We start from the raw sequence: 111,640 nt of genomic DNA, 5'->3' as shown, positions 1-111,640 counted from the left end.
CGGCGTCGAGCGCGTCGAGCACTGCGTCGCCGTTCGTCCTCGCCCACTCGGTCAGCGTGTGGATCGGATCGATCAGCGTCGCTCCGAGCGGGGTGAGCTCGTACTCGACACGGGGCGGCACCTCGGCGTAGGCGTGGCGGCGGATGAGTCCGTGCGCCTCCAGCCGTCGGAGCGTCTGGGTGAGCATCTTGCGGGAGATACCGCCGATCAGCTCGATCAGCTCGCCATGGCGCACCGGGCCCTTGCTGAGGCCGTAGAGCACGACCACCGTCCACTTGTCGGCGATCAGCTCGACCGTCAGACGCGCCGGACAGTCGGCGAGAAAGGGACCACCGGGACCGAAACTGCTCATGGCGCCAAAGGTACCTGGCGGTTCCTATCGGAAAAATAGCCTGGTCTCTCCCCCTCCAAAGCCAGGAGAGCCATGCGAGTCATCACCCAGCAGACGCTCGGCGGTCCCGAGGTGCTCACCATCGTGGACGCGCCCGAGCCCCAGCCCCTCCCGACCGAGGTTCTCGTTCGCGTCAAGGCGATCGGCCTGAACCCGCTGGAGGCGCGCCTGCGCGCCGGCGAGTTCCCGCTGATCGGCAAGCCGCCGTTCATCCTCGGCTGGGACATCAGCGGCGTGGTCGAGGAGGCGCCGCAGACGTGGCGGTTCAGGCCCGGCGACGAGGTGTTCGGGATGCCGCTGTTCCCGCGGGCGGCGAGCGCGTACGCCGAGGTCGTGTCGGCGCCGGCGTTGCACCTGGCACACAAGCCGGCGTCGCTCTCGCACGTCGAGGCGTCGGCACTGCCGGTCGTCGGGCTGACGGCGTGGCAGGGCCTCGTCGACCTCGGCGGCGTGACCGAGGGCGACCGGGTCCTGGTCCACGGCGGCGGTGGCGGGGTCGGTCACGTCGCGATCCAGATCGCGAAAGCGCTCGGCGCGCACGTGATCGCGACCGCCAGCGGGAGCAAGCGGAAGTTCGTCGAGGGGTTCGGCGCCGACGAGGTGATCGACTACACGACGGTCGACTTCACCGAGGCGGTCCGCGACATCGACGTCGTGCTCGACACGATCGGCGGCGACACCGTCGAACGGTCGCTCGAAGTGCTCCGCCCAGGCGGTCACCTGGTGACGGCGGTCGCCGAGGAGGATTTGGAGCTAGCCGCCAGGTACGAGGCGGCCGGCATGCGCTTCAGCGGCATCGCGGTCGCCCCCGATCCAGTCGCCCTGCGAGGTCTCGTCGGGCTCGTCGAACAGGGCAGGCTCCGGGTCCACGTGCAGGAGACGTTCCCGTTCGAGCGCATCGCCGACGCGCACCGGCTGCTCGACGGCGGTCACCTCCAGGGCAAGCTCGTCCTCACCGTCTGATCCCATGAGACTGGGCTCATCACGCCGACACTTCATACTGGTTGGCTGTGACGTTGTCGTGGACGCACGTCGGTCGGATCTGGACCAACGGTGAGCCGTTTCTGGCGATGGACGCGCCGCTGCGCGAGCACTGGCGCGGCGGCACTGACGAAGACGCCTACGCGGCGCTCTGTCACCTCGGGTGGGAAGTAACGAGTGTGCCGGTGGGGCCAGGGCGCGCAGCGCTCATAGGCACAGACGGCGTCGTCGGTGACGAAGGATGGCTTGAGGTCTTCACCGTCGCGCACGATGCGCTGGCCGTCGTCCAGGTTTCCGGTCCGGACTACGACTCGCTTCTGTCGGCCGCGCTCAGTTTTCCCGCCGACGATGACGATGCCGGTGACGTGGTCGAGGTACGCAGCGGCGGTCTCGCGTTGTTCAGTGCCGCCATGGACGGCGTGGGGCCGCACGGTGCCGAACTGGTGCGCACGAACCCGAGGCCGCCTCCCGTCACGAGGCCACCGATGTCACAAGGACTCGACCCTGGCCTCATGCTCGCCATGGTCCGAGGCGAGTACATGCTTCGCATTCGGTGGTACACCGAACTCGGCGATGAGGGGTGTTTCGCGCGCTGGCTTCTTCTGCCCGCGACGGACTGACAGACGTCCGTTGCCCGGGGACGGCCAGATCACCCAGCGGCGATCGCTTCGATTTCGAGGAGCCACTGGCTGTCGTAGATCTCCGCGATGATCACGGTGAGAGCGGGGCGGTGCTCACCGAGGATCTCGCGCCGTACTCGTGAGTTGATGTCCGCATAGCGGCGGTCGGACAAAAAGGTCGTTACTTTCACCAGGTTGGACACATCAAGATTGGCTTCGCGGAGTGCGGCGAGGATGTTGGTCCAGACGAGTCGGCACTGGCCCTCGAATTCCTGCGGGACCTCGCCTTCACGCGTCTCCGGGATCTGGCCGCTGATGAACAACAGACGAGAGCCTGCTTCGACTGACAGCGCCTGTGTGTATCCTCCGGCAGCTTCGGGAGCATCGATCGGATCGACGGCAGTAAGTCGTACCATGTGTGATCTTTTATCAGACTTCCACCGACTGGATCGGCAGCCCTTATCGGGGTCCCAGCCCCGTCTTTCCGTCGAGTAGCTCGCGCGCGATGTCGAGGTGGCCGGCATGGCGCGCGGTCTCCTCGATCATGTGGAGGACGATGCGGCGTAGGTCGGTGATTTCTTTTCCGAGTGGATCGGGGTGACGTCCGCGCGGGGGCGTCGACAGTGGCATCGAGGCGAGGATCGCGTTCGAGCGCTCGCACTGAGTGCGGTAGAACTCGAAGACCACCGATGGTGGCCGTGAGGTGATCAGTGGCGTGTGGTCGTCGGGCCACGGCAGCGGCTCGGCGGAACCGGTGGCGATCTCCTGGAACCAGTGCCGCTCGGCGTGACCAAGGTGCTCCACGAGACCCAGAGGCGTCCACCCCAGAGGCCGTACCGGGATCGGCAACGGCCGTGCCGATCCCCGGCGGGCGGTCAGGCGAGGGTGTTCAGGAAGTCCTTGACGACGGCGGCGAAGCCATCCGGGTCGGTGGTGTGGGCGAAGTGGTCGCCGTCGAGTTCGGCGAGTCGCGTGTTGGCGCGGCGGGTGACGATCTGCCGGCCTTCCTCTGGGGTGATGACCTGGCTGTCGCGGGCCAGCACGAACAGGGCGGGGCACCCGGTGGAGGTCCAGTCGGCCCAGTGGTCGCCGTGTGTTCCCTGCTCTGAGGCGATGGTGTCCTGCGGGTGGAACGGCAGACGCCAGCCGCCGTCGGCGGTGGGGCGCAGTTTGTCGCCGAGCATCGGGGCCAGCGGGCCGATGGCGTCCAGGAGCGCCTGCCGGTCGGGAGCCGTGTACGGCATCGACAGGACGAACGAGAGTGCGCTGGGGCCGTCGTCGAGATCGCGGACCGGGCCCTCGACGTTGACGATGGCCGACACCCGCTCGGGGTGCCGGGCGGCGATCTGGAAGGCGGTGATGCCGCCGCCGGAGTGGCCGAGCGTCACGACCTGCTCGATCCCCAGGTGGTCCAGGAGGGCGATCGCGTCGGCGACGTAGTCCTCGCGGGTGTAGGAGGCGGCCCGGTCGGAGTCGCCGTGCCCGCGCTGGTCGGGTGCGATGACCCGCCACTGCGGCGCCAGTGCCTCGGCCAGCCGCACCCAGGTCCGGCCCTCGTACAGGTGACCGTGCAGGGCCAGCAGCGGCCGGCCCGATCCACCGAAGTCCAGGTAGGACAGTCGGCGACCATCGATGCGGAACTCGCCGCGGATCCCGGTGACGCTCGTGCCGTTCATCTCGAACCTCCGTCAGGTGCGTGTCTCGATGAACAGCACTCTGTCCGCGCCCGCTGACCATCGGCGCACCAGCCGCTGACGGCTTCCGTACGCGCCGGTCAGTTCGGTACGGGGTCGGTCACAGATAAAGGCGGTAGAAATCTCCGCCTGGGAAGATGTTCTGGTCTTTGACGATTCCTCCCCCGGTCTGACCGCAGATGTACTTGATCTCGCCGTCCACATTGGCCGCGTTGTAGAGGTGTCCCTCCACGGTCGCCGAGCGGTTTCCGGAGACGATTCCGTTCATGCCGGGCTGATGCAGCTCCCTCTTGAGGAGCTCGTGGAAGGCGGCCGGGCTCTCGGCGTCGAACTGGGCGCCGGCAAGGTCGATGGGTGAGCGGATCCCCGGTGCGGCGACGGCCGGACGACGGTGCTCCAGGTTCTGACGAACGGCCAAGGCGACCTCCGGGCAGTTCGTTGTCGACGCCGACGGGTTGGTGCGTCTCACGAGCTCCTCGATCTCACGAAGCTTCAGTGGACGACCTTCCGCGGAGGCGAGGATCTGGCTCTGTTCGCCGTATGCCCGCTCCATCGCGGCGGCTTCCGCAGCCGTCGGCGGCTGGGCCCGGCGGGTCGACCCCGATATTCCGTCCGGCCGTAGATGGGCCAGCGGGACCTGGCTTTGCCGCGCCCCTGCCTCCGCGGCGCTGTGGGCCGCCGTCGGGTGCAGGGATCGCCTGAAGAACCCCTCGACCACCTTGAACAGGCTCATCGACCACTCCGGCGCCTCTCGAAAACCGTCGCGGCAGGTCGCGCCGCGCGCTCGTACGACGCGGCCCGAGGATTTTCGCGTTCCGTGGCATGAATCACCTTCGGAAACGGCTTGAAATGAGCCCTGTGATCAAGAGGCGACAGGGATCATTCGCGATTCGCCAAGGAGGCGGGCGAGGAGCGTACGACCTCCGCGCCCGGCACCGAATCGTCGTCCGACGACTCCAGGTTCCAAGCGTGGCGCTCCCCGCCTCAGTGCCGCCGTTCGGCCGCCGCCTGGAGCTCCTCCGTCGCCTCCTCGAAGGCTGTCGCCGCCCTGGTGAAGTAGTCGAACAGCGTGGTCAGCTGCTCGGCGGTGTAGCCGGCGAGGATGTCTCCGACCTTGCGGCGAGCCGGATCGACGGCGGCGTCGACGCCGACGTCGCGGCCGGTCGGTTCCACGTGCAGCCGGCGGCGGTCGGTCGGGTCGGCGACGCGGCGGACGTGACCGTCACGTTCCAGGCGATCGATCAGGCGGGTGGTCGCGCCCGAGGTCAAGCCGGTGCGAGCGGCCAGCTCACCAGGGGTCATGGACCCGGTGGCCGCCAGGACGGACAACGCGTACAGGTCGGTGCCCCCCAGACCGACCGCCGCCCCGCTGGCCTGGCCATGGAGTACGACGGCGGCGAGGTACCGGCGGTAGACCTCATGGGCGTTCTCCGGCATCCGTGGCCTTGACATGAGCCGTCCCGACCCCTTTCATATATCTGCATACACGCAGATACTTCCTTCATGCAGTCAACTGCGGGTTGGTGAACGGGGACCATCATGGACGACCACGGCCGATTCGTCTGGCACGAGCTGCGCGTCACCGACATCGAGCGCGCCGGGCGCTTCTACGGCGACCTGCTCGGCTGGACCTTCACCGCCGGTTCGACCGGCCCGATCATCCACGCCGACGGCACGCCGATCGGCGGGATCAGCCCGACCAAGCCGGGCATCCCACCGCACTGGACGCCGTACATCGCCGTCGCCGACGTGGACGCGGCCGCGTCGGCCGCCCGAGCCCACGGCGGCATCGTGACCAGCGGTGTGCCCGGCGACCTGCCCGGCGTCGGCAGGCTCGCGCCGATCCTGGACGCCGACAAGGCCATCTTCCTGGTCGTACGACCGCTGCCCGGTACGCCGATGAGCGCGCCCCGCTCCCCGGCGCCCGGCACGTTCGTATGGGACCGGCTACGCACCCCGGAGCCGGCGACCGCGGCCGACTTCTACCGAGCGGTGGCCGGCTGGAACACCGCCCTGGCCCCCGACGGCACCGCCGGCGTGCTCACCACCGGGGACGGCGCGCGCGTGGCCGAGATGGTCCAGACGACGCAGGACCGCGGCTGGCTGCCGTTCGTCCTGGTCGACTCCGCATCCGCCGCTCGCGACCACGCCGTGTCCCTCGGCGCGACGGCCGAAGCGGAACTGACCACGACCCCGGACAGCGGCCGGTTCACCGTCATCACCGACCCTGAGGGCGCCACCCTGGCCCTGCACGAGGCACCCTGACAGGCTCCCGGCGCACGGAACCGAATCGTCGTCCGCCAGCTCCAAGACATTCGTAGCCGGCCGAACGCGAGGAAGAACGACCCATGACCCGTGGGCACCCGATCCAACTCTCGAAGACGCTCGTGCGCGACCGGGAGATCGACCTGGACAACACGTTCGAGTGGACGCACCGATCGGTGTGCACGAGGCCGGGAGGGGACCGCTACGTGTTGTCGGACCTCGCGTACAACTACTACCGGTATGACAGCACGGACGAGCGGGACATGGTCGCCGGTCATGTGGTGAGCCGGTACGGCCCGGACGGCGAGCCGATCAACCAGGTCTTCGTACGGTGGGCGAGCAAGAACGTGGGCGCGCTCTACCCGCAGGCCTCGCTGTGCGTTCTCCCGGACGGGAGGGTTCTGTTCTCCACGAAGGGCAACCAGGCGTTCGTCCTCGACGCGGCGCTCGGCTCGGCCGAGGAGGTCACCGCACCGGGAGCGGGCGAGAAGCCGCACTGGGCGTTCCGTACCCGGCTGACGCCGTCCGGGCGAGCACTGTGCCTGATCGGCGAGAACGTCGTGGCCGTCTCGACCGAACCGGTCGGAGCGGTGATGCCCCCGCTGACGGCCGTGACCGCGCTGTTGCGGAAGCCGAACGGAAGCACGCGTTGGCCCTTTTACTGCCCACCGAACGGCGCCTCGGGCGAGGGCGAGGCCCTCACCGAACTGGACGAGCAGATCAGGACTGTGCACCCCGGACCGGGCGGACCGCGTCCCGCGTGGCTGTACGACGCCGTGGCGATCGATGACTCGACCTTCGTCGTACTGACCGTCGGGTGGAAGAAGAAGGCCTACATGCGGGGCCGCGAGTTCATGTTCGTCCTGGTGGACGCCGGCGGGAAGCTCCTGGGCCAGCTGGATCTGCACACCTATCGCGACTCGGCCAGCCGGGGCGTCCGGTACGACGTGGTCGTGGACCAGGCGCGGCGTCGCATCTTCCACCTCAACACGTTCGGCCTGTACGTGTTCGACGACGCTGGTAGGAGGACGGCGCGGCTGTCCACTCGCTTCGCTCTGAGCGCCTCTGGCCGCGCGCTCAACCGTCAGGTGAAATGGGCTGGATATCTCGGCTGAATCGCCGGCCCGGGCGCTCGTTCAGAAGGGGCGATCACGACCGTAGGCTCGGCTGGATGAACGAGGCGATCTTCAACGAAGTCGCGGTGCTGTGGGCCGAACACGTCGGTGCAACGTGGCCTGACGATCTCTACCGGGTGGACGACCGTGACGGGGATGTCGTCGAGATCGACGGTGCGATGGCCGGATGCGTCTCGGTCTATGTGAAAAGCCGCGGCGCGCTGGACGACGACCGGTTCCGCACACTAGAGGTCTGTGCCCGGGATCTCCGAAGGATTCTTCCCCGCCTGCGTGGCGAGTCCGCGGCGTACGTCCGCCGTTTGATCAAGATGGCAGAGTTGATCAACGACGCCAGGCGGACTGTGCCCTAGCCGTACGCGGCTCACGATGTTCCAGAGCCCGCCGGCCTGCGTACCGAGGAGCAAAAGTGGCCCAGCGTGATGAACGCCCGGCGGCCGGCTCGGCTGGCATTTCGGCCGAGGGTGCCGTTGACGTCGAGAACGTGATCGCGCGGGTCACCCGCTGGGCGGCCGCACGTGACGACGTTCTCGGGCTGCTTCTGGCCGGCTCCTACGCCCGGGACGCGGCCGGACCGGACTCCGACCTCGATCTCATCCTGCTCACCAAGGAGATCGACCGCTACGCCGATGGCACCTGGGCCGACGAGCTGGACCTCGGCGAACTGACCAGAGTCCAGACGTGGGGCCCCATCACCGAACGGCGGTTTCTCACCGGCGCCGGACTCGAGGTCGAGCTCAACATCGGTTCTCCCGATTGGGCGCGCATCGACCCCGTCGATCCCGGCACGCGCCGCGTGGTGACCGACGGCGTGCGAATCCTGCACGACCCCGAAGGCGCCCTGACCCGGCTGCGGCGAGCGTGCCAGTCCTGATCACGCGGGACGGCGTCAGCCGAGTGACAGGCCCTGCCGCTGGAGAGCCTCCTGCAGCAGGCGCAACGCCTTCGGACCCACCCCGTGGAGTTTCCGCAACTCTGCGGCGGGTACGTCCGCGAGCTGCCCGAGGTCGAGGTACCCAGCGGCGTGGAGTGCCCGGATCGCGGGCGCGGGGATACCTGCGGGAAAGCCTGTGTCCGGCTCTGTCGCCATGCTCTGCTCCTTAGGTTCAGGGCACAGACTTCGTACGCGCCGGATATTCATCGGTGCCCGGTGATCCGTAGGGGAAGCCATGCCGGCCACCACGGCGGACGGCCGCCCGGGCACAGGGACGGCAGGTAGAAGCCATGCGTCATGCCGTTGTTGAGGGCGTAGTCGCCCCAGAACGCCAGGGCGCAGATGACCAGGGCCAGCGCGCAGGCGACGGTCACCCTGACCACGCGGGTACGCCGGCGGCAGATCCACAGACCGACGATGATCCCCACCGGCGGACACAGCGAATAGCCGATGGCGCGGAGCACCAGCGAGCCGAGCCAGACCTGTCCCGTGTCGGCGATGTCGTTCGCCACCTCGGGCGCCAGCCCCGAGCAGCGGACCCAGGCGTCCTCGATGTTCGCGTTCTGAAGGAGGGCGAGCGCGGCGCCGATCAGCGGGCTGAGGATCAGCAGGGCGCATCCCAAGCCGATTCGAGTCCCGTAATCCGGCACCGGAGGCGAGTCCTGGCTCATGATCTGTAGGACGTCCGCGTCCGCCGAACCGTTGGCGTCGTACTCCGAGCGGGCGGTCAGCGGATGCCCGCGGTCCTGTTTCCGCTGACCGCTCGGATGGGCTCGGCGGGCGGCCGGACGGTGGCGGTGACCTGTCCGACGCGCTGCAACTCCAGAAGTAGCGACCTGGCCTCGCACAGCAGCGCCTGCTGGCGCTCGATGCGGACTATCTGCTCATCGATGCGCTCTTGGGCGCGCGCACAGTAGACGACCTCGGAAGTGTCCGCGCTGGGGAGCATCACGACGATGTCGGTGATGTCGAGGCCGACTCCCAGCAACAGCTTGATCTTCGCGATCTGCGCGACCGCGCTCTCATCGAAGTCGCGGTACCCGCGGCTGTCGCGTCCCGACGACAGCAGCCCCACCGATTCGTAGTGCCTGATCGAACGCGGGCTCGCCCCGGACAGACGCGACAGCTCACCGATCCGCATCACAGACTCCTGTCTCTGGATCCGCACCCTCGGCCGGGCTTGAGGTGACATCGATGTCAATCGTTAGCGTCCACGTTCCGCCGGTCGGGAAGAAGGGAATCGCCCGTGTCCGAAGACGTTCGGCCGAACAGAGCCATATTGCTGGCGTTGACCTGCGTCGGTCAGTTCATGGTGCTGCTCGACAACACCATCGTCGGTGCGGCCCTGCCCGCCGTGCAACTCAAGTTGCGCACCACCCTGACCGGCCTGCAGTGGATCGTGGACGCCTATGTGCTGGTGGTCGCGATGCTGCTGCTGGCCGGTGGTGTGCTCGCCGACCGTCTCGGTCGCAGACGAGTGTTCCTGACCGGTGTGGCGGTGTTCACGCTGGCGTCGCTGTTGTGCAGTGTCGCCCCGACGCTCGGCTGGCTGGTCGCCGCGCGCGTTCTGCAGGGCGTCGGGGCCGCGGCGTTGAGTCCCGCCTCGCTCGCCTTGCTGGCCTCGGCGTACCCGCGACCGCAGGAACGGGTGAAGGCGATCGGGCTGTGGGCGGGCCTGAGCGGCGTCGGAATGGCCGCCGGTCCGGTGGCTGGCGGCATCCTCACCGACGCGTTCGGCTGGCCCAGCATTTTCCTGGTCAATGTGCCGATCGGCCTTATATCGCTGCTGGCCGGAATGCGAGTGCTGGACGAGTCTCGCAACCCGGCGGCGCCCACGCTGGACATCGCCGGCCAGGCACTGTCGATTCTCGGCGTCGGCGCGCTCACCTTCGGCCTCATCGCGGCGGGCGACCACGGGTGGACCTCACCGCTGATCCTCGGCGCTCTCGCCGTGGCCGCCGTCCTGCTGGCGTCGTTCGTCGCCGTCGAGTCGCGTCGCCGCCCGATTCGGCTTTCGGGTCGTGGTCACCGCCGGACTGGCGCTCGCGGCGGTCGGACTCCTGACACTGTCCACGGTCCATCACGCCACCGGCTACGGCACCGTGTGGTGGCGGCTGGCCGTCGTCGGCGTCGGCTTCGGTCTGGCGATGTCGCCGCTGACCGGCGCGGCCGTGTCCTCGGTGAACCCTCAGGACAGTGGCCTGGCCTCCGGCGTCAGCAGCACCGCCCGGCAGATCGGCGCGATTCTGGGAGTCGCGGTGCTCGGCGCCGTCGTCCGTACCCGGCAGAGCCACGGCGCCCCCTTCGGGACCGGACTCGACACCGCGTTCCTCGCCGCAGGCGTCGTCACCGCGGCCGGCGCGATCCTGACCGGCCTGTGGCTCGTCCGGAGCCGCAACGGAAATTCGCTGGCGAACCAGGCACCCGAGGACCACCATGGCCCGGGTGAGCGACCGACCCGAACGCTGGAGCCAGGCGAACGTCTACCCGGACATGTGGGTGGATCCGGATGATGATCCCCGCGACAACGCCGGAGCCAGTCCGGACGGCGAGCCGGCGACGCTGCAGGACTACCTGACGAACTACCGGCACACTCTGCTGATGAAGTGCGAGGGCCTCGACGCCGAACAGCTGGCCCGCCGGTCGGTGCCGCCGTCGACCATGTCGCTGCTCGGCCTGCTGCGGCACCTCGCCGAGGTGGAGCGGGACTGGCGCGGCTGGGTCCTGCCCGGTGACCCGCCGCCGAAGCTCTACGGCGACGGGGACTTCGAGGGAGCGGTCGCCGACCAGGCGGTGGTCGACGCCGCGTACGCCGACCTGGCCCGCGAGCAGGCGGCCACCGACGCCGCACTGGCCGAGCATCCGGATCTGGGCGTACGGCTGGGCAAGGACGCCATCGCGGTCCGGGAACTGCTGGTCCACCGGATCGAGGAGTACGCCCGGCACTGCGGCCACGCGGATCTGCTGCGGGAGTGCATCGACGGTCGCGTGGGCCAGTGAGGCGTTGAACAACCCGTATGCGTAGAAGGGCGGCATGCCTAAGATCGGCGTCATGAGCGTGTCGCTGCCGCTGCGCGACCGGAAGGTCGACATCTTCTTCGCGGTGCTGTTCGCGGCCTTCACGGTGACGTCGCTGATCAGCGACCTGCTGCCGACCGTGGGCGTGAACTTCTCCCGGCCGACCGGCGACTTCTTCGTCGACTCCAACTACTGGTACGCCCATGACGCCGACCCGCTGTTCATGCACCCGCCGGACTGGATGCGGATCGTCACCGGGCTCTCGGCGTTCGTCTACATGCCGTTCTACGTCGTGCTCGTGTTCGCTCTGGTGACCGGGAAGAACTGGATCCAGCTGCCGGCGGTGATCTACGCCACGATGATCGTCACGCTGACCGGCATCGTCGTGTTCGGCGTGGAGTTCTTCGGCGACCCGGCCACGCGCACCGGCAACCCGGCGAAGTTCCTCGCGTTCAACCTGCCGTACGTCCTGGTGCCGCTCCTGCTGCTGATCCGGATGCGCGCGGCGTCCCCGTTCACCCGTCGTTTCTGACCCGGGGGCGTGCCGATCGCCTCCGGTGGTGGCGGTCGCGGGTGCTCAGGATGGCGGCGGCGAGGAGATCCCCGAGGTCGGCGAACGCCTCCTCGGCCGATGCCGATTCGCATAAGTCTGGTTACGGCGCCGAGGACATTTCTACGATCGCCTCATGACTCTGGACTTGTTCGCGGGAATCCCGGTCACCGACTACGCCGCGGCCCTTGAGTGGTACGAGCGGTTGCTGGGTGCGCCGCCGGCGTTCTTCCCGAACGACACGGAGGCCGTGTGGGAGGTCGCCGAGCACCGGTACGTCTACATCGTGCGGCGGCCCGAGCACGCCGGCCACGCCCTGCACACGATCTTCGCGCAGGACCACGACGCGCTCGTCGCGGGGATCACGGAACGGGGGCTGGAGCCGGCGGTGCAGGAGACCTACGCGAACGGCGTGCGCAAGACCACCTACCGCGATCCCGATGGAAACGAGATCGGGTTCGGCGGCGCCCCGGTGTGACCGGGAACCGCGGCCGGCCGAGCTCCCTCTCGGCGCTGGTCCCGGCAGTGTCGGTGCTGTTAGCGGCCGGCGCGTGCCAGGACGGCCACGCCCCGGAGAGAGCTCACTACGTGCTGGCCGTACGGTCGTCCGGCGGCGCCGTCTGCGGTGACGGAGTGGCTCGGCTGCTGACCGCCGCCGGGCGGCAGGTCGCGTTGGTGAGGCGTCCCGCCGGCATCTGCGACTGGAGCACGGTGACGGCCGGCGTATCGCCCGGACGGCCGTCCCGGATCTTCTTTCTCAGGGGGCTGACGACCGATCGGGCCCACATGCGCCTCTACCGGATACGCGTCGACGAGCACGGAAAGATCGTTGAGCTGGCGCCGGTACCCGGCATGACCTCGGCCGACGACGCGGTCGACGCTATCGCCGTCACCCCCGACGGCACCCGGTTCGCCTTCCCCACCAGCCGCCCCGGCAAAGGTGGGATGGCCTATGGGGTGGTGGTGACCGGCGCCACCGGACGGCCGAGGACGACCCTCTGGGCGGACCGCGGCTGGAGTGAAATCGTCGGTCTCTCCTGGGCGGCGAACGGACGCACCCTGCGGCTGGCGCAGCGCGCCGGCCCCGGCATCCGCGTGGTCGACACCGGCACCGCACACGACCTGGCCCGGGACAGCCGCCTGGTGGTGCCCGCGACCGGATGGTACGGCGACGTGGACGCCGAGGCGGGCACGCTGAGCGGCGACGGCACGCAGACGTACTTCATCACCCACGACCACAGCCACCCTCCACGCGCGGTCGATCGGGTGATCGCGGCGCCGGTCTCCGGAGGTGGCGCGGCCCGCGTCCTGTTCGAGCGGCACTACGAGGCGGCGGAGGTGCCCGGCAAGCCACCGACGCCGGCGAACCTCCTGGGCGACGCGATCTGCCGCGAGGGCGACGGCGCGCACCTGCTCGTGGCGGGCGGAGACAGGTCCTTCCGCATCACGATCGCCACCCACGCCGTCGAGACCCTGCCGCTGAGCTTCACCGGCACGCAGGAGGAACTGGCCTGCTGACCTTCCCCGATTCAGCTGAAGAGGTAGCGACCGCAGTTCGGCCACTGGCCCTGCCAGTTGCCGTTCACCCGGTTGTAGAGGAGCTGGGCGCGGTAGGTCTGCTCGGCCGCGGAGGCCTGGCTCGGCAGTCCCGAGCCGCCGACCGTCGCCCACGACTGCCGGTTGAACTGGTACAGCCCGTAGTAACCGGCGGGGTTGACCGCGCGGGGATTTCCGCCCGACTCGCACTTCGCCAGGCCGCTCCAGTTGAGCCGGGCGGCGGAGCCGACGCCCGTCGGCTGCGGCCCGACGGCGATGATCTGCGATACCGGCTTGCGTTTGATCTTCTGGGCGATGATCGCCTTGACCTTCTTGCCCTTCCGCCGGACGTACGCGACCTGCACCTGCTTGAGGCCGGTGCGGCCCTTCCGCAGCACCTTCTGGCTGAAGGCCGGGACCTTGCTGCTCTTCTTCCGCACGATCGGTGCCGGGATCTTGACGACCTTGGTCACCGGGTCGGACAGCAGCCGGAGCACCTTGACGGTCGCGGCCGGTGCGGCGTCGGCGGGCGGGGTCACCAGGTCGTGCGGGCCGAGCTGCACGCCCACCTGGGCGAGCACCGCGCGTACGGTCCCGGCCGTGGTCATGGTCTCGGCCTTCTTCTTGTGGTCGACCACCACGACGACCTTCCGCGGGGTGGGCGTCGGGCTTGGCACCACCGCGGCCTTCGCCTGCTCCGGCTTCGACGATCCGCATCCGGACGCGGTCGCGGCGACCGCGAGCAACGCGAGACCGGTGATGACCACGGAAAGGCGCACGACTCCTCCTGCATATCGGCAGCCCCCCGCGTACCGGGGAGCACCATAGCGGAGCAAATGAAGCCTTTTGCGGTGAACAGGAAACTTGGCGGGGGTTGGCCCCACCTCGATGAGCCCGCTGTCCCGAGTCGTCATACGGGTGATCACCGCAGTGTGCCGCGGAGCGTGGCTGCCTAGTGTCGAGCCGCATGGCGATGAGGACCAGAGAGCGACGGCTCGGCGGGCGGGCGATCGTGGTGCTGGCGGTGGGCGCCGCGGCCGTCGGCGTCGTACCGGCGTCCGCGCGGGCGGACCATCGGGAATGCGGGGGCCACGCCGCCACCCATCGCGTCCTGGAGCGCATGACGCACCGGCATGGGCTGACCGGCGCCGCCGTACGCGTGGACGACCCCGGGTGCGGGGCGTGGACGGACGCGAGTGGGGTGGCCGACCGGCGGACGGGGCGTCCGATGCGGGCGGACCTACGGGGACGGATCGGCAGCATCACCAAGTCGTTCACGGCGGTCACGGTGCTCGCGCTGGCGGCGGAGGGCCGGATCTCGCTCGACGCTCCGGTCGAGCGCTACCTGCCGGGACTGCTGGACCGAGACGGCTACGACGGACGCCGGGTGACCGTACGGAGCCTGCTGCGGCACACCAGCGGGCTGCCCGACCACATGGACACCTTCGACGACACCGAGGAGTTCCGGTTCCGGCATTTCGAGCCGGAGGAACTGGTGGAAAGAGCCCTGAGGCTCCCGCCCCCCGGTGCCAGCTGGCACTACTCCACCACCAACTACGTCGTCGCCGGGCTCATCGTGGAGAAGGCCAGCGGGCACCCGCTGGAGGAGGAGGTGCGGCGACGGATCCTCGAACCGCTGCGGCTCCGTGACACCTACTGGCCAGGCGACGAACTCGGCATCCGGGGTCCGCATCCGCGCGGCTACGTGCGGGAGGAGCGGGGCGGGCAGGCCGAGTGGGCCGACACTACCGCGATGAACACGACCGTGGCCTGGGCCGGCGGCGCCCTGATCTCCAGCCCCCGCGACGTGAGCACGTTCTACGGAGCCCTGCTCGGCGGGCGGCTGCTGCCCGCGGCGATGCTCGCCGAGATGGAACGCACCGTACCCGGCGATCCCGATCGGCTGTGGCCGGGCGCGGAGTACGGCCTGGGCCTGATCCGGACGCCGCTGCGGTGCGGCGGCGTCTGGTGGGGGCACGCGGGCGACATCGACGGGTTCACCGCGATCTCCGGGGTCGCACCGTCCGGACGCCGCGTCGCGATCGCCTTCAACGAGAACCCGTCCACGCAAGAAGCCTTCGACGACGAGCTGAACCTCGTCCAGACCGCCCTGTGCGACTCATGACGAACGGAGCGACGATGAGAAGGATCCGATGGGCCGCCGCGGCCGTCTCCGCGGCGGCGGCGGTCGTGTCGTCCGTGGCCCCGGCCGGAGCCACGGACGGCGGTCTCGGCCGCTTCTACCATCAGCGGCTCGCCTGGAAGGCCTGCACGCTCGGTCCGGGTGACGAGGTCGGCGCTCAGCTCGACGCGGCCGGTGCCCGCTGCGCGGACGTGACCGTCCCGCTCGACTACGCCCACCCGGAGGGACGCACCATGACGGTCGCGATCTCCCGGCTCGCGGCGTCCGACACCGGGCACCGGATCGGGACGATGATCCTCAACGGGGGCGGCCCCGGGCCCTCCATCGACCTGCCGCCGTACATGCGCGAACTCATGGGCGCGGCCGGCCCGCGCTATGACCTGGTGGGCGTGGATCCGCGCTCTCTCGGTCGCAGCGGGGCGGTGGACTGCGGCTGGCCCAGCGCGACGTGGATCAGGGGTGCGGGTGAGACGCGCCGGTCCTTCGAGGGTTCCGTCGGCTTCGCCGAGGACCTGGCGGCACGGTGCGCGCGGACCAACGGCGCCGTCCTGCCGTACATCAGCACGCGGAACATCGCCCGCGACCTGGACGTCGTCCGCGGGGCGCTCGGCGAGCGAAAGGTGTCCTACAACGGCGCGTCGTACGGGACGTACCTCGGCCAGGTCTACGCGGCCATGTTCCCGGGGCGCCTGGACCGCGTCGTCCTCGACAGCTCACAGGACGGGGCCTCCTGGGGACCACGGCTGCTGGCGGGCACCGAACAGGCGAACGAGCGGGCGCTCTCCGACTGGGCGGCGTGGGCGGCCGGGCGCCACGCGACGTACGGGCTCGGCGGCACCCGTGCCGAAGTGCTGGCCACCGTGCACCGGATCCTCGCGGCGTCCGCCCACTCTCCGCTCGTCGTCGGCCGCTACCGCCTCGACGACACGATGCTGCCGGTCGTGCTGGCCGACAACCTCGGCACCGACGAGGAGGAGGCCAGGGCCACTCTCGCCGACTCCGTCCGCGTACTCGCGCAGGCCGCCGCCGGCCGGCCCGTACGGCCCACCCCGGCGCTCGACGATGAGCTCGCCTACGTGCTGACCGGTACGGACTCGCGCGACGGCAGCGGTCAGGCCGCCATCATCTGCGGAGATGTGGCCGCGCCCCGCGACCCCGCCGGCTACTGGCGGGACGTCCGGCGACACCGGCGCGACAGCCCGGTCTTCGCGTCGATGAGCTACGACATCGGCCCCTGCGCGTTCTGGCCGACGCGGCCCGCCGAGCCGCCGACCAGCCTCGGCGGCCCCCTGCCCGCGCTCATGGTGGCCGCGACCGGCGACACCCGCACCCCGTACGAACGCAACCGGACGGTCCACCGGCTGCTGCCGGGCTCCCGGATGATCACCCTGCGGGACGCCGATGTCCACGCGCCCTACCAGCGCGGATACCCCAACCTGTGCGTCCGCGACCGGGTGAACGACTACCTGGCGACGGGACGGTTGCCCGCCCGGGACCTCGTCTGCCCGGCAGAGCACTGAGGGTCAGTCCGCTTCGGCGGCGCGGATGACGCGGTCGGTGGGGTCCGGCGCGGTGGGGACGCGGAGCCGGTCGGTGAGGAGGAAGCCGGGCAGTTCGAACGCCGGGTGCTCCCGTTCGGTCAGGAAGTGCGTGCCGCCGACGACATCGGGGGCCCACCCGTGGGCCAGGGCGTACTCGATCAGGGATCGTACGTCGCCCGGCTCCGGGTAGGCGCCGTCGGTCGCGCAGGCGCCCCAGGGCGATCCCCAGCTCTTCGACAGCAGGTCCGCCTGCAGCGCGCGGCTGTTCTTCCCGGCGCCCCACGCGCGTACGCGGATGCACCGGTGGCAGTCACGCTCGCCGCGGACGCAGCGGATGTCGGCCTTCCACACGAACTCCCGTCCGCCGGTACGCAGCCTCCGCAACCTCGTACGCATGAGCCCTCCTGCCGGTGCGAGCGAAAAAGGAGTGAACGGTCGCCCGCCCCAACCGTACGGTGGCGAGGTGACGAACCATGCGCTCCCGGCGGCGGAGACCGAGGCGCGGTTCGCCGCCGTACGCCGGGACGAGGCTCGCCTGCGGCCGGGCGTCCTCGCACTGTGCCGTCGGCTCGGACACGGCGAGGCGGACGTCACGCGCTTTCCGGGTGGCTCGCTGCCCGTCTACGCCGTCGGGGACCGGCTCGTGCTCAAGCTCTATCCGCCGACCTGCCGGGACAACGGGCAGGTCGAGGACCACGTGCTGCGGGTGATCGACGGCCGGCTGCCGGTGCCGACGCCACGGGTCGAGGCGGCCGGCGAGTGCGAGGGCTGGCGCTACGTGCTCATGACGCGGTTGGGTGGCGAACCGCTGACCGAGGTCTGGTCACGCATGGACGAGCGGGACCGCGACGCGATCGCCGAACAGCTCGGGTGTGCCCTCGCCGCCCTGCACGAGATCACCGTCCCGGCGCTCGGGCCGCCGGACTGGCACCGCTTCGTCGCCGACCAGCGAGCCGGTTGCGTCGAGCGCCAGCGCGCCCGCGGGCTGGCGCCGCGGTGGCTGGCGCAGATCCCCGATTTCCTCGACTCGGTGCCGCTGCCGCCGTCACCTCCGATCCTCCTGCACACCGAGGTCATGCGCGAACATCTCCTCGTCACTCGGGGACCGGCCGGCTGGTCGCTTTCGGGCCTGTACGACTTCGAGCCCGCCATGATGGGCGACCGGAACTATGAGTTCGTCTCGGTCGGCGTCTTCGTCGCCCGAGGCGACGCGCGCTTCCTGCGCCGCCTCCTCACCGCCTACGGCCATCCCGACGACCGGCTCGACACCGCGTTACAGCGGCGGCTTCTCGCCTACACGCTGCTGCACCGCTACAGCGACCTGGCCTGGTACCTGGAGGAGATGCCCGCGCCACCGGAACCCACGCTCGACGCGCTCGCCGCGCGCTGGTGGGCGCTGGACCCGCCCTGACGCGGCGCCGGCGTCACTTGAGCACCGCCACGCCGATGACCGCGGAGGCCGGAACGGGGCCGCGACCCATACGAGAGTCCGCCGAACTGTCGCGATTGTCGCCCATCAGCCACATCTGACCGGGCGGGATCGCCACGGTGCCGAAGGCCGTCTCAGAAGTGTCCGGCGCGAGGTACGGCTCGGCCAGTGGCGTGCCGTTCAGCGTGACCCGGCCACCCGAGCAGCAGCCGATCCGGTCGCCGCGTGCAGCGCCGCGCTCGCCGGCGCGCACCCCGTGACCAGCCATAGGAGGGTCGCCATGGCGATCACTCGGTTTCTCATGAGCACGGAGACTATCCCCACCCCCGTCACGAAATGATCACGTACGAAAGGCCGGGATCCTGGGATACTGCCCGTTCATGGTGCTCGCGCGGCGGTACGTCTTCCTGGATCCGGACGGGACGCAGGGACGCGACTGGTCGTACGTCATCGTCCGGGCCCTCACAGGGATCTGCTACGAGCAGCAGTACGGCGGAACGGCGAATCGGTCGAGCCATGTCGAGGGATACCTGGTCCCGGTGCGGAGCGCCCCGGCGCTGGCCGAGCTGCGCACGTTCTTCGAACGTCACCTTCGCGGCGCGGGCGCGGAGGGGCGGTCCTGGACCGAGGACGAGGTGCGACGGCTGCGCGGCGCGGTGGCGAAGATCGTCTTCTGGAGATCGGCCGCCGGCCCGGATGGCGTGGACGGCGATGGTCCGCAGGCGCTGGAGCTGGACGAGAGCCGGCTCGGCGACCTGGACGAGGCGTGGATCCCGGTGCTCACCGCCGACGGCCCCGGCGTCCTGGTCTGGCAGAACTCCGACTGACGCCCGGTCGCGGTCGCCGGGACGGCGACCGGGCTCTCGCGTCGTTACTCCGTCGCGGCGGGCGCGGGCTCGCCCTTGATGGAGCGGATCAGCAGCTGGGACACGTCGACGACCTCCAGGGAGTCCTTCGCGTCGCCCGCGGACTTCTTCTCGTTGATCGCGTCGCCGAGCATCACCAGGCAGAACGGGCAGGCCGTGGACACGGTGTCCGGGTCGGTCTCCAGGGCCTCGTCGACGCGTTCGGTGTTGATGCGCTTGCCGATGCGTTCTTCCATCCACATGCGGGCGCCGCCGGCGCCGCAGCAGAAGCCGCGCTCCTTGCAGCGGTGCATCTCCTGGGTCTGCACGCCCGGGACCTTGGCCATGATGTCGCGGGGCTGGGAGTAGACCTTGTTGTGCCGGCCCAGGAAGCACGGGTCGTGATAGGTGATCTTCTCCTCGACCGGCGTGACCGGGGTGAGCTTGCCGGTCTCGACCAGGTGGGACAGCAGCTGGGTGTGGTGCACCACCTCGTACGTGCCGCCGAGCTGCGGGTACTCGTTGGACAGCGTGTTGAAGCAGTGCGGACAGGTCGCGACGATCTTCTTGACGCCGGCGTCGTTGAGCGTCTCGATGTTCTGCTGGGCGAGCATCTGGAAGATGAACTCCATGCCCAGCCGCCTGGCCGGGTCGCCGGAGCAGGCCTCCATCGGGCCGAGGACGGCGAACTTCACGCCCGCGATGTGCAGCAGCTCCGCGACCGCCTTGGTGGTCTTCTTCGCGCGGTCCTCCAGCGCGCCCGCGCAGCCGACCCAGAAGAGGTATTCGGTGTCCTCGGGGAGCTTGTCGTCGACCATCGGGACCTCGAAGTCCAGCTCCTCGATCCACTCGGCGCGCTTCATCTCGGACATGCCCCAGGGGTTGCCCTTGTTCTCCAGGTTCTTCAGCATGACGCCGGCCTCCGAAGGGAAGCTCGACTCGATCATGACCTGGTAGCGGCGCATGTCGACGATGTGGTCGATGTGCTCGATGTCCACCGGGCACTGCTCGACGCAGGCGCCGCAGTTGGTGCAGGACCACAGCACGTCGGGGTCGATGACGCCCATGGACTCGGCGTCGCCGACGAGCGGCCGGCCGGCCTCCTTGAGCACGTCTTCGGGCAGGTTGTCGCGCTCGTCCTCGGCGGCGAGGAGGTACGGCGCCTTGGCCAGGGCGTGGTCGCGCAGGTCCATGATGAGCGTCTTGGGCGACAGCGGCTTGCCGGTGTTCCACGCGGGGCACTGCGACTGGCAGCGGCCGCACTCCGTACAGGAGGCGAAGTCGAGGAAGCCCTTCCAGGTGAAGTCCTCGATCTTGCCGCGGCCGAAGGTGTCCTCGTCGGGGTCGGCCTCCTCGAAGTCGATCGGCTTGCCGTCGCTCATCATCGGCGGCACCGGGCCGAGCGCGTCGGGACGACGCTTGAACATGACGTTGAGCGGCGCCAGGAAGATGTGCAGGTGCTTGGAGTTCAGCACGATGATCAGGAAGATCAGCATGACGCCGATGTGCAGCAGCAGGCCGACCGACTCCAGGGCCTCGTTGACGTCGTGTCCGGCCGGCTTGAGCGCGCTGCCCACCAGGTGGGACATGAAGGCGCCGTCGCCGTACGGGAAGTTGCCCGTGGCGACGCCCGCGCCGCGGAACAGGAACATCGTCCACACGACGTTGAAGATCATGAACAGGACGAGCCAGGCACCGCCCAGATGGGAGCCCTTGAACCGGGACTTGCGGTCGAGCCGCTTCGGGGAGTTCTTCAGCCGGATGACGCTGAAGACCACCAGCCCGAGGAAGGCGGCGACGGCGATGAAGTCCTGCAGGAAGCCCAGCGCGTCCCACTTGCCGACCACCGGGATGTGAAAGTCGAGCCCGGTGAGCAGCGCGCCGTACGCCTCGATGTAGACGGTGATGAGGATGATGAACGCCCACATCACGAAGAAGTGGGCGAGGCCGGGCACGGTCCACTTGAGCAGCTTGCGCTGCCCGAGGACCTCCACGACCTGACCCTTGACCTCGTCGCCGACGTTGTCCTTGGCCGAGGCCAACCGGTCGGGAGCGGGCTGGCCGCTCATCGCCACGCGGTAGAGGAACCGGACCCGCCGCCCGGCGAGCGCGAGCGCGACCACGGTGGCCGCGAGCCCGATGATCAACCTGATAACCACGTTTCCGTCCTTCCGGTACGGCCTGGTTGCGGCGCTGTGCAGTCAGCGTATGACCGGCGACTGACAGCCACGGACAACGCTCCGCATACTACCGATCAGTAGCTTACGCGCCAGTCCCCAGAGCCCAAATTCGGACGTACGGTACCGAAAACGGCAGGTCAGGGACGCCGTCCCGGAACGTCCCAAGGGGCCGACACCGGTCGGCGTCGGCCCTTTGAGCGGCGGCTCAGCCGCGGTACGCGGTGTTCGTCCAGCCCATCGTCACGTAGATCTCGCTGTGGGTGATGGCGCCCGGCTTCATGCCCTTCGTCTCCAGACCGCCGCTCTGAATGGGTGGCATGCCCGGCGGAGGCGGGACCCGCTTGCCGCCGTTGCCCTTCACGAGGACGAGCCGGGTTTCGAGCGGCACGTACGTCACCGGGTCGAGCAGCAGCTCGTTGTCGTAGACGTTCTCATTCTGCGTCACCCGTCCGGCCAGGACGATGGCGGGACGCCCCAGTGAGTCCCGCCCCTCGCCGAGACTGCGTACCCCGGGGACGCCCGCGAGCACGCGGAAGACCGCGGACCGCAACTGCGGCGAGGAGGGCTCCATCAAGAAGTGCCCGGCGACGGTCAGGAGGTAGCTCGCCCCACCCTTCCCAGCGGCCGCGAGCAGGAACTTCTTGAGCGCCTGGGGGTCACTGGCCATGGCGTCCCGCTCCTTGCCGGTCGGGGGCATCGGCGGGCACGCCGCCCGCGACCGCTTGGCGCACTGGGCGGCCACACGCTTCTCGGCCTGCTCCTGCTCCCGCTTGGCGGCCGGCGTGTATCGGCTCAGCCGCCACGGCTCGGGCTTGGCGGACTGCCTGATGTGGTCTCCGTTGGAGAGCACCGTCCAGCTCGCCGGTGACCCCGCCCGCTGCCACGCCGCGCGGTCGGCCGGAGTCTGCGGCACGGCCCCGGCGGTCCGCACGCGGAAGACGTCCGATTCCTTGTCACTCCGCGCGGCCCAGCTGTCCATCTCGTTCCGCGCCCCGAAGATCATGTAATCGCCACGGCCGATGTGGTAGCCCTCGCTGGAGATCACATGGACGTGCCAGTACCGGCCGACGGGCGTGGCCGCGGCCTTCTCCGCCGCGGTCAGCAGGATCTGCCGGGCGGTCATGGGCCGGACCGGCGTGTGCCCGCCGGTGGCCGGTGTGCCACCGCCGGTCAGGCCGATCGCCACCGCCACCGCGGTGGCCGCCGCCACCACGGCGAGGCCTCCCCACAGGCGGCGGCGCGTACGGGTCGAGCGCACCGGCGCGCGGTCGGTCAGGCGCCGGCGGCCCTCCGCGACGACCTCTCCCGTCGGCGGGGCCTCCTCGAGGAGGTTCCGGATCATGCGGATCTCATCCATTGCTGTCCTCCTCCAGCGCGGAGCGCACCTTCTTACGGGCCCGGCTGAGGCGCGAACCGACCGTGCCGTACGGGATGCCGAGCGCCTGGGCGATCTCCTCGTGGGACAGCTCGCCGAGCGCGTTGAGCAGCAGGACGTCGCGGTCGCCCGGTGACAGTGCGGCGATGGCCCCGGCCAGCCGCGGCTGGAGGCTCTGAGCCGTGACCCAGTCCACCACCTGACCCTCATGACTCTCGGCGACCTCGTCCCGCCGGAGACGGCCGAGCGCGCGGTAGCGGCGTGTCTCCTTCCGCCGGTGGTCGGCGACGAGGTTCGTGGCGATGCCGAACAGCCACGGCCGTACGCCGCCGCGGGACGCGTCGAAGCTGTCCCGCCTCCTCAGGGCGACGAGAAAGGTGTCGGCGGCGATGTCGTCGGCCACCTCCCGGCCCAGCCGTCCGGCGACGTAGCGGTAGATGTCGTGAAAATGCTCGTCGTACAGGGCGGTGAACGCGGCCTGCGGCAGGCCCGGTTCGGCGGCCGTGGGCGTCGTCCGCGGCCCGGCCCTCACGCGGGGGGCTCCGTCATCGAGGTCACCTTCCGGTGATCGGTATGGCTCACACCGGTACTCCGGCGGAGCATCCCTCAGCTTTCACACGGAACCAGACGGCGACGCCATCGGTCGTATCCTCTGCACACCGCCCCGGCCGGGCCGGTGCGTTCGCCGAGGTCGTGGCCGGCTGACGACCCCGGGGGACATCCAGTAGCCTTTTATCCCGCAAATTCCCCTTAGTTCATCGCCCTAGATCGGAGTCTTCGGTGGCCAAGGTCGGCCGTCTTGCCGAAATGGGAATCTTCCGGGCGACGAAGTCGTTCTTCCGTGATTCCGAGTCCCAGGCCGCCAAGGCGGCCACCGGCTCAGAGCCGAAGGTCATCGCAGGCTCAATTCCCCGGAAATACAGGCGAGAGCTGACGCGATTTGCCGGACCTCAAGGTCGCGCGGCCATGGATACGATCGAGAAATACGACGTCAAGGTCATCTTCAGAGAAGGTGGAGGCAGTCTGCAAGATTTCCGAACGAATACGATCTACATCGACGTAAAGAACGGCTACCCCACGGTCCAGCTGATCCATGAAGCCACGCATTCTCGATGGGCCCACGAGGGCAGGCACGCAGATCCCTCCAAACTCAGCCGAGACGACTTCATCAAGCAAACCCTGGACGAAGAAACCGATGCCTCAGTGAATGACATAAAAGGCACCTTCGAGTTGCGGAAAAATGGCATCAAGGTGCCCGACGCCGCCCTGCAGGGCCATTATGTTAATGGCTACGAGAACTCATATCGATGGAACGAACACCTGGGGAAAGCACAGGGCAAGCCTCTCACTTATGCCGAATTGGAACGACTTGGCGACGCGGGCGGCCGCGGCGCAGTGAACGCCGCCTTCCACAGCGGAGCGATTAAAGCTTCCGTCACAGGCGCCCCCTATCCGCAATATTACGGTGATGCCTGGGACGCCTACCAGGACTGGTATCGTCAATACGGGCAGATGAGCTAGCCGCACCATTAAGAATGGATCCGATGATCACTGGAGACCGGGAAACCCGCGAGCTTATAAGCAATGCACTGGCAGCGGAAGATCGCCCCGACAAGGCATTCTTGGTAACTAACCCGGCTTCGGCGATCATGCGCCCGTCCAGCGTCCTTCCCGGTGGCGCGGAAGTGGTTCGTTTCGATTCCTTCCCGCATCCCGGTGCGAGCTTCTACGTCGGAGTCGTCGGTGGGAAGGTCTTCTACCTCACGGAGTCACCGGATGCGTTCACTGAGATGATGCGTGCCGCCGGACTCCGTGTCGCCTCGCCGACCGATGCGGTCGCGGTCGCGCACTGGTTCGTTGAGACCACTCGCGCGATGAACGTGTTCAGCGGCGTCCTGAGGAGCGTCGACGACATCCAGTGGGCGTCCGGCCCGCTCGCTCCTCCGCCGGAGCAGATCGGTGCGCTGGTCCACCGGTTGCGAGGCGTCATCGCACCGCCCGGCGCCGAGCCCCGGCAAGGCGGCCATCTCGTCACTCTCTATGTCCTGCGCGGCTCGACCTTGCAACGCCGGACGATCACGGTCACCGACGACGGCGGCATCCAGGAGCGCGTCGACGAGGTGGCCAAGGATCTTCCCGTACCGATCAGCATGTGACCCCGCCCGGGGGCCGGCGTCGTCCCCGCACAGAGCGGCCTGCTCCGGTCGCCCCTCCTCATCACGTGCGCGCATCTCGGTGAGGTGCGCTCGCCTCCGATCACCCACGGCGTCGCGCGTGGCACGGGTCGCCCTGCCCCCGAGGGCACCGGCCCGCCTTCTGGCGCGGTCGCTCTGTGGCACGTCGGCCTGAGACCACCTTCATCGCCCCGCGCCGACGGCGCCGTACGGCGACCGGCACTCCAGCCAAGCACCCATCCACGCCCATATGAGTAAATAGAGTTCTACAACGCGTTACATGCGCATATAGCAGCATTCGCTTGGACCGTCTTGCAGGTACCGCCGACACGGCCCCGACCGGGCCACGTGATGTCTGGGGGACGCAAGTGAAGAACGCACCCGGCCTGCGACCGGCGGTGGGTCTCGCCGTCGCCGCCCTGCTGGTGGGGACTTCCGCCCCGCCGGCCCACGCGACCACGGCGACTCCGAGTGCCGTCACATCGGTCACACCGGTCGCCTGGGTATCAAGGGCCACGCCGGCCACGGCGGCTCTCCGGGCGATGCCGCGGGCGTACCGGTTGGCTCTCCACGCGCAGTTCCAGACCACGAACTACTACTGCGTCCCCGCGTCCACGGCGATGAGCCTGTCCACGTTCGGGATCAAGGTCAGCCAGGACACGCTCGCCCGGAAGATGAAGACCACGATCCGCGGCACCGGCGGCGACAACGCCGCCGAGGTCATGGACGGCTACCTGCACCCGCGCCGGTACGACGACCGGATCGTCGCCGACGTCGTCGGCCGTCCCCAGATCCTCATGCAGCGGGTCTCCTACGACGTCGGCACCCTGCGCCGGGCGCCGATCATGCAGGTGTGGATGGAGAAGCTGCCCTGGAACCAGGGCCGGCTCAGAGGCCAGTGGATCGGGCACGCGATCCTCGCGTACGGCTACGACCAGACCGCCGGCACGATCACCGTCTTCGACCCCTGGCGGCCCACCGGCGGCGTCCACACGCTGCCCGCGAGGGTGCTGGCCAAGGCCCTGCAGATCGGCGCCGGCATGCACTACATCTCCCGCCGCTGAGCCCCACAGGAACTTCCGTCCTCACACGGGAACATCGCGGCATGCTCCCTCGTTGAACCAATCAGCAAAGTTGAGCGTGCCAGACTCAAGTCATTTGACAAGCCGGGATGGCTCGGGCAACCTTGCGTCTGCTGAACTCAGCTTCATGGACAAGAGAGCACGGTCGGAGGAACCAACTCATGGCACGAGCGGTCGGTATCGACCTTGGGACGACCAACTCGGTCGTCGCGATCCTGGAGGGTGGCGAGCCCACCGTCATCGCCAACGCGGAGGGGTCGAGGACCACGCCGTCCGTCGTCGCCTTCGCCAAGAACGGTGAGGTTCTCGTCGGCGAGGTCGCCAAGCGCCAGGCGGTGACCAACGTCGACCGCACCATCCGGTCGGTCAAGCGCGAAATGGGCACCGACTGGAAGCAGAAGATCGACGACAAGGACTTCACTCCTCAGCAGATCAGCGCCTTCGTGCTGCAGAAGCTCAAGCGCGACGCTGAGGCCTACCTGGGCGAGAAGATCACCGACGCGGTGATCACCGTCCCGGCGTACTTCTCGGACCACCAGCGGCAGGCCACCAAGGAGGCCGGCCAGATCGCGGGCCTCAACGTCCTGCGCATCATCAACGAGCCGACCGCCGCGGCGCTGGCGTACCACCTGGAGAAGGAGGGCGAGGCCACGATCCTCGTCTTCGACCTCGGTGGTGGCACCTTCGACGTCTCCCTCCTCGAGGTCGGCGACGGCGTCGTCGAGGTGAAGGCGACCAACGGCGACAACCACCTCGGTGGTGACGACTGGGACCAGAAGGTCGTCGACTGGCTGGTCACCAAGTTCAAGAACGCCCACGGCGTCGACCTGTCCAAGGACAAGATGGCGCTGCAGCGGCTCCGTGAGGCCGCGGAGAAGGCCAAGATCGAGCTGTCCAGCTCTTCGGAGACGAGCATCAACCTGCCGTACATCACGGCGTCCTCCGAGGGCCCGCTCCACCTGGACGAGAAGCTCACCCGGGCGGAGTTCCAGAAGATGACCTCCGACCTGCTCGACCGGTGCAAGACGCCGTTCCAGCAGGTGGTCAAGGACGCCGGCATCAACGTCAGCGACATCAACCACGTCGTGCTCGTCGGCGGCTCGACCCGTATGCCCGCCGTCGCCGACCTGGTCAAGGAGCTGACCGGCGGCAAGGAGGCCAACAAGGGCGTCAACCCCGACGAGGTCGTGGCGGTCGGCGCGTCCCTGCAGGCCGGCGTGCTCAAGGGCGAGGTCAAGGACGTCCTGCTGCTCGACGTGACCCCGCTGAGCCTGGGCATCGAGACCAAGGGCGGCATCTTCACCAAGATCATCGAGCGGAACACCACGATCCCGACCAAGCGGTCGGAGGTCTTCACCACCGCCGATGACAACCAGCCGTCCGTGGAGATCCAGGTCTACCAGGGCGAGCGTGAGATCGCGGCGTACAACAAGAAGCTCGGCACCTTCCAGCTGACGGGTCTGCCCCCGGCGCCCCGCGGCGTGCCGCAGATCGAGGTCACCTTCGACATCGACGCCAACGGCATCGTGAACGTCGGCGCGAAGGACCTCGGCACCGGCAAGGAGCAGTCGATGGTCATCACGGGCGGCTCGGCGCTGCCCAAGGACGACATCGACAAGATGATGCGCGAGGCGGAGCAGTACGCCGAGGAGGACCGCAAGCGCCGCGAGGAGACCGAGACCCGCAACAACGCCGACACGCTCGCCTACTCCACCGAGAAGTTCCTCGGGGAGAACGACGAGAAGATCCCGGACGACGTGAAGACCGAGGTCCGTACGGCGCTGGACGAGGTCAAGAAGACCCTCGAGGGCACCGACATCGACGCGATCCGCTCGGCGTCGGAGAAGCTCGCCCAGGTCAGCCAGAAGATGGGCGCCGCGATGTACGCCCAGAACCAGCCCGGTGAGGGTGCGCCCACCGCCGACGCCGGCGCGGGCGCGCAGGGCACCGCCCAGGAGGACGAGGTCGTCGACGCCGAGATCGTCGACGACGACAAGGACAAGCGCGAAGGTGGTGCGGCGTGAGCCGCACCCCCCTTTCCGCCCTGGTCCTTTTCGCGAAGGAGGACTGGTGAGCGGAGCGGACCAAAGAGCACAGCACGGTTCGTCACGCGCTGACGAGCCGCGAGGCGAGGAGGAAGCGTGACGGAGCGTCGTGACGACGCCGAGGAGCGCGAGGGACCGGTGATCCGCGACAAGCGGCGCATCGACCCCAAGACGGGCAAGGTCCGGGAGTCGGCTGAGCCGGCTCCCGGGTCCTCCCCGGGCGCTCCCGAGACCGCGGCCGACGAAGAGACCGCGGACCTCAAGAAGCAGCTGACCGAGCGCACGCTCGACCTGCAGCGGCTTCAGGCGGAGTACTCCAACTACCGCAAACGGGTCGAGCGCGACCGGGTCATGGTGCGCGAGCAGGCCCTGGCGAACGTCCTGACCGAGCTGCTGCCGGTGCTCGACGACATCGGGCGGGCCCGCGAACACGACGAGCTGAACGGCGGGTTCAAGCAGGTCGCCGAGGGGCTCGAGGGCATCGTCGGCAAGCTGGGTCTGCAGTCCTTCGGCGCTCCGGGCGAGCCGTTCGACCCGAACATCCACGAAGCGCTGATGCACTCCTACTCCGCCGACGTCACCGAGCCGACGGCCGTGCAGATCCTGCAGCCGGGCTACGGCATCGGTGAGCGGATCCTCCGGCCGGCCCGCGTCGCCGTGGCCGAGCCGGGCGGTGAGGCGGAGCCCGAGGAGCCGGTCGAGCCGGAGACGGCCGAGGCCGAGGACTCCGAGGCCGAGACGCCGCCCAAGGCCGACACGGCCGACGAGGACTGACGAACGAGCACAACGAAACGAGGTAAGGGGCGCCGGTGAGCACCAAGGACTATTTGGAGAAGGACTACTACAAGGTCCTCGGTGTTACGAAGACCGCCACCCAGGACGAGATCAAGAAGTCCTACCGCAAGCTCGCTCGCCAGTACCACCCGGACGCCAACAAGGGCGACCCGGAGTCCGAGGAGAAGTTCAAGGACATCTCCGAGGCGTACGACGTGCTGTCGGACGAGAAACGGCGCAAGGAGTACGACGAGGCGCGCAGCCTGTTCGGCGGTGCGCGGCCCCGTGGAGGCGCCCAGGGGGGGTTCGGCTTCGATCTCGGCGACCTGTTCGGGAACACGGGCACGGGTCAGACCACGAGCGGGACGGGCGAACGCATCGGCGACCTGTTCGGCGGGTTGTTCGGTCGCCGCCAGGCGGGTCAGCGGCCGCGTCGTGGCTCCGACGTCGAGTCGGAGATCACCATGACGTTCGGCGAGGCGCTCGACGGCCGTACCGTCCCGCTCCGGCTGACGAGCGAGGCGGCCTGCCCGACCTGCCGGGGGACCGGCGCCAAGGCCGGCACGGTCCCCCGGGTGTGCCCCCGCTGCGAGGGCACCGGGCAGGAGAGCCGCAACGCCGGCGGGTTCGCCTTCTCCGAGCCCTGCCGCGAGTGCCACGGCCGTGGCCTGGTCGTCGACGACCCGTGCACCACGTGCTACGGCAGCGGCCGGGCGCAGAGCACCCACACGATCCAGGCGCGCATCCCCGCGGGAGTGAACGACGGGCAGCGCATCCGGATCAAGGGCAAGGGCGCGCCGGGAGAGAACCGGGGACCGAACGGCGACCTGTACGTCGTCGTGCACGTCAAGCCGCACAAGGTCTTCGGCCGCTCGGGCGACAACCTCACGCTGAAGGTGCCGGTCACCTTCCCGGAGGCCGCGCTCGGCGCCGAGATCAAGGTGCCGATCCACCGCGGCCAGCCCAAGACCGTACGGATCCCGCCGGGCACGCCCAACGGGCGGGTGCTGCGGGTCCGCGGCCAGGGCGCCCCACGGCGCGACGGCACCCGGGGCGACCTGCTCGTCACCGTCGACGTTCAGGTGCCCAGCGAGGTCGACGACACCACCCGCGAGGCGCTGGAGAAGATGTCCGGCAGCCTCGGCGGTGACGGTGTGCGGAGCGAGCTGATCCGGATGGCGCGTGAGGAGTGAACATCATGGACCCTTTCGGCGACGACAGCCCGGTCTACGTGATCTCCGTCGCCGCGGAGCTGTCCGGCATGCACCCGCAGACGCTCCGCACGTACGACCGGATGGGCCTGGTCTCGCCGGGCCGTACGTCCGGCCGCGGCCGCCGCTACTCCATGCGCGACATCGTGTTGCTGCGGGAGATCCAGCGGCTGTCCCAGGACGAGGGCATCAACCTGGCCGGCATCAGGCACATCCTCGACCTGCAGCGTGAGTCCGAGGCCCTGCGGGCCGAGGTCGCACGCCTCAGGGGGCTGGTCGAGGAGCTGGGCAACGAGCTGGAGTCCACCCGTGCGGTGGCCGCCCGGCTCGCCCGGCTGAAGAACACCCCCGAGTCGACGGCCGGCGCCGAGCTGGTGCCGATCCGTCAGACGAGTGTGGTCGTGTGGCGCTCACGCGGGGAGGAATAAGTGGACTACAAACGGACCGAGAAGAGTCAGGAGGCGCTCTCCGCCGCCCTGCGCCGGGCTGCGACCGAGGGGCACCCCCAGGTCGAGCCCGCCCATCTGCTCGTCGCGCTGCTGTCGCAGGGCGAGGGCACGGTGAACCGGCTGCTGAAGGAGGTCGGCGCCGATCCGCAGGCGCTGCGCCGCCGGGCCGAGGAGCAGATCGCCGCGCTGCCGAAGGCCGCGGGCAGCACGGTCGGCGCGCCGGAGACCTCGCGGGCGCTGCTGGTGGTGCTGAACACCGCGGCGAACCGCGCCCAGCAGCTCGAGGACGAGTACATCTCGACCGAACACCTGCTCGTGGGCCTGGCGGCCGACGGCGGGCCGGTGGCGAAGCTGCTGCGTGAGGCCGGTGCGACCCCCGACGCCCTGGTGGAGGCGTTCCCCCGGGTCCGCGGAAACGCGCGCGTGACCAGCGAGAACCCCGAAGACACCTATCAGGCGCTGGAGAAGTACGGCGTCGACCTGACCGAGCAGGCCGAGGCGGGCAAACTCGACCCGGTCATCGGCCGCGACAACGAGATCCGCCGCGTCGTGCAGGTACTGTCGCGGCGCACGAAGAACAACCCGGTGCTGATCGGCGAGCCGGGCGTGGGCAAGACCGCGGTGGTCGAGGGCCTCGCCCAACGCATCATCGACGGCGACGTGCCGAAGACGCTGGAGAACAAGCGGCTCGTCGCGCTCGACCTCGGCGCGATGGTCGCCGGCGCGAAGTTCCGCGGCGAGTTCGAGGAGCGCCTCAAGGCGGTCCTGAACGAGATCAAGCAGAGCGACGGCCAGATCATCACCTTCATCGACGAGCTGCACACCGTCGTCGGCGCGGGCGCGGCCGAGGGGTCCATGGACGCCGGCAACATGCTCAAGCCCATGCTGGCCCGCGGCGAGCTCCGCATGATCGGCGCGACCACGCTGGACGAATACCGCGAGCGGATCGAGAAGGACCCGGCGCTGGAGCGCCGCTTCCAGCAGATCTTCGTCGGCGAGCCGACGGTCGCGGACACCGTCGGGATCCTGCGCGGGCTCAAGGGCCGGTACGAGGCGCACCACGAGGTGGTGATCACCGACGCGGCGCTCGTCGCCGCGGCGTCGCTCTCCGACCGGTACATCACCGCCCGGTTCCTGCCGGACAAGGCCATCGACCTGATCGACGAGGCCGCGTCCCGGCTGCGCATGGAGATCAACTCGCGGCCGGTCGAAGTCGACGAGCTGCAACGCGTCGTCGACCGGCTGGAGATGGAGCAGCACCAGCTCAGCAAGGAGTCCGACGAGGCCTCCCAGCAGCGGCTCGAACGGCTCAAGGCCGAGCTCGCCGACCGCAAGGAACAGCTCAACGACCTGAACGCCCGCTGGCACGAGGAGCAGGAGGGCCTCAACAAGGTCGGTGAGCTGAAGAAGCGCATCGACGAGGCCGAGAGCCGGCGCGAGCAGGCCTTCCGCCAGGCTCAGCTCGACGGCGACTGGAAGGCTCCCAGCGACATCGCGGTCGAGATCAAGCGGCTCCAGGAGGAGCTCGAGACCGCGGCGGAGGCCGCCAACAACCCCAACGCCATGGTCAAGCGGGAGGTCACCGCCGACGACGTGGCCGAGGTGGTCGGCGCCTGGACCGGCATCCCGGCCGGGCGTCTGCTGGAGGGCGAGACGGCCAAGCTGCTGCGCATGGAAGAGGAGCTCGGCCGCCGCCTGATCGGTCAGTCGAGCGCCGTCAGAGCCGTCTCCGACGCCGTACGCCGGGCGCGCGCGGGCGTAGCCGACCCCGACCGGCCCACGGGCTCGTTCCTGTTCCTAGGCCCGACCGGTGTCGGCAAGACCGAGCTGGCCAAGGCCCTGGCGGACTTCCTGTTCGACGACGAGCGGGCCATGGTGCGCATCGACATGAGCGAGTACGGCGAGAAGCACTCCGTCGCACGGCTCGTCGGCGCGCCTCCCGGCTACGTCGGGTACGAGGAGGGCGGCCAGCTGACCGAGGCGGTCCGCCGCCGGCCGTACTGCGTCGTGCTGCTGGACGAGGTCGAGAAGGCCCACCCCGAGGTCTTCGACGTGCTGCTCCAGGTGCTGGACGACGGACGGCTGACCGACGGCCAAGGCCGTACGGTCGACTTCCGCAACACGATCCTGATCATGACGTCGAACCTCGGCTCGCAGTTCCTGGTCGACCCGTCCCTCGACGACAAGGCCCGACGCGAGGCCGTGATGAACGCGGTGCGGGCGAACTTCAAGCCGGAGTTCCTCAACCGCCTCGACGATGTGATCGTCTTCGACGCGCTGTCCACCGAGGAGCTCACGAAGATCGTCGATCTCCAGGTGGACCGGCTCGCGGCACGCCTGGCGGACCGCCGCCTGACGCTGACCGTGACCGACGCGGCCCGCGACTGGCTGGCGCTGACCGGCTACGACCCGGCGTACGGCGCGAGGCCGCTCCGCCGGCTCGTGCAGAGCGCCATCGGCGACCAGCTCGCCCGCGAGCTGCTGTCGGGCGAGATCCGCGACGGCGACGAGGTCGTCGTCGACGCCGACCCGACCGCCGACCGCCTGACCGTCAAACCGGCGGTACAGGCCGCCTGACGCGGCTTCGCGACGGTGGGGAGCCACCATCCAGGCTCCCCACCGCGCCGGTCATCGACGGAGTCGTGAGCACCGTGTTGGATTAGTGACGCGCGAACGAGCATGGATGGGAATCGATGGCGGACGAATTTGCGGCCCGGCTCACGGCACTGACGGATCTCGCCCACAGCGTCAAAGAGATCTCCTACCTGTGCGATCACGTGGGTTCCGGCATCTCCGAATACACGAACATTCCGTCCGGTGCCTGGCCGGATGTGGCGCGGAACGCCCAGCACGCCTACGAGTCGGCGCGCACGAGCTTGGCCGAGGCCGTCGGCGGCACGGGCTCCGGCAAGGGAATCGGCGAAGTAGGGCACGACATCGTTGAGCGGCTGGCGGCCGTGCTGGGCAAGTACGGCGATGCCGAACGCGCGGCAGAGATCGCTACGTTCGACGTCGGAAAGGCGCTCCACGATTCAACGGCAGGTCGGGCCGCTCAGACCCTCATCGACGACATTACGCACGCTTCGCAGCCGAGCGGTCACGTGGACCGTGACTACCCCGCATTGGGCGCACCGATCTTGAATGCGGCATTCGGCTTCCGAAGGAACATCGGCCCGCTGAACACGTCCCTGGGACGGCTCAAGCAGGGGGCACCGGTGCTGGAGGCCATCCGTGCCTTGGACGCCCCTGTCGGCATTCGGGACGCCGTGAGGTACTCCCCGCTGGTGGAGGCCCTGCGCTCGTCGCGCGGGTTGCTCCTCCGGACGGCCGCCGGGTTCGGCGCGGATCTGGCGATCGCGACCATCGACGCGAGTCTGGTGATCCCGAACGAGGTCGCCCCGCATCCGTTCGCCGTCGAGCAGGACCGGTGGCGCAAGATCGCGCAGGCCGCTGCGGGCGAGGGCGGCCTGGCCGGTGCGGCTGAGGACGCTCTCCGCCATTACCGTAAGTACTGGATCGGTGACGCCTCCGACGCGTTCGCCCGGTACGTCGACTCGGCGTTCGTCCAGACCGTCAATCGGTTCGGGGATCTGGCGCTGGAGGTGAGCGACCTGTGCGGGCAGATCGCGCGGGCACAGGAGCGGTTCATGGCGGAACAGACCGTCATACACATCACCATGATCGGTGCGCTGGTGTTCGTGCCCGCGTTCTCGCCGATCGGCGCTGCGATCGCCTCGGCGGTGGCCGCGGCGTTCGGCGGCGTCGAGATCAACAAATGGCATGGCATGCATGACGCGATGAACGGCATCGCCGACGCGACCCGGCGGGTGACCGAAGACGCGCAGGCGCTGGCGGCCTCGTGCAGGGCGATGATCGCCGGCGAATCGTCGGCGTTGAGCACGTCGCTGTAGCGGCTCAACCACCTCCAAGTGGACTAACACCCTCGTTATGGCGTAGTCCATACATCCATGACCCAACTCGTCGTCGGCCCCCTGCTCCGCCACGTCGGACCGGACACGGCCGCGATCTGGCTCGAGACCGACCAGCCGTGTGACGTGCGCGTCCTCGACACGACCGCCTCGACGTTCACCGTCCACGGGCACCACTACGCGCTCGTCCAGATCGAGGGGCTGGCCCCCGGCTCGGACACCGAGTACGAGGTCGCGCTCGACGGCGAGACCGTCTGGCCCGAGCCCGGCTCGCCGCCCAGCCGGATCCGGATTCCCGCGCCCGGCGCGACCCAGCGGATCGCCTTCGGCTCGTGCCGGGTCGCTCCCGGCGTGGAGGAGGTCCACGGGCCGGACGTGCTCGGCGCGTTCGCGCGGCGGCTGGCGGACGGGCACGAGTGGCCCGACCTGCTGCTGATGGTCGGCGACCAGGTGTACGCCGACGAGACCGGGCCGGAGATGCGGAAGTTCATCGAGGCCCGCCGTGACACCGGCGAGGCGCCGGGCATAGAGATCGCCGACTACGAGGAGTACACCGAGCTGTACCGGCTCGCCTGGACCGACGACGCGATGGTGCGGTGGCTGCTGTCCACCGTGCCCAGCCTGATGGTCTTCGACGACCACGACATCCGGGACGACTGGAACACCTCCGAGACCTGGTTGCGCGACATCCGCGCCCAGTCCTGGTGGCACGACCGGATCACCGGCGGGCTCGGCGCGTACTGGGTCTACCAGCATCTGGGCAACATGTCGGCGGCCAAGCGGGCCGAGGACCCGGTCTACCGCGAGGTGCTGGCGGCGGACGGCGACGCCGGGCGGATCGTCGACGAGTTCGCCGAACGCGCCGACCGGCAGGCGGACGGCACCCGGTGGAGCTACTCCCACGACTACGGGCGTACGCGGCTCGTCGTGGTGGACAGCCGCTGCGGGCGGGTGCTCCGCGACGGCCGGCGGTCGATGCTCGACGACGAAGAGCTGGAGTGGGTGCAGGAGCAGTGCCGCGGCGACGTCGACCACCTCATCGTCGCCACCTCGCTGCCGTTCCTGCTGCCGGCCACGATCCACCACCTGGAGTCGTTCGACGAGGCGATCGCGGGCGGCGTGTGGGGACGCCGGTTCGCCCGGCTCGGCGAGAAGATCCGGCAGGGCGCCGACCTGGAGCACTGGGCGGCGTTCGAGGCGTCCTTCCACGCGCTCGCCGACACGCTGCTGGAGGTCGCGCGGCGGGAGGACGGGCCGCAGAGCATCACGCTGCTCTCCGGCGACGTCCACTACTCCTACCTCGCGCGAGTCGCCGGCACGACCACGCCGATCTCCCAGGTGGTCTGCTCACCGATGCGTAACCATCTGCCGCTGAAGTACCGGCTGCTCCAGCGCGCGGCGTACGGCCGGCTCACCGACGGGCCCGCCCGCGCCCTCGCCCGGCTCGCCCGCGTGCCCAGGGCGCCGATGACGTGGCGGCTGAGCCATGGCCCGTGGTTCGACAACGCCGTCGCGACGCTCGTCGTGGACGGGTCCACCGCGTCCGTGCGCTGGGAGGCCGCCGGCCCCGGCAGGAAGCTCCGCGAAGTCGACCACGCGTCCCTGTCGAAGCTCGTGGAGCCGCGTGGCACGGCTCAGCGGAACTGACGGCCCGGCGCGTCGTCGGTCTTCTTGAGCAGCTCGTCCAGCAGCGCGTCGTACCGGTCCTCCGGACGGCGCAGGTCGAGCCGGCAGCGGTAGCGGATGCGCAGCAGACCCTCCAGGCTCTCCTGGTCACCCGCCCGTGCCAGGTCGGCGCCCTCCGTGGCCCAGTCGTGCGCGGCGGCCAGCTCGCCCTGTTCGTACAGCAGCTCGGCCACCGCACGATGGACCTCCGGGTCCTGAGGCGAGTCGGCGCGCACCTGGGCGATCAGTCCGCGCGCCTCGTCGAGCTCACCCAGCTCGAACAGGGCGCCGGCGAGATAGATCCGCGGATCGCCGTAGGTGTCGCCGCCGTCGGCGAGCGCGTCGCGATAGTTCTCCGCCGCCTTGCCGTGGTCTCCCGCGTGCTGCCACTGCTCACCCGCACGCAGCAACAGGCTGGCGCGTGACACGCCGCCTGAGACCGTCTCGGCGAGTTCGACGAAACGCTTCGCCGCCGCCGCGTGATCGCCCGTGCGGAGCGTGTCGAACTCCATGTCATCGAGATCGTCTTCGGTCACATGCGTCACCTTCTAGACGCTACCCGGCGGACCTCCTGCGAATCTGGTCATTTCGTATCATCCCTGCGACACGTCACAAGGGTTCGCCGGACGGGACGGCCCCCGCCGCGAGAAGGCTATACGCGGCGTGAGCGTTCGAGCGCATCCCAGAACCCACGGCGAAGGGCGTGTCGCACCTCGTCGTGCAGCAGGAAGTCGATCGGCAGCGAGGACCCCTGAAGCAGCCGGGCCTCAAGGTCTGACGGCATTCGCGGCTTGCGGGCGAGCACGGCCTCGAGCCACAGAGCCGGCGCGTCGCGCGCGACCGACTCGCCGAAGTCTTGACCCTCCTGGTGGGCGGCCTTGACCGCGTCGGAGAGCGTCGGCGTGGACTGCTGCGGTTGCGGCGGCGGGATCTGCTGCGGGCCGGTGTAGGGGCCGACGGGCTGCTGGACGTACTGCGGGCCGCTGTTGTTGCCGTTCGACGACGAGCCTCCCGACGACGGCGTACTCGACGACGGCGGGCTCGTGGGCTTGGGCGGGATGATCGGCGGCGTCGGCGCGGAGTGCGTGGGCGTCGAGCGCAGGGGCGGCATCGGGATCACCGGGCCGGCGGTCGGCGACGAGCCCAGACCCGACGTGGACGACGTGGAGGAGCCGCCGAGCTGCGGCGGGGTGATCGGCGTGCTCGGCGGCGGGCTCGACACCGAGGGCTGCAACGGGGTCAGCGCGCCGCCGGTGGTGCTGGTCCCGTGCCCGTTGGACAGCGGCGGCGAGGAGGTGTTCACACCCGCCAGCAGGTTGACGTACGGCCGCAGGTGGCCGGCGCCGATCTCGATGAGGTCGTCGCACTCGTGGCGGAGCACGCGGGAGATCGTCCAGTTGCCGTCCACCGCGACGTGCAGCACGCTCACGCGGACTCCGTGGTCCTGGGCGTCGGCGATGACCTGGGCGATGTCCTCGTCACCGCTGACGACGACGGCGTCGGCGACCCCGCCGTTGCGGGCGAGGGTCATCAGGTCGCGGTGGATCTCGGTGTCGACGCCCTCGCGGCGGCCGGGGCGGATGCGCGAGAGGCGGAGCTTGATGCCGGGCAGGTCGGCGAGGGCGTCGTGCTCGGGCGACCGGCGGCCCTCGACGGTCGCCTCGTACCAGTAGCAGCGCAGCAGCGGCAGGCCGGTCCGCTCGCGCGCCAGATTGCCGAGCAGCTGGAGAAGGCCGGCGTAGTCCCATGAGACGGACTCGCGACGGCGGGTTCCGTGCACCGCCATCGCGCCGTCCGCCAGGAGATAGCTGGCATCAACGAACAGCGCGCAGCGATCCACGCGACACCGCCCCTTCCTCGGCACGAGACCCTATATCGATGGCTTACGGGTGAACTTTCGAGCCGGCGAGCGACCTTGGGCAACCAAAGCGTAGTGAAGTCCGCGGCCGCCGTATGCCGATCCAGTAATTGGAGTCTCCTGAGGACTATGGGGCGAATGCGGCTTACTTTCATTCAGTTGGCCAGACCACTCCGGCGTGTCACGTTGACTCGGTCGCTCGCCACTGTAGGACGAGTCGCCTGACAACACTGCGTGACTTCCGAAGCTCGACAGTCAGTACGTCCGTTCGGCGACGGTATCACCCGATTCTGAAGCGGTGGGAACATCTCAGAGAGCGGAGATGAGGGCGGTGAGAGCCTCCGCCGTGGCACCGGGATCGATCACCGCCGAGAAGTGCGAAAACAGGCTTTCGCGGACCTCCCAGCCGCGCATCCGCGCCTGCCGTACTTGATCTTGGTAACGGTCCGAGGTGGCCAGGTATCCGCACGGCGCGTCCGGCCAGTCCTGAGCCATCGGCGGCTCCTCGGCGAGGAAGTCGCCACCGCGCTGACGCACCGTCACGCCGACCGGCACCTCTTCCTCCCGGTACGGGCGGCTCGTCCCCGGGCCGGGCAGCCGGGCGTCGAGGAAGACGTAGCCGCCCACGAGCCGGTGCGCCGCCCGCTGCGCCGCCCCGATGGGCGGCAGGAGCGGCCCCGCGTCGCCGTGCGCGACGAGCACCAGCGGCGGCCTGGCGCCGGCAGCGGTGATCTCCAGCGCGGCGCGCGCGACGTAACGGCCGGCGTACGGCGGCCGGTCGTCGTCGGTGACCTCCGGGACCACCACGTCGTACGCGCCGAGCGCCGCGGGCAGTGAGCCCCACGCCGACGCGGTGGTCAACGGACTGTGCAGGAGGACGAGCGTGCCCGGTGTCATGACTAAAGTTTCAGGCATGACGGACCGGGACGATCTCCTCGCGGAGATCAAGAGCAAGGCGGTCGTGCACGGCAGGGTGGTCCTGTCGTCCGGCCGGGAGGCCGATTTCTACGTCGACCTGCGACGGGTGACGCTCGACGGACGGGCCGCGCCGCTCGTCGGCCGGGCCATGCTCGACCTCACCGAGGACCTCGGGTACGACGCGGTCGGCGGGCTGACGCTCGGCGCCGATCCGGTCGCCACCGCGATGCTGCACGCGGCGGCCGCGCGCGGGCGGACGCTGGACGCCTTCGTCGTACGCAAGGAGGGCAAGGCACACGGGCTGCAGCGGCGCGTGGAGGGCCCCGACGTCGCGGGGCGGCGGGTGCTCGCCGTGGAGGACACCTCGACGACCGGCAACTCGGTGCTGACCGCCGTGGAGGCGCTGCGGGAGGCCGGCGCGGAGATCGCCGGCGTCGCCACCATCGTGGAGCGGGGAGCGCGGGAGCGCATCGCCGAGACGGGACTGGAGTACCGGTCGGTGTTCACGCTCGCCGACCTCGGGCTGGACTGAGCGCGCGCGATCGGAACACCGGGCTCACTGCCCGGTGGGCGCCTCGTACGTCTTGGCCTCGCCGTGGCGTCCCTGCGGCTGGACGTGCCCGTTGATCGTCACGGTGACGCCGCCGGCGTCCTGGACCGCGACGGTCAGCCGGGTGTCTTCGAAGATGCGGGTCTCGTTCTGGCGCAGGTTGCCGTTGAACTGGACATCGTTGGCGGGACCCGAGACGAACACCGGGCACTGCGCCGCCAGACAGCGGACGGTGATCCTGTTGCCCACCTGGCCGGAGGACGCGCTCGGCTTGGCCTCCGTGCTGGACGCCGCCGCGCTGCCGGCCTGCGACGGCGCGGCGTTCGACTTCTTCTCGTCCTTGCCGGTGAGCGCTCCCCACAGCGCCATGCCGCCGATGACGAGCAGGCCGCAGGCCAGCACGACGGCGAGCACCGCGATGGCGATGCGCGCGAGGCCCATTGGGTCCGACCGGTGACGTCCCACAGGGGGAGATTAGCGGTGACCGGGCCCCGTCAGCGACGGTGACGGCCAGTTGGTTGTTGCGTCTTGGGTGACTTGTACGAATCCTGACGGCGGCCGCGGAACACCTCACGCAACACCGGCACCACCGACAGCAGGACCGCCACTGCCACCACTGGCAGCACATACTTGTCGATTCCCTTGACCCGGTCGCCGAGGAAACGGCCGAGCAAGATGATCGCTTCGGTCCAGAGCACCGCACCGACGACATTCCACACAAAAAATCTGATCGCCGACATCTCGAGCATGCCGGCGAGCGGGTTGAGGAACGTGCGCACGACGGGGACGAACCGCGCCAGCACGACCGCCTTGGCGGGGCCGAACTTGTTGAAGTAGTGCTCCGCCTTGTCGACGTGCTCCTGGCGGAAGATTCGAGACTTCGGGCGTTCGAAGAGTTTCCGCCCGTATCTGGCGCCGAGGAAGTGCCCGACCTGCGCACCGGCGATGGCGGCCACGGGCGCGCCGATCATCAGCACCGGAAGCGGCAGCGGGTGCGCGAGCGTGGTGCCCGCCGCGGTGTAGATTCCGGCGGTGACGAGCAGCGTGTCGCCGGGCAAGAAGAACCCGACGAGCAACCCCGTCTCGGCGAAGATGATGACGAGGACTCCGATGAGCCCGAAGGCCTCGATGAGGGACTTGGGATCCATGACGTTCACGGCGAGAGCCACGCGCCGAGCGTACCGGTAGGTGTGGCCTGGTCTCGGCACGGCAACGATTTCGGGATACTGGAAGCGAGCCCGCCGGGAGCCACAGCCCTAAGGAAGGAAAAGTCATGCCCATCGCGACCCCTGAGGTCTACGCGGAGATGCTCGACCGGGCAAAACGTGAGGGCTTCGCCTACCCCGCGATCAACGTCACGTCGAGCCAGACGCTCAACGCCGCGCTGCGCGGCTTCGCCGAGGCCGAGAGTGACGGCATCGTCCAAGTGTCGACGGGCGGCGCGGAGTACCTCTCCGGCAGCACGGTCAAGGACATGGTCACCGGTGCCACGGCGCTGGCCGAGTACGCGCACGTCGTCGCCGACAAGTACCCGGTCAACATCGCGCTGCACACCGACCACTGCCCGAAGAACAAGCTCGACGGCTTCGTACGGCCGTTGCTGAAGATCTCGCAGGAGCGGGTGGCGGCCGGGCAGAACCCGCTGTTCCAGTCGCACATGTGGGACGGCTCGGCGGTGCCGCTGGAGGAGAACCTCTCCATCGCGGCCGAGCTGCTCGAAGAGGCGCGCAAGGCCAACATCGTCCTCGAGGTGGAGATCGGCGTCGTCGGCGGCGAGGAGGACGGCGTCGTCGGAGAGATCAACGAGAAGCTGTACAGCACGGTCGAGGACGCCATGGCGACCGTCGAGGCGCTCGGCCTCGGCGAGCGCGGGCGCTACCTCCTCGCCGCGACCTTCGGCAACGTCCACGGCGTCTACAAGCCGGGCCACGTCAAGCTGCGGCCCGAGGTGCTGAAGGAGATCCAGGACGCGGTGGCCGCCAAGCACGGCCAGGAGAAGCCGTTCTACCTGGTCTTCCACGGCGGTTCCGGGTCCACGCTGGAGGAGATCCGCGAGGCGGTCTCGTACGGCGTCGTGAAGATGAACATCGACACCGACACCCAGTACGCCTTCACGCGGCCGGTCGCGGACCACATGTTCAAGAACTACGACGGCGTGCTCAAGATCGACGGTGACGTGGGCAACAAGAAGACCTACGACCCGCGGTCGTGGGGCAAGGCGGCGGAGCAGGGCATGGCCGAGCGCATCAGCCACGCCTGCGAGAACCTCCTGTCCTCGGGCAAGAAGCTCGGCTGACACGACGGTTTCGACGGTGGGCGGCCGCGTCCGGCGCCGCCCACCTGGAGCCTGCCCGCCGAAGAATCCCGATCAGCGGGATAGGAGATCTGCCGCGGATTGGGCAGGATGTGCACATGGAGCAACAGAACCTCCTCGGAGGGCCGCCCGCGACCGAGCTTCCGGACAACCCGGAGGCCCGCCAGGCTCTCGAGGCCGGCGTGGACCCGTTCGAAGTGGCCGCCAGATTCCCCGACAACCCGGCGGCGTGGGCCGAACTCGCCGACCGCGCGTTCGCCAACGGCGACGTCATCGAGTCCTACGCGTACGCCCGCACCGGTTACCACCGGGGGCTGGACCAGCTGCGCCGTGCCGGGTGGAGGGGCCACGGCCCGATTCCGTGGCAGCACGAGCCCAACCGCGGGTTCCTGCGGTCCCTGCACGCCCTCGGGCGTGCGGCCGCCGCGATCGGTGAGGAGGAAGAGGCCGACCGCTGCCGGACGTTCCTGCGGGACAGTAGCTCCGCCGCCGTCGAGGTTCTCGCCACCTGACCGGCTTCTCCCGTTTTCTTGGTGGCCATCCGGCGGGTACGCTCTGATCGCAAGAGCCCCTGTCGCTGCTTGCGCAGGGGCTTCGTCGATGTCAGGGAGTATTCCGATGCCGGCCATCGTGCTCGTCGGCGCCCAGTGGGGTGACGAAGGCAAGGGCAAGGCCACCGACATCCTCGGCGGCGACGTCGACTATGTCGTGCGATACCAGGGCGGGAACAACGCGGGACACACGGTCGTCATCGGCGACCAGTCGTACGCGCTGCACCTGCTGCCGTCGGGGGTGCTCTCCCCCGACGTCATACCGGTCATCGGCAACGGCGTGGTGATCGACCCGGGTGTGCTGTTGGAGGAGATCGACGTACTGGAGGGGCGCGGCATCTCGTGCGACCGCCTGTTGATCTCCGCCAACGCGCATCTGATCATGCCCCATCACAAGGCCCTCGATAAGGTCACCGAGCGTTACCTGGGCAAGGCTCAGATCGGCACCACGGGCCGCGGCATCGGCCCGGCGTACGGCGACAAGATCGCGCGGATGGGCATCCGGGTGCAGGACCTGCTCGACCCGGGCATCCTGCGGCAGAAGCTCGAGCTCGCGCTGCGCGACAAGAACCAGATCCTCGCCAAGGTCTACAACCGGCGGGCGATCGAGATCGACGCGATCGTGCAGGAGTTCGTCGCCTACGGCGAGCGGCTGGCACCGCACATCGCCGACACCTCGCTGGTGATCAACCGCGCGCTGGACGACGACAAGGTCGTACTGCTGGAGGGCGCGCAGGGCACGCTCCTCGACGTCGACCACGGCACGTACCCGTTCGTCACCTCCTCCAGCCCGACCTCGGGCGGCGCGTGCGCGGGCTCGGGCGTCGGCCCGACGCGCATCGGCAAGGTGATCGGCATCCTGAAGGCCTACACGACCCGCGTCGGCTCGGGCCCGTTCCCGACCGAGCTGCTGGACGAGACCGGCGACTGGCTGCGCAAGACCGGCGGGGAGTACGGCGTCACGACCGGCCGCAACCGGCGCTGCGGCTGGTTCGACGCGGTGATCGCCCGGTACGCGACCCGCGTCAACGGCGTCACCGACTACTTCCTGACCAAGCTGGACGTCCTGTCCGGCCTGGAGAAGGTCCCGGTCTGCGTGGCGTACGACATCGACGGCGAGCGCTGTGACGAGCTGCCGATGACGCAGACGGGCTTCCACCACGCGAAGCCGATCTACGAACACCTGGACGGCTGGCAGGAGGACATCTCCAGCGCGAAGGTCTTCGACGACCTGCCGGAGAAGGCGCGCGACTACGTCCGCGCGCTGGAGGAGATGGCGGGCGCGCAGATCTCGGCCATCGGCGTCGGTCCCGGCCGCGACCAGACCATTCAGGTCCGCTCGCTCCTCTGACGGCGGCCCCGGCCGGCACTCGCTCAGCCGACCGGGGAGGTCCGCGCCCGCTGCGCCTCGCCGGCCTCTCCCGTACCGTCGGTACGGGAGAGACGGCCGGGCCACCAGAAACCGCGGCCGAGGATGGTCACCAGCGCGGGCACCAGCACGGTGCGGACCAGCAGTGTGTCCAGCAGCACGCCGAACCCGACGATGATCCCGATCTCGGTCAGGGTGATCAGGGGCAGCACGCCGAGGACGGCGAAGACCGCGGCGAGCAGGACGCCTGCGCTGGTGATCACCCCGCCGGTGACCGCCAGCGCGGTCAGCACGCCCGCTCTGGTGCCCTGCCGAGTGGCCTCCTCGCGGGCCCGGCTGACGAGGAAGATGTTGTAGTCCACGCCGAGCGCCACCAGGAACAGGAAGGCGAGCAGCGGCACGGAGGTGTCCAGCGCCGGGTACCCCAGCCAGTGGGTGAAGGCGAAGTTCGCGCCGCCGATCGCGGCGGCGAAGCTCGCCACGACGGTGAGCACCAGCAGCACCGGCCCGACGAGGGCCCGCAGCAGGCCCACGAGAATGATCAGCACGACGGCGAGGACGAGCGGGATGATGACCTTCTGGTCGCGGGCGGCGGCGTCCCTGGTGTCCAGATCGGTGGCGACCGTGCCCCCGACGACCGCCTCGGCTCCGGGCACCGCGTGCACCCGGTCGCGGAGGACGCGGACCGCCGTGTAGCTCGCGTCGGTGTCGGGCTGGGCGCGCAGCACGGCGGTGATCCGGACGTCGCGCGCGCCCTTCTCGGCGATCGTGCCGTCCGCGACGCCGGGGCTCCGGCGCACGACCGCCAGCACGCGCTCCGCCTGGGCCGGCACGGTGATCACGCTGACCGGGTCGGCCTCGCCGGCGGGGAAGTGCGCCGACAGGGTGGCCAGCCCGTCGATCGACTCGGCCTTCGTACGGAACCGGTCGGCCTGGGAGAGGCCGAGGTGGGCGCCGGACAGGCCGGCGGCCAGCGCGGCGAGCAGGACGATCGACGCGGCCGCGACGACGCGCGGACGGCGGGCGACGCCCCAGCCGAGCCGTGCCCACACGCCGCCGGTACGGCCGGTGAGGTGGTCGTCGCGACCGTCGGCGCGGGGCACGAGCGGCCAGAACAGCCCGCGTCCGCAGATGACGAGCGCGGCGGGCAGCGCCGACAGGCCGAAGAACAGGGCGCAGAGCACGCCGATCGCACTGGCGACGCCGATGCCGGTGTTGCTGGGCAGCGTCGCCAGGAGGAGGCAGGCGAGGCTCAGGGCGACGGTGACGCCGCTGGCGATGATGCTGGGCCCCGCCCGCCGGACCGCACGCCGCATCGCGTCGTGCCGGTCGGCGTCGCGGCGGAGCTCCTCGCGGTAGCGGGCGATGAGCAGCAGGGCGTAGTCGGTGCCGGCGCCGAAGACGAGAACCTCGACGATGCCGACCGTCGCGTTGGAGACGTTCAGCCCGCTGTGCCGGCTGAGCACGGCCACCAGGGCGGAGGTCACCTGGTCGGCGACGCCGACGGTGAGGAGCGGCACCAGCCAGAGCCACGGGCTGCGGTAGGTGATGATCAGCAGCAGCGCCACCACGGCGACCGTCGTGAGGAGCAGCGTGAGGTTGGCGCCGTCGAAGACTCCCGCCAGGTCGGCGGTGATGCCCGCCGGCCCGGTGACCTGGGCGGTGACACCGGGCGGCAGGCCGGCGCGCGCGGCCGCCCGTACGCGGTCGACCGTCGCGGCGAGCTCGGTCGAGGCGGTGTCGCGGGGCAGTGGCACGGCCACGGTCGCGGCCCGGCCGTCATCGGACTTTCGCGCCGGCGTCACCACCGTGCCGCCCCGCGCCGCCCGCGCGATCCCGGCGCGCTGCGCGGAGATCACCGTGAGATCCGCGCCGGTCAGCCGGCCGGACGCGCGGGCGTAGACGATCACCGCGGCCGTGACCTTGCCCGAGGGCAGCTCCCGCTGGAGCCGCGCCGCGCGGCTGGACTCGGCCGAGGCCGACAGTCCCGCGGACGGGTCGTCGGAGACCTTGGGCGAACCACCGAACGCGATCATCAACCCGCCGAGCGCCATCGTGACGATCAGGACCACCCACGCGGTGCGACGCCCGGAGACGAACGAGGCCAGTCGTTCTCCCATGCTTCCCACCAGATCACTCGACGATAAAGTAACTTCACCGTGAAGCTATCTTATTCTTGAGGGGAACGTCGAACCGATCCCGGAGCGTCCGTGCCACCCACCGATTCACCCTCCCGCGATGACCTGGACGTTCTGCTGCGCCGCTACTCGGTCGAAGCGGACCGGATCGGCCGGGCCTTCTGCGAGCGCCACGGCATGCACCGCACCGACTTCCAGGCGCTCGGGATCGTCATGGACGCCGAACGCCGCGGCGCGCCCATCACCCCCGCCGGTCTCGCCCGCGCGCTCTCGATGACGACCGGAGCCGTCTCCGCCGCGATCGACCGCCTCGAACGCACCGGCCACCTGCGCCGCAGCCGCGAGTCGGCCGACCGGCGCCTGGTCCACCTGCACTACACCCCCGAGGGCATGGCGCTCGCGCGGGACTTCTTCCTCCCGCTCGGCGAGCGGGCCGCCGAGGTCCGGTCCCACTTCTCCGCCGAAGAGCTGGACACCGTCGCCCGCTACCTGGCGAAGATGAACGCCGCCCTGGGCGAGCACCACCGGTCGCTGGCCGCCACGCGTCCCACCACCTGAGCGCACGTTTCCCGATCGCCCGGCACCCCCTACGCTGATCGGCGTGGAGATCCAGGGGCATCGTGGTGCGCGGGGGCTGTGGCCGGAGAACACCCTGCCGGGGTTCGCGCGGACGCTGGAGCTCGGCGTCGACGTGGTGGAGCTGGACGTCGGCCTGACCGCCGACGGCGTGCCGGTGCTGCACCACGACCAGGCGCTGCGCGGCGACACCGTACGCGACCGTGAGCCGTGCCGGCCGGGGGACCCGATGTACCCCTATGTCGGCCGGCCGATACGCGAGCTCACGCTCGCGCAGGTCAAGACCGTCGACGCGGGTGTCCCGCATCCGCGGTTCGCCGAGACGCAGACGCCGCTGCCCGGGGCCCGGGTGCCCACGCTGGCCGAGGCCTGCGAGCTCTTCGCCCCGCACGACGTACGGCTCGCCGTCGAGATCAAGACCGACCCGTCCTGGCCCGAGGTCGAGACGATCACCACCGCCGCCGTGAAGGTCCTCGACTCCTACGGGCTCACCGAGCGTTCGCGGCTTCTGGCGTTCGACTGGCGGGTCCTCGGCGTCGCCCGCGGGCTGCTGCCCAGCGGCGAGCGGATCGCGCTGGTCGAGCCGGACACACTCGAAGCATCGTGGATGGCCGGGCACGACCCGGCCGGCGGCCTGGTCGCCGCCGCGGCGGCCGCGGGCGCCACGATGATCTCGCCCAAGCGGGTCATGGTCACTCCGGAGCTGGTCGCCGCCGCGCACGACCGCGGGCTGGCCGTGGTCGTGTGGACGGTGAACGACCCGGTCGAGATGGCGCGGTACGTCGCGTTCGGCGCCGACGCCATCGTCACGGACTACCCGGATCGCCTCCGCGACGTGGTCGGCCGCCGAGAGTGAGACCGTGGTCATCCGTGTCCTGCGGTCGCGATGGCGTGGCGCGTTCGCCGTCGTCGCCCTTGTGCCGTGGGGCCTCGGGTTGCCCCTGGCGGCCGTGGCCTTCGTCCTGGACGCCGTCGCGGGAGAAGGGGGGCCGCTGGAACTCACCGTCGCGGTGCTCGGTGGCGCGGCGTCCGCCGTCACCGTGCCGGCGCAGGCGCAGACGGTACGCGCGCTGGTGAGCCGCCCCCGCCTCGCCCTCGGCCCGGAGGCACTGGTCGTCCACGACGCGGCCCTGCTCCGCGGGGCGGCCCGGATCCGACGCGAGATCATCGCCGGGGCCGAACGCCTGGACGGGAGCGCTCAGGCCGGGTACGACACCGCCGAGCTGTCGCCGTACCGCGAGCCGCTGAACGTGGCGATCCTCCTGACCGAGGAGCACATCTTCACATCGGCCAGGCGCCGCCGGGGCGGCACCTGGATCTGGCTCGTACCCCGCAGGCACGAGAGGCCGCCGCGGTTCCCGGAGCCGGGCGACCGCCACCGGCGGATCCACATGCGCGCCGCCGACCCGGCCGCCGCCGTCACGGCGATCAACGATTGGGTCTCCTGCCCCACGGCCGGCCGGTACGGCGGATGCGACCGCTCGCGGCTGCCGGCCGCGGTCAGTGTGGACGGTGAACGATCCGGCGGAGAGCGCCCGGTACGCCGCGTCCGGCGGCGACGCCGTCGTCACGGGCCACCCTGACCGCCTCCGTACGATGCCGCGCCGGGAGGAGCGTCAGCCGAACTCGTCCAGCAGCCGGTAGAAGGCGATCTTCTGGGGGTCCGGCGCGATGCCGTAGCGGTCGAGAAAGCGCTCGGCCGCCCATGGGCCGTACTGCGCGTTGTAGCGGGCGGTCAGCGAACGCGTGACGATCGCCAGGTCGGTCCAGCGGTCCGCGACGCCGAGGCGGTCGGTGTCGATCACGCCGGTCACCTCGCACGTTCCGGGGTCGAACAGCACGTTCGGCACGCACAGGTCGCCGTGGCAGACCGCCTGGTCCTCCTCGCGGGGCCGGGTGGCGAGGAGCTCGGCGACCAGTTCCTCGCGGGTCCGGCCGCGGCGTTCGTCGTCCAGGCCGGCCAGGTCGAACTCGGCCGCCAGCGCCCACGGGACGGTCACCGCGAGCCGCCGGTCGAACGGGCAGTCCGCGACCGGCAGGGTGTGCAGGGCCCGCGTCAGGTCGGCGAGCGCGTCGACGACGCGCGGGCGATCCGCCACCGGCCACGGCTCGGCCGCCGACCGGCCGGGCACCTCGGCGGTGACCAGCAGCCCGGGCCGGCAGTCGAGCACTTCGGCGGCGGGAACGCCCTGCCGCCGCAGCCACGCCAGGCGCTCGCCCTCCGCCACGAGATCGATCCGCGGGTCGTCGGACTCCTTGCGATAGACCCCGCCGTGGCGGCTGACCCGCGCCCCGCCCCGGCCGATCGAGACCCTCTCCCACACGGGCCCGGCAGGCCGGTCAGAGCCAGCCGGTGCGGCGGAAGCGGCGGTAGAGCGTGAAACAGGAGGCCGCGATGATGCCGAGCACCAGCGCGTAGCCGTACTTCCAGTGCAGCTCCGGCATGTGGGAGAAGTTCATCCCGTAGATGCCGGTGATCGCGGTCGGCAGCGCGAGGATCGCCGCCCATGCGGAGATCTTGCGCATGTCGTGGTTGTCGGTGACGGTCACCTGGGTGAGGTGCGCCTGCAGGATCGGGGTGAGCAGCTCGTCGCACGACTCGACCTGTTCCCGTACGCGGGAAAGGTGGTCGTCGACGTCGCGGAAGTACTCCCGGATCTCCGCGGGCACGAACCGGCGGCTCGCCAGGTTGCGCATCGGGCCGGCCAGCGGGCCGACGGCGCGCTTGAGGTGGATGACCTCGCGCTTGAGACGGTAGATCCGCTCGGCCTGGTTGGTGGCGTCGGCGGAGAAGACGCACTCCTCGACGTCGTCGATGTCCTCCTGCACGGCCGCGGCGACGGAGATGTACTCGTCCACCACCCGGTCGGCGATGGCGTGCAGGACGGCGGCCGGGCCCAGGGCGAGCCGCTCGGGGCTCTCCTCCAGCCGCATGCGCACCGGGCCGAGGGCGCCATGGTCGCCGTGGCGCACGGTGACGACGAAGTCGGGGCCGCAGAAGATGGCGATCTCGCCGGTCTGCACGACGTCGGCGTCGCCGCGCTCGACGTAGCCGACCGTCTTCATCACGAAGAACTGCACGTCGTCGTAGCGCTCGAACTTGGGGCGCTGGTGGGCGTGGATGGCGTCCTCGACGGCGAGCGGGTGCAGGCCGAACACCTCGGCCAGCCGCTCGAGCTCGGACGCGTCCGGCTCGTGCAGGCCGACCCACACGAAGCGGCTCTCCGCGTCGGTGTGCAGGTTGGTGGCGTATTCGGAGGACTGCGGGGCGCGTACGAGCTGCACGGCGTCCGCGACGTCGGGGGTGTCGACGCGCTTGCCGTCGATGTAGGCGGCCCAGTCGATGACGGCCGAGCTCCGGCGGGCGGCGACGCGAGGGGCGCCGCGCCCGGGGCGGGCCAGTGGCTTGAGGAGAACGCGGGTAGCGCGGGTCGGACGAACCTTTGTCATGGCCATGGGGGGTCCTTCCCCGGCCCGGCACACGCGCCTGTCCGCGCGTCAGCCCGAGCTAGAACGGGGAGCGCGCGCAGCGAGCGGCCGGACGCCGAGTAGAGGGGGTGGTACTAGGAGGAATCTCGGCGTTTCCGCAAGGATCACCAGGACTCATCACAACCACCTCCTTAGGTCCGTTGGCGCCAGAGCCGAGCTCAAGGCTATACCGGGTAAGAAGACGCCCGTATGGGGCTCCGGGTTCACATGGTGCCCGAACTTTTTGTCGGGCCCCCCGGTCGCCGTCGGTGAACGACCGACCGGCATACCCCCGCTACAACAACCTCATCGTCCCATCGCTTCCCTCCTGGTGATCGGGCACTGCGGGGTATCCGGTTCTGGATAGGCTCTGGGGGTGCGAGTCCTCGTTCTCGGCTCGGGCGGACGCGAGCATGCCCTGATCCGCTCCCTCGCCCTTGATCCCAATGTCACCGCGTTGCACTGTGCCCCCGGCAACCCCGGCACGGCCGCACTCGCGGACAACCACGTCCTCGATCCGACCGACCCGGTCGCCGTGGTCGAGCTCGCGCAGCGGCTCGACACCCGGCTGGTGGTGATCGGACCCGAGCTTCCGCTGGTCCACGGGGTCGCCGACGCCGTACGCCGGGCGGGGCTGCTGTGCTTCGGACCCGACCGCGAAGCGGCGAAGATCGAGGGCTCCAAGGCGTTCGCCAAGGAGGTCATGGCCGAGGCCGGGGTCCCGACCGCGGCCGCACGCGTCTGCGAGGACTCCGGCCAGGTACGCGAGGCCCTCGACGAGTTCGGGCCGCCGTACGTGGTCAAGGACGACGGCCTCGCCGCGGGCAAGGGCGTCGTCGTCACCGACGACCGTGAACTCGCCGAGCGGCACGCGGACTCCTGCGACCGGGTGGTCGTCGAGGAGTACCTCGACGGCCCCGAGGTCTCGGTGTTCGCGCTGACCGACGGCGTCACCGTGGTGCCGCTGCTGCCGGCACAGGACTTCAAGCGCGCCCTCGACGGCGACGAGGGCCCCAACACCGGCGGCATGGGCGCCTACGCTCCGCTGCCCTGGGCGCCGCCGGACCTGGCCGCCCACGTGGTCGAGCGGATCATCCAGCCGACCGTCGACGAACTGCGCCGCCGCGAGACGCCGTACGTCGGCGTGCTGTACGCGGGACTCGTGCTGACCACCGACGGGCCGCGCGTGATCGAGTTCAACGCCCGGTTCGGCGACCCGGAGACCCAGGTCGTCCTCGACCGGCTGGCCACGCCCCTGGGCGGCCTGCTGGAGGCCTGCGCGGTCGGCAGCCTCGACTCGGCACCGCCGATCGAGTGGCACCCCGGCGCCGCCGTCACCGTCGTGATCGCCGCGGAGAACTACCCGGAGAAGCCCGTCACGGGCGACCCGATCGCCGGTCTGGAGGAGGCCGCCGAGGTCGAGGGCGCGTACGTCCTGCACGCGGGCACCAAGCTCGAACGCGGCCTCCCGGTCACCGGTGGCGGCCGGGTGCTCAACGTGGTCGGCACCGGCCCCGACGTCGCGACGGCCCGCGCACGCGCCTACGCGGCCGTCGACCGCGTCCGGTTGCGCGGCGCCCACTACCGCACCGACATCGCCGCACGCGCCTGAGTCCGGCGATGGATCTCCTCTACGACCACCGGTTCGACTGCTCCTAGAGGTCCGGCGACCCGCGACGACCGGCTCCAGGGCCGGACCTGGGAGACTGTGAGGGTGATCGAGCGCTACACCCTCCCGGAGATGGGCCGCGTCTGGAGCGACGCGCACAAGTACGAGCTGTGGTGCAAGGTGGAAACCCTTGTGCTGGAGGCGCACGCGAAGGCGGGCACGGTCCCGGCCGACGCCGTCGAGCCGGTGCGTTCCGCTCCGCCACCGGCGCCCGAGCGGGTCGCCGAGATCGAGGCGACCACCCAGCACGACGTGATCGCGTTCCTCAGCGCCTGGGCGGACAACACCGTGCCGCGCGAGGCCGCCGCGTACGTCCACTTCGGCATGACCTCCTCGGACCTGCTCGACACCGCGCTGGCGCTCCAGCTCACCGAGGCCACCGACCTGCTGCTGGTCAAGGCGGACGCGCTGGTGGCGGCGCTGCGCGACCACGCTCTGGAGCACCGCGACACGCTGCGCGTCGGCCGTACGCACGGCATCCACGGCGAGCCCGACGTGTGGGGGCACCGGGTGGCCGACTTCGCGTTCGCGATGGCGCGCTCGCGCGACCGGCTGCGGCGGGCCCGCGAGGCCGTCGGGGTCTGCGCGATCTCCGGCGCGGTCGGCACGTACTCCAACATCGACCCGGAGGTGGAGCGGTACGTCGCGGAGGCGCTCGGGCTGCGGCCCGCGGACGTGTCCACGCAGGTGGTCATGCGCGACGGCATCACCGAGTGGGCGTCCGCGCTGGCGATCATGGCGACCGTGTGCGAGGCGATCGCCCTGGAGGTGCGGCACGGCCAGCGCACGGAGGTGCGCGAGCTGTGGGAGCCGTTCGGCCGGGGGCAGAAGGGTTCCTCCGCCATGCCGCACAAGAAGAACCCGATCATGTCCGAACGGCTGGCGGGCATGGCGCGGATCGTGCGCGCCCAGGTCACGCCGGTGATGGAGGGCATACCGCTGTGGCACGAGCGGGACATCTCCCACTCCTCCACCGAGCGGATCGCGCTGCCGGACGCCTCGATCGCGCTCGACTACATGCTCAACCTGACGCAGCGGCTGGTCACCGGCCTCGTCGTCGACCGCGAGCGGATGCGGGCCAACCTCGACTCCACCGGCGGCCTGATCTACACGAGCACGGTGCTGCTCGAACTGGTGAACGCCGGGATGTCGCGTGACGACGAGGCGTACCCGCTGGTCCAGCGCGCGGCGATGGAGACCTGGGAGACCGGGGTGCCGTTCCGGGAGACCCTGCGCCGCCACGCCACGGACGCCGGGCAGACCCTCGACGAGGCGCGGCTCGACGAGGTGTGCCGCCCGGAGCGTTACGTCGAACGGCTGTCGGGGATGTTCGACCGCCTGGCGGCACTGACGTGAGAGCGGTCGTCCGGGAGCTCACCGTCTATCCCCTGAAGAGCGGCGGGGGGACCGGGCTGACGACCGCCGAGGTGACCCCGACGGGCATCCGGTACGACCGCGAGTTCATCCTCATCCGGCCCGACGGGGCGCGGCTGTCCCAGCGCGAGGTGCCCCGCATGGCGCGGCTGCGGCCCTCCTACGACGGCCAGAAGCTCGTCGTGGACGCCCTGGACGCGGTGACGCCCCTCGTCCACGAGGCACGCTCCGACGGGCCGCTCCGCGAGGTCCGGCTGCCGCGTACGACGTGCCAGGGTGTCGACCAGGGCGACGAGGCGGCCGACTGGTTCGGGGCCCTCCTCGACGTCGAGTGCCGCCTCGTACGGTTCGCGGGCCGCCGGGAGACGTCGCGCGGCGGGGGCACGGTCGCCTACGCCGACGGCTATCCGCTCCTCGTGATCTCGGCCGAGTCGCTGGCGGACCTGAACGGCCGGCTCGATGAGCCGCTGCCGATGGACCGCTTCCGTCCCAGCATCGTCGTCGAGGGCCTCGGCCCCTTCGGCGAGGACTCGGTGCGGCGGCTGTGGATCGGCCCGGTGGAGATCGAGCTCGTCCGGGCCTGCGACCGCTGCGTGATCACCACCACGGACCAGGAGACGGGCCTGCGCGGCCGCGAACCGCTGCGCACGCTCGCGACCTACCGCACGGCGCGCGACGAGGACGGCAGCCGCGGGGTGTTCTTCGGCCAGAACGGCATCCCGCGCACCTGTGGCACCATCCGTGTAGGTGACACCGTACGGGCCTCGCCCTCGAGCACGCCCTCCTGAGACGGCGGCGCGACTCGGAAGGAGACGCCGATTTCCTCCGTCGAACGCACCGTCTTCGAGAGAGCCGCGGAGTACTTTCGCGCCGTGCCCGGCGCCGCGGACTTCGGCGCGCTCCACTCGCCGTCGCCCGCCCGGGTCGGCGTCCCCAGCACATTCCTGTCCGGCGTCTACGGCGCCCGGCTCAGGGTCGTCGGAAGCTCACAGGTCACCCTCCGGCACCTCATTGACCTGGAGGACGTCCCCGGCCCCTTCCACGCCCATGTCGCCGAATACCTCAGGGGTCATCCCGAGGGCGGTATCGACATCGTCGACGGCCCGGTCACCGACGTCATGCCCGAGCTGCGTGGACAGACCCCGCGCGGCTGGCCGGCAGGCTCGACGTGGGCGCAGGTGCCAGGACTGCTCGACACTGAGACGCGACGGCTGGTCATCAGCGGCCATGACCGCCCACGGCTCTCGGCGCTCCATGAGTTCGGCCATGCCGTCGACTTCGCCGGCGGCCTCTGGTCCGGCTCGAAAGAGTTCACCGACCTGTACGACCGGCTCGGAGCGCTGTCGCCTTACCGCGCTCAGCCCGGCGTCGCCGGACGGCAGGAGACCTTCGCCGATGCCTTCGCGGCCTGGGCGCACCATCGCCACTGGTCGGACGACGCCCGCGCTCTGAGCATCGCGGACACGCTCGACCTCAGCGCCGACAAGAAGCACATGAGCATCGCGCTCGACCGCTACTTCTCCACCTTGCAGGACAGCCTTTAGCCATCGAGACCGAAGAGGAGGCCGAACGTGCGGGCGACACGGAACCCCGACGGCACCCTGACGGTGCCGATGCGCGCCGAGACCGGCGGGATCATCGGTGACGCTCTGGTCACCATCGGTCCGGACCACCCCGACTACGAGGCGTGGGATGCCTGGCTTCGCCGGGTCGAGGCGGAGGACGGGGCCTGAGCGGGCGATGGATCACCGGTCGCCGGTGGGCGCAGCGCAGGTCAGACCGGTGACCCGGACCGTGGTTCCGCGGATCATGACCAATGATCCTTTGCTCGAGCTTTATGTCGCGCACCGTTCCAGACGGCGGGCGGTCACGCCGCGGTCCGAGAACCTGTGACCGCGCCGTGACCGCCGGTTCCGGCCGTGCCACGGGCGGCCGAAACGTGACCGCCACCACTCGCGTCGGAGCGGCGTGAGCGCGACCGCCGCTGTGCGGGTTCGTCAGCCATCGCAGCGGCCGCAGGGATGCCAGGGCCCTGCGGCGTTCCTGCAGCCAGAACGGCATCCCGGGCACGTTTGACAACATTTGCCCAGGTGACGCCGTATGGGCCTCTACGCGGCGTTCGCCCTCATGAGACACTCGAAGAACATGAAGAACCGCCGGCGACACCTGAGACCGTCATCACCGGGTCCGAACCAATCCCCGGCCGGGGGTCTCTAAGAGATCGAGTGGGCGAACAAGACCGGATGTTTCGGTCATGCCACAGCAGACCCGGTGGAATACTGTGCCCCACGCGGCACACACCGTGTGTGGGCACTCGTGACCCGCTGACGACAGACGAGCGGGCAGGTCAAGTCAATCCCCGCATCAAAGGAGTATCGGCGCTATGAGCTTGGGCCACGAGGTCCGTTACCGCGTACGAGGCGGCCGCGAGCTGCGCGGCACCGTGTTCGTGCAGGGCGCGAAGAACGCCGTCCTGCCCATGATCGGGGCGTCGCTGATGGCGACGAAGGGCCGTACGGTCCTGCGCAACGTCCCGATCATCGAAGACGTACGGCGAGCCGTCGAGCTGGCCCAGGCGATCGGGGCCAAGGCCGAGCTGCACGAGGCCGAGCGCACCCTCGTGATCGACGCCTCCACGCTGACCAGCCCGGTGCTGCCCGCCGACATCGCCGCCCGCTTCCGCGGCTCCTTCCTGTTCGTGCCGGCGCTGCTGCACCGGCTCGGCGAAGCGGTCATCGAGGGGGTCGGCGGCTGCAATCTCGGCAGCCGCAACCTGGACTTCCACTACAACGGCTTCAAGCGCATGGGCGCCACGGTGACCGAGCAGGTCACCGACGACGGCACCGGCTCGATCCACGTCAAGGCGGGCCACCTGCAGGGCGGCACGCTCTACCTCGACACGCCGTCGCACACCGGCACCGAGAACCTCCTCATGGCGGCCTCGCTGGCCCACGGCACCACGCTGATCAAGAACTGCGCGCTGGAGCCCGAGGTCCTCGACGTCATCACGCTGCTGCAGCGCATGGGCGCGCGGATCACCGGCGGCGGCACCGGCTTCATCACCGTCGAGGGCGTCGACCGGCTCACCGCGGTCGAGCACACGGTCATGCCGGACCGGATCGACACGGGCGTGCTGGTGATGGCCGCGGCCATCAGCGGCGGGGAGATCAGCCTCGTCGGCGCGTCGCTGGAGCATCTCGGGGTGGCGGGCGACAAGCTGGAGCAGATGGGCGTGGAGTTCCACTCCCAGGGCGCGGTGCTCCAGGTCCGCCGCGACCGGCCGCTGCGGCCGATCAACGTCATCACCGACGAGTACCCCGGCTTCGCCACCGACCTGCAGTCGCCGATCATGGCGCTGTCGTCGCAGGCCGAGGGCGAGAGCTACATCTACGAGCGGATCTTCGACGGCCGCTTCAAGCTGGCCGAGGAGCTCGTGCGGATGGGCGCCGACGTCGAGGTGAACGGCAACCGCGCGAAGGTTCACGGAGTGACCCCGCTGCGCGGCGCCGAGGTGGTCGCGCACGACCTGCGTACCGGCAGCGCTCTGGTGCTCGCGGGCCTGGCCGCCGAGGGCGAGACCACGATCACGTCGGCCTACTACATCGACCGGGGCCACGCGCACGTCGCGGAGCGGCTCACGGCGCTCGGCGCGGAGATCGAACGTATCGCCTGACGCGTACTGACCGGTATCTGTCAGACGCGTACCCGACGGTTTGTTACCTGTCCGGTTAGTAATAAGTTCCTCACCGGATCCGCCCTACTAGTAGTTTTTCAACGTGCTCTTAACCGATTTTGCTCAGAGGCGTCACATCTCGTGGTCTCCGGCCGATCTGCCCAATGGAGGAATGAAGTACACGGAGGCAGGGGCTGTCGACCGGACAGGGGCGTCAAAGGTATGAGTCATGCGTTGGGTGAAGGCCGTCCAAGGGCGGACGTTATCGGGGTCAAGCGACTGGCCTCACCGGCCCGAAACCACCCGCGATCGCTCGAAGCCAGGAGGGGGCTTACATGAGCGGTCCGCGGAGTGGTTCGGTAACTCCGGATCTGACAATCGGGGTCGTCGGTCCTCATGACCTGGTCGAGCGGGTCATGCTCATGGGCCACGGCCCGACATCGGTGCCGAGCCGGCTCGTCGCGGCGGCGTACCGCGACGAGCAGGAGGCGGCGGACAAGGTCGTACGGCTCGGGTCGGGGGTGGACGTCTGCCTCTTCGCGAGCCCGGTGCCGTACGAGTTCGCCCGCAAGGCGGGCGTGCTCACGATGCCCGCGACGTACGTGCCGCTGAACGGAGCCGCCCTGCAGGGCGCGCTCCTGCGGGCGTCGCTCGACGAGCGGCACGAACCCGAGCGGGTGAGCATCGACGTGCTCACCCGTGCCGAGGTCGAAGAGGCCTTCAGCGAGATCGACCTCAACACCGATCACGTGCACTTGCGCGAAGAGGCCGCCGGGCCGGGCACGCTGGCCGCGTTTCACGAGCGTCTTTGGCGGCGCGGCGCCACAAGTGTTGCGCTCACTTGCGTACACGCGACCGCCGAGCGGCTGGAGCTGGCCGGCGTGCCGACGCTGCGGATCCGGCCGACGGGCGCCGCGATCCGTTCGGCGCTGCAGACCTCGGCGCTGCTCGGGGCGCACCACCGTCTGGAGGAGTCCCAGCTCGTCGTCGTCCTGGTGGACGTGCCGACGCTGCGCGAGACCCCCCGGCGGGTCACGCCGCGCTACTGGCGCGAGGAGCTGAAGCTGTCGCTGCAGCGGCTCCTCCTCCAGGAGGCGCACCGGATGAGCGCCGCGGTGTGGCCGCTCGACGACCACAGCTACCTGGTCACCGCCACCCGTGGTTCGATCGCGGCGGCGACCGAGGGCTTCCGCACCCCGCCCTTCGTCGAGCGGGTACGCGAGGAGCTGGGTCTGGCCATCGAGGTGGGCATCGGCATGGGCCGTACGGCCCAGGAGGCGGAGAGCCACGCGCGGGCGGCGCTGGCACGGTCGCAGACCTCACAGCGGGCGCAGGGCTTCGCGCTCGACCGCGACGGGCGGGCGCTCGTGCCCGCGCCCCGCACCCCGCCGCGCGCACAGGCCCCGGCCAAGCCGAAGGGCCTGGAGATCCTCGCGCGGCTGGCCGACCGGCTCGGCGACCAGGAGCAGCCGCTCATCGTGGACGCGGAGAACGCCGGGAACATGCTCGGCGTGACCCCGCGCACCGCGCGCCGGCTGCTGCGGACCCTGGTGGAGGAGGGTCTCGCCTGGCCGCTGCCGCCCAACCGCACTCCTCAGCCGGGCCGGCCACGGCAGCTCTACCGGCTGATCGTCGAGAAGCTCGGGCCGAAGAACACCGGCTGACGCTCTCTCCGTCGCTGTGCCCGGATCGTGACCCAACGTGGCCGCATCCGGTCACAGCGGCGGAGTGGCACCAACCGGGACACCTCTCCAGGCGTCGCACACATAGCGGTTGCTCAGGTCGAACGACGCATGCGTCGCTTAGAGCAAGGATCGCCCATGGGTGGTGACTGGACGGTTCCGGGTTATCGGCACCTGCGCCCTCTCGGCGAAGGCGCCTCCGGAAAGGTGATGCTCGCGGTCCACGAGGCGACGAACGCTCCGGTGGCCATCAAGTACCTCTCCGAGCGGCTCCGCACGGACGAGGCCTTCCTGCCGCGCTTCCGCGCCGAGGCCCGGCTGATGTCGCGGCTGGACGACCCCCACGTCGTCCGCTTCTACGAGTACGCCGAGACGCCGGACTCGGCGGCGCTCGTGATGGAACTGGTCGACGGCGTCACGCTCAAGGACGTCATCAGGGCCGAGGGCGCGACCGGGCCCGAGGCCGCGTTGCTGGTGCTCAAAGGGTCGCTGCTCGGCCTCGCCGCCGCGCACGCCGCCGGCGTGGTGCACCGCGACTACAAGCCGGCCAACGTGCTCGTCGACGACCAGGGTCACAGCAAGCTCGCCGACTTCGGCATCGCCGTACGGGCCGGTGAGGAGGTCGGCGCGTCCGGCACTCCGGCGTACATGGCGCCCGAGCAGTGGGCCTCCGGCGCGGTCAGCGCGGCCACGGACGTCTACGCGGCCACCGCGGTCTGCTTCGAGTGCCTCACCGGCGAGCGCCCGTTCCCGGTGAAGGGACACTGGGCCCTGGCCGCCGCGCACCGCTCTCACCCGGTGCCGGTCGAGCGCGTGCCGCAGCCACTGCGCGGGCTGGTCGCGTACGGCATGGCCAAGAACCCCGACGACCGGCCGCGCTCGGCCGCCGTGTTCCTGGAGGACCTGGAGGAGGTCGCCCTCGCCGCGTACGGCCCCGGCTGGGAGGAGCGCGGGCGCGTACGGCTCGCGGCGCTGGCCGCCCTGCTCGCCTCGCTGTTCCCGCTGACCGGTGCGCCGCCGGAGGCCGGCACCGCACTGGCCCTCACCCGGCTCGGCCGCAGGCGGCTGGCGATGGCGACGGGCGCGCTGGTGGCCGCCGTCGTGGCGGGCGGGGGAGGCGCGGCCGTGCTCGCCGGCGTCCACCGGAGCCTCGGCGCGCACACGAGCGCGACGTCCAGCCCGGCGCCGATCGCCGAACCGGGCACGCCTCCGGCGGACTCGCCGAGCCCGTCACCGAGCGACTCTCCCAGCCCGGAGACGACGGCGCCCACGACGTCGTCCCCGGCGAGCACGCCGGTCGCGTCGCCGGCGACGACGCCTCCCCGACCGCTGATCACCAGGCGTTCCCCCACCGTCCCGGCCACCAGCGTCACCGGATTGACGATCGGTTCGTTCACGTTCACCGGGACGGTCGCGACGGCTCAGGTGAAGGTCACGGTGAGCGGGCCCGGTCCGGTGACCGTGTCGGCGGTCTTCGGCGAGGACACCCCGACCGCGCAGGTGGCCGCGGCGGGCGACTCCGGCGCGCAGACCGTGAGCGGCAGCGGCGCTCACGACCTGACGTTCACGCACGACTACGGCGAACGATGCCCGGCGGCCCGCGTCACCGTGACCACGTCACTCGGCCGGACCGCCGAGGCGAAGACGACCTGTAAGCCGGAGTAGCCGATGGACGAGACGACCCGGGACGTCGGCGAACCGGACGACGCGGAGACGTGGCCGGAGAAGCGGTCCTCCACCGATGACGTGACGCTGCGGTTCGGGCCCGGCGTACCGCCGGGCGTGACCCGGGCCTGGCGGTCCGGCGGCCGGCGCGGGCGCCCGCTGCCGTGGCGGATCGCCGGCGGGCTGGCGACGCTCGGGCTGGCCGTGCTGACCGGACTGGTGGTCTGGTGGCTCCTGCACGGCGGCCCGCCCGTCCAGGTCACCGGCGTCACCGTGACCGCGCCAGCCGGGGTGCAGGGTTGCGGCGCGACGACGACGGTCGTCGGCGTGATCCACACCAACGGCGGGCAGGGCGACGTGTCGTACCGCTGGAAGCGCAGTGACGGCCAGAACTCCGGCGTCTTCACGGACAGCCTGTCGCGGGGGCGGCGCACGATCCGGGTCCCCCTGCGCTGGACGGTCCAGGGCCCCGGCTCCCTGCACGCCGTGGCGACGCTGGAGGTCGTCTCGCCGACCGGCCCGGACGGCACCGCGTCGGCCTCCTTCGACTACACGTGCCGGTGAGAAATCGACGCGCGGATTCGCCCCGGATCGTCTAGCGTGTAATGAGCCATGAGCTCACATACTGCTGACAACCGCTCCTCGCTCGTCTGGGTCGCCCTCTCCATCGTCTACGTCGTGTGGGGATCGACCTATCTCGGCATCCACTACCTCGTCCAGACGATCCCGCCGATGGTCGGCGCCGGCCTCCGGTTCGTCGTGGCGGCCGTGCTGCTCGCCGCCGTCCTCGCGATCCGGAGCGGCCCGCGGGTCCTGCGCGTGCCGTGGCGGCGGCTCGGCACCGCCGCGCTCGCCGGCGTGCTGCTGCTCACCGGCGGAAACGGCATGATCGGTGTCGCCGAGCAGCACATGTCCACCGGCCTGGCCGCGCTCCTGGTCGCGAGCGTGCCGCTGTGGCTGGTCGTGTTCCGCTGGGTCACGGGCGACCGGCCCGCGGTGAGCACGATCGCCGGCGTCCTCGTCGGCTTCGGTGGGCTGGCGCTGCTGACCCTCACGCGGGGCGGCGGCTCGGGCAGCGCGCTCGGCGTGGCGATCGTCCTCGGCGCGTCGCTGTCCTGGTCGGTCGGGTCGTTCCTGTCCGCCCGCATGCCGATGCCGGCGAACCCGTTCGTGGCGAGCGTGTACGAGATGGCCGCCGCCGGCGTGACGCTGCTCGCGGTCGGGTTCGGGCGCGGTGAGCGGTTCCATCCGCACGAGGTCTCACAGGCGTCCTGGCTCGGCCTGGCCTACCTGGTGACCTTCGGGTCGCTGATCGCCTTCACGTCGTACGTCTGGCTGCTGGGCAACGCGCCGATCTCGCTGGTCGGCACGTACGCCTACGTCAACCCGGCGGTGGCCGTGCTGCTCGGCGTGGCCTTCGCCGGCGAGAACGCCACGTGGACGATCGTCGCCGGCGGCCTGATCATCATCCTCGGCGTCGGGCTCGTCGTATCGACCGAGCGCCGCCCGCGCGAGGAGGTCACCGCTCCTGTGCCGCCCGGTACGCCCCGGCGACGGCGAGAAAGGCGTCGTTCTCCTCGGGTGAGCCGATCGACACCCGGGCGCCCTCGCCGGCGAACGGGCGTACGCTGACGCCCGCCGCGTCACAGGCGGCGGAGAAGGCCATGGTGTCCTCGCCGAGGCGCAGCCACAGGAAGTTCGCCTCGGTGGGCGGCACCTTCCAGCCCTGGGCGGCGAGCGTCTCGTAGACCCGGCCGCGCTCCTTGACGGTGGACTCCACGCGGTCGAGCAGCTCGCTCTCGGCGTTCAGCGAGGCGATCGCGGCGGCCTGGGCGACGGAGTTCACCGAGAACGGCAGGTAGGTCTTGCGCACCTGGGTGGCGATCGGCTCGGCCGCCACCATGAAGCCCACGCGGAGCCCGGCCAGGCCGTACGCCTTGGAGAACGTCCGCAGGATCACCAGGTTGGGCCGGTCGGCGTACAGGTCGAGCCCGTTCGGGACCTCCGGGTCGCGGACGTACTCGGTGTAGGCCTCATCCAGGACGATCAGGCAGTCCTCCGGCACGCGGTCGAAGAACGCCTCCAGCTCACGGCGGCGGACGACCGTGCCGGTGGGGTTGTTCGGGTTGCAGACGAACACCAGGCGGGTGCGGTCGCTCACGGCGTCGGCCATCTGCGCCAGGTCGTGGGTCTCGTCGGTCAGCGGCACCCGTACGGAGGTCACGCCGGACAGGTCGGCCAGGGTGGGGTAGGCCTCGAACGAGCGCCAGGCGTACACGACCTCGACGCCGGGCTCACCGATCGACTCCAGGAGCATCTGCGCCACGCCGACCGACCCGCAGCCGACGGCGACGTGCTGCTCCGGTACGCCGAACCGCGTGGCGATCGCCTGGATCAGCGCGGTGCAGCCGTTGTCCGGATAGCGGTTGACCAGGCCGCCCGCGTCGGCGATCACCTCACGCACCGACGGCAGCGGGCCGTACGGCGACTCGTTCGAGGACAGCTTGTACGACCGGCCCTCGGGCGAGAGCGCGACCTTGCCGGGCCGGTAGGCGACGTACTCGTCGAGCACGGAACGGAAGCGGGGACTGCGCTGCTCGGACACCCTTGTCCTCCCTCAGAAGTCTTACGAGATCACTCTAAGGACTGCGCCGGACCGGGCAAGCCCGAGGTGGCATCGGGCGCCACGAGGGGCTCCATCGTTTCACCAGGTCGGACGCATCATCGGCGGGTGAAGCGACTCGGCGTCCCCGCGGCGGTAGAGCCGGGCCGGCCGGCCGCCGTCACGCGTCGTCGTCCGCCCCGTCGGGACGAGGAACCCCTGGGCGCCGGTGACCTTCCGGTGGAAGTTCCGCGGGTCGAGCGGATGACCCCAGACGATCTCGTACACCCGGCGCAGCTCGGCCACGGTGAACTCCGGCGGGCAGAACGCCGCCGCCAGCGGGGAGTACTCCAGCTTGGCCCGGGCCCGCTCGACGCCGTCGAGCAGGATGCGGCGGTGGTCGAAGGCGATCCGCCCCTTCTCGGTCAGGTCGGCGACCGGCCGCCACATCACCTGTGCCCGGGTCGAGGCGGGCAGGTCGGGAGCGAGCCCGAGGTAGGCGACGCTGACCACGCGCTGACGCGGGTCCCGGTCGGGATAGCCGTACGTGGCGAGCTGCTCCAGGTGCACCCGCACGTCGGCCAGACCGGCCCGCTCGGCCATCAGACGATGAGCCGCGACCGGCAGATCCTCGTCGAGCTGAACGAACCCGCCGGGCAACGACCAGCTCTCCGCGTACGGGGACCGGTCACGCCACCACACGAGCGCGGACAGCTGCTGCTCACGGACCGTCAGCACGACAAGATCGACGGTGACGGCCACGCGCGCAATGGTCATATTCCGCACGTTAGCGCCTGCCACATGCGCCCGCCGTCCAGCCGCGCGACACGGCCGGCCGGGCCTGTCATCCCCAACCGCCCAGCCGGCGCGGTCTGTTATCCACAGCCGTACGGCGGGCCTTGCCGCGAATCCCCGGGCCACTGGACGATGGAATTGGGGTCGGCCCCCAGGGCGGGCGGGGACCCTGCGGACGAGGACCCTGCGGACGAGGACCCTGCGGACGAGGACTCCGCGGACGGGGACTCCGCGGACGGGGGATCTCGGCCGGCCGCGCCGCTCATGGGTATGCGAAGGGCCCGGAGTGTGTGCTCCGGGCCCTGGTCGCGAAGGGTTACTTCTTCTCGGGGTCCGGGTCGACCGGGACGAGCTTGCCGTTGCTCGCCGGGGCGTCCGCGGACCGCTGGCCGTTCATGGTGGACAGGAGCTGCCGGGCGACGCCCAGGCCGGTGCCGCCGAGCGTGAGCGCCTTGGCGAGCATGTCCTCGACGCCCTCGGCGCCGTTGAGCACGACCATGTTGTCGACGTTGCCGAAGACGCCCGCCCCGGCCTGGACGATCTCCGGCCAGCGCTCGGCGAGCTGCTGGGCGATGACCGCCTCCTGGTTCTCGGCGAGAGCGTCGGCCCGCGCCTTGATCGCCTCGGCCTCGGCGATGCCCTTCATGCGGGTCGCCTCGGCCTCGGCCTGACCGTTGATCTTCGTGGCCTCGGCCTCGGCCTGGGCCTGGGCCACGGCCGCGCGGCGTTCGGCCTCGGCGAGGGTGACCCGCTCGTACGCCTTCGCGTCGGCCGGCTTGCGGACCTCGGCCTCCAGGGCCTTCTCGCGGCGGTCGGCCTCCAGCTCGGCGTTCTTGGTCTCCTTCATGATGACCTGCTGGCGGGCCTCGGCGGCGGCCTGGTCGACCTGGCCCTGGTACTCGCGCTTCTTGATCTCGGTGTCGCGGATCTGCGCGGAGTTGGCCTGCTCGGCCATCTGCTCGGCCTGGGTGGCCTCCTGGTTGCGCTGGGCCTCGGCGATGCGGGCGGCGGAGGCGACGGCGGCGGAGTTCGGCTTGCCGAGGTTGTCGATGTAGCCGACCTCGTCCTCGATGTCCTGAATCTGCAGCGAGTCGACCACCAGACCGAGCTTGCCCATCTCGTCCGCGGACGAGGTGCGCACCTGGTTGGTGAGCCGGTCGCGGTCGCGGAGGAGGTCCTCGACGGTCAGGTTGCCGACGATCGAGCGCAGGTGACCGGCGAAGAGCTGGTGGGTCTTGTCGTCCATCATCTTCTGCTGGTCGAGGAACCGCCGCGCGGCGTTGGCGATCGAGGAGAAGTCGTCACCGACCTTGTAGATCACCACGCCTCGGACGTGCACCTTGATGCCCTGCGACGTCACGCAGGTGACCTCCAGGCCGGAGACCCGCGTGTCGAGGGAGAGACGGCGGCAGGTCTGGAACCCGGGAAGCACCATCGTGCCCTTGCCCGTGGTGATCTTGAAGCCCAGACTCTCCGCGGTGTCCCGGTTGTGCGCCTTCGCCCCCAAGCCGGAGATGATGAGTGCCTCGTTCGGCTCGGCGACGCGCCAGATCGCCTTGAAGATGATGATCAGAACAATGATCGCGACGACGGCGCCGATCGCCACGGCGACTATCGGCATCGTTCCTCCTCGGACAGCAGGGATGGTGACGTCAAATAGACGCAGAGGAGACGTAAACGGTTCGCGGTGGGTGATAATCCATCACCACGACGAGAGATCCCACCGGAATCTCCTCCCCCTGGATGGCCGAATAGGCATAAAACGCCTCGACGCCGCCCCTGATCGGGATCATCACCTCGCCGACAAGGCCCGGTCCGATCTTGCCGGTGACCCGGCCCTGCCTGCCGACCACGGCGTCCTCCTTCGCCCGCGCGCACACCCTCTAGGGCAGAATCCGCTCCGCCTGCTGGTAGGCCTGGCGCGCGAACCCCTCGGCCTGGACCCGGGTGGCACCCGGGCCGTACAAGGTGATCGTCGCGAGGTAACCGCGTGAGCGCAACACGACGAACCACGTACGGACGCTCGTGACGCCGGAGGACGTGAGGATCCCCGCCGTCCGCGAGCCTTCGCCGATGCGCGTGCCCGTCGGCTCGTAGATCGTGTCGGTGACCCAGGCGCCACCGACCTTCACGCGGAAGCTGCGGCAGTCCGCCGGGACGCTGACCTTCACCTGCCGGGCGGCGACGTCGGGCCCGACCGCCATCAGCGTCTCGGTGACGCTCTGCTTGTTGCCCTGGGCGAACGCCACGAGGGCCGAAGGCGCGGTCTGCACCGCCTTTTCCTGCGACACGGCGCGCGTCGACGACGCGCACTGCGGTTTGTCGAGTTTGACCGCCTGCTGCATTTGGTTGAGATTCTGGATGGCGGCGAGCGATCCGTATTCGCCCCATTGAGGCGCGCCCGATCGGACGTATCCGGGAATGTCGGTGAGCAACGCCTGGGTGAGCTGGTCGGCGTTGTAGGAGCCCGGCACGGGCGCGGCATAGGACGGAGTGGAACCACCCCCGGCACGGCCGCCGCCACCTCCGCCGCAGCCCGCGGCCGAAGCCAGGGACAGGAACGCCGCAACGACGATCAGTCTCCGCGATGTCATACCGAATGACGATAGCGCACTATTGGCCCGGCACGCTGCGCAAATCATTCGTTGGAATTAACCCCAAGGGCCTTCCACAGGGTAAAAAAGAAGAGCGATGCGGCCGACGCTCGTAAACCCGCAGAGGAATTGTCCGAAACAGTGGCATTGTATCGGGGGAAGCTCAATGCTCCGGAAAACATTCGTCATCATTCCGATCATCCTGCTCGCGCTAGCCGGGTGCAGCAACACCAAAGCAAAGGAGACCGCCCAGGGTGCGGCGCCCAGCGTCGGGGCCCCGGCTGCTCCCGGCAACGCGCCGACGGCCACGGCGACACCGACCGCGTGCCCGACCGGCAAGACCCGTAAGCTCGCCAAGACCCGCTTCATCGCCAACGCGGGCCTCGCGGCGGGCGCGTTCAAGCGCTACATCTACGACCCGTACCGCAGCGGCGCGTTCAAGAGCGACGCCAAGGGCCACAAGCGGGCGATCGTCAAGGCAGCGGCGGCCGGCCTGTTCGTCCTCGACCAGTTGCGCCGGGCCAAGGCGAACGTCCAGGCCGACCCGATGCTGTGCAGGACGCTGTCCGCCCCCCTGCAGAACCTCAGCAACGTGATGAAGAGCGCCGTCGACAAGCTCAGGGGCGGCAACGCCGACCCGTCGGCGATCGGCGCCGCCTCGGGCGCGCTGGAGCAGACCCGGAGCACGGCCGGCAGCGCCGGCGCCGGATTCAAGGACAAGAACGTCCCCAGCAACATGATCGGCGGCTGACGACCGCTTACGGCCACGACCGCGTGACCGCCCGCGCCGGGTGGTCACGCGGTCGTCGTCCTTCCAAAACCCGACCGTGTTGCGGTTACGCTTCATCAGGTGACGACGCAGCCGGGTACGCCGGACGACACGCGCCTGGAGGGCTTTCCCGCCTTCGTCCGGGAGCTCGACGCGACGCTCTCGGTGCATCCGCAGTACGTCCTGTGGGGCAACCTGCACGACAGCTTCCTGGTGCCCCAGGAGGGCCGGCTGTTCCCGCTGCGCGACCTGCTGTGGGAGACGCTGCGGCGCAGCGGCTACTCCTTCATGGTCGTGTACGACCAGGTCGACGGGCTGCGCGTGCACCCCGCCGACGACCGCGACGCGGCCGACGCCGCGGCGAGCCTGTTCGGCAGCCGGGTCGACGAACGCAAGGTGCCCTCGCTGGAGGGGCTGCGCACCTACCTCGGCGCGCTCGCCCGGCCCAACCGTCCGATCCGCGCGGCCTTCGTCATCGACTACGCCTCGCGCATCGCCCGCAACCCCACCGAGCTCGAGCCCGCGGAGAAGGACTTCTTCGTCTTCTGCGAGAAGCTTTCGCGCACCGCCACGCCGGTGCGCACCGACGGCGAGCGTCCCAAGCCGCTCTACAACCCGGTGATCTGGCTCGCGCGCCGTCCCGGCGACCTGCCGCCCTGGCTGACCGCCGACAACGACGGCGTCCGCGAGATCTCCGTGCCGCGCCCGCACCTCGGCGACCGGCAGCAGACCGCGCGGCTGCTGGCCCGCGCGTTCGAGGCCGCCGACCCGTCGGTCGACGTGACCGACGACTTCGCGCAGGAGGCCGAGGGCCTCACGCTCCAGGCGATGATCGAGGTGACCCGGCTCGCCAAGGAGCGCGACGTCGCGCTGGAGGACCTACCCGACGCCGTCCGCACCTACAAGCTGGGCGTGCTGGACAACCCCTGGAAGCGCGAGCACCTGCGCAGGCGCATCGTCGACGGCGAGCAACGCGTGCCGGCACGCGTCGTCGGCCAGCCGCAGGCCGTCACCAAGACCCTCGACATCCTCAAACGCGCCGTCCTCGGCCTATCCGGCGCCCAGGCGGCGCGCGCCTCCAGCCGCCCGCGCGGCGTGCTGTTCTTCGCCGGGCCGACCGGCGTGGGCAAGACCGAGCTGGCCAAGGCGATCACCTCGCTGGTCTTCGGCAACGAGGACGCCTACCTCCGCTTCGACATGAGCGAGTTCTCCGCCGAGCACGCCGGCGACCGACTGATCGGCTCGCCGCCCGGGTACGTCGGCTTCGAGGCCGGCGGCGAGCTGACCAACGCCGTGCGCGAGGACCCGTTCCGCGTCATCCTCTTCGACGAGATCGAGAAGGCGCACCCGCGCATCCTCGACAAGTTCCTGCAGATCCTGGAGGACGGCCGGCTGACCGACGGCCGGGGCAACACGGCGTTCTTCTCCGAGTCGATCCTCGTCTTCACCTCCAACCTCGGCACCCGCGGCGTACGGCCCGGCATGCCGTACGAGGACCTGGAGAGCTCGATCCGCGGCGCCGTCACCGAGCACTTCACGACCGAGCTGAACCGCCCGGAGCTGCTCAACCGGTTCGGCGACAACATCGTCATCTTCGACTTCATCGGGCCGGAGGCGGCCGGCCGCATCTTCGACCTGCAACTCGCCAACATCTGCCGCCGGGTGACCGACGAGCACCACATGAAGCTCCTGCTGTCGGAGGAGGTGACGGCTACGCTCCGCGACTGGTGCACGAGCGAGCTCGACAAGGGCGGCCGCGGCATCGGCATGGCGCTCGAGTCGTCGTTCATCAACCCCCTCGCCCGCGCCCTGTTCGACCGCGGCCCCGCCGCCGAGGTCACCGTCACCGGCATCCGCAGAGAAGGAAACATCGCCGTCGTGGACCTGCAGTGAAAGGGCGAGCATGAGCGAGCTGCTGCTCGCCAAGGCGCACTACCCGGTGACGACGCTCGGGCCCGGGCGACGGGCGGGGATCTGGACCCAGGGCTGCACGCTGCACTGCCCCGGCTGCCTGTCACGCGACACCTGGGACGCCGACCCGGACACCGCGATCCCGGTTCCGGCCGTGCTCGGCTGGCTCAGGTCGCTCGACCGGGTGGACGGCGTGACGATCTCCGGGGGAGAGCCGTTCCAGCAGCCGGAGGCGTTGCGCGAGCTACTCCTCGGAATCCGCGCCTGGGCACCACCAGAGGTGGACGTTCTGGTGTACAGCGGATACGCATCGTCACGGTTGCGCGGTTCCGCGTGGTCGCGCGAACTTCTCGCGCTGTGCGACGCCGTGGTCACGGGGCCGTACATCGACCGCCTGAACTCCCCAGACTCCGGACACCTCTGGCGTGGTTCGGCCAATCAGCGCATCATCCCTGTTAGTGAGCTAGGCAGGAAACGCTATGGTGACGCGGAGGGCGGCGAAACGCGGCCGCACATGCAGATATCGGTTGAAGCCGATCGTGTTTACTACATCGGGATTCCACGGAGGGGCGACATGGAGCGGCTGACAGAGCGACTCTCGCTCTCCGGAGTCCACGGCGGGGAGGTGTCATGGCGTCCCTGACATGCCCGGTCTGTGCCGCTCCGGTACGACAGGGAGACTTGATCTGTATCAACTGCGGAGCCAACCTCGCCAGGCGCGAGGCACCTCAGCAGCAGGGGTACCCACCACAGCAGGACCAGCAGCACGGGTATCCGCCACAGGACCAGTCTCCCTACGCTCAGCAGCAGGGGTACCAGGGTCACGATCAACAGCCCTATCAGCAGTACCCCCCACAGCAGGGCTACCCCCAGCAGGACCGGCAGCAGGGCGGCTACCCGCCCCAGCAGCAGGGGTACCCGCCGCAGCACGATCAGGGCGGTTACCCGCCCCAGCACGACCAGGGCGGCTACCCTCCGCCCCACGACCAGCAGCGGCAGGGCGGCTACCCGCCGCCGCAGGACCAGGGGTACCCACCGCAGCAGGACCGGCAGCAGCAGGGGTATCCGCCCCCCCAGCAGCACGGTTACCCGCCACAGCACGACCAGGGCGGCTACCCGCCCCCGCAGCAGGACCAGGGCTACTCCCCGCAGCACCAGGACCAGGGCTACGGGCAACAGCACCAGGACCAGGGCTACGGACAGCAGCAGCCGCCGTACCAGCAGCAGCCCCAGCAACAGCAGGGCTACAACACCGGCGGCTACGGTTCGCCGAGCGCTCCGCACGTGCCCCCGCCGCCGCGCGAGCCCACGATGACCGGTTCCGGCGGCGAGTCGACGGCGGCGTTCACGCCGTTCTGCCCGCACTGCGGCGCCGAGATCCCCGACGTGGGCAACCCGGTCTGCGTCCAGTGCCTGCGCCCGCTGCACGACCAGGGCGGCGGAGGTGCCGGCGGTCCCCAGCAGGTGAACGTCACGGTGACGTTCTCGTCGGGCGACCTGCAGGTCCAGCCGGGCCAGGAGCTGGTGCTCGGCCGTGACCCGGTGCATTCGCCGGTGGCCAGCACGTTCTCCCGCTTCGACAACGTCTCACGCCGGCACGCGACGCTCGGCATCGACAACAGCGGCCAGCCGTGGGTGCGCGACGAAAGGTCCACGAACGGCACGTTCGTCAACGACCGCCGGCTGCAGCCGGGCGAGCAGACGTCGCTGCGCGACGGCGACTCGCTGCGCCTCGCGGCCGACGCGCGCGGCCAGGTACGCGTCGGACGCTGACCTTCGCGAAGGTTCCCTGGCGACCCCGGCCGGGTCGCCAGGGCCACCGGGCGAACGAATCACGGCCGCCCGGTCCGCCTTCTCTCGGCCTCACCAGAGCGCCTCGGCGACCTGGGCAAAGTCAAGATCAGACTGTCGCTTCCGCTGCGGCGCGAGGCCTTCCGTCGTACGGTGAATCCGGCCCCCCACACGGGCGAGCGTCCGCGATCCACCCCGCTCTGACATACCGAACACGTATCGAGTCCGTCGGCTTGCTCACAAAGATGCAACAAAGCCCGGCAAATGGGTACGACACCCCACGTAGCACTGCGACGGACGACGACAAGCAGGACGGCAGCCTGATCGTGCGACTGATGAGCAAGGTGGGACAAGGTGGTCACTCTTCGCATGGAACTCCCGTACACCGCCATGCGGCACCGCCAGCCCATGCCGGAAGAGACGGGGGATCAGGTAGACGAGATGCATTTCACCGTGGACCATCTACCCGGGGTGCGGCGGTTCGTCGCCGCGCACGCCCGTAAGTGCGGACTCGACGAAGAGTCGGTCGGCGACCTGGTGATCGCCGTGAACGAGATCGCCACGAACGGCGTCCGGCACGGATCCCCCGATGCCGAGCTGCGCATGTGGGCGTCGAACGGGCGCGTGTACGCGGAGGTGCGCGACCAGGGTCACTGGGTGCCCTCGGACGCGGGCGATGCGCCCCCGTCCTCGGACGCGGAAGGCGGCATGGGTCTGTGGGTGACCCGCCAGATCTGTTCGGCCGTTCACATCATCGCAGGTGAGCGCGGCACGACCGTTCGACTTGAGATGCCCCTCCCACCGCGTTACGCATGACCGATACGGTGGCGTCCTGAGTTTCCGTGGAGGTCACCGTGGCAGCGCTCGAACTCAGCTCCACTCGCCATGGCGACCGTACGGTCGTCGCGGTGAAGGGCGAGCTGGACATCATCAGCCGTACCCAGTTCACCGCCCATCTGGACCGTGTCATCCGAGAGCACGGTCGCAAGATCATCCTTGATCTGTCGGGCCTGAGCTTCATCGACACGAGTGCCCTCAGCACCGTCGTGTCGTACTGGAAGCGCCTCTCGTCCACCGAGGACGGCATGCTCGCATTGGCGGGCGCCCAGTACACCACCGCGCGCGTCCTGTGGATCACCGGCCTGGCGCAGCGCCTTCCGATGTACGACGACGTGGACGCGGCGCTGGCCGCGACCTGATTCGGCTCTGGTCGGGACCGCCGACACCGGTCGTTCTTCGGTGGCCAGGCGGGGCCGGGGGCACCGCGCCCGTCCGCGCGGTAGGGGGGAGCCCCCGCCTGGTCACAATGCCCGGCTGTCGCGGCCAGTCTCCCGCCGCTTTGGACGCGGCCCCGGCCGGCGAGGTAGGCGGCCCTGGGTCCGGGAATGGGCTGCCCTCGGCCGAGGTCGCGCCTTGCAGGAGGCGACGTGCCGGGCGCCGCACGGAGTCGCCGGCGTAAATCCGTGCGTGCATCGCTGTGAAGATTGTCGGGGACACCCTGACCGCTCCGGGGCGCTGTTGTGGACGCGGTCAGGGCGTGGTCTCGGTGGTAGGAAGGCGGGCGGTCTCTCACCGCCCGCCTCCCCCCCGGTTCCCCCCGGCGAGGCCTCAGCAAGTGGGCCGTGCCTGTGAGTCGCGGCCCCGGTGTGCCCCCCGGCGACCGGATGCTCGCCGCGACGATCAGCGTCGGCGAACCCCCTGTTCAGGCCTCATTCGTGACGCTAGGCGCGCGTCCGAGGTTTGTCAAATGTTCGTCCAAGGACTGTACATTGGGAGCATGGAACCTGGGCCGGCGATGCTCCGCATCGGCGAACTCAGTCGTCGGCTCGGGGTGAGCACCGACGTCCTGCGCGCCTGGGAGCGCCGGTACGGCTTGCTCCGACCCGAGCGGTCGACCGGCGGCTACCGCCTCTACTCCGAGGCCGACGAGCATCGCGTCCGCGCCATGCAGGCGCATCTTGCTCATGGTCTGTCCGCGGCGGAGGCGGCGCGGGCCGCCCTCGCAGAGCCGGCCACCGGCCCTCCGCCGGGTCCCGTCGCTCCGGTCATGGACGGAATGCTCGGCGCGGCGCTCGAAAGGTTCGACGAACCCTCGGCACAAACGATCCTCGACCGGCTCCTGGCGGGCTTCACGGCCGAGACCGTCCTGCGCGACGTCCTGCTGCCCTACCTCCACGAGCTGGGCGAGCGCTGGGAGCGCGGGGAGGTCACCGTCGCGCAGGAGCACTTCGCCAGCAACGTCCTACGCGCCCGCATCGCCGCGCTCGGCCGCGGCTGGGGCCAGGGTCGTGGCCCGCGCGCGCTCCTCGCCTGCGCGCCCGGCGAGCTGCACGACCTGCCGCTGCTCGCCTTCGGCGTCATCCTGTACCGGAACGGCTGGCGCGTCAGCTACCTGGGCGCCGCCACGCCAATGCCCGACCTGCTGCGCACCGCCACGGCGGAGCCGCCCCAGCTGATCGCCCTGTCGGCCGTGGACCCCGCCCGCTTCGCCGGGCTGGAGGCCGACCTGCTGCGGCTGGCCGACGTCGCGCCGCTCGTGCTCGGGGGCCGCGGCGCGGACGCCGCGACGGCCCGGGCGGCCGGTGCCCGGCGGCTGACCGGCGACCCGGTCACCGAGGCCGAACGCCTCTCCCGCGCCGGCGACTTGACCTGAACCTCGGTTGAGGAAGCAGACTCCCCGGTACCGATCGGAGGGGGTCTCATGCGCGCGGTGTGGTTGCGGGAGTTCGGCGGTCCGGAGGTGCTCGTCGCCGGAGACGCGCCCGACCCGGAGGCCGGGCCCGGGCAGGTGCTGGTGGACGTCGCCTACGCCAACATCACGTTCGTCGAGACGCAGGTACGGAGAGGCGGCGGGCCGTTCCCGGTACGGCCGCCGACCGTGCTGGGGAACGGTGTCGGTGGCGTCGTCTCCGCCGTCGGCGACGGCGTCTCGCCGGACCTGACCGGGCGCCGGGTGGTCGGTGGGCTGGGCGGTTCGGGCGGGTACGCCGAGCGCGCCGTCGTGGCCGCCGACGCCCTCGTCGAGGTGCCGTCCGGCCTCGCCCTCGACTCCGCGGTGGCGCTGCTGGCCGACGGGCGGACCGCGACGTTCCTCGTACGCGCCGCCGGGCCGGCCTCCGGCGACCGCGTGCTGGTCGAGGCGGCCGCAGGGGGCGTGGGCACGCTGCTGGTCCAGCTCGCGCACGCGGCGGGGGCCGTGGTGGTCGCGGTCGCCGGGGGCGCGCGCAAGACCGCCCTGGCCCGCGACCTGGGCGCCGACGTGAGCGTGGACTACCGCGAGCCCGGCTGGGAGGAGCGCGTACGCGAGGCGGTCGGCGGGGTGGACGTGGTCTTCGACGGTGTCGGCGGTTCGGTGGCCCGTTCGGCGTTCGACCTGCTCGACCGCGGCGGCCGGATGCTGACGTACGGCCTCGCGAGCGGCACGTGGGCGGACATCCCGGACGAACTGGCGGCGACGCGCGCAGTCACGCTCGTACGGCCCCGGATGAGGCCGGAAGAGGCGCGGTCGCTCACCGCGAGCGCGCTGGCCGAGGCCGCCGCCGGCCGGCTCCGCCCGGTGATCGGGCAGCGGTTCCCGCTGGAGCGCGCGGCGGACGCGCACGCGGCGATCGAGGCGCGGGCCACCGTGGGCAAGACGCTGCTCGAGGTCAGCGTTCCGCCGCCAGCCGCGCGCTGAAGCCGAGCAGCGCCGTGCCGGTGACCGCGTCGAGCCCGCGCCGTACCCGGCGGCGCGTGAGCACCCCGCGCAGCCGGTCGAGGAAGGCCGTCAGCACCAGCAGGTACGACAGCGAGAGCAGCGCGTGGCTGAGCGCGAAGACGAGCAGCACCGGCAGTCCCTCGCCGGCGCCGAGGAACTGCGGCAGCACGGCGAGGTAGAAGACCAGCACCTTCGGGTTGGTGATGTTGGACAGGAACCCCTGCCGCCATCCGCCGAACGCCGCGCCGGCCGCGCCCCGTCCGCCGGTGCCGTCACCGAGCGGCGCATAGTCGCCGCGGATCGCCGACCGGACCGCCTGCACCCCGAGGAACGCCAGGTACGCGACGCCGGCCCACTTGATCGCCGCGAAGAGGGGCTGGGCCCGTACGATCAGCGCGCCCAGACCGGTGGCCGCCGCGGCGCCCTGCACCGCGTTGCTCCCCGCGACGCCGCCCGCGCACCAGGCGCCGCGCCAGCGGCCGACCGCGAGCGTGTTCTTGGTCACCACCGCGAAGTCGGGACCGGGGATCAGGACGAGGACGACGGCGAAGAGGAGAAAAGACCCATATGAGGACCACGGCATGACGCCACGGTAACCCGCCGCACCTCACCCGCCGCGAGGAGAGACGACGTCCGTGTCCTCTGCCGGGTTATGGGCCGGGGGCGCGCGGTATGGGGTTGAATGGCCGTGACGAACAGGAGTGCCGCATGGCGAATGACGAGGTGCCGGCCGAGCTGGCCACCGCGCTGGCCCAGATGGCACGTGATCTTCTGGCCCAGGACTCCCTGCAGGAGACGCTCGACCGGATCGCGCGGCACGCGGTCAACCTGGTCCAGGGCTGCGAGGCCGCGGGCATCATGGTGCTCCAGAACCGCCGGGTGCACACGCTCGCCGCCACCGACGACCTCGTCCTCACCTCCGACCGGATCCAGGGCGAGGTCGGCCAGGGGCCCTGCTTCGACGCGGTCCGCACCAAGGCGGAGTCCTATCTGGTGGAGGACATGCGCGACGAGGCCGAGCGCTGGCCGCGCTACGTGCCGCACGCGCGTGAGCTGGGCATCGGCAGCATGATCGGGTTCAAGCTGTTCACCGAGGAGGAGAACCTCGGCGCGCTCGACCTGTACTCCTCCCGGCCCGGGGCGCTCAACGACTACTCCGAGCAGGTCGGCTGGCTGCTGGCCTCACACGCCGCCGTGGCGTTCGCCAACGCCCGCGCCGAAGCCGACCTGCACATCGCGATCTCCAGCCGCCAGGACATCGGCATGGCCGTCGGCATCCTCATGGAACGCCACAAGCTGTCCACCGACCAGGCGTTCGCGCTGCTGTCACGCGCGTCGCAGGAGCGCAACGTCAAGCTGCGCGAGATCGCCCGCAGAGTCGTCGAGACCGGCGAGTCACCGGACAGCGCCTGACCCACGGCCACCGGTGCGCGCAGTGGCGAGAGCCGGTGCACGCGATGGCGAGTCCCCTCCGGTGCGCGCCGCTAGTCTGCGCGATGCCGCCTTTGATCACTTTGAACGGTGTGCCGCTCTTGCGAAAGATTCTCGCCGCGCTGGTGCCGGCCGTACTCGTGCTCGCCTCCTGTACGCCGCACCGGCCGAAGTCCATGCTGCCGACGACCGTCGAGGTGCTGGCTCCCCGGCCCGACACCCGGCAGGTGGCGATTCCGTCGTCGACCCGGTGCGCGAAAGAGGAGTGCCGGCTCGGGTACGCGGACCTGGCCGAGTGGCCCGACGCCTGCTCCCTCCTGAGTCAGGCGGAGCTCAAGGCGATGTTCCCGCAGGCCGTGAAGTTCTCGTTCTCGCCGCAGGAGATCCACTACACGGAGGGGCCGAGCGGCGCGGAGATCGGCGCCGTCCCCCGGGCGCGCTGCTCGATCGGTTTCGCCTTCCAGGGCGACTACGTGGACGACGCCGGCGTCACGATGAACTACGGGACGATCATCAGCGTCGACGTCTACCGTGTCGGCTCCGCTGAGCAGATGCGGAAGGACTTCGACTCCGAGCGCACGACCTTGGCCACGGCCAAGCCCGTCGTCCGGCACGACCTGGGAGCGCCCGAGTGCTTCCAGGACGGGGGGTGGACCTGCCGGGAGAAGCACATCGTCTTCAAGGTCGGCTTCTCCTACAAGGGGCTGCCGTCCTGGGAGCGGCCGACCAGCGACGTCACGCTCAAGGTCGCCGGCCGGCCGCCGCGTACCGTGGACCTGGCCAAGGACCCGGACACGCTCGCACTCCAGCAGATCGGGAGCGGCCTCGTACGGCTCATCGCGGCCAAGATCCACTGACCCCGTCGCCGGTCAGCCGAACGTGATCTGGAAACTCGGCACGATCACCCATCCGCTGGCGTCCGGCTCCAGCGCGGATCCGTCCCAGTACGGCGGGATGTGCTCGCAGCCGGGGATGCCCAATCCGGCGTAGAGCACGAACAGCAGGGGCACCTCCTCGCCCAGGGCGCCGGAGCGCTCGTACGCGATCCGCAGGGTCTGGTCGTCGCTCGTCAGTCCGGCGTCCGCCGACCAGAGGCGGGAGTTCTTGTAGAAGGGGTAGATATCGGACTCGTCGTAGTTGGCGCCGTGTCCGACGGCGTGCGCGGCGTCGAGCCCGAGGACGGTCTCCCAGTACTGCCCCGGCCGGGAGGTGCCCTTGACGATCACGAATCCGGCGTCCGTGACGTAGGAGAGCAGAACGGGACCGCCGGTCTCGGTGGCGAAGGCGTTGAGCACCCCATGGGTGTCGTCGGGCCACTCGCCCGAACTGGCCGCACGCCAGTTCTTCTTGAACTTCTGCTCGTGGTTCCAGCCGCCCGGCCAGCCGTACGCGGCGCGGAGTCTCGGAATCTCCACGGGCGAGCGGGCGAGCAGCACCGCTTCGGCGTCCACCTCCTGCTTCGGCCCGGTGACGACCTTGTCCTCCTGCCCCACCGACGGCTCGAACGGGTTGGTGTCACGGAAGTCGGGGATGCCCAGGCCGGCGAACAGCCCGGCCGTCAGCTTGATCCCGAGGTCATCGCCGCCGTCGTGGAACAGGACGGTGTCGAGCATGTCCGGACGTGGCGCCGTACCCGCCGCGTGGGCCCAGGCCAGCAGCTCCTGCCGGGTCTCCGCGATCTGATAGCCGGTGGTGTCGATGCCGGCGCCCATCGCGGTCCGCAGCCCGAGGATCGCGTGACGGGTCGGGCCACCCGGCACCGCGGCGTGAACCAGAGCGCATCGCTTGTCGATGATGAAAAAGAGCAGGGCCGGACAGCCGGTCTCCCGCGTGTAGGCCTGGACGGCTCCGTTCATGTCCTGCGGCCCGTCGTCGGAGAAGGCCGCCCGCCAGCCGTCTCCGCAGTCGGTCTCTTCGGTGAAGTCCCCTGGCCAGTGCTGTGAACTGCGCAGCCGGGCCACCTCGTACGGTGAGCGCACCAGCAGCGCGATCATGCTCCCCATGGCGGGAGACTAATGGATAAAACCTCGCATAAGGCGCATTTTTCGCAGGCCGGCTTCGCGCCGGGACGTCGCTTGTCCACCGATCGGTGGACGGCAGGTTGGACCGGTCGATGCTGTCGCGGGACACCGCCCGGCGACCAGCCTTGACGGCATGAAGAACCCCTCAGTACGTGTGGCGCGGTGGAGCGCCCATCACCCCTGGCGCGCGATCGCCGGATGGATCGTCTTCGTCGTCATCTGCCTCGGATGCGGCCTGGCGATCGGCGGACACGCCGCCACCTCGCAGGACTACCGGGTCGGTGAGGCCGGGCGGGCCGAAGCGCTGGCGGCGCAGGGCGGGCTCCAGCAGAAACCCGTGGAACGTGTCCTCATCTCGGTGAAAGGCGCCGGACGGCCGGACGGCGCGGTCGCGTCGGAGGTGCGCCGCCGGATGTCGGGGCTCGCGGAGGTCGAGTCGGTGGCCGCGCCGGTCCGATCGGCGGACGGGCGGGCCGTACGGGTCGACGTGACGATGCGGGGACCCGAACTGGAGGGCAGGAAGCACGTCGCGTCACTGCTCGCGCAGACCGCCGAGGTTCAGCGGGCCCATCCGGGGCTCCGGGTGGAAGAGTCCGGCAGCCCTTCCATCAGCAAGGACGTGCAGGGCCAGCGGGGCGACGACCTGTCCCGGACCGAGCTCATCGCACTGCCGGTGACGCTGATCGTCCTGCTGCTGGTCTTCCGCTCCGTGGTGATGGCCGTGGTGCCGCTGCTGCTGTCGGTCTCCTCGATCATGGCCGGCATCGGGCTGTCGATGGTGGCCTCGCACGTCTTCCCCGACGCGGGCGTCGGCACGAACGTCATCCTGCTGATCGGGATGGCCGTCGGCGTGGACTACACGCTCTTCTATCTCAAGCGGGACCGCGAGGAGCGAGCACGCTCAGGCGGAAGGCTCTCACGAGCCGCCGCCGTGGAGATCGCCGCGGCCACCTCGGGACGCGCGGTCGTCGTCTCCGGGCTGGCCGTCGCCGCCTCCAGCGCGACCCTGTACCTGGCCGGCGACGTCATCTTCGCCTCGCTGGCGACCGGGGCCATCGTGGTCACCGTCGCGGCCGTGGTCAGTTCCCTCACCGTACTTCCCGCGCTGCTGGCCAAGCTCGGCCGCCGTACGCCGCGGCGGGCGGCGCGGTCCGGGGGCGGCGGACTCACCTCGGCCGTGCTGCGTCCGGTCGCCGAGCGCCCGGCGCTCGCGCTGGGCGTCGCGGTGGCCGCCATGCTCGCCCTGGCGGGGCCGCTCCTGGGCATGAGGCTGACCGACGTCGGCCGGGAGACCTACTCCCGCGACCTGCCCGCCATGCAGGCCTTCGACCGTGTCAACGCGGCGTTCCCCGAGCTGAAGTCGGTGAACCAGGTCGTCGTCAAGGCCACCCCCGAGCGCCGGGCACAGGTGGTCACCGCGCTCGACGCGCTGGCTCACCGGGTGACGGCCGACCCGCTGTACTCCGGGCGGACGAGAACGCGCACCTCGGCCGACGGCCGGATCACCATGCTGGAGGTACCGGTCCCGGCGTACCCGAGCGAGAAGCGGGCGCAGGCCTCACTCGATCGGCTGCGCACCGACCACATTCCGGCCACGGTCGGCGGCCTGCAGGGAGCCGAGGTCGCGGTGACCGGCGACGTCGCCCGCTACGCCGACTATCCCGAGCACCAGAAACACCGCCTGCCGATCATCCTGGGCGCGCTGCTGCTGGTCACCTTCGTCATCACCGCGTGGGCGTTCCGTTCGATCGTGCTGGGCCTGGCCGGTGTCGGGCTCAACCTTCTGTCGGCCGCGGCCTCGCTCGGCGTGCTGACGGCGGTCTTCCAGCATCGTTGGGCCGAGGGGCTGCTCGGCTTCACTTCGATGGGCTCCATCGGGTCCCGGGTGCCGCTCTTCCTGTTCGTGATCCTGTTCGGGCTGTCCATGGACTACCAGGTGTTCACACTCAGCCGGGTCCAGGAGGCGGTACGGCGTGGCGTGCCCGCCCGGACCGCCGCGCTGGAGGGCATCCGCGGCTCGGCCGGAGTGGTGACCAGCGCCGCGATCGTCATGGTGACGGTGTTCGCCTCCTTCGTCCCGCTGCACCTGATCGAGATGAAGCAGATCGGATTCAGCCTGGCGGTGGCGGTGCTGCTGGACGCCTTCGTGATCCGGCTGGTGATCCTCCCCGCGCTCCTGCTGCTTCTCGGACGGACGGCATGGTGGCCGTCCCGGCGGAGGCCCGTGCCCGCCTCCGCTTCGGACGTGCTGGAGAACGTAGGCTGATCGCCGTGCCGGCCTCCGACGACCAGACCCCGATTCTCCGCTGGTACGTGCCTCTGTGGGTCCTGTTCGGCCCGGTCCCCGAGTTCGTGGCCGGGCTGGACGATCCGCCGGGCACGCGGAGCTGGTCGCTGGCGGTGCCGATCGCCCTCGGTCTCGCCTGCGCGGTGTCGGGTCGCCGTCCCGGACGCCACCCCTGGTTCCCCTACGCGCTGGTCGCCGGGCTGGGGGTGGTGTCGTTCCTGCGAGGCGGGGCCGCGTCCCTCTACCTCATGTCGCTCCCGTACTTCTGGCTACCCGCCCGGAGCGCGCGGTGGCCGGTGCTGCTCAGCGGGGCCGGTGCGGCGGCGGCGGTCGGCGGCGGAGCGCTGGGAGACGGCGGCCTCGCCACCGGCAACTCGGTCGTGACTCTGGTCGCGTACGCCGCGGGCACCACGCTCGCCCTGGCCGTCCGGCGCGTCGCGGACCGGGCCGAGGCCCGCGCCCGCCGCCTCGACGGCGAGCTGGTGACGGCCCGCGCCGACCTGGCCGAGGCGCACCGGCGGCAGGGGGCCGCCGAGGAACGCGAACGGCTCGCTCGCGAGATCCACGACACTCTCGCCCAGGGATTCGCGTCCATCGTCGTGCTCGCCGAGGCGGTCCGGTCCGACCTGGTCGACGATCCGAACGGAGCCGCCCGGCGACTGTCGTCGATCGAGCGCACCGCACGCGAGAACCTCGCTGAGGCGCGAGTGCTGGTCGGTTCGTCCCCTCGGGAGACGATCGCGGCCGACTCTGTCTCCCGGACACTGCGACGCACCGTCGATCGCTTCGCCGAGGACACCGGCATCACCGTCGACGCCGATCTGGCCGACGTCGACTGCGACCCGGCCACCCGGATCGCGCTCCTGCGCTGCACCCAGGAGTCGCTGGCCAATGTCCGCAAGCACGCCGCCGCCTCCACGGTCGGCGTCGTCCTCGCGGCACGGCCGTACGGCGTCGAGCTGGAGATCACCGATGACGGCCATGGCTTCTCGGTCGCGGACGCCCACGGGTTCGGCCTCGCCGGGATGCGCCGGCGACTCACCGAGCTCGGCGGCGAGCTCACCGTCACCAGCGCGCCCGGCGAGGGCACCCGTGTTCTCGCCGTGCTTCCCGTTGAGGAGTGACATGCCCAAGGACGTGCTCCGGGTCGTCGTGGCCGGTGATCATCCGGCGATGCGGGCGGGTGTCACCGCCCTGCTCGCCGCCGAACCGACCATCGACGTCGTCGGTGAGGCCGCGGACGGCCGTGAGGCGGTGGAACTCGTCGAGCGCCATGCCCCCGACGTGGTACTGCTCGACCTGCGGATGCCCGTCCTCGACGGCGTCGCCGCGACCTCCCGGATCGTCGAGGGTCCCACCACGTCCCGTGTGCTGATCCTCACCACCTATGACACCGACGCCGACATCGAACGGGCGGTCGAGGCGGGCGCGGTCGGCTACCTCCTGAAGGACACCACGCGCGAGCAGCTCATCGACGCCGTCCGCTCCGCCGCCCGCGGCGAGACCGTCCTCTCCCCACGTGTCGCCCAGCACCTCGTCGCGCGGATGCGGCGCCCCGCGCCGACGACGCTCACCCCGCGAGAGGTGGACGTGCTGAACGCGGTGGCCGACGGCCTGTCCAACGCCGACATCGGTAGGCGACTGGTCATCGCGGAGGCGACGGTGAAGACCCACCTGCTCCGCATCTTCGCCAAGCTCGACGTCGCCGACCGCACCCGCGCGGTCGTCATCGCCCTCGAACAGGGCCTGCTGACGCGCCCTTGACCGGGTGTGCCCGGCCGTGAGTACGTTCAGGGAGTGGATGAGCAGAGGGTGCCGGCGGCGGGCATGACGATCAGTATCCGAACGCGGCGAGACGTTGTGATCGTCGATCCCGAGCGCTTCCTGGCTTCGGCCCGCGAAGCGTTCCGCGAACTGAACGGGCTGCCCGAGGATTCCGCCGTCGAAGAGATCTCCGATGTCTTCGACGCCGTGCACGCTCTGCTGGACCGCTTCGGCCGGCTCGTGCCGGACGCGGCCCCCACGATGGTGGGGTACGGCGGACCGCGTCCGGGCGAACGCGTGCTCGACCGTCCGGACGGCCTGTCCCCGGCGGGCGAGCTGGAGCACATCGTGCTCGACGATCCGCGACCGTTGCAGGACTACGGCTGTTTCCTGCCGGAAGACCCCTTCGCGCTCCCCGCGAACGTCGTCGGCGATGGAGAAGCCCCATGACGGGAGCGGAGCCGGTCTTCCTCCTCGCTCCGGCGCGCAGCTACTCGACCGTCGCCGTGGCCCTGCTGTCGGGTCATCCCGACGTCTACGGCTTTCCGGAGACGCTGGTCTTCAACGCCGCGACCGTCGGTGAACTGCTCCGCGAGGGCACGGGGTGGGCGCGTTTCCCGCTGCGGCAGAGCGGGCTCTGGCGCGCCGTCGCCGACCTGCACGAGGGCAGCCAGGACGGCGACGCGGTCGCACGCGCACGGGAATGGCTCGCCGACCGCGCCGATTGGCCGACCACGCGTCTGATGGACCACCTCATCGATCTCGCGCGGCCCCGCGTCAGCCTGGAGAAGTCGCCGGACACCTCCAGCGACGACGCGATCCTCGCCCGGTGCATGGCGGCCTATCCGCGTGCGCGCTTCCTCCATCTCGTACGACATCCGGTGACGACCCAGCGGTCGCTGCATGAGCACTGGCGCCCGGCCGGGCGGTTCCGCTCGGAGAAGGCGCTCATCGCCGAGGCCGCCGCCTTCTGGTACCTGTCGCATCAGCGGATCATCGCGGCGCTGGCGTCCTTGCCCTCCGAGCAGTGGATGCGGGTCCGGGCCGAGGACCTGCTCACCGAACCCAGGATCTGGCTGCCGCGGATCCTGGCCTGGCTGAGGCTGGACGGCGATCCGCACATCGTCGATCGGATGCTGCTCACGGAGAACTGGCGGTTCGCCGGGACCGGGCGTTCGGACGATCTCCTCGGCGGTGACCCGAAGTTTCTCCGCTCCCCGGCCCTGCGTCCGATTCCGGCGCCCGGACCGGTCGTCTTCGACCCCTCGTGGGGCCTGCACGACGAGATGTGCGACCGGATGACGGACCTCGCGCACTCACTCGGCTACTGAGGACGAGCCGCCGGCCGACCGCGAACGGTACGCCGGGCAGATAGAGCGCACGCCGGGCGGTACGGCTTGCCGGATCTTGCTTGAGTGAGCTAAGTTTTGCTCATGCGAGCAAGAACGTTCACCGAGTCGGGCAGACGCGCCCAGATCGTGACCGCGGCGATCGAGGTGATCGCCGAGGTCGGCTTCGCCAAGGCGTCCTTCAGCCGGATCGCCAAGCACGCCGGCCTGTCGAGCACCGGCATGATCAGCTACCACTTCGCGGGCAAGGACGACCTGCTCACCGCGTGCGTCGCCCAGATCGAGAAGGTCACCGAGGCGTTCATGGGGCCGCGCGTCGACGCCGCCGAAGGCCACGTCGCACAGCTGCGCGCCTACGTCGAGGCGAACGTCGCACTGGTCGGCGAGCACCCCGCCGACGTCCGGGCACTGATCGACATCGTGAAGAACGGCGCCGCGCAGAGCGCCTCCGTCAACGGACGTCTCGCGCTGTTCGAGGAGCACTTCCGCACCGGGCAGGCGGCGGGCGTCTTCCGCCCCTTCGACACGCGGACGGTGGCGATCGCCCTCACCAGCGGCCTCGACGCCGTCGTCAGCACCGCGGCCGCCACCGCGCCCGAACCCACTGAGCTCGCCCGCCTCGGCCGCGAGCTCGCCGAACTCTACGTGCGGGCGACCGCAGCCAATTCCCAGGAGGGATCCGCATGATGATCGACGAAAGGCCCGCACCCGACATGGGTCTGCGCCGGGTGATCCGCGCCAACGTGATGACCGTCCTGTTCGAGGTGGTCGTGCCGATGGTGCTGTTCTACGGCCTGCGCGCCGCGGGCGTGAGCCAGTGGTGGGCGCTGATGGCCGGCGTCCTGGTGGCCGCTCCGTACGTGGTGTGGACCGTCGTGCGTGACCGCCGGCTCGACCTCATCGCCTTCGTCACGTTGAGCGTCCTGGTGCTCTCCGTGGTGCTCGGCCTGCTGTCGGACAACCCGCGCACCCTCGCGATCCGGGAGGGGTGGACCGCGGCGCTGGGCGGCCTGTTCGGCGCGTGGATGCTGGTCTCGGTCGTCGTCGGCCGGCCCGCCCAGCTGACGCTGGGCCGTACGATCGCCGAGGTCAAGCGCGGCGCGGAGGGCGCGGCCGCGTGGGCGGCCCGCTGGGACACCGACGCCCGGTTCCGGCGCGGGCTGCGCGTCAACACGGCCGTCTGGGGCGCCGCGCTGGTGGCCAGCGCGGTGGTGCACCTGGTGCTCGTCTACACGCTGCCGATCGACCTCATCTCCGGGGTGACCACCGTGGTGTGGTTCGCCTCGCTGGCGTGCCTGATCGCCTGGCACGTCTGGTACATCCGCAAGGAGAACCTCGATGCCTGACGTCCTGGTGGCGGGCGCCGGCCCGACCGGCCTGCTGGCCGCGTACGAGCTGGAGCGCGCCGGACTCGACGTGCTGATCCTCGAACGCGACGTCCGGCCGACCACGCAGTCGAAGGCGCTCGCCCTGCAGCCCCGGTCGGTCGAGGTGCTGGCCGACCGCGGCCTGCTCGCGGCGGTCGAGCCGTACGTCGAGGCGCGGCTGCCCGCGGGGCACTTCTCGGGCATCCCGATCGACTACACCGACCTGCCGACACCCTTCCCGTACCAGCTCGGCGTCGAGCAGGCGCACGTGGCCGCGGCGATCGAGGCACGCCTGCGCACGCCGGTGCTGCGCGGCGCGGCCGTCACCGCCGTGGAGCAGGACGCCGAGGGCGTCACCGTCACCGCGGGCGGGCGCCGCCACCGGGCGGGGTGGCTCGTCGCGGCCGACGGCGGGCACAGCACGGTACGGACGCTGCTGGGGGCGGCGTTCCCCGGCATGTCGGCGCGGATCTCGCTGGTCGTCGCCGACCTCACGCTCGCCGGGAAGCCCGCCGGGCTCGCCGACGACTGGCAGCTCCCGTCGACCGGGTCGGGGTTCCTGCTGCCGCTGTCCGGCGGGCGCCACCGCGCGATCGTCGGCGGCGAGGAGCAGCAGCGGCTCGGCCGCGACGCTCCCGTCACGGCCGACGAGCTGCAGCGGGCACTGACCGACGCGCACGGGCCGGAGATCAAGGTGGGCGAGGTGCTGTGGGCCTCGCGGTTCGGCGACGCGGCGCGGCAGCTGGAGCGGTACCGCCACGGCCGGGTGCTGTTCGCCGGCGACGCCGCGCACATCCACCTGCCGATCGGCGGCCAGGGACTCAACCTGGGCCTCCAGGACGCGGTGAACCTCGGCTGGAAGCTGGCCGCGCACATCCGCGGGCACGCCCCCGAGGGGTTGCTCGACGGCTACCACGACGAGCGTCATCCGATCGCGGCCCGCGTGCTGGTCAGCACCCGGGCACAGGGGGTGCTCGGCGTGCCCGACCCCGACGCCGCGGCCGTGCGGGCGGTCGTCACCGAGCTGCTCGCCGTCCCCGAGGCCCACCGCGCCGTCGCGTTGGAACTGTCGGGCATCGGCATCGCCTACCCGGGCACCACCGGCCGCGCCACCGACGTCCCGGCCGCGCCCGACGGCCGCCCCGTGCTCGTCGGCGCGTCACTGCCCGCGGGCTGGGCCGGCCGCGTCGAGACCCGCGAGGGAACGAAGCCGCAGCTCGTCCGCCCCGACGGCTATGTGGTGTGGACCGGCGAATCCGATCTGGAGGCGGCGCTGCGCCGCTGGTTCGGCCCCCCGAGTGCGGCGAAAGACACGGTCAGTGCAGCGGCACGAGGCACAGGATGAGTGTCGACGTCCTCACGTTGCCGGTCTGGGCACCGCTGCCCTTCCCGGGGAAGAGGGCGAAGGTGTGGCTGGGGAAGTTCTTCGTGAGCGTGTCGCAGAGCTCGACCGCGTCATCGGCTTCCCCGCTGACTATTCCGTGGACGGTGTACGCGGTGCCCGGTCCCCACGGCCGGGAGCACGGCTCGCGGTACCAGTCGCCTTTCTTGATGCCGACGATGCCGTAGTTCTTGGTGGCCTGGTACACGCACGTGTTGGCGGTCACCACGCCGTCCCACGCCGCGTGGCCGTACTTCTGGTGGTAGACGAGCCCCAGGATGACAGCGAGCACCGCGACCCCGGCCAGGGCCCATATCCCCGAGTAGTTCGTAGGCGAGGTCCGCGCAGCGTTCGCCCGGCCCGGAGCGGTGCCCCTGACGTCCTGTACGAGGATGAGTCCGTCTCTGCCGGTGCCGGGGACCTTGGCGAGGTCGAGACCGCGTTCGGCCGCGAGTTCGCGCGCCGCTTTGGTGGCGTAGGCGCCGTGATTCTTCTTGATGGCGGCGATGACGTCCTGCTTGCGGATCGCTCCACCGGCGCCGGTGCCCCGGATGGCAGCCAGATTCACCTCGAATTCGGCCGCGACCTTGCGAGCGTCCGGGGAGATGCGGACAACGAGGGGGACTTCCTCGTCTTTCTCGCCATTGGCGGAGTTGACTTCCGAATACGCTCGGGTACCGGTTCCGGCGCCCCCGCTGGCCGGACTCCGGGTTCGCTCGGACCTTTCCGGTGACTCCGAGCGTGCGAGCGGGGCAAGGAGGTCGCGCGTCTGTTCCGCGCTGAGCCGTTCGGACGGGTTCTTGCGAAGAAGGGCGGTCAGTACGGGCGCGAGGCGACCGGCGTGGACGGGCGGAACGGGGTCCCGGGTGGCGATGGCCGCGAAGACCGCGCCGTGCGTGGAGCCGGTGAACGGCGGGTGCCCCTCGACGGCGTCGTACAGCGTCGCACCCAACGACCACAGGTCGGACTGGGGGACGGGGCTGCCGTCCACCTGCTCGGGTGACATGTAGGCGGGCGTGCCCAGGACCGCGCCGGTGTGGGTGAGGGTGGTGTCGCCGTCGAGCGCGGCGATACCGAAATCGGTCAGCACGACCCGATCCCCTTCGAACAGCACGTTGGCGGGCTTGATGTCACGGTGGACGATCCCGTTGGCGTGGGCGACCGACACCGCCTCCAGCAGCCGCAGACCGATGTCGGCCACACGCGGCTCCGGCAACCGGCCGCGCCGCTTCAGCTCATCGGCCAGGGACATGCCGTGGATGAGCTCCATCACGATCCACGGGCGGCCGTCCTCACCGACCACCCGGTCATAGACGGTCACGATCCCCGGGTGCTTCAGCCGGGCGGCGGCGCGCGCCTCCCGGCCCATCCGGGCGTACCAGCGGGCGCGCTCCCCTTCGTCGATCCACTCGGGGAGCCGCAGTTCCTTGACCGCGACCTCGCGGTCCAGGCCGGTGTCGAACGCCCGCCAGACGACCCCCATCCCGCCCTGCCCGATGTGCTCCACGAGCTGGTACCGGCCCGCCAGCAGCCGCCCGTCCAATTCGCCCACAGGCCGAACCTAACGTGGCGGGTGAGCACAGACGAGGACATCTCGTCGATTAATAAACATGGGTGTCTGTAGGCACGATTCCGTGGACCTGCGGTTCGCCACCGAGGTGGGAGTCTGCCACGCCGATGGGCTGTTCCGGCCGTTCGCCTCCCTGATCGACCCTGACCCGGAGATCCCCGACGACTGCGTCACCGAACGGGACGACGTGCCGCAGCCGGTCGACACCCCGAAGGCGCGGCTGCAGCAGCTCGGCTGGATGATGACCGGGCGCGCCTTCGTCAGCCTGGACGACGGCACGATCTGGCATGGCGATCCCGACCGGGACGCCGGCTATGAGCTCATCAACAGCGATCTGTCCTCGCTGGCCTATGTGCTGTACAAGGTGATGGCGGAGGCGCCGACGCGGCGTGCGGAACTGCCGTCGCCGGACGACTGGGAGCAGGCCGAGAACGTCGTACGTGCGGACACGCAGCGCTGGGATCCGGCGCCCTTCTCGGAGGCGGACGGCCTCTGGTCGCGTTACCTGGACGAGTACCAGCTCTACCACTGAGCCGCCGGCGGCGGTCAGCCGAAGGTGATGACCGACCGCTTGCCGGACTGGCCCTTGGCCATGGCGTCGAGCACCCCGTTGGCGTCGCGCAGCCCGATCGGGGTGAACTCGGGCAGGATGCCGTGCGCCGCCGAGAACGCGAGGGTGTCGCGCGCGTCGTGCGGGGAGCCGGACGGGTTGATCATGGCGTGCAGCCGGTTGAGGACCATCGGCTGGGTGGGCAGGGTCAGCGGCTCGGGACCGTATCCGCACAGCACGAGCGTGCCGTCGGGCGCCAGGCCGGTGAGCGTCGCCGCGGCGGCCGAGGTGGACGGGGAGGCGTTGAGGATCACGTTCGCGCCGCCGTCCCAGGCCCTGAGGGCCTCGGCCGGGTCGGCGTCCTGGGTGGCGATGAACCGCTCGGCGCCCATCTCCCTGGCCGCCGCTTCGCCCCGGCGCGACCGGCCGATGACCGCCACGCGAGCCCCCATGGCGACGGCGTAGCGGACCGCCAGCGCGCCCACCCCACCGGCGCCGATGACCGCGACGCGCGAGGTGGCGGTGGCCCCGGCCTGCCGCAGGCTGTTGAAGGCGGTCAGGCCCGCGCACATCAGCGGCGCCGCGGCGACAGGGTCGAGCCCCTCCGGCAGCGGGGTCACGAAGTCGGCCTTGAGGACGGCGTATTCGGCGTAACCGCCGTCCATGACGATGCCGGTGATGCGCTTCTGGGGACAGAGGATCTGCTCCCCGCGTACGCAGTAGTCGCAGTGGCGGCAGGAGTCGCCGAGGAACTGCGCACCGACGGAGACACCGACCTCCGGCCACGACACGCCGGGACCGGTGGCGGCCACCACGCCGGTGATCTCGTGCCCGGGAACGACCGGAAACCGGGCGATGGGCCACTCGCCCTGGAGCAGGTCCAGGTCCGTGTAGCAGATTCCGCACGCGGTGATCTTGACCAGCACCTCGCCCTGCCCGGGTTCGGGCACCTCGCGCTCGGTAAGAGTGAGCGGCTCATCGACGCCGGTGGCGACGGCCGTAAGCATGAGTGACCCCCGATTCTGTCGCCTGTCGTGCTGAGCGTAGACGCCGATCCCGGCCGGCGACCGCACCAGGTCGTCAGGGCGAGGAGGTCGGGGTGACGGTCGGGCTCGCCGTGGCCTCGTGTCTCATCTCGGCCACCACGTCGGGCGGCATCGGGCCCTGGGCATCGATCGGCAGCAGCACGGTGCCGGGAGAGTACGGGTCGGCGCCGTCGTCGCTCACCTTCCAGCGCGAAGGGATGCGCGTGCGCGGCAGGGAGATGCCCCACTGCGGCCAGTACACGTTGTACCTCCCCACGCGCAGACCCTTCCGGGCGAGCGCGGCCTCCGCCCGGGCCACCGTCATGCCCGCCAGGCCGTGCGCGGCGTCCTTCGACGACGTACGCCACGGCGCTCACGATCAGCGGCCGGCGGCTCGCGTGCCCACGCGCTCGGCCCGGCCGTGCCGGTGGGCCGGACGGCAGCGCGGTGATGTCGTCGAGCAGGGCGCGGGCGGCTGGCCGGCGGGCGAGCCACCGCAGTTCATCGTCGTGGACGCGGGCGACCCCGCGGACCGTGTCGTCGGTCGGATGGGTCTTCATGTCAGTGGCTCTCCTTGGTCGAGGAGCGCCCTGACGAAGATCGACGCGTCGAGCGGGTCGCCGGCCGGCGCCGCGGTCACCCCTACCGTGTCGGCACCCGGCGTTTCGTTACAGGTGACTTTCCCGCAGTACGGAGCCGTTCCATTGCCCGGAAGTAGGCGCCTCCGCCATGATTCGGACGCCTCTTCGCCCATGACCCGGAGCCGTTGATGTCCGTCGCCGCCGATTCGCCCCGCCCTCTCCGGGGCCTCGCCCTCGCGGCGACGATGGGACTCGCCGTCGTCGCGGCGGTGGAGATCGTCCAGTTGTTCGTACGGCTCCATCAGCGTTCGTCTCCCACCGCCATGGGCGTGCTGAACGCGGTGCGGCTGGTGAGCGTCGCAGTCACCGGGACGATCTTCCTGGTGTTCCTGTTGCGGGCCCGGCGTAACGCGGAGGCCGTCGGAGGTGCCACCCAAAGGTGGAGCATCCCGTGGGTCGTCCTCGGCTGGGTGATCCCGGTGATGAGCCTGTGGGTTCCCCGTCGCATCGTGATCGATGTCTTGAAGGCAAGCGAACCCGGCCGCCCCGTGCCGTACGTCCTGATCAACGTGTGGTGGGGCTGCTTCCTGGTGGGGAACGTCGGCGGTGAGCTGCTCGCGTCGCTGCTGTCCCTGAGCCACGCCACCGAGGCGGCCGATGTCGTCTATGCGCTGATGTCGCTGTTCGCCGTCATCGCGGCGGTGCTGGCCTGCTTCGTGATCAGGGCGATCGTACGGTCGCGGGAACAGGTCCCCAGCCGCGTCGCCGAGGCGCCCGGCGTGCCGCCGGCGCCCCGATCGCCGGAGAGCCCGCTGTGGCGCAACCTGACCATCGTCGTCGCCGTGCTGTTCGGTGCCGTCGTCGTCTTGATAGCGGGGCGGAGTCTGTTGTCGCACGCCGGCCCCGGCCAGGACCCGGAGAGGAGCGGCTACCGGTACGGCACGGCCCACGCGGACCCCGCGGTGACCGACTGCGAAGAAGAGGCGAAACGCCGCTACGAAGAAGACGAGAGCGCGCTGGAGTTCGCCACCGGCTGCGTCCAGGCCCAGACCGACGCCGTCCTCAACGCGACGAAGACCCAGCCGACGCCGTAGCCGTCGGCTGGGATCGTACGGCGGTCGTTCAGGCGGATCGGTGGAGGTCGGATCGGACCTCGTCCGCCATCTCGTGGATCTTCGTCTCGGTCTCCCGCAGCCGGGCCTCGGCCCGGGCGGTCCGCTCGGCGGCACGGCGCTCCCGCCAGGTCGGCTTGTGATTCGTGCGGCCTCTTCGCTTCGAACGGGCGAACAACCCCATCACACTCACTCCTTGGCTGCGCTGTGCCGGTGCGACCGAGGGATCCCCCGTATTCAGTGATGTATTCCGACACTTGTGTGACTGTCCAGTCGAGCGCCTTGAGCGAGTCTCGCGCCGGCGGCCCGGCGGAGGCCTCATCGCTCGGCCGGGTCGCCGCAGAACTCATCGGCGATGAGCGCGTTGATCTCGTCTTCGGCGGCCGGGCTCAGCGTGAGGCTGCGGTTGACCGAGATGGTGATCTGGCGTGCGCTCTGCGGGCTGGTGAAGCTGTAGGTGCCGTACCCGGGCACGCCTCCGACGTGGCCCCAGACCTGCCGGCCGCACATCTCGGTGTGCCCGAGGCCCAGACCGTACTCGAAGCCGGGGAAGGCGGGTTCGGACCGCTGCATCTGGCGAAGCAGGGTGGGCGGCACCAGTCGCCCGCCGAGCAGGGCCGAGTAGAAGAGGTTCAGGTCGTGGGTGGTGGACACGATGTCGCCGCTCGCCCACGCGACGGACATGTTGTAGGCGGTCAGATCCGTCAACCGGGTCGAAGAACGCACGGCCTCGTACCCGCGTGCGGACGGCTGCCGCAGACGCGGATCGTGTCCGGCGAGGTAGGTGTGCCGCAACCCGGCCGGGGCCAACACGCGCCGGGACAGTTCGTGTGCGTAACCGTCGCCGGTGACCTTCTCCACGAGCATGCCGAGCATGACGTAGTCGGTATTGGAGTACAGGAACCGACTGCCGGGGGTGAACTGCAGCGGCTTCCGCGTGGCGATGCGCACGAGATCGGCCGGGGCGTAGTCCCGGTATCGCGACCGGGCGACGAGCTCCGGATTCGCCCACAGGACGCTCCCGTAGTCGAACAGACCGCTTCGGTGCTGCAGCAACTGACGGACGGTGATCGGCTCGGAGTACGGCAGCACCCCCGGGAGGTAGCGGTCGATCGGGGCATCGAGGTCGATCCGGCCCTCCGCTACGAGACCGAGCACGAGGGTCGCCGTGAACGACTTGGTGACGCTGCCGATACGGAACGGGCCGGAGGGCCGCGGCGGTTCGCTGGTGCGGAGATTCCCCACACCGGCCACGACGGACTGGACGCCACGCTCATCGCGCGTCTCGATGTTGACGCCCGGCACACCGGCCGCGACGACCCTGCCCGCCTGTTGCACCAACGTCGACCGAGACGGCGGCGGGACCGATGATGCGACGGGCACCGCGGCGGCCGGTGCGATGGGCAGCGCCAGGCACACCAGTGCGGATCCGACGACGATGGCGGCCGCGGGCTTGGAAATCCTCATGCTGGCGAAGCTAGTGACGCGTCACCACAGGCACACTGGAGTCAGCCCTCTACGTGAGGTAGAGCCAGCCCCACCCGTCGAATGTCTGACACTTCGCGGTGAACTGGTCGCGGCTTGGTCTCAGAAGGGGACGTCATCGTCGAACCTGCGGGGGACCCGGCGGTAGTCCTGCCCCTGGACCTGTTCGAGGTCTTCTGCTCGCATCCAGACGTCGACGCCCTTCCACAGGACCTGCTCACGAACGAGCCATGCGACATGTCCGTGCCACTTGCCGTGCTTGTCGAGTCTCCAGGCCAGGAGGAAGGCGTACCGGCCGCGGCCCTTGATGCGGACGACCGGCGCAAACCATCCCACATCACGCACAATTCGAACATACTAGCGAATCTCTCCGGCCGACCGGCGCCGGGCTGGAGGGCGCGAGTCGCCACAGGTCGCCACACTCACGCCCCCTTCGCCTGTCAGCAGCAGCCGCCGGATGCGGCGTCGACGGGCACCGCCGCCTTCTCCAAGGTGTCGGCGTCACCCTTGACCGTGTAGACCTCCCAGGGCTCCCGGCCGGGGCCGTGGACCCAGACCTTGTCCTGGAGGGCGTAGCAGCAGGAGGTGTCGTTCTCCTCGAAGGTGGCCAGGCCGGCGTCCTTCAGACGCTGGGTTGCGGCGGTCACCAGCTCGGCGTCCTCGACCTCGACGCCCAGATGATCCATCCGCGTCGCCTCTCCGGCCTCGCCTTCGATCAGAACGAGCTTCAGCGGCGGCTCGGCGATGGCGAAGTTCGCGTAGCCCGGACGGCGCTTGGCGGGCTCGACGCCGAACAGCTTGGAGTAGAAGGTGACGGATCCTTCCAGGTCGGCGACCCGCAGAGCGAGCTGAACACGTGACATGGGGCGTTCCTTTCGGTGTACGACGGTGATTCCCTCAGGGGCGGTGGGCCAGGACGGTCGGACGAGCCGCCGTCGACCTTCTGCTTAGACAAACTTCGAATCAGTGGTACGGCGCCAGTTTGCGCTCTGCTTAGACATATGTCAAATTAGAGCCATGTCTAAGCAGGAGCTGCCGGTCGTGGACGTGTCCGAGGGCGCGTGCTGCGCGCCGCTGGCGCGCGAGCCGTTGAACGCCGCGGAGGCGGACGAGCTGGCCCCGCTGTTCAAGGCGATCGGCGACCCGGTACGGCTACGGCTCCTGTCACTGATCGCCTGCCACGACGGCGGGGAGGCGTGCGTATGCGACCTGACCAGCGCCTTCGAACTGACCGCGCCGACGATCAGCCATCACCTGAAGGTGCTCAAACAGGCCGGACTCATCGACTCCGAACGCCGGGGCACCTGGGTCTACTACTGGATCAACCCGCAGGTGCTGCAGCGGCTGTCGGCGATCCTCGGGCCCCGGCAGGCCACCGGACTGGTTCCGGCGTGACCACTGAAGGAGTCCTGGTGCCCGACCTTCCCGAGGTGCTGTTCGTCTGCGTCCACAACGCCGGCCGCTCCCAGATGGCCGCCGCGCTAATGGACCACCACGCCGCCGGGCGCGTCCTCGTACGCTCCGCGGGCTCCGCTCCCGCCGACACCATCAACCCCGCCGTCATCGCCGTCATGGACGAACTCGGCCTCGACCTCACCAAGGAGTTCCCCAAGCCGCTGACCGCCGAAGCGGTCCAGGCCGCCGACGTCGTCATCACCATGGGCTGCGGCGACGCCTGCCCCGTTCTCCCCGGCAAGCGCTACCTCGACTGGCAACTCGACGACCCCGCCGGCAAGACCGTCAATGAGGTACGCCTCATCCGCGACGAGATCGACGCCCGTGTAAAGGCCCTCCTCGCCGAACTCGTCCCCGTGCGCTGTACAGGCGAGACTTAATCGCTTATCGTCGATTAACGATGGATGAGGTACTGAATCGGGCGACCGCAGCGGAGTACGCGACGTGGTTCAAAGCGCTGGCCGATGCCACGCGGATCCAGATCGTCTCGCTCCTCGCGCGCCGGGGTGAGCCGATGACCGTGGGACAGATCGTGGACGCGGTCGACGTGGGACAGTCCACCGTCTCCGCCCATCTCAAGGTCCTGGCCGAGGTCCGGTTCGTCCTGGTCGACCAGCGCGGGACCGCCCGCTACTACCGGATCAACCAGAACTGCGTGAGCTGCTTCCCGACGGCCGCGGACGTCGTCATGGGAAGCCCGGTCCCCGTACAACCCGACGCCTCGACGTGCGAGACAGGTGAATCGCGATGACCGACGCGACCCGTGACGACATCGACCGGCAACGCGCCGAGGTCGTCGACCGCTACTCCGGCCTCGCCCGCCAAGCCATGCGCGGCGACGAGCAAGGCGACTGCCTCGGCGCGGCCTCGTACGCCGCCGACGAACCGGTCCCACCCGGCGCGGCCCGCGCGAGCCTGGGATGCGGCAACCCGCTCGCCGTCGCGGACATCATCCCTGGAGAAACCGTCCTCGACCTCGGCTCGGGCGGCGGCCTGGACGTCATCCTCTCCGCCCGGCGCACCGGCCCGACCGGCAAGGTCTACGGCCTGGACGCCAGCTCCGACATGCTCGTCCTCGCCCGCGCCAACACCGCTCAAGCCGGCATCGACAACGCCGAATTCCTGGCCGGCCACATCGAGGACATCCCCCTGCCGGACGGATCGGTCGACGTGGTCATCTCCAACTGCGTCATCAACCTGTCCGCCGACAAACCCCGCGTCCTGGCCGAAGCCTTCCGCGTCCTCAGACCAGGCGGACGTCTCGGCGTGACCGACATCATCAGCGACGAAGGGCTGGACGCCTCGGAACGGGCGGCGGCTGAACGCGAGGTCGGATGCGTCTCCGGCACCGTGACCGGCGACCAGTACCGCGACCAGCTCCTGGCAGCCGGCTTCACCACCGCGACGGTGACGCGCACGCACCGAGTCGCGGCCGGACTGACCTCCGCGATCATCCGGGCCACCAAGCCCGCCGCCCCGGCGGGCGTCACGATCCGCCCCATGCGCGCCGGCGACGCCGACCAGGTCCTGGCGATCTACCAGGCCGGCCTGGACACCGGCCACGCCAGCTTCGAAACCACCGCTCCCGCCTGGGACGCGTTCGACGCCGCGAAACTCCCGCTCCACCGGCACGTCGCCGTCGAGATCGCCGACGGCCGGCTCCTCGGCTGGGTGGCCGCCACCGCGGTCTCCAGCCGGTGCGTCTACGCCGGGGTCGTCGAACACTCCATCTACGTCCACCCCGACACACGCGGCCGGGGCATCGCCGCCGCCCTGCTCGACGCGCTGATCGGCTCCACTGAGACGGCCGGTGTCTGGACCATCCAATCCGGGATCTTCCCCGAGAACACCGCCAGCCTCCACCTGCACGCCAAAGCCGGATTCCGCACAATCGGTACCCGCCACCACATCGGACGACATCACGGCCGATGGCGCGACGTCGTTTTCATGGAACGCCGCAGCCCGACCGTTGGAACATCATCGCAATAGGACTTTCCGCGTCCAAGTACGCAGATGCTTGTAATTTACGCTTGCTTAAAAAGCCCGCGTCGAGAGCGTCGGCTCGCCGCCAAGCCTCACATCGCGCGGTTTCGCGGGAGTTGACCAAGGGGACGACGCTAGCGGATCACGCCTTCTCTTTGACTATCTCGGCCGAGGCGGTTGCCCCATGAGATTTCCGAACAGCATGGCGATCGCCGTGTCCGGCTCGGCTCTCGTCGCAAGTGTCGTTCTCGCCGCATGCCCCGCTGTTCGGACCGTTGCGGCAGTGGCCACAGCGGGAGAAGGCGTTTCCGACGGTGGTTGCTGTGGACCCGACAGTGGTCGTTCGAACAGCCGCAACATCGATCAGAACCGTCATCACGCCAGAATCCGGAACCGGAACTTCAATACAAGCGTCAGTGAAGTGCATCGCTGCAAAGACGACCTCTTCGTCGCCTCCCCACCGCCGCCCACCTCACCGGCGCCGCCGGGTGATCCGACCGCCGCGGCGATGCAGGCGTATTTGCAGAATCTGGCCGCGCACGGATTCACCGGATCGGTACAGGTGGTTCGGCGCGGACAGGTACTGGCGCGTTTCGCCTCCGGCGAGGCCGACGAGGCGGCCCACATTCCGCTCCGGCCGGACACGATCTTCCGGCTCGCCTCGGTCACCAAGCAGTTCACTGCGACGCTCATACTGAGGCTGCTCGGCTGCAGGATTCACCTGGACGACCCGGTCTGCCCGTATCTCATTCCGAGGTTCATCAAGGCCTGCCCTGAGGCGTGGCGGACCATGACGGTCCGCGAGACCGTCACGCACACCTCGGGCATCCCCGATATCCAGAACCTGCCCGGCTTCTACGCCATGCTCTCGCAACCGACCACCACCCAGGAGATCATCCAGCGGTTCATCAACCTGCCACTGGACTTCCCGCCCGGCACCGGCTGGAAGTACACCAACTCCGGCTTCATCCTGGCCGGCGCGATCATCGAGTCGGTGACGCACAAGCCGTACGGCGCGGTCCTGCACGACCTGATCGCCGGCCCGCTGGACCTTCCGAACACCGGCTACAGCCGGGGGAATCCGCCGCCCGGGTACGCGAAGGGCTACTTCACGCTCGGGTCGCCCGCCCCGCCCACCAACGGCTCCGAGGCGTTCTCCGCGACCGGCGTCTTCTCCAACACCGATGACCTCGTCAACTGGGACCGGTCGTTCGGCGCGTACCTGGTCGCGCCACCGGCCATCGTCAAGGAGGCGTTCACGCCCCAGGCGCCGTGCCCGTCCGGCGGCTGCCTCAACCTGCCGTCGAGCGCGTACGCCTTCGGCTGGCTCGTCGACCGGCTGGAAGGGCACCGGCTCAGATACCACCCGGGTCTTCTCCAGGGTTATTCCGCGAGCAACATGTACCTTCTCGACGACGACATCGAGGTGGTCGTGCTCAGCAACGTGCAGGACACCGACACCAACGGCATAGCCCGCCACCTCGCCACGCTGGCCCTCAACTCTTAGCGCGCGTCCGTACGCCACAATTGGTAGGCACCCGTCTTCGATCCGTGAACTTTTCCGGCTCCCGCCGCGTCCCACGAGTGGGACGATCACAGGAGCACGGACAACGGATTGAGGAGAGTCTTTTGTCGACGAAGACAGCCACCTTCGGTGCGGTCGCACTGGTGACACTGGGCATCTTCCTGACCGGTTGCAAAGAAGGCGCGGTGAACGCCGCTTCGTCTCCCACCGGCACCGCGACTCCGGCTCCGGCTCCGGAAAGTTCGAAGACTCCGGTGGACACGCCGGTGAAGGCCAGTGAGAAGTGCACCGACCACTGCCCTCCGGTCTCGGCTTCCGCCGCCTCCTCGTCGGTCACGTTCAAAGCGAAGCGGGTCACCGCCCCGCCGCCGCCGAAATCGGGGATCGACCATAACGTCGTGGCGCTCGGCACCGTACGGCTGGCGATGACCGCGAAGCAGACCGCGTACGTGGTCTCGTCTCTGCACGCGAACGCGGCCACCGTGCGAACGCTGGTGGACAACGAACTGCGTTGTACGTGGCCCGGCGGCAGTAAGAACATGGTGATGGGCCAGAACGTCTACGCGGGCACGGGTAAGAACCCGCAGTGGGAAGACAACTGGATCGTCACCAGGTTCCTACTGCACCCCGGCGTGGCCACGACGGCCACCTGCACGACGTACGCGAGGGTCGCCTCGCTTTACAAGCAGACGTCATCGGTGCAGCTCGCGGGCGGTTCACTGCGGTTCGCCGACACGTCGGTCGCCAACGCGGCGAAGGGCAAGCCGCTCGACTATGAGATGCCCTACGGCGACCTGCCGGTGGACTCGAGCCACCGGACCGTACGACAGCCCTCGCTGCCGATCACCACTGCGCCGGCCGGCCTGCACGAACTCAGCGCCTTCGGCGACGTGGACTACCAGGTGTGCCACCGCACCGGCGCGTGCAACAAGTCCGGTTCCTCCACCGCCCGGTTCACGTTGATCGTCAACCAGTGGAACGCGGCGGGCACGAAGCTCTGCCACACGAGCTCCTCGACGAGCGTCACCAAGACGATCCCGTACTGGGTGCACCACGCCGTGGTGCCGTTGAACACCCCGCACTTCGCGGTGTCGAAGGCACCGGGCTGCGCCCCGGTCTTCAACGCCTACGTACGGGTGGACTGGCTACGCGGCGAGACCGGCGCGGTGCAGGGCACGGCCGTCGGCCTGCCCGACCGACGCGGTTCCTCCTCGACCCACCGGTCGGCGATGAGCCACCTCTACATCGTCCCGGCGTGATCTTCGGCATGTGCCGCCACCTACAAAGGCCCCCCGCGAGATCGCGAGGGGCCTTTGGCCTGGGCGCGACTAAAGGGATCGTCCTTCACCGCCGAGCGGCGAGAGCGGTGCCCGCGGAAAGTGAGACCGTGGCCACGGCGGCACCGGCGCCGTACGCCGGCCTCATCGCCGCCGCACCCGACGACCCCGGCCTCGTCGTGCGGCCGGGGTCGGGTTGAGCCGGTGATCGTACGGCTCAGGCCGCCCCTGACGCGATGACGTCGACGGCCCTCGGGCGCAGCACGGTACGCGCGGCCAGCGCCGTCACCGGGACGACGATCAGGAACACGGCGGCGGTCACGCCCAGGAAGACGCCGACCGGGCCGGACGGCAGGAGCGACCCGGACGCGATCGCCATCGGCAGCACGGTGAATCCCGCGATCACCGTGCCGAGGACGAGGCTGATCCCGGCCAGCACCGTGCTCTCGATGAGGAGCATCCCGCGCACCTGACGGCGGGTGGCGCCCGCGAGGCGCTGCGCCGCGAGTTCCCGGCGCCGGGACAGAACGGCCACGGCCAGCGTGTTGATCGCGGCGATGGCCGCGTAGGCGATGGCCAGGAAGGCGATCAGGTAGTTGATCCAGGACTGGATGTCGAGCCCCTGCTCGACCGTGGAGGCGAGCACGCCGTCGTCGCCCACGGTGACGCCGGGCCACGCGCCGACCTGGGCCTGGACGGCCTTCCGCACGCTTGAAGCGTCGTGCCCCGGTTCCGCGCGGACCAGGACGTGGGTCGGCAGCGCCGCGGTGGTGTGAGCGGCCAGCAGGCCGACGGGCAGTACGACACCCGCGTAGTCGGACGAGTCGCGCAGCAGGGCCACGACCCTGACCGGCGTCCGGGCGCCGTCCCCGAGCCGCATGACGATCTGCCGGCCCACGCTGATGTGGAGCCGCCGTGCGGTGGGCTCGGGCAGTGCCGCCACGTCGCCGGTGAAGTTCCGCATCGTCCCCGACGCGACGGGCGCGGTGAGGACGGGCTCCGTGTCCTGGCTGCCGACGCCGAACAGCGTCGACGGGTCGGTGCCCTTGCCGTCGTAGGGCTGCTCGATCCAGCCGTGGCTGGTGACCAACGCGGACGCGGCGGCGACGCCGTCCGTCCGGCTGATCCGGTCGACCAGCGCGGGGGCGACGCCGCCCACCGAGGACGTGACCACGACGTCGGCCTTGAACTGGTGGAGGTACCCGTCCTCGGCGGCGTGCTGGGTCGTGGTCGCGGAGTACACGTTACCGAGGGCGATCGCCACGCCCAGGGTGACCGGCGTGAGCACGGCCGCGAACTGGCCCGCGCGGGCCCGCAGGTTGATGGCGGCCAGGGCGCCGAGATACCCGCCCGCGCGTTCGACGAGGTCGGCCGTCCGACCGGCCAGCAGGTGCAGCAGCTCCGGGCCGAAGAGGGCGACCGCGATGGAGCCGGTGAGAACCGCGGGCCCGCCGACCGCCGACGCCGTCTCCGGGCCCATGAAAATGGTGGTCACGGCGAGCGCGACGGTCCCGGCCGCGAAGACGGCGGCGAGCAGACGGCGGATCGGGGTCACCGCGACCGGCGGCAGGGCCGCCTCCGCGATCGCCTGGATCGGCCGGGTGCGGGCGGCCGGACGGGCGGCGAACCCGGCGGCGATCCCGGCGGACAGCAGCGCGGCGAGCGCGGCGGCGGCCGGCGGGAGGATCCCCGACTGGAAGTCCAGAGCCGCCGGGATGGCGCCCTGGCCGGTCGTCGCGGCGAAGATCCAGTCGCCCGCCTGACGGCCGAGCGCGAGCCCGGCCACGACGGCGAGGACCGCGACGATCATCGTTTCGGCCACCACCATCCGGTGCACCTGGCGCGGCGTCGCGCCGCTCGCACGCAGCAGCGCCAGCTCCCGGCGCCGCTGCCGGACCGACAGGCTGATCGTCGCGGACACCACCAGCGCCATGACCACCAGCACCATGCCGCCGAAGATGGCCGCCAGCAGGATCAGCGGCAGCCGGGCCCCGTCGATGCCGGTGAACTCGGCCGCTCCCCGGTCGCTCCCGGTGCGGACCTTCAGCTCGGACGGCAGCCTCGCGGACACCGCCGCGGCCACGTCGTCGACCCGTGCGCCGGGCCGGAGCCGGATCCCGATCGCGTCGGCCTGCGCGCCCTGCGGAAGGAAGCGCCGGACGTCCGCGCCGGAGAAGAAGTACGCCGGGGCGTCGACGTGCCGGGCGGGCACGGCCACCCCGGTCACGGTGAACGTCTCCGGGACACCGGCCACCGCGATCCGTATCCGGCCACCGGGACGTACCGACAGGCGCCGGGCCGTCGCGGCGTCCACGACGACCTGGCCCGGTCCGCTCGGCTCGGCGCCGCCGCGCAGCGCGTACGGGGTGAGCGAGGCGGAGGCCCAGTCGTGCCCGGCGAGGACGGCGTCCCGGGCGGGGCGTCCGTCCACCACGGGGACCGCCGCGAATGAGACGTCCGGGACGGCGGCGGCGACGCCGGGCGTCCCGGCCAGCCGCGCGGCGACCGCGGGATCGACGCGGCTCCGCTCGGCGTAGGCGGCGCGCTGCCCGCCCTGTCCGGGAAGCTTGAACCCGGCCGGGCCGGTGACGACGATCGGCGCGCCGCCCAGCCGCTGTGCGTCGGCGTTGAGCCGGATCGCCGTCTCGAACAGCCCGCCGGACGCGACCAGCAACGCGGTGCCGATGAGCACCGCGACCAACATCGCCGCCGACGCCCCTGCGCGGAACCGGAGCGTCGTGAGTGCGAGCCGGATCATCGCCGTACCTCCGAATCCACGGCCCGGGACGGCGTCCGCTGGGCGAGCCCGGCGAGCCGATCGGCCACGACGTCCGCGGCCGGATTCGGCAGCAGCTCGACGATCTGCCCGTCCACCAGGAACAACGCGTTGTCGGCGTACGAGGCGGCCACCGGGTCGTGCGTCACCATGACGACCGTCTGGCCCGCGTGGGCGAGTTGCTGCAGGAGGAGCAGGACCTCCCGCGCGGTGGCGGTGTCCAACGCGCCGGTCGGCTCGTCCGCGAACGTGACGGCCGCCCGGCTCGCCAGCGCGCGGGCGATGGCGACCCGCTGCTGCTGGCCACCGGACAGCTGGCCGGGCCGGTGCCGCACCCGGTCGCCCAGGCCGACCCGCTCGATCACCTGCCGTGTCCAGTCCCTGTCCGGACGGTGCCCGGCGAGCCGCGCGGGCAGGGTGACGTTCTGCCAGACGGTCAGCGCCGGCATCAGGTTGTAGGACTGGAACACGAATGCGACGTGCTCGCGCCGGAGCCGGGTCAGTGCGGTCTCGTCCTTGCCCGCGAGCGGGACGCCGACGAGCGTGACCGTCCCTGAGCTGGGCTCGTCCAGCCCGGCGGCGCAGTGCAGGAGCGTGCTCTTGCCGGAGCCCGACGGGCCCATGACCGCGGTGAAGCTGCCTTCCGGAAAGTCGACCGTGACCCCGGCGAGCGCGGTCACCCCGCCGGCTCCGCTGTACCGCTTGGCGACATCCCTGAGCTGGACCGGCGGATTCATCGCGTCTCCCTGTTGCTCGCCATGGACCCGTCACGGCCGCCGGTCACCAGCGACAAGGCACCGACGAGGGCGGCTCCCGCGCCCGTCGTCCAGAGCCACCAGGGCTCGACCAGGTGCCCGCCGAGCACGGCGATGAGCAGCCAGATCACGGCCTGGATTCCGGTGATGGCGAGCAACACGGCGGCGGCGATGCGCAGGACGGCGCGCTGCCGGGGCTTCCTGCTGGCGGTCAACGGACGGGTGAGGAAATCGTCATTCATTAGTTCAACGACCAATCGGGGAGGGCTGGGGGTTGATCAGGCCTCGGCATGAGCGGCGACCTGTGATCAGCTTGCGCCCTGCCGGCGATCGGCACAGGAGGTCCAGACCCCGGTCGATGGTGGTGCTAGGTAGAGGAACCGACGAGACGACGTTCCACCAGACGACTCCCCGAACGTCAAAAGGCCCCCCGCGTGATCGCGAGGGGCCTACAAGCGCGTCGGCGACGTTGACCGGCTACACCCGCGTGCTACCCCCGGTAGACCCCGCCGGCGGCCAGCCGCTTGCGTTCCCTCCACAGCGCGGAAAGGCCGGTCGCCCGGTAGGTCTCGACATGACGTCCGTTGTGGAGCAGCTCCAGCCGGTAGGGGATCGCGCCGAGCAGCCGCAACACCATGGCCACCGGAGTGAGGAGCAGGCGCAGAACGAACTCCACCAGCCACAAGGCCAGCACGATGAGGAAGACGGCCAAACCCGGCAGGCCGATGATGAAAGAGATCGGATCATCACCGAGGCCACCGGGAATCATGTCGGAGGCCGCCTCGAGGGGCACCTTCGCCGACCAGGCCAGGCGACGCTGCCGGAGCCGCCATTTGCCGCCATTACCGTCCCGCCATCGCATCGCAGCGGAATGTACCAGACCGGCATTCCCGATCTGTCAGTACAGCACCTGGGTTCGTGAGCAGCGGAGTCAGGGTGCGGAGCCGCCCCGGCCGGTGCGGAGGAAGACCGCGAGTGCGGCCAGGCAGAGGAACCCGGCCGCGCCGAGGCTCGCCACATTGAAGCCGTGTACGGCGGCCTCGGTCTTGGCGCCGGGATGCGCACGGAGGTGGTCGGCGGCGATGGTGCCCGCGACGGTGCTGAGCAGAGCGGTGCCGAGGGACGCGCCGATCTGCTGCGATGTCATGACCATCGCGCCGGCCACGGCGGTGTCGACGCCGGCGCCGATGGTCGCGGTGCTGTTGGCGGTGACCAGAACCCATCCGGTGCCGAGGCCGACCAGGAGAAAGACGGGGAAGACGTGCGGCCAGTAGCCGCCGTGGACGGGTACGAGGCCGAGCAGTGCCAGACCCGCCGCGATGGTCAGCAGCCCCGGACACAGCAGCGACCACACTTGTGCTCGCATCAGGAGCGGGCTGACGATCCGGACCCCCACCATCAGCCCGACGGTGAGGGGCAAGAAGGCGATTCCCGCCCTGACCGGCGAATAGCCGAGCACGTTCTGCAGGTAGAAGGTGAGGAAGAACAGCGTGGCGAACATCCCGACGGCCAGGCTGAGCACCGCTAGATAGGACCCGCCGCGACGGCGGTCGAGGACCACTCGCAAGGGCAGCAACGGCCAGGCGATCCGCTTCTGCACGACGACGAAAACGGCCAGCACCAGTACGCCCGCGGCCAGTGACCCGATGGTGATCGCCGCGCTCCAGCCGTCCGTCTCGGCCCGGGCGAAACCGAGGACCAGTGCCATCAGGCCGGTGGTGGCCAGCAGCGCTCCGGCGGTGTCGACGCGCACCCCCGCCGCGCGCGACACGGGACGGACCGCGTAGAACGTTCCTGCCGCAGCCACCGCGGCGATCGGCAGGTTCACGTACATGCACCAGCGCCAGTCCAGGTAGTCGGTGAGCACTCCCCCGAGCACGACTCCCAGGCCGGAGGAACTGCCCATGACGGTGCCGTAGATCCCGAACGCCTTGCCGCGCTCGGCGGGCATGGGAAAGGTGGCAGCGAGCGTCGCCAGGACGGAGGGGGTCAGCAGCGCGCCGAAGACACCCTGAAAAGCCCGTGCGGTGAACAGCATCACGGGGTCCAAGGCGGCTCCGCCGAGCGCGGACGCCAGGGCGAACCCGGTCAGCCCGATCATCAGGCTCCGCCTGCGGCCGACCAGGTCCGACAGCCGGCCGCCCACGAGCAACAGGCCGCCGTAGCCGAGCGCGTAGATGGTGATCACCCACTGCCGACCTATCGACATCGCATACCTCATGCGGGGAAGTGACTGCTGCTTTCTCGCGTTAGAACATGCCGTTCTCGTTCGCGGCTTGCTCCGGGATGTCCTGCATCACGTCCCAGTGCTCGATGAGCATTCCGTTCCCATCGAGCCGGAAGATGTCGACGATGGCCGTGCCGCGTTCTCCGGGCACACGAACCCCGTGGACGTGCCCGATGACGAAGTCGCCTTCCGCGAAGATGTTCTTGATCTCGGCCCGCAGCTCAGGGAATTCCTTCTTCATGAATTCGATGCGGCGTTCGAGGCCCTCGGCGCCATCAGCGATCGAGGGGTTGTGTTGTACGTAGCGGTCGCCGATGAGCCTGGAAGCGGCGGCGAAGTCCTTGCCGTTGATGGCGGCCTCATAGAAGGCCAGGACGTTCCGCTTGTTGCGTTCAAGCTGCGCATCCGCAGGACGACCCGATCCGCTCGGACGGGCGGCAGAGGTGGTGTCCATGGCCGGCTCCTTCTTTAGCTGACAGCTGTTGCGCTACGACTGTAGCGATACTGCTGTTTGGATACAATACGTCTCCATGGACTCGACCACTCCCGCTCGACGCGGCGCCCGCGGCCGCAACCCCCGCGGCCAGGGCGAACGGCTGCGCGAGGACATCATTTCCGCGGCGCTCCGGATGCTCGACGAGCTCGGCGACGACCAGGCGCTGTCACTGCGCGCCGTCGCGCGCGAGGTCGGTATCGCCGCGACGTCCGTCTACATCCACTTCGAGGACCGGGACGCGCTCGTCCTCGCCGCCCTGCAGCGCTTTCACCAAGACCTCGTCCAGGCCGTCGACCGGGCCGAGTCCACATCCACCGACCCCGTGGCCAAGCTGCGCGCCCGGATCCACCTCCTCGGCGTCTGGGTACGGCGCCACCCGGGCCTGTACAAAGTGCTCCACGAGAGCACCCTCAACCAGCGGCGTGCCATGGACTTCAAACAGGAACTGACCGAGCGCACCACCGCCGCGGTTCAGAAATGCATGGACGCCGGGCTCGCCCCGGCCGACGACGCCGCGATGGTGGCACTCGACCTGAGGGCCGCCGTCCACGGCGCCGTATCAATGCGCGTCAACCAGCCGGACCTGCCATGGCCACCGCTGGAGGAACAGCTCGACCGTTTCCTCATCAAGCTCGTCGCCGTCCCGTCCACGGCCTTCTGACGGCGGACTTGCGAATTTCTTCGGCGCGGGAAGCGATCGGCGACGTAAGGCCAATAACGAGCGACATGCCCCCGTCTTGAAGGGCGCTCGATGATTGACACGGATGTGGGGAGTGAGACCGACGCGGTGATCATCGCGTCGTCGGTTCACGAACCCGAGCTGTTCACCGCCTTGTACGAGCGGCACGCACCAGCGATCCATCGCTATGTGGCCCGCCGGCTCGGCACGGACATGGCCGACGATCTGATGGCCGAGACGTTTCTGATCGCGTTCCGGCAACGTGAGTCCTATGACCAGAGCCGTCCTGACGCACGCCCATGGCTGTACGGGATCGCCACGAATCTGGTCGCGCAGCATGCGAAGGCCGAGGCCCGCATGTGGCGGACCATCGCCCGTACCGGCATCGACCCGGCGATGGACTCGCCTGCGGATCGCGTGGTCGAGCAGGTCAGCGCCTCCGGTACCCGCCGTTCGCTGGCCGCCGCACTGGCCCGGCTCCACCCCGGTCAGCGCGACGTGCTGCTGCTCACCGCGGCCGGTGGGCTCACCAGCACGGAGATCGCGACGGCGTTGGGGGTCTCGCCGGGCACCGTCCACTCGCGGCTGAACCGGGCGCGCAAGAAGATGCGCGCCGCGTTCGGCGGGATCGACCCCCTTGACGTACCGGAAGGACTCGACCGATGAACGAGCTGGAGTACATGTGCGCCGAGGTCCCCGCGCCATCGGCGGACGCACTGGCCAAGGGACACGAGCGATTGATCGCCGAGGTGGCCGCTTCCAAAGCCGGCAGTACACGCGCCGGACGCGGTATCCGCTGGAAGCGACGGCCGTTCATGGGCGGCCTGATCGTGGTCGGCACCGCCGCGGCCGTCACGGCCGCGGTCGCGATCCTGCCCGGCGCCACGTCGACCCGCACCGAGAGGCTGCGCCCGGTGAGCGCCGTCGAAGTCCTCGGCCGTGCCGCCAAAACCGCCCGCACCGAGGAACTCCATGCGCGGAACGACCAGTTCATCAAGGTCACATCGGTGGAAATCGCGGATCACCGCTACACCCGCCAGACCTGGCTCTCGGTCGATGGCAGCGAAGTCGGACTGCTCCGCACCAACCCCTGCCAGTTCCGCAGCGGAACGGCGACCTGTGACGTCCGGCTGCAGAACGGGGACCGCCCGAAAGGCGCACCGCCCATGCCGTTCAACGGCACGCCCGCGTACCTGCGCACCCTGCCCACCGATCCGGCGGCTCTGAAGGCCTACATCCGCGCCCACACCGACAAACTGCCGGCCTCCAAGAGGCCCGCCGAGGGGTACGAGACCTGGAGCTTCGTCGTCGATCACGTCGTAGAGAACTACGTGCCGCCCAAGCTGCGAGGGGCGCTCTTCGACGTGGCGGCGACGGTCCCCGGCATCAGCGTGTCGAAGAACGTCCGCGATGCCATCGGGCGCCCCGGGATCGCGGTCCGAATGAAGACCGGAGCCGGCTGGCAAGAGCTGATCTTCGACCCGGTCAGCTACCGGTATCTCGGAGAGCGCGGGAGCACCACGCCATCCGGACCCGCGAACTACCAGAACGCCCTGGTGAAGACCGAAGTCGCCAGCACCCTGCCCCCGCACCGTTTCCTCCCCGAACGGCGCCACAACTGAGCCACCGGGCGGCGCCCGACGAGGCTCAGCCGTTCACGCCGACACGTCGAGATGCTCGTTCGATACGCATCCGACTTCCCGATTCATGTGATCGTGGACGCTCATGGCGTCCATAGGACTAAGGAACTCGCCATGGAATTGAAGGCCCCCCGCCGTATCTCCGCCCTGATCGCCGCCACCGCGATCGGAGGCGGCATGGCCGCTACGGCGTTCGCCGTCTCGGCCTCCGCCGACACCGGAAGCCGGGCCGGCGCCAACAGCATGGCCGGCATCTGCGCGAAAGCCCACGGCAAGTACAAGCCTCACCTCGTTACCTCCTACAAGATCACAGGCGGCGACGACTCCGTGCATGACATCCGGGGAGGGACGCTTCAGGTCTGGGCCTCGAGCCGGTGCGGAACGGCGTGGGTCACGACCGTGAAACTCGCCAAGTACTCCAAGCAGCCCTATCTGACCGTCGCCAGCATCACGTCCTACGACGACAAGAACCACCGGTGGAATGCTAAGAAGCAAACTGAGACCACCACGCGCTTCAGTGTCGAGTCCCCGACGGTGACCACCGGCGGCGTCAGCGAACTTCATGTCGAAGGCGGGTTCGTGGGGCCTTACCAGTTCGATTCAGCGCACACCTTTCGGCACTGACCGATCATCCCGCCGATAAGGGGGGCCGGCCTTGGGCCGGCCCCCTTATCCGTTGATGCCATCTGGATGACGATCTTCCCTGCCCGCCTTTCATCTGGCCGCCGCGGTCCAGCTTGGAAGGGAAGCCACCGATTGGCTGCCGGAAGCCCAGGACATATCGGTCCACCCAGTCCAGAAGGCACCCGACGCGACCTAAGACGCGTTCAGCAGGGACGGCGGCGCACGGTTGTCGTCAGGCGCGGGCACGTACCGAGAACAGCCGCTTCGACGCTTACTCGGTACGCGTCGAGGATCAAAGTCGCTCGAAGTAGTGCATTGCGGCGCGGTCTGCAAAGGATGTCGCGAGCGCCTTGGCCGAAATCGTGTGGGTGCCGCCGGTCGGCCCCCACGGATCGAATACGGTGATGGTCCCCTTGGAGATCTGATAACCGTATGCGACGATCGCATGCTCCTCGCCCTTGCCGGCCCTCCGGTCCCAGGGCAGGCGCTTCGACCAGACCTGGAGGATCGGCGCGCGTCGCAGGATTCCGACGTCATAGGAGACTTTCGTCATCAGGATCTCAGGGGCGTCGAACACGTCGCCGACCACAGTGTCGTTGTAATGACGCTTGTAGAGATAGCTGTCCATGACCGTCTCCACGTCTGAGATCTTCGTACCCGTCGATCTCGTTTTCATCTTTCTGGCGAGCGTGTTCTGGTCCACTTTGACCCCGAACGTCGCGAGGCTCATCGCGGCGGACGCCGGTTCGCAGTAGTAACTCGTCTGCTGGTATTGCCCCTTGAGCTTCAGCCGATAGGCGTCAACCGGCGTCGGTGAAGGTGACGTCGCCACGGACGAGGAACCGCCCGCGCCAGGTGGGGGTGAAGAGACCGTCGCGGCATGCGAGTTGCGCGGCGCTCGACCCCGTTGCGTAGCCGCGACCGCGGCGCCCCCAGCCACGAGCGCGACGGCGAGGGCCACGCCGACGAGCGTGCGAATGGAAACCATTTTCACTTTTCTCCCTGGCATCACCGGGGAGTAAATGCCGCCCAGCGACGTGCCGTTCCTGAAACGCTTTCTCCCCATTGATCAACTTCATTTTATCCACCCGTGCGCCGGGAAGTCCGAGGGTGCGCTCGGTGATGGGCGGGTTACCGTTTTCCCGCGCGCACTTAGGGTCACGCCAACGCCGAAGAGCAGGAGCGGCAGTGCGCACACCCACGTCGAGGTGCCGCGATCCATCACGACGAGCCCGGAACTTCCCGCGGCGATCAGGCCCGGACCTGCGACCAGCGAGCCAGCGGTACCGGGATCTCGAATGGTGTCAGCTCGACTGCGGCGCGCCACGGGCCGGCGCCGCCGCTCTGCAGGAACACGGGAAGGAAGACGTTCAACGCGGCCAAGCCGAACGTCCCCGAGAACGGCATGCACATCAGCGCGGTGAACGCGGGACAACGGAACACGCGGACGTCGAACATCGGATGGCTGCTGCGGAGCTCGACCGCGACGAAAGCGCCGAGCAGCACGATCGTGCCGGCGAATGCCGCGACGGTCCATGGGTCCAGTCAGCCGGCGGTTCCGCTGTTGACGAAGCCCAGGGACAGCAGTAGCAGCGCGCCGCCGAAGCAGGCCATGCCGGGCAGGTCTGGGCGAGGCGTGGACGGGTCGCTCGACTCCTGCGCGTACCGGGAAGCGACGAAGGCTATGGCGGCTCCGAGTGCGATCACCACGAAGATCGACCGCCATCCCAGTGGAGCGAGCGCGCCGGCGACAAGAGGACCGGCGGCGGTGCCGCCACCGAAACTGGCGCCGAGCAACCCGAACACGCGAACTCGCCGCGCGCCCGAGGTGGCGTGCGCCAGCACAGCCGAGCCGGCGGAGACCGTGGCACCGGCGGCCAGGCCCTGGACGCCCCGCAGCACGTCGACGACCAGGACATTGGACGAGACCGCGGTTCCTAGACGAAGAGACCACGGCCCGGCACCGCGATTGGGAGGCGCGACGGCGACGTCCGTCCCCGACAACCCACGCAGCCGGAGGAACGAAGCGTGCGAATAACGACCCACCACGCCAAGGCCGGGCACCATGGTCAGATGCATCCCGGAACGCCCCAGAATGCTGGCCCGCACCAATCCGCTCCGCCGTATGCCGTGATCGTGGAGGAAAAGAAGCGCCACAACGGGGCGTGGCACATCTCGCTGATACAACCGGTTGGCGGCGACCTGGCCGAGGCGAGGGCCACCGGCCAGAACATCGCCTTCCAGCACCAGCCCGAGACCGCCGGGCGCAAGGTGGGGCGCAGGGACGTGTACCAACTGGGTGAGGACTCCTGGCTGATCGTCTATGACGCGCCATGGCGGTTGGGGGCCACCGGGCACTTCCGGGTCAGCGTCACCCGCTATATCGGCTCCATAGGCTGAGCCCGACCTCGACGGCTCGGCCGCCTCGGGCACCCTCCACAAACCCATGGAAGCACGGCACGCGTTCCAAGATCTCGCTCACCATGAGTCTCCAAGCCGTGCAGGGCTTGGCCGACGCCAGGACGAGACGTCCCTTGCGTGCCCGTGAGAGGTCCTTGGTGACACGCGAAGCTGTCTGGGGATACGACGGATGCCTCAGACCGGGCGCCGGTATTCGTCGTGGTCATAGCCCCGGTCGGCATACAGGCGGTCCGGGCGCCGTCGTGGACCCCCGACCTTGCCGCGCGCATCGACCAAGGGCATGGGCTGGATGACGTCATTGCGGTGCCCGCAGTCAACGTCACCGCGAGCGGGATACCGTTCCCGTCGCAGATCAAGGTGTTTTCGAGCCTGGTTCGGCGCGGTCGACCGGCCTCGGACCGGTTTTGGGCAGCCTTCAGCGCCCGCACGTGTGAGCTGTCGACCACCGCCTTGGACCAGTCCAGCTGATCAGTGGCATGTGCCCGGGCGACGCGCCGACCACACGATTTCGGTGACGATCGACGGTGGCAGCGACGGGCGCGGGCTCGGTTGGCGGCTTGTCCGCCGTTCGGTGGACATGGGAATGACCGGATCACCGATCGTGTGAGGTGCCCGCTGCCGCGAGGCTGGCGGTATGGGCGATCACGAGGGAGCTCTGGGATGCGTGCTCTGCACGGCGCGCTGCAGTACCGCGACGGCGGAGGCCCGGTGCCGTACCACCACCCCGGCGACCACCAGCAATGACCTGTGCGCGCGGACTGCTGCGGGGGCGTTCGCGCGCTCACTTGGACGCACACCAATCACCCGGCGGGATGGCCTGTACCCCGAACTCGGACTGAAGGGCAGTATTGATGCACGCAAAAGACGCTGAACTGGCCGCCGCTTTGACCGAGCAGCTCAGCGACGAAGAGATCGTCGCTGCCGCGTACGCCAGAGTCGACACCGCGCTCAGCCCCGCGCGGATGCTTTCGCCGCTCGGTAACTACCTGATCGCCAGGCCCGCCGCTCGCGCGGCGGCGAAGAAGATGACCGAACAGACCGACATTCCGCTCGATGCCGCCGTCGTCTTCGGTGTCAGCGACAGTGCCCTGCACGTGTGGGCTGCCGACCCGATGCTCAATCGGGTCGGCGAGCACCTCGGCCGGATTCCGCTGGAGCTCATCGCATCCATCAAGGTCGAGGGCGGCAAGAGCTGGCAGCCGGTCACGATCAGCATGGCCGACGGAAAGAGCGTCGAGCTCGAGGGCCGGGGCTCCATCCACGCAGTCGCGGCCGAGTTCGACAAGCGCAAAGCCGGATAGCCCGGCCTTGCGCGGCTGCAGTACTCCGGTGGATCTGCGGCTGCCGCAGTGCCTCGCCGCGTATCGACCAGGGATGCTCAAGGGAAATAGCCGAATCGGGCGGGGGCGTATCGGGGCTCCCTGGTGGAGGGATCTCCGCGGGGCAGACTGGGGCATACCTGGTTGCACCGGAACGTACGGGAGAGCGAGCCCACGCGCTCGCCGGGCTTCTCCCGGACGTTGAGGTATCCGGTTGGCTCGAGCCTATGGAGCCACCGTTGATGACCTTCTGGCCCATCTTGAAGGCGATGTCCGCGCCGGAGGCGCGTGATTGTTACTCGTTCACCGCGTCGAGGACAGTGCCGACGAGGTCGCCGATCGGAGTGTCTTCGGTGTAGTCGGTGACCGATATGAGCACCGCGTCGTCGGCGCGGAGGTCGCGTTCGGTGATGGCCGCGTCGATGGTGTTGCGGTGCATGCGGGAGCGTGTGTAGACGATGACGGCGTGGTGGGCGTCGGCGATCTCGGTCGTCGCGGCCGTCAACGTACGTGGTCACCTGCACTGGCCGATGACCTGTGTGGACATAGAGAGAACGGGCCGGACCCAGATCTTACTGAGACTGACCCGTTCCTGTCGTTTCTCACTGGTCA

Annotated in this window: 122 protein-coding genes and 2 pseudogenes (2 of these 124 running past the window's edge); 75 read left to right on the top strand and 49 right to left on the bottom strand. The window is 70.1% G+C overall.

What is annotated here, in order from left to right; genetic code table 11:
* Positions 1-352 carry the 5' portion of a winged helix-turn-helix transcriptional regulator gene (locus QSK37_RS34295; RefSeq protein WP_285629487.1) on the bottom strand. Its footprint begins 29 nt before the window's first position, so only the first 352 of its 381 coding nucleotides appear in the window; it begins with the start codon at positions 350-352; its stop codon lies beyond the left edge, outside the window.
* 72 nt (positions 353-424) lie between these two features.
* Between QSK37_RS34295 and QSK37_RS34290 the strand changes: the two genes are divergently transcribed.
* On the top strand, positions 425-1,354 hold the full coding sequence (locus QSK37_RS34290) for an NADP-dependent oxidoreductase (protein ID WP_285629486.1): 930 nt from the start codon (positions 425-427) through the stop codon (positions 1,352-1,354).
* A gap of 47 nt (positions 1,355-1,401) precedes the next feature.
* Positions 1,402-1,992, top strand: a complete 591-nt coding sequence (locus QSK37_RS34285) for a hypothetical protein (protein ID WP_285629485.1) — start codon at positions 1,402-1,404, stop codon at positions 1,990-1,992.
* 29 nt (positions 1,993-2,021) lie between these two features.
* Here QSK37_RS34285 and QSK37_RS34280 read toward each other — a convergent pair whose 3' ends face one another.
* The 5 genes from QSK37_RS34280 to QSK37_RS34260 all read right to left on the bottom strand — a co-directional run bounded on the left by QSK37_RS34280 (position 2,022) and on the right by QSK37_RS34260 (position 5,138).
* Positions 2,022-2,408 carry a RidA family protein gene (locus QSK37_RS34280; protein ID WP_285629484.1) on the bottom strand — a complete coding sequence of 129 codons (387 nt, stop codon included), beginning with the start codon at positions 2,406-2,408 and terminating at the stop codon, positions 2,022-2,024.
* 43 nt (positions 2,409-2,451) lie between these two features.
* Positions 2,452-2,841: a DinB family protein gene (locus tag QSK37_RS34275; protein ID WP_285629483.1), complete on the bottom strand. Its 390-nt coding sequence runs from the start codon at positions 2,839-2,841 to the stop codon at positions 2,452-2,454.
* Between the two features lie 26 nt (positions 2,842-2,867).
* Positions 2,868-3,668, bottom strand: a complete 801-nt coding sequence (locus tag QSK37_RS34270) for an alpha/beta fold hydrolase (RefSeq protein ID WP_285629482.1) — start codon at positions 3,666-3,668, stop codon at positions 2,868-2,870.
* 118 nt (positions 3,669-3,786) lie between these two features.
* Positions 3,787-4,419 carry a toxin glutamine deamidase domain-containing protein gene (locus QSK37_RS34265; protein ID WP_285629481.1) on the bottom strand — a complete coding sequence of 211 codons (633 nt, stop codon included), beginning with the start codon at positions 4,417-4,419 and terminating at the stop codon, positions 3,787-3,789.
* 251 nt (positions 4,420-4,670) lie between these two features.
* On the bottom strand, positions 4,671-5,138 hold the full coding sequence (locus tag QSK37_RS34260; protein ID WP_285629480.1) for a MarR family winged helix-turn-helix transcriptional regulator: 468 nt from the start codon (positions 5,136-5,138) through the stop codon (positions 4,671-4,673).
* Between the two features lie 87 nt (positions 5,139-5,225).
* On the opposite strand from QSK37_RS34260, the gene QSK37_RS34255 reads away from it, so the two are divergent.
* The 4 genes from QSK37_RS34255 to QSK37_RS34240 all read left to right on the top strand — a co-directional run bounded on the left by QSK37_RS34255 (position 5,226) and on the right by QSK37_RS34240 (position 7,958).
* On the top strand, positions 5,226-5,951 hold the full coding sequence (locus QSK37_RS34255) for a VOC family protein (RefSeq protein ID WP_285629479.1): 726 nt from the start codon (positions 5,226-5,228) through the stop codon (positions 5,949-5,951).
* 83 nt (positions 5,952-6,034) lie between these two features.
* Positions 6,035-7,066, top strand: coding sequence for a hypothetical protein (locus tag QSK37_RS34250; protein WP_285629478.1), 1,032 nt, complete (start codon positions 6,035-6,037; stop codon positions 7,064-7,066).
* A 56-nt stretch (positions 7,067-7,122) separates the two neighbouring features.
* Positions 7,123-7,437 carry a hypothetical protein gene (locus tag QSK37_RS34245; protein WP_285629477.1) on the top strand — a complete coding sequence of 105 codons (315 nt, stop codon included), beginning with the start codon at positions 7,123-7,125 and terminating at the stop codon, positions 7,435-7,437.
* Positions 7,438-7,493: 56 nt separating this feature from the next.
* Complete coding sequence (locus QSK37_RS34240; RefSeq protein WP_285629476.1) at positions 7,494-7,958, top strand: nucleotidyltransferase domain-containing protein; 465 nt, start codon at positions 7,494-7,496, stop codon at positions 7,956-7,958.
* A 15-nt stretch (positions 7,959-7,973) separates the two neighbouring features.
* Here QSK37_RS34240 and QSK37_RS34235 read toward each other — a convergent pair whose 3' ends face one another.
* From QSK37_RS34235 to QSK37_RS34225, 3 genes are read right to left on the bottom strand one after another with little or no spacing between them, the layout of a single operon-like run.
* Positions 7,974-8,174 carry a helix-hairpin-helix domain-containing protein gene (locus tag QSK37_RS34235; protein ID WP_285629475.1) on the bottom strand — a complete coding sequence of 67 codons (201 nt, stop codon included), beginning with the start codon at positions 8,172-8,174 and terminating at the stop codon, positions 7,974-7,976.
* Between the two features lie 47 nt (positions 8,175-8,221).
* Positions 8,222-8,689, bottom strand: a complete 468-nt coding sequence (locus tag QSK37_RS34230; protein ID WP_285629474.1) for a hypothetical protein — start codon at positions 8,687-8,689, stop codon at positions 8,222-8,224.
* 56 nt (positions 8,690-8,745) lie between these two features.
* The gene (locus QSK37_RS34225; RefSeq protein ID WP_285629473.1) at positions 8,746-9,159 is read right to left on the bottom strand and encodes a MerR family transcriptional regulator; all 414 of its coding nucleotides are present in this window, start codon (positions 9,157-9,159) and stop codon (positions 8,746-8,748) included.
* Positions 9,160-9,264: 105 nt separating this feature from the next.
* On the opposite strand from QSK37_RS34225, the pseudogene QSK37_RS51875 reads away from it, so the two are divergent.
* The 6 genes and pseudogenes from QSK37_RS51875 to QSK37_RS34200 all read left to right on the top strand — a co-directional run.
* Positions 9,265-9,831 (top strand): annotated as a pseudogene (locus QSK37_RS51875) (MFS transporter); the annotation flags it as partial.
* 208 nt (positions 9,832-10,039) lie between these two features.
* Positions 10,040-10,531 (top strand): MFS transporter, encoded by a 492-nt coding sequence (locus tag QSK37_RS51870; protein WP_432705632.1) that lies wholly within the window; start codon positions 10,040-10,042, stop codon positions 10,529-10,531.
* The gene (locus QSK37_RS34215) at positions 10,464-11,018 is read left to right on the top strand and encodes a DinB family protein (protein WP_285629471.1); all 555 of its coding nucleotides are present in this window, start codon (positions 10,464-10,466) and stop codon (positions 11,016-11,018) included. The genes QSK37_RS51870 and QSK37_RS34215 overlap by 68 nt, the downstream gene beginning before the upstream one ends.
* A 52-nt stretch (positions 11,019-11,070) precedes the next feature.
* Entirely contained in the window at positions 11,071-11,568 is a 498-nt protein-coding gene (locus QSK37_RS34210) for an EXPERA domain-containing protein (protein ID WP_285629470.1), read from the top strand.
* A gap of 154 nt (positions 11,569-11,722) precedes the next feature.
* Positions 11,723-12,064, top strand: coding sequence for a VOC family protein (locus QSK37_RS34205; RefSeq protein ID WP_285629469.1), 342 nt, complete (start codon positions 11,723-11,725; stop codon positions 12,062-12,064).
* On the top strand, positions 12,061-13,104 hold the full coding sequence (locus QSK37_RS34200; protein ID WP_285629468.1) for a hypothetical protein: 1,044 nt from the start codon (positions 12,061-12,063) through the stop codon (positions 13,102-13,104). The genes QSK37_RS34205 and QSK37_RS34200 overlap by 4 nt, the downstream gene beginning before the upstream one ends.
* An 11-nt stretch (positions 13,105-13,115) precedes the next feature.
* Here QSK37_RS34200 and QSK37_RS34195 read toward each other — a convergent pair whose 3' ends face one another.
* Positions 13,116-13,901 carry a transglycosylase family protein gene (locus QSK37_RS34195; RefSeq protein WP_285629467.1) on the bottom strand — a complete coding sequence of 262 codons (786 nt, stop codon included), beginning with the start codon at positions 13,899-13,901 and terminating at the stop codon, positions 13,116-13,118.
* Positions 13,902-14,089: 188 nt separating this feature from the next.
* Here QSK37_RS34195 and QSK37_RS34190 point away from each other — a divergent pair, with 188 nt between their 5' ends.
* Positions 14,090-15,247 carry a serine hydrolase domain-containing protein gene (locus QSK37_RS34190; protein ID WP_285629466.1) on the top strand — a complete coding sequence of 386 codons (1,158 nt, stop codon included), beginning with the start codon at positions 14,090-14,092 and terminating at the stop codon, positions 15,245-15,247.
* Between the two features lie 14 nt (positions 15,248-15,261).
* The gene (locus tag QSK37_RS34185; RefSeq protein ID WP_285629465.1) at positions 15,262-16,785 is read left to right on the top strand and encodes an alpha/beta hydrolase; all 1,524 of its coding nucleotides are present in this window, start codon (positions 15,262-15,264) and stop codon (positions 16,783-16,785) included.
* A gap of 3 nt (positions 16,786-16,788) precedes the next feature.
* On the opposite strand, the gene QSK37_RS34180 is transcribed toward QSK37_RS34185, so the two are convergent.
* Positions 16,789-17,202 (bottom strand): hypothetical protein, encoded by a 414-nt coding sequence (locus tag QSK37_RS34180; RefSeq protein ID WP_285629464.1) that lies wholly within the window; start codon positions 17,200-17,202, stop codon positions 16,789-16,791.
* A 67-nt stretch (positions 17,203-17,269) separates the two neighbouring features.
* Here QSK37_RS34180 and QSK37_RS34175 point away from each other — a divergent pair, with 67 nt between their 5' ends.
* Positions 17,270-18,217, top strand: coding sequence for an aminoglycoside phosphotransferase family protein (locus tag QSK37_RS34175; protein ID WP_285629463.1), 948 nt, complete (start codon positions 17,270-17,272; stop codon positions 18,215-18,217).
* Between the two features lie 13 nt (positions 18,218-18,230).
* On the opposite strand, the gene lepB is transcribed toward QSK37_RS34175, so the two are convergent.
* Positions 18,231-18,488 carry a signal peptidase I gene (lepB, locus tag QSK37_RS34170; protein ID WP_285629462.1) on the bottom strand — a complete coding sequence of 86 codons (258 nt, stop codon included), beginning with the start codon at positions 18,486-18,488 and terminating at the stop codon, positions 18,231-18,233.
* Positions 18,489-18,615: 127 nt separating this feature from the next.
* Here lepB and QSK37_RS34165 point away from each other — a divergent pair, with 127 nt between their 5' ends.
* Entirely contained in the window at positions 18,616-19,062 is a 447-nt protein-coding gene (locus QSK37_RS34165; RefSeq protein WP_285629461.1) for a DUF6210 family protein, read from the top strand.
* A 44-nt stretch (positions 19,063-19,106) separates the two neighbouring features.
* Here the strand turns inward: QSK37_RS34165 and QSK37_RS34160 are convergent, their stop codons facing one another.
* The 3 genes from QSK37_RS34160 to QSK37_RS34150 form a co-directional block, all read right to left on the bottom strand.
* A complete protein-coding gene (locus QSK37_RS34160) occupies positions 19,107-21,239 on the bottom strand; it encodes a (Fe-S)-binding protein (protein ID WP_285629460.1) in 2,133 nt (710 codons plus the stop codon).
* A 226-nt stretch (positions 21,240-21,465) separates the two neighbouring features.
* Positions 21,466-22,617: a CU044_5270 family protein gene (locus QSK37_RS34155; protein ID WP_285629459.1), complete on the bottom strand. Its 1,152-nt coding sequence runs from the start codon at positions 22,615-22,617 to the stop codon at positions 21,466-21,468.
* Entirely contained in the window at positions 22,610-23,167 is a 558-nt protein-coding gene (locus QSK37_RS34150) for an RNA polymerase sigma factor (protein ID WP_285629458.1), read from the bottom strand. The genes QSK37_RS34155 and QSK37_RS34150 overlap by 8 nt, the downstream gene beginning before the upstream one ends.
* A 248-nt stretch (positions 23,168-23,415) precedes the next feature.
* Between QSK37_RS34150 and QSK37_RS34145 the strand changes: the two genes are divergently transcribed.
* The 10 genes from QSK37_RS34145 to QSK37_RS34100 all read left to right on the top strand — a co-directional run bounded on the left by QSK37_RS34145 (position 23,416) and on the right by QSK37_RS34100 (position 35,946).
* Complete coding sequence (locus QSK37_RS34145) at positions 23,416-24,156, top strand: hypothetical protein (protein ID WP_285629457.1); 741 nt, start codon at positions 23,416-23,418, stop codon at positions 24,154-24,156.
* 23 nt (positions 24,157-24,179) lie between these two features.
* Entirely contained in the window at positions 24,180-24,791 is a 612-nt protein-coding gene (locus QSK37_RS34140) for a hypothetical protein (protein WP_285629456.1), read from the top strand.
* A gap of 386 nt (positions 24,792-25,177) precedes the next feature.
* Positions 25,178-25,873, top strand: coding sequence for a C39 family peptidase (locus QSK37_RS34135; protein WP_285629455.1), 696 nt, complete (start codon positions 25,178-25,180; stop codon positions 25,871-25,873).
* Positions 25,874-26,052: 179 nt separating this feature from the next.
* Positions 26,053-27,915: a molecular chaperone DnaK gene (dnaK, locus tag QSK37_RS34130; protein ID WP_285582096.1), complete on the top strand. Its 1,863-nt coding sequence runs from the start codon at positions 26,053-26,055 to the stop codon at positions 27,913-27,915.
* Positions 27,916-28,032: 117 nt separating this feature from the next.
* A complete protein-coding gene (grpE, locus tag QSK37_RS34125; protein ID WP_285629454.1) occupies positions 28,033-28,710 on the top strand; it encodes a nucleotide exchange factor GrpE in 678 nt (225 codons plus the stop codon).
* Between the two features lie 35 nt (positions 28,711-28,745).
* Positions 28,746-29,903, top strand: a complete 1,158-nt coding sequence (gene dnaJ / locus QSK37_RS34120; RefSeq protein WP_285629453.1) for a molecular chaperone DnaJ — start codon at positions 28,746-28,748, stop codon at positions 29,901-29,903.
* Positions 29,904-29,908: 5 nt separating this feature from the next.
* Positions 29,909-30,349, top strand: a complete 441-nt coding sequence (locus QSK37_RS34115; protein ID WP_285629452.1) for a heat shock protein transcriptional repressor HspR — start codon at positions 29,909-29,911, stop codon at positions 30,347-30,349.
* Positions 30,350-32,947 carry an ATP-dependent chaperone ClpB gene (clpB, locus tag QSK37_RS34110; protein WP_285629451.1) on the top strand — a complete coding sequence of 866 codons (2,598 nt, stop codon included), beginning with the start codon at positions 30,350-30,352 and terminating at the stop codon, positions 32,945-32,947.
* Between the two features lie 116 nt (positions 32,948-33,063).
* Positions 33,064-34,281 carry a hypothetical protein gene (locus QSK37_RS34105; protein ID WP_285629450.1) on the top strand — a complete coding sequence of 406 codons (1,218 nt, stop codon included), beginning with the start codon at positions 33,064-33,066 and terminating at the stop codon, positions 34,279-34,281.
* Positions 34,282-34,338: 57 nt separating this feature from the next.
* The gene (locus tag QSK37_RS34100) at positions 34,339-35,946 is read left to right on the top strand and encodes an alkaline phosphatase D family protein (protein WP_285629449.1); all 1,608 of its coding nucleotides are present in this window, start codon (positions 34,339-34,341) and stop codon (positions 35,944-35,946) included.
* On the opposite strand, the gene QSK37_RS34095 is transcribed toward QSK37_RS34100, so the two are convergent.
* The 3 genes from QSK37_RS34095 to QSK37_RS34085 form a co-directional block, all read right to left on the bottom strand.
* A complete protein-coding gene (locus QSK37_RS34095; RefSeq protein WP_285582086.1) occupies positions 35,934-36,500 on the bottom strand; it encodes a tetratricopeptide repeat protein in 567 nt (188 codons plus the stop codon). The two genes, QSK37_RS34100 and QSK37_RS34095, sit on opposite strands and share 13 nt — an antisense overlap.
* Positions 36,501-36,616: 116 nt before the next feature.
* Positions 36,617-37,804, bottom strand: a complete 1,188-nt coding sequence (locus tag QSK37_RS34090; RefSeq protein ID WP_285629448.1) for an NYN domain-containing protein — start codon at positions 37,802-37,804, stop codon at positions 36,617-36,619.
* Between the two features lie 327 nt (positions 37,805-38,131).
* Positions 38,132-38,719 carry a hypothetical protein gene (locus tag QSK37_RS34085; RefSeq protein WP_285629447.1) on the bottom strand — a complete coding sequence of 196 codons (588 nt, stop codon included), beginning with the start codon at positions 38,717-38,719 and terminating at the stop codon, positions 38,132-38,134.
* 16 nt (positions 38,720-38,735) lie between these two features.
* Between QSK37_RS34085 and pyrE the strand changes: the two genes are divergently transcribed.
* A complete protein-coding gene (gene pyrE / locus QSK37_RS34080; RefSeq protein ID WP_285582083.1) occupies positions 38,736-39,272 on the top strand; it encodes an orotate phosphoribosyltransferase in 537 nt (178 codons plus the stop codon).
* Positions 39,273-39,296: 24 nt separating this feature from the next.
* Here pyrE and QSK37_RS34075 read toward each other — a convergent pair whose 3' ends face one another.
* Entirely contained in the window at positions 39,297-39,731 is a 435-nt protein-coding gene (locus QSK37_RS34075; protein WP_285629446.1) for a hypothetical protein, read from the bottom strand.
* Between the two features lie 53 nt (positions 39,732-39,784).
* Positions 39,785-40,459, bottom strand: a complete 675-nt coding sequence (locus QSK37_RS34070) for a DedA family protein (RefSeq protein WP_285629445.1) — start codon at positions 40,457-40,459, stop codon at positions 39,785-39,787.
* 104 nt (positions 40,460-40,563) lie between these two features.
* Between QSK37_RS34070 and fbaA the strand changes: the two genes are divergently transcribed.
* The 3 genes from fbaA to QSK37_RS34055 all read left to right on the top strand — a co-directional run bounded on the left by fbaA (position 40,564) and on the right by QSK37_RS34055 (position 43,506).
* Positions 40,564-41,586: a class II fructose-bisphosphate aldolase gene (fbaA, locus tag QSK37_RS34065; RefSeq protein ID WP_285629444.1), complete on the top strand. Its 1,023-nt coding sequence runs from the start codon at positions 40,564-40,566 to the stop codon at positions 41,584-41,586.
* Positions 41,587-41,702: 116 nt separating this feature from the next.
* The gene (locus tag QSK37_RS34060; RefSeq protein WP_285629443.1) at positions 41,703-42,116 is read left to right on the top strand and encodes a DUF3151 domain-containing protein; all 414 of its coding nucleotides are present in this window, start codon (positions 41,703-41,705) and stop codon (positions 42,114-42,116) included.
* 106 nt (positions 42,117-42,222) lie between these two features.
* A complete protein-coding gene (locus QSK37_RS34055) occupies positions 42,223-43,506 on the top strand; it encodes an adenylosuccinate synthase (protein ID WP_285629442.1) in 1,284 nt (427 codons plus the stop codon).
* Between the two features lie 23 nt (positions 43,507-43,529).
* Here QSK37_RS34055 and QSK37_RS34050 read toward each other — a convergent pair whose 3' ends face one another.
* The gene (locus QSK37_RS34050) at positions 43,530-45,644 is read right to left on the bottom strand and encodes an MMPL family transporter (RefSeq protein ID WP_285629441.1); all 2,115 of its coding nucleotides are present in this window, start codon (positions 45,642-45,644) and stop codon (positions 43,530-43,532) included.
* 90 nt (positions 45,645-45,734) lie between these two features.
* Between QSK37_RS34050 and QSK37_RS34045 the strand changes: the two genes are divergently transcribed.
* The 3 genes from QSK37_RS34045 to QSK37_RS34035 are packed head-to-tail and all read left to right on the top strand — an operon-like array spanning position 45,735 to position 47,821.
* Positions 45,735-46,220 carry a MarR family winged helix-turn-helix transcriptional regulator gene (locus tag QSK37_RS34045; RefSeq protein ID WP_285629440.1) on the top strand — a complete coding sequence of 162 codons (486 nt, stop codon included), beginning with the start codon at positions 45,735-45,737 and terminating at the stop codon, positions 46,218-46,220.
* Positions 46,221-46,263: 43 nt separating this feature from the next.
* Complete coding sequence (locus QSK37_RS34040; protein ID WP_285629439.1) at positions 46,264-47,094, top strand: glycerophosphodiester phosphodiesterase family protein; 831 nt, start codon at positions 46,264-46,266, stop codon at positions 47,092-47,094.
* Positions 47,095-47,098: 4 nt separating this feature from the next.
* Positions 47,099-47,821 carry a hypothetical protein gene (locus tag QSK37_RS34035; RefSeq protein ID WP_285629438.1) on the top strand — a complete coding sequence of 241 codons (723 nt, stop codon included), beginning with the start codon at positions 47,099-47,101 and terminating at the stop codon, positions 47,819-47,821.
* 33 nt (positions 47,822-47,854) lie between these two features.
* Here QSK37_RS34035 and QSK37_RS34030 read toward each other — a convergent pair whose 3' ends face one another.
* Positions 47,855-48,562, bottom strand: a complete 708-nt coding sequence (locus QSK37_RS34030; RefSeq protein WP_285629437.1) for an APH(3') family aminoglycoside O-phosphotransferase — start codon at positions 48,560-48,562, stop codon at positions 47,855-47,857.
* Between the two features lie 16 nt (positions 48,563-48,578).
* Positions 48,579-49,688: a magnesium/cobalt transporter CorA gene (corA, locus tag QSK37_RS34025; RefSeq protein ID WP_285582061.1), complete on the bottom strand. Its 1,110-nt coding sequence runs from the start codon at positions 49,686-49,688 to the stop codon at positions 48,579-48,581.
* A 394-nt stretch (positions 49,689-50,082) separates the two neighbouring features.
* On the opposite strand from corA, the gene purD reads away from it, so the two are divergent.
* From purD to QSK37_RS33975, 10 genes are all read left to right on the top strand, one after another.
* A complete protein-coding gene (purD, locus tag QSK37_RS34020) occupies positions 50,083-51,318 on the top strand; it encodes a phosphoribosylamine--glycine ligase (RefSeq protein WP_285629436.1) in 1,236 nt (411 codons plus the stop codon).
* 102 nt (positions 51,319-51,420) lie between these two features.
* Positions 51,421-52,731 carry an adenylosuccinate lyase gene (gene purB, locus QSK37_RS34015; protein WP_285629435.1) on the top strand — a complete coding sequence of 437 codons (1,311 nt, stop codon included), beginning with the start codon at positions 51,421-51,423 and terminating at the stop codon, positions 52,729-52,731.
* The gene (locus QSK37_RS34010) at positions 52,728-53,537 is read left to right on the top strand and encodes an MOSC domain-containing protein (RefSeq protein ID WP_285629434.1); all 810 of its coding nucleotides are present in this window, start codon (positions 52,728-52,730) and stop codon (positions 53,535-53,537) included. The genes purB and QSK37_RS34010 overlap by 4 nt, the downstream gene beginning before the upstream one ends.
* Positions 53,538-53,621: 84 nt before the next feature.
* Entirely contained in the window at positions 53,622-54,293 is a 672-nt protein-coding gene (locus tag QSK37_RS34005; protein WP_285629433.1) for an anthrax toxin lethal factor-related metalloendopeptidase, read from the top strand.
* A gap of 27 nt (positions 54,294-54,320) precedes the next feature.
* Positions 54,321-54,482, top strand: a complete 162-nt coding sequence (locus QSK37_RS34000) for a hypothetical protein (protein ID WP_285629432.1) — start codon at positions 54,321-54,323, stop codon at positions 54,480-54,482.
* Between the two features lie 650 nt (positions 54,483-55,132).
* Entirely contained in the window at positions 55,133-56,422 is a 1,290-nt protein-coding gene (gene murA, locus QSK37_RS33995; RefSeq protein WP_285582053.1) for a UDP-N-acetylglucosamine 1-carboxyvinyltransferase, read from the top strand.
* Between the two features lie 401 nt (positions 56,423-56,823).
* Positions 56,824-58,086, top strand: coding sequence for a transcriptional regulator (locus QSK37_RS33990; RefSeq protein WP_432705631.1), 1,263 nt, complete (start codon positions 56,824-56,826; stop codon positions 58,084-58,086).
* 156 nt (positions 58,087-58,242) lie between these two features.
* Positions 58,243-59,769 carry a protein kinase domain-containing protein gene (locus tag QSK37_RS33985; RefSeq protein ID WP_285629431.1) on the top strand — a complete coding sequence of 509 codons (1,527 nt, stop codon included), beginning with the start codon at positions 58,243-58,245 and terminating at the stop codon, positions 59,767-59,769.
* A 3-nt stretch (positions 59,770-59,772) separates the two neighbouring features.
* Positions 59,773-60,333 carry a hypothetical protein gene (locus QSK37_RS33980; RefSeq protein WP_285629430.1) on the top strand — a complete coding sequence of 187 codons (561 nt, stop codon included), beginning with the start codon at positions 59,773-59,775 and terminating at the stop codon, positions 60,331-60,333.
* 48 nt (positions 60,334-60,381) lie between these two features.
* Positions 60,382-61,401 carry an EamA family transporter gene (locus tag QSK37_RS33975; protein WP_285629429.1) on the top strand — a complete coding sequence of 340 codons (1,020 nt, stop codon included), beginning with the start codon at positions 60,382-60,384 and terminating at the stop codon, positions 61,399-61,401.
* Here the strand turns inward: QSK37_RS33975 and hisC are convergent.
* From hisC to QSK37_RS33950, 5 genes are all read right to left on the bottom strand, one after another.
* Positions 61,289-62,374 (bottom strand): histidinol-phosphate transaminase, encoded by a 1,086-nt coding sequence (hisC, locus tag QSK37_RS33970; RefSeq protein WP_285629428.1) that lies wholly within the window; start codon positions 62,372-62,374, stop codon positions 61,289-61,291. The genes QSK37_RS33975 and hisC overlap by 113 nt on opposite strands.
* Positions 62,375-62,473: 99 nt before the next feature.
* Positions 62,474-63,148, bottom strand: a complete 675-nt coding sequence (locus tag QSK37_RS33965) for an NUDIX hydrolase (RefSeq protein WP_285582043.1) — start codon at positions 63,146-63,148, stop codon at positions 62,474-62,476.
* A gap of 334 nt (positions 63,149-63,482) precedes the next feature.
* Positions 63,483-64,787 (bottom strand): flotillin family protein, encoded by a 1,305-nt coding sequence (locus QSK37_RS33960; protein ID WP_285629427.1) that lies wholly within the window; start codon positions 64,785-64,787, stop codon positions 63,483-63,485.
* 31 nt (positions 64,788-64,818) lie between these two features.
* Complete coding sequence (locus tag QSK37_RS33955) at positions 64,819-65,019, bottom strand: hypothetical protein (RefSeq protein WP_285629426.1); 201 nt, start codon at positions 65,017-65,019, stop codon at positions 64,819-64,821.
* Between the two features lie 30 nt (positions 65,020-65,049).
* Positions 65,050-65,760 (bottom strand): hypothetical protein, encoded by a 711-nt coding sequence (locus QSK37_RS33950; RefSeq protein ID WP_285629425.1) that lies wholly within the window; start codon positions 65,758-65,760, stop codon positions 65,050-65,052.
* Positions 65,761-65,926: 166 nt separating this feature from the next.
* On the opposite strand from QSK37_RS33950, the gene QSK37_RS33945 reads away from it, so the two are divergent.
* The 8 genes from QSK37_RS33945 to QSK37_RS33910 all read left to right on the top strand — a co-directional run bounded on the left by QSK37_RS33945 (position 65,927) and on the right by QSK37_RS33910 (position 73,907).
* Positions 65,927-66,511, top strand: a complete 585-nt coding sequence (locus tag QSK37_RS33945; protein WP_285629424.1) for a hypothetical protein — start codon at positions 65,927-65,929, stop codon at positions 66,509-66,511.
* A gap of 99 nt (positions 66,512-66,610) precedes the next feature.
* Positions 66,611-68,422, top strand: coding sequence for an AAA family ATPase (locus QSK37_RS33940; protein WP_285629423.1), 1,812 nt, complete (start codon positions 66,611-66,613; stop codon positions 68,420-68,422).
* Between the two features lie 10 nt (positions 68,423-68,432).
* On the top strand, positions 68,433-69,083 hold the full coding sequence (locus QSK37_RS33935; protein WP_285629422.1) for a 4Fe-4S single cluster domain-containing protein: 651 nt from the start codon (positions 68,433-68,435) through the stop codon (positions 69,081-69,083).
* 38 nt (positions 69,084-69,121) lie between these two features.
* Complete coding sequence (locus QSK37_RS33930) at positions 69,122-70,213, top strand: FHA domain-containing protein (RefSeq protein ID WP_285629421.1); 1,092 nt, start codon at positions 69,122-69,124, stop codon at positions 70,211-70,213.
* Between the two features lie 408 nt (positions 70,214-70,621).
* Positions 70,622-71,047, top strand: a complete 426-nt coding sequence (locus QSK37_RS33925; RefSeq protein WP_285629420.1) for an ATP-binding protein — start codon at positions 70,622-70,624, stop codon at positions 71,045-71,047.
* Between the two features lie 38 nt (positions 71,048-71,085).
* Positions 71,086-71,430: an STAS domain-containing protein gene (locus QSK37_RS33920; RefSeq protein ID WP_285582029.1), complete on the top strand. Its 345-nt coding sequence runs from the start codon at positions 71,086-71,088 to the stop codon at positions 71,428-71,430.
* A gap of 578 nt (positions 71,431-72,008) precedes the next feature.
* The gene (locus tag QSK37_RS33915) at positions 72,009-72,884 is read left to right on the top strand and encodes a MerR family transcriptional regulator (protein ID WP_285629419.1); all 876 of its coding nucleotides are present in this window, start codon (positions 72,009-72,011) and stop codon (positions 72,882-72,884) included.
* A 48-nt stretch (positions 72,885-72,932) separates the two neighbouring features.
* Positions 72,933-73,907, top strand: coding sequence for a zinc-binding dehydrogenase (locus tag QSK37_RS33910; protein ID WP_285629418.1), 975 nt, complete (start codon positions 72,933-72,935; stop codon positions 73,905-73,907).
* Here the strand turns inward: QSK37_RS33910 and QSK37_RS33905 are convergent.
* Positions 73,879-74,511: a LysE family translocator gene (locus QSK37_RS33905; RefSeq protein ID WP_285629417.1), complete on the bottom strand. Its 633-nt coding sequence runs from the start codon at positions 74,509-74,511 to the stop codon at positions 73,879-73,881. The genes QSK37_RS33910 and QSK37_RS33905 overlap by 29 nt on opposite strands.
* 125 nt (positions 74,512-74,636) lie before the next feature.
* Between QSK37_RS33905 and QSK37_RS33900 the strand changes: the two genes are divergently transcribed.
* Positions 74,637-75,341, top strand: a complete 705-nt coding sequence (locus QSK37_RS33900) for a GAF and ANTAR domain-containing protein (RefSeq protein WP_285629416.1) — start codon at positions 74,637-74,639, stop codon at positions 75,339-75,341.
* Between the two features lie 119 nt (positions 75,342-75,460).
* Positions 75,461-76,216 (top strand): hypothetical protein, encoded by a 756-nt coding sequence (locus QSK37_RS33895; RefSeq protein ID WP_285629415.1) that lies wholly within the window; start codon positions 75,461-75,463, stop codon positions 76,214-76,216.
* 12 nt (positions 76,217-76,228) lie between these two features.
* On the opposite strand, the gene QSK37_RS33890 is transcribed toward QSK37_RS33895, so the two are convergent.
* The gene (locus tag QSK37_RS33890) at positions 76,229-77,362 is read right to left on the bottom strand and encodes a hypothetical protein (protein ID WP_285629414.1); all 1,134 of its coding nucleotides are present in this window, start codon (positions 77,360-77,362) and stop codon (positions 76,229-76,231) included.
* Between the two features lie 151 nt (positions 77,363-77,513).
* On the opposite strand from QSK37_RS33890, the gene QSK37_RS33885 reads away from it, so the two are divergent.
* The 8 genes from QSK37_RS33885 (at position 77,514) to QSK37_RS33850 (ending at position 85,492) form a co-directional block, all read left to right on the top strand.
* The gene (locus QSK37_RS33885) at positions 77,514-79,646 is read left to right on the top strand and encodes an MMPL family transporter (protein WP_285629413.1); all 2,133 of its coding nucleotides are present in this window, start codon (positions 77,514-77,516) and stop codon (positions 79,644-79,646) included.
* A 5-nt stretch (positions 79,647-79,651) separates the two neighbouring features.
* Entirely contained in the window at positions 79,652-80,791 is a 1,140-nt protein-coding gene (locus QSK37_RS33880) for a sensor histidine kinase (RefSeq protein WP_285629412.1), read from the top strand.
* A 1-nt stretch (position 80,792) separates the two neighbouring features.
* Entirely contained in the window at positions 80,793-81,431 is a 639-nt protein-coding gene (locus QSK37_RS33875) for a response regulator (protein ID WP_285629411.1), read from the top strand.
* A gap of 48 nt (positions 81,432-81,479) precedes the next feature.
* Positions 81,480-81,881, top strand: coding sequence for a hypothetical protein (locus QSK37_RS33870; RefSeq protein ID WP_285629410.1), 402 nt, complete (start codon positions 81,480-81,482; stop codon positions 81,879-81,881).
* Complete coding sequence (locus QSK37_RS33865) at positions 81,878-82,762, top strand: sulfotransferase family protein (protein ID WP_285629409.1); 885 nt, start codon at positions 81,878-81,880, stop codon at positions 82,760-82,762. The genes QSK37_RS33870 and QSK37_RS33865 overlap by 4 nt, the downstream gene beginning before the upstream one ends.
* A gap of 102 nt (positions 82,763-82,864) precedes the next feature.
* On the top strand, positions 82,865-83,467 hold the full coding sequence (locus tag QSK37_RS33860) for a TetR/AcrR family transcriptional regulator (RefSeq protein ID WP_285629408.1): 603 nt from the start codon (positions 82,865-82,867) through the stop codon (positions 83,465-83,467).
* Complete coding sequence (locus QSK37_RS33855; protein WP_285629407.1) at positions 83,467-84,126, top strand: VC0807 family protein; 660 nt, start codon at positions 83,467-83,469, stop codon at positions 84,124-84,126. Before QSK37_RS33860 ends, QSK37_RS33855 begins: the two co-directional genes overlap by 1 nt.
* Positions 84,119-85,492, top strand: a complete 1,374-nt coding sequence (locus QSK37_RS33850; protein ID WP_285629406.1) for an FAD-dependent oxidoreductase — start codon at positions 84,119-84,121, stop codon at positions 85,490-85,492. The genes QSK37_RS33855 and QSK37_RS33850 overlap by 8 nt, the downstream gene beginning before the upstream one ends.
* Here the strand turns inward: QSK37_RS33850 and QSK37_RS33845 are convergent.
* Positions 85,464-87,080 carry a protein kinase domain-containing protein gene (locus tag QSK37_RS33845; protein WP_285629405.1) on the bottom strand — a complete coding sequence of 539 codons (1,617 nt, stop codon included), beginning with the start codon at positions 87,078-87,080 and terminating at the stop codon, positions 85,464-85,466. The two genes, QSK37_RS33850 and QSK37_RS33845, sit on opposite strands and share 29 nt — an antisense overlap.
* Before the next feature lie 82 nt (positions 87,081-87,162).
* Between QSK37_RS33845 and QSK37_RS33840 the strand changes: the two genes are divergently transcribed.
* Entirely contained in the window at positions 87,163-87,630 is a 468-nt protein-coding gene (locus tag QSK37_RS33840; protein WP_285629404.1) for an SUKH-4 family immunity protein, read from the top strand.
* Positions 87,631-87,644: 14 nt separating this feature from the next.
* Here the strand turns inward: QSK37_RS33840 and QSK37_RS33835 are convergent, their stop codons facing one another.
* The gene (locus QSK37_RS33835; RefSeq protein WP_285629403.1) at positions 87,645-88,655 is read right to left on the bottom strand and encodes an alcohol dehydrogenase catalytic domain-containing protein; all 1,011 of its coding nucleotides are present in this window, start codon (positions 88,653-88,655) and stop codon (positions 87,645-87,647) included.
* A 73-nt stretch (positions 88,656-88,728) separates the two neighbouring features.
* Positions 88,729-88,998, bottom strand: coding sequence for a hypothetical protein (locus QSK37_RS33830; RefSeq protein ID WP_285629402.1), 270 nt, complete (start codon positions 88,996-88,998; stop codon positions 88,729-88,731).
* Positions 88,999-89,442: 444 nt separating this feature from the next.
* On the opposite strand from QSK37_RS33830, the gene QSK37_RS33825 reads away from it, so the two are divergent.
* Positions 89,443-90,348 (top strand): DUF4328 domain-containing protein, encoded by a 906-nt coding sequence (locus QSK37_RS33825; RefSeq protein WP_285629401.1) that lies wholly within the window; start codon positions 89,443-89,445, stop codon positions 90,346-90,348.
* 28 nt (positions 90,349-90,376) lie between these two features.
* Here QSK37_RS33825 and QSK37_RS33820 read toward each other — a convergent pair whose 3' ends face one another.
* The 4 genes from QSK37_RS33820 to QSK37_RS33805 form a co-directional block, all read right to left on the bottom strand.
* Positions 90,377-90,550, bottom strand: a complete 174-nt coding sequence (locus QSK37_RS33820; protein WP_285581998.1) for a hypothetical protein — start codon at positions 90,548-90,550, stop codon at positions 90,377-90,379.
* A gap of 134 nt (positions 90,551-90,684) precedes the next feature.
* The gene (locus QSK37_RS33815; RefSeq protein WP_285629400.1) at positions 90,685-91,833 is read right to left on the bottom strand and encodes a serine hydrolase domain-containing protein; all 1,149 of its coding nucleotides are present in this window, start codon (positions 91,831-91,833) and stop codon (positions 90,685-90,687) included.
* 120 nt (positions 91,834-91,953) lie between these two features.
* On the bottom strand, positions 91,954-92,187 hold the full coding sequence (locus QSK37_RS33810) for a hypothetical protein (protein ID WP_285629399.1): 234 nt from the start codon (positions 92,185-92,187) through the stop codon (positions 91,954-91,956).
* A gap of 104 nt (positions 92,188-92,291) precedes the next feature.
* Positions 92,292-92,714 carry an ArsI/CadI family heavy metal resistance metalloenzyme gene (locus tag QSK37_RS33805; protein WP_285629398.1) on the bottom strand — a complete coding sequence of 141 codons (423 nt, stop codon included), beginning with the start codon at positions 92,712-92,714 and terminating at the stop codon, positions 92,292-92,294.
* 154 nt (positions 92,715-92,868) lie between these two features.
* Here QSK37_RS33805 and QSK37_RS33800 point away from each other — a divergent pair, with 154 nt between their 5' ends.
* The 6 genes from QSK37_RS33800 (at position 92,869) to QSK37_RS33775 (ending at position 98,073) form a co-directional block, all read left to right on the top strand.
* Positions 92,869-93,246: an ArsR/SmtB family transcription factor gene (locus tag QSK37_RS33800; protein WP_285629397.1), complete on the top strand. Its 378-nt coding sequence runs from the start codon at positions 92,869-92,871 to the stop codon at positions 93,244-93,246.
* A gap of 17 nt (positions 93,247-93,263) precedes the next feature.
* Positions 93,264-93,686, top strand: a complete 423-nt coding sequence (locus tag QSK37_RS33795) for an arsenate reductase ArsC (RefSeq protein ID WP_285629396.1) — start codon at positions 93,264-93,266, stop codon at positions 93,684-93,686.
* 20 nt (positions 93,687-93,706) lie between these two features.
* A complete protein-coding gene (locus QSK37_RS33790; RefSeq protein WP_285629395.1) occupies positions 93,707-94,057 on the top strand; it encodes an ArsR/SmtB family transcription factor in 351 nt (116 codons plus the stop codon).
* Positions 94,054-95,295, top strand: a complete 1,242-nt coding sequence (locus QSK37_RS33785; protein ID WP_285629394.1) for a GNAT family N-acetyltransferase — start codon at positions 94,054-94,056, stop codon at positions 95,293-95,295. The genes QSK37_RS33790 and QSK37_RS33785 overlap by 4 nt, the downstream gene beginning before the upstream one ends.
* A 415-nt stretch (positions 95,296-95,710) precedes the next feature.
* Positions 95,711-96,796: a serine hydrolase domain-containing protein gene (locus tag QSK37_RS33780; RefSeq protein ID WP_285629393.1), complete on the top strand. Its 1,086-nt coding sequence runs from the start codon at positions 95,711-95,713 to the stop codon at positions 96,794-96,796.
* Positions 96,797-96,918: 122 nt separating this feature from the next.
* Positions 96,919-98,073 (top strand): hypothetical protein, encoded by a 1,155-nt coding sequence (locus tag QSK37_RS33775; RefSeq protein WP_285629392.1) that lies wholly within the window; start codon positions 96,919-96,921, stop codon positions 98,071-98,073.
* A 235-nt stretch (positions 98,074-98,308) separates the two neighbouring features.
* Here QSK37_RS33775 and QSK37_RS33770 read toward each other — a convergent pair whose 3' ends face one another.
* The 6 genes from QSK37_RS33770 to QSK37_RS33745 all read right to left on the bottom strand — a co-directional run bounded on the left by QSK37_RS33770 (position 98,309) and on the right by QSK37_RS33745 (position 104,303).
* On the bottom strand, positions 98,309-100,849 hold the full coding sequence (locus tag QSK37_RS33770; protein WP_285629391.1) for an FtsX-like permease family protein: 2,541 nt from the start codon (positions 100,847-100,849) through the stop codon (positions 98,309-98,311).
* The gene (locus tag QSK37_RS33765) at positions 100,846-101,604 is read right to left on the bottom strand and encodes an ABC transporter ATP-binding protein (RefSeq protein WP_285629390.1); all 759 of its coding nucleotides are present in this window, start codon (positions 101,602-101,604) and stop codon (positions 100,846-100,848) included. Before QSK37_RS33765 ends, QSK37_RS33770 begins: the two co-directional genes overlap by 4 nt.
* Positions 101,601-101,864, bottom strand: coding sequence for a hypothetical protein (locus QSK37_RS33760; RefSeq protein WP_285629389.1), 264 nt, complete (start codon positions 101,862-101,864; stop codon positions 101,601-101,603). Before QSK37_RS33760 ends, QSK37_RS33765 begins: the two co-directional genes overlap by 4 nt.
* A 248-nt stretch (positions 101,865-102,112) precedes the next feature.
* Positions 102,113-102,484: a hypothetical protein gene (locus tag QSK37_RS33755; protein ID WP_285629388.1), complete on the bottom strand. Its 372-nt coding sequence runs from the start codon at positions 102,482-102,484 to the stop codon at positions 102,113-102,115.
* A gap of 69 nt (positions 102,485-102,553) precedes the next feature.
* Positions 102,554-103,831 (bottom strand): MFS transporter, encoded by a 1,278-nt coding sequence (locus QSK37_RS33750; protein ID WP_285629387.1) that lies wholly within the window; start codon positions 103,829-103,831, stop codon positions 102,554-102,556.
* A 40-nt stretch (positions 103,832-103,871) separates the two neighbouring features.
* Entirely contained in the window at positions 103,872-104,303 is a 432-nt protein-coding gene (locus QSK37_RS33745; RefSeq protein ID WP_285629386.1) for a nuclear transport factor 2 family protein, read from the bottom strand.
* A gap of 76 nt (positions 104,304-104,379) precedes the next feature.
* Here QSK37_RS33745 and QSK37_RS33740 point away from each other — a divergent pair, with 76 nt between their 5' ends.
* The 4 genes from QSK37_RS33740 to QSK37_RS33725 all read left to right on the top strand — a co-directional run bounded on the left by QSK37_RS33740 (position 104,380) and on the right by QSK37_RS33725 (position 107,288).
* Positions 104,380-105,006 carry a TetR/AcrR family transcriptional regulator gene (locus QSK37_RS33740; protein ID WP_285629385.1) on the top strand — a complete coding sequence of 209 codons (627 nt, stop codon included), beginning with the start codon at positions 104,380-104,382 and terminating at the stop codon, positions 105,004-105,006.
* 90 nt (positions 105,007-105,096) lie between these two features.
* Entirely contained in the window at positions 105,097-105,690 is a 594-nt protein-coding gene (locus QSK37_RS33735) for an RNA polymerase sigma factor (RefSeq protein ID WP_285629384.1), read from the top strand.
* 14 nt (positions 105,691-105,704) lie between these two features.
* Complete coding sequence (locus tag QSK37_RS33730; protein WP_285629383.1) at positions 105,705-106,646, top strand: CU044_5270 family protein; 942 nt, start codon at positions 105,705-105,707, stop codon at positions 106,644-106,646.
* Between the two features lie 132 nt (positions 106,647-106,778).
* On the top strand, positions 106,779-107,288 hold the full coding sequence (locus QSK37_RS33725; RefSeq protein ID WP_285629382.1) for a hypothetical protein: 510 nt from the start codon (positions 106,779-106,781) through the stop codon (positions 107,286-107,288).
* A 292-nt stretch (positions 107,289-107,580) separates the two neighbouring features.
* On the opposite strand, the gene QSK37_RS33720 is transcribed toward QSK37_RS33725, so the two are convergent.
* The 3 genes from QSK37_RS33720 to QSK37_RS33710 all read right to left on the bottom strand — a co-directional run bounded on the left by QSK37_RS33720 (position 107,581) and on the right by QSK37_RS33710 (position 109,367).
* Positions 107,581-108,354 (bottom strand): C39 family peptidase, encoded by a 774-nt coding sequence (locus QSK37_RS33720; RefSeq protein ID WP_285629381.1) that lies wholly within the window; start codon positions 108,352-108,354, stop codon positions 107,581-107,583.
* A 185-nt stretch (positions 108,355-108,539) separates the two neighbouring features.
* On the bottom strand, positions 108,540-108,794 hold the full coding sequence (locus QSK37_RS33715) for a hypothetical protein (protein WP_285629380.1): 255 nt from the start codon (positions 108,792-108,794) through the stop codon (positions 108,540-108,542).
* A gap of 39 nt (positions 108,795-108,833) precedes the next feature.
* The gene (locus QSK37_RS33710; RefSeq protein ID WP_285629379.1) at positions 108,834-109,367 is read right to left on the bottom strand and encodes an MFS transporter; all 534 of its coding nucleotides are present in this window, start codon (positions 109,365-109,367) and stop codon (positions 108,834-108,836) included.
* Between the two features lie 57 nt (positions 109,368-109,424).
* On the opposite strand from QSK37_RS33710, the gene QSK37_RS33705 reads away from it, so the two are divergent.
* A complete protein-coding gene (locus QSK37_RS33705; protein ID WP_285629378.1) occupies positions 109,425-109,688 on the top strand; it encodes a hypothetical protein in 264 nt (87 codons plus the stop codon).
* A 204-nt stretch (positions 109,689-109,892) separates the two neighbouring features.
* On the opposite strand, the pseudogene QSK37_RS33700 reads toward QSK37_RS33705, so the two are convergent.
* A pseudogene (locus QSK37_RS33700) lies at positions 109,893-110,152 on the bottom strand (transposase); the annotation flags it as partial.
* Positions 110,153-110,560: 408 nt separating this feature from the next.
* Here QSK37_RS33700 and QSK37_RS33695 point away from each other — a divergent pair.
* Positions 110,561-111,010 carry a hypothetical protein gene (locus QSK37_RS33695; protein ID WP_285629377.1) on the top strand — a complete coding sequence of 150 codons (450 nt, stop codon included), beginning with the start codon at positions 110,561-110,563 and terminating at the stop codon, positions 111,008-111,010.
* 313 nt (positions 111,011-111,323) lie between these two features.
* Here QSK37_RS33695 and QSK37_RS33690 read toward each other — a convergent pair whose 3' ends face one another.
* A complete protein-coding gene (locus QSK37_RS33690; protein WP_285629376.1) occupies positions 111,324-111,533 on the bottom strand; it encodes a recombinase family protein in 210 nt (69 codons plus the stop codon).
* Between the two features lie 104 nt (positions 111,534-111,637).
* Positions 111,638-111,640 carry the final stretch of a hypothetical protein gene (locus QSK37_RS33685; protein ID WP_285629375.1) on the bottom strand. 573 nt of this gene lie beyond the right edge of the window, so only the last 3 of its 576 coding nucleotides appear in the window; its start codon lies off the right edge, out of view — the gene reads right to left on this strand; its stop codon occupies positions 111,638-111,640.

Origin of the sequence: Actinoallomurus iriomotensis, assembly GCF_030269445.1 — a bacterium.
Taxonomy (GTDB): domain Bacteria; phylum Actinomycetota; class Actinomycetes; order Streptosporangiales; family Streptosporangiaceae; genus Actinoallomurus; species Actinoallomurus iriomotensis.
Note: the sequence above shows the minus strand (reverse complement) of the source record. Positions and strands in the feature narration are given on the sequence as shown.

Coding starts and splice junctions, on each gene's coding strand:
- QSK37_RS33805 (WP_285629398.1), bottom strand. CDS start 92,714: ATGTCACGTGTTCAGCTCGCTCTGCGGGTCGCCGACCTGGAAGGATCC.
- QSK37_RS33890 (WP_285629414.1), bottom strand. CDS start 77,362: ATGGGGAGCATGATCGCGCTGCTGGTGCGCTCACCGTACGAGGTGGCC.
- QSK37_RS33985 (WP_285629431.1), top strand. CDS start 58,243: ATGGGTGGTGACTGGACGGTTCCGGGTTATCGGCACCTGCGCCCTCTC.
- QSK37_RS34050 (WP_285629441.1), bottom strand. CDS start 45,644: ATGGGAGAACGACTGGCCTCGTTCGTCTCCGGGCGTCGCACCGCGTGG.
- QSK37_RS33745 (WP_285629386.1), bottom strand. CDS start 104,303: ATGGACACCACCTCTGCCGCCCGTCCGAGCGGATCGGGTCGTCCTGCG.
- QSK37_RS33915 (WP_285629419.1), top strand. CDS start 72,009: ATGGAACCTGGGCCGGCGATGCTCCGCATCGGCGAACTCAGTCGTCGG.
- QSK37_RS33765 (WP_285629390.1), bottom strand. CDS start 101,604: ATGAATCCGCCGGTCCAGCTCAGGGATGTCGCCAAGCGGTACAGCGGA.
- QSK37_RS34165 (WP_285629461.1), top strand. CDS start 18,616: ATGGTGCTCGCGCGGCGGTACGTCTTCCTGGATCCGGACGGGACGCAG.
- QSK37_RS34100 (WP_285629449.1), top strand. CDS start 34,339: ATGACCCAACTCGTCGTCGGCCCCCTGCTCCGCCACGTCGGACCGGAC.
- QSK37_RS33960 (WP_285629427.1), bottom strand. CDS start 64,787: ATGCCGATAGTCGCCGTGGCGATCGGCGCCGTCGTCGCGATCATTGTT.
- QSK37_RS33885 (WP_285629413.1), top strand. CDS start 77,514: ATGAAGAACCCCTCAGTACGTGTGGCGCGGTGGAGCGCCCATCACCCC.
- QSK37_RS33950 (WP_285629425.1), bottom strand. CDS start 65,760: ATGACATCGCGGAGACTGATCGTCGTTGCGGCGTTCCTGTCCCTGGCT.
- QSK37_RS34290 (WP_285629486.1), top strand. CDS start 425: ATGCGAGTCATCACCCAGCAGACGCTCGGCGGTCCCGAGGTGCTCACC.
- pyrE (WP_285582083.1), top strand. CDS start 38,736: ATGACGGACCGGGACGATCTCCTCGCGGAGATCAAGAGCAAGGCGGTC.
- QSK37_RS34075 (WP_285629446.1), bottom strand. CDS start 39,731: ATGGGCCTCGCGCGCATCGCCATCGCGGTGCTCGCCGTCGTGCTGGCC.
- QSK37_RS33905 (WP_285629417.1), bottom strand. CDS start 74,511: ATGCCGTGGTCCTCATATGGGTCTTTTCTCCTCTTCGCCGTCGTCCTC.
- dnaK (WP_285582096.1), top strand. CDS start 26,053: ATGGCACGAGCGGTCGGTATCGACCTTGGGACGACCAACTCGGTCGTC.
- QSK37_RS33710 (WP_285629379.1), bottom strand. CDS start 109,367: ATGCATCTGACCATGGTGCCCGGCCTTGGCGTGGTGGGTCGTTATTCG.
- QSK37_RS34225 (WP_285629473.1), bottom strand. CDS start 9,159: ATGCGGATCGGTGAGCTGTCGCGTCTGTCCGGGGCGAGCCCGCGTTCG.
- QSK37_RS34060 (WP_285629443.1), top strand. CDS start 41,703: ATGGAGCAACAGAACCTCCTCGGAGGGCCGCCCGCGACCGAGCTTCCG.
- QSK37_RS33820 (WP_285581998.1), bottom strand. CDS start 90,550: ATGGGGTTGTTCGCCCGTTCGAAGCGAAGAGGCCGCACGAATCACAAG.
- QSK37_RS34280 (WP_285629484.1), bottom strand. CDS start 2,408: ATGGTACGACTTACTGCCGTCGATCCGATCGATGCTCCCGAAGCTGCC.
- QSK37_RS33860 (WP_285629408.1), top strand. CDS start 82,865: ATGCGAGCAAGAACGTTCACCGAGTCGGGCAGACGCGCCCAGATCGTG.
- corA (WP_285582061.1), bottom strand. CDS start 49,688: ATGACAAAGGTTCGTCCGACCCGCGCTACCCGCGTTCTCCTCAAGCCA.
- QSK37_RS34185 (WP_285629465.1), top strand. CDS start 15,262: ATGAGAAGGATCCGATGGGCCGCCGCGGCCGTCTCCGCGGCGGCGGCG.
- QSK37_RS33720 (WP_285629381.1), bottom strand. CDS start 108,354: ATGGGGAGAAAGCGTTTCAGGAACGGCACGTCGCTGGGCGGCATTTAC.
- QSK37_RS34115 (WP_285629452.1), top strand. CDS start 29,909: ATGGACCCTTTCGGCGACGACAGCCCGGTCTACGTGATCTCCGTCGCC.
- QSK37_RS33865 (WP_285629409.1), top strand. CDS start 81,878: ATGACGGGAGCGGAGCCGGTCTTCCTCCTCGCTCCGGCGCGCAGCTAC.
- QSK37_RS33925 (WP_285629420.1), top strand. CDS start 70,622: ATGCGGCACCGCCAGCCCATGCCGGAAGAGACGGGGGATCAGGTAGAC.
- QSK37_RS33910 (WP_285629418.1), top strand. CDS start 72,933: ATGCGCGCGGTGTGGTTGCGGGAGTTCGGCGGTCCGGAGGTGCTCGTC.
- QSK37_RS33800 (WP_285629397.1), top strand. CDS start 92,869: ATGTCTAAGCAGGAGCTGCCGGTCGTGGACGTGTCCGAGGGCGCGTGC.
- QSK37_RS33900 (WP_285629416.1), top strand. CDS start 74,637: ATGGCGAATGACGAGGTGCCGGCCGAGCTGGCCACCGCGCTGGCCCAG.
- QSK37_RS33825 (WP_285629401.1), top strand. CDS start 89,443: ATGTCCGTCGCCGCCGATTCGCCCCGCCCTCTCCGGGGCCTCGCCCTC.
- QSK37_RS34210 (WP_285629470.1), top strand. CDS start 11,071: ATGAGCGTGTCGCTGCCGCTGCGCGACCGGAAGGTCGACATCTTCTTC.
- QSK37_RS34180 (WP_285629464.1), bottom strand. CDS start 17,202: ATGCGTACGAGGTTGCGGAGGCTGCGTACCGGCGGACGGGAGTTCGTG.
- QSK37_RS34245 (WP_285629477.1), top strand. CDS start 7,123: ATGAACGAGGCGATCTTCAACGAAGTCGCGGTGCTGTGGGCCGAACAC.
- QSK37_RS33750 (WP_285629387.1), bottom strand. CDS start 103,831: ATGTCGATAGGTCGGCAGTGGGTGATCACCATCTACGCGCTCGGCTAC.
- QSK37_RS34105 (WP_285629450.1), top strand. CDS start 33,064: ATGGCGGACGAATTTGCGGCCCGGCTCACGGCACTGACGGATCTCGCC.
- QSK37_RS33975 (WP_285629429.1), top strand. CDS start 60,382: ATGAGCTCACATACTGCTGACAACCGCTCCTCGCTCGTCTGGGTCGCC.
- QSK37_RS34270 (WP_285629482.1), bottom strand. CDS start 3,668: ATGAACGGCACGAGCGTCACCGGGATCCGCGGCGAGTTCCGCATCGAT.
- QSK37_RS33725 (WP_285629382.1), top strand. CDS start 106,779: ATGGAATTGAAGGCCCCCCGCCGTATCTCCGCCCTGATCGCCGCCACC.
- QSK37_RS34265 (WP_285629481.1), bottom strand. CDS start 4,419: ATGAGCCTGTTCAAGGTGGTCGAGGGGTTCTTCAGGCGATCCCTGCAC.
- QSK37_RS33945 (WP_285629424.1), top strand. CDS start 65,927: ATGCTCCGGAAAACATTCGTCATCATTCCGATCATCCTGCTCGCGCTA.
- QSK37_RS33730 (WP_285629383.1), top strand. CDS start 105,705: ATGTGCGCCGAGGTCCCCGCGCCATCGGCGGACGCACTGGCCAAGGGA.
- QSK37_RS34055 (WP_285629442.1), top strand. CDS start 42,223: ATGCCGGCCATCGTGCTCGTCGGCGCCCAGTGGGGTGACGAAGGCAAG.
- QSK37_RS33735 (WP_285629384.1), top strand. CDS start 105,097: ATGATTGACACGGATGTGGGGAGTGAGACCGACGCGGTGATCATCGCG.
- QSK37_RS33835 (WP_285629403.1), bottom strand. CDS start 88,655: ATGCTTACGGCCGTCGCCACCGGCGTCGATGAGCCGCTCACTCTTACC.
- QSK37_RS34230 (WP_285629474.1), bottom strand. CDS start 8,689: ATGAGCCAGGACTCGCCTCCGGTGCCGGATTACGGGACTCGAATCGGC.
- QSK37_RS33830 (WP_285629402.1), bottom strand. CDS start 88,998: ATGACGGTGGCCCGGGCGGAGGCCGCGCTCGCCCGGAAGGGTCTGCGC.
- QSK37_RS34190 (WP_285629466.1), top strand. CDS start 14,090: ATGGCGATGAGGACCAGAGAGCGACGGCTCGGCGGGCGGGCGATCGTG.
- QSK37_RS33935 (WP_285629422.1), top strand. CDS start 68,433: ATGAGCGAGCTGCTGCTCGCCAAGGCGCACTACCCGGTGACGACGCTC.
- QSK37_RS33980 (WP_285629430.1), top strand. CDS start 59,773: ATGGACGAGACGACCCGGGACGTCGGCGAACCGGACGACGCGGAGACG.
- QSK37_RS33695 (WP_285629377.1), top strand. CDS start 110,561: ATGCACGCAAAAGACGCTGAACTGGCCGCCGCTTTGACCGAGCAGCTC.
- QSK37_RS34250 (WP_285629478.1), top strand. CDS start 6,035: ATGACCCGTGGGCACCCGATCCAACTCTCGAAGACGCTCGTGCGCGAC.
- QSK37_RS33965 (WP_285582043.1), bottom strand. CDS start 63,148: ATGACCATTGCGCGCGTGGCCGTCACCGTCGATCTTGTCGTGCTGACG.
- QSK37_RS34235 (WP_285629475.1), bottom strand. CDS start 8,174: ATGGCGACAGAGCCGGACACAGGCTTTCCCGCAGGTATCCCCGCGCCC.
- QSK37_RS33855 (WP_285629407.1), top strand. CDS start 83,467: ATGATCGACGAAAGGCCCGCACCCGACATGGGTCTGCGCCGGGTGATC.
- QSK37_RS34205 (WP_285629469.1), top strand. CDS start 11,723: ATGACTCTGGACTTGTTCGCGGGAATCCCGGTCACCGACTACGCCGCG.
- fbaA (WP_285629444.1), top strand. CDS start 40,564: ATGCCCATCGCGACCCCTGAGGTCTACGCGGAGATGCTCGACCGGGCA.
- QSK37_RS33815 (WP_285629400.1), bottom strand. CDS start 91,833: ATGAGGATTTCCAAGCCCGCGGCCGCCATCGTCGTCGGATCCGCACTG.
- QSK37_RS34140 (WP_285629456.1), top strand. CDS start 24,180: ATGATCACTGGAGACCGGGAAACCCGCGAGCTTATAAGCAATGCACTG.
- QSK37_RS34085 (WP_285629447.1), bottom strand. CDS start 38,719: ATGACACCGGGCACGCTCGTCCTCCTGCACAGTCCGTTGACCACCGCG.
- QSK37_RS33755 (WP_285629388.1), bottom strand. CDS start 102,484: ATGCGATGGCGGGACGGTAATGGCGGCAAATGGCGGCTCCGGCAGCGT.
- QSK37_RS33785 (WP_285629394.1), top strand. CDS start 94,054: ATGACCGACGCGACCCGTGACGACATCGACCGGCAACGCGCCGAGGTC.
- QSK37_RS33740 (WP_285629385.1), top strand. CDS start 104,380: ATGGACTCGACCACTCCCGCTCGACGCGGCGCCCGCGGCCGCAACCCC.
- murA (WP_285582053.1), top strand. CDS start 55,133: ATGAGCTTGGGCCACGAGGTCCGTTACCGCGTACGAGGCGGCCGCGAG.
- QSK37_RS34260 (WP_285629480.1), bottom strand. CDS start 5,138: ATGTCAAGGCCACGGATGCCGGAGAACGCCCATGAGGTCTACCGCCGG.
- QSK37_RS33760 (WP_285629389.1), bottom strand. CDS start 101,864: ATGAATGACGATTTCCTCACCCGTCCGTTGACCGCCAGCAGGAAGCCC.
- QSK37_RS33790 (WP_285629395.1), top strand. CDS start 93,707: ATGGATGAGGTACTGAATCGGGCGACCGCAGCGGAGTACGCGACGTGG.
- QSK37_RS34155 (WP_285629459.1), bottom strand. CDS start 22,617: ATGGATGAGATCCGCATGATCCGGAACCTCCTCGAGGAGGCCCCGCCG.
- QSK37_RS33850 (WP_285629406.1), top strand. CDS start 84,119: ATGCCTGACGTCCTGGTGGCGGGCGCCGGCCCGACCGGCCTGCTGGCC.
- QSK37_RS33770 (WP_285629391.1), bottom strand. CDS start 100,849: ATGATCCGGCTCGCACTCACGACGCTCCGGTTCCGCGCAGGGGCGTCG.
- QSK37_RS33875 (WP_285629411.1), top strand. CDS start 80,793: ATGCCCAAGGACGTGCTCCGGGTCGTCGTGGCCGGTGATCATCCGGCG.
- QSK37_RS34255 (WP_285629479.1), top strand. CDS start 5,226: ATGGACGACCACGGCCGATTCGTCTGGCACGAGCTGCGCGTCACCGAC.